Below are 115,026 nucleotides of genomic sequence, written 5' to 3'. Positions count from 1 at the left end.
GATCATCGGATAGAGCAACCGGCTCTCGAGCCCGACGGTCTCGCCGAGCGCGGAGCCCTTGGAGCACAGCCGGCCGAAATTGGCGGGATGATCCGGGTCGCCCGCGATCGCCGCGCCACCGTTGCCGTCGGGCGTCGCCAGCACGCCGCAGCCGACGCCGCAATAGGGACAGGTCGTCTTGGTGGCGCGGAGCGTGGGATCGATCGCCGTCATATCGAGCTGCCTTATCAAGCCGCCTTGGAGGGACGCGCCAGCGCGCGGCCGAACATCATGTCGGTGCGGATCGCCGCCACCTTGTCGCGATTGCGGATCAGCTCGAGATACCAGAGCGCATCGACGGTATCGCCGATCAGGACCGCACCGGTGAGCCGGCCGTCGGCGATGACGAGCTTCTTGTAGGTGCCGCGCGTGCGGTCTGACAGCACCAGGCTCTCGCTGCCGTCCCCGCCCATGAAGTCGCCGGCGGAGAAGACGCTGACGCCGGAGACCTTCAGATTGGTCGAGACCACGCTGCCCTGATAGGCGGCGGGACGTCCGGCGAGATGCCGCGCCAGCACGCGCGCCTGCTCGTAAGCAGGCTCGACCAGGCCATAGCAGGTGCCGCGATGCTCGGCGCATTCGCCGAGCGCAAAGATGTCGGGCGAGGCCGTCTGCATCTCGTCGTTGACGACGATGCCACGGTTGACCGCGATGCCCGCCTCTTTGGCAAGCGCCACGTTCGGCCTGATGCCGGCGGCGAAGATCACGGCATCCGCCTCGATGCGCGTGCCGTCGGCAAGCTCGACGGCTTCGACATGGCCGTCGCCGTGAATGCGGGCGGTGGAGGCATTGAGCAGGATGCGGATGCCCTTGCGTTCGACCAGCGTCTTCAGCAGGTCGGCCGCCGGCAGATCGAGCTGGCGCTCCATCAGCCGGTCCATCAGGTGCAGCAGCGTCACCGGCGCGCCGGCTTTCGCAAGGCCATAGGCGGCTTCGAGCCCGAGCAGGCCGCCGCCGACCACGACGACGCGCTTCTTCGCCGCAGCGAGCGTCAGCAGCAGATCGACGTCGCGCGTATCGCGAAAGGTGTGCACCCCGGTGAGATCGGCGCCCGGCACGTTGAGCCGCAGCGGCGTCGAGCCGGTGGCGAGCACGAGCTTGGAATATTCCACGCTCTCTTCACCTTCGATCTTGAGCTCGCGGCGGCCGGTGTCGATCTCGGTGACGCGGTAGCCGTAGCGCACGGTGACGCCGCGATGGCGCCACCAGTCCGCCGGCCTCAGCTCGATCTCGTGCGAGCCGGTCTCGCCGGCCAGCACGGAGGAGAGCAGCACGCGATTGTAAGCGAGCCGCGGCTCTTCGCCGATCACCGCGACCGCGTAGCGGCCGAGCGAGGTCTTGGCGAGCTCGTCGACCAGACGCGCGGCCGCCATACCGTTACCGACGATGACCAGCGGTTCACTCACAAGGCATCTCCTATTCGGCGGCCTGCGCCTGTGCGCCATAGGCCTCGGAAATCATGTAGCCGGACAGGACGCCATAGGCGTCGGTCCAAGCCGTGGCGAGTTCGGGTGTCCATGCCTCGCCGAGACCCTTCTCGAGGGTCCAGAGCAAGGTCGCGCCGACCACCGGATAGTGCTCGGCCTTGGCGCCATAGGCGACGTGACGCTTGGCGAGCGCCGAGGCCGCGGGAAGAATCGTCTCGAGCTTCGACAGGCCGCCGACGACGGCGGCGAGCATGCCCATCAGCTTCTTGCGCTGCTCGGTCATGTCCTCGGGAAACATCGCGCGCACGGACGGCGCCACCTCGAACAGGCGATCGTAGAACAGCACCGCGGCCGCCTCTGAAATCGGCGCGACCTTGGAAAAGCTCTGCTGGACGAGGGTGATCTGTTCTGAAGTCATGATGTTCTCCTGTCTGTTTCGGTCTGCCTTTGTCCGCGCCGTTGCGAACAAGGTTCATGGGTCAAACGTCATCAGAGAGTCTTCTCCCCGCGTACGGGGAGAAGCGACATTCGTGCCAAACTCAGACTCGCGCTTCCGCGAGGCTTGACGCGCCCTCACCCTGCGGGCTGCGACGCAGGTAGAACCACCAGGTCAGTCCGAGGCAGGAGGCGTAGAAAGCGAGATAGATCGCGAGCGCGAGCGACGGCCCGCCGGTCATGGCGATCGATTTGCCGAAACCGGTCGGGATCAGATAGCCGCCGACCGCGCCGATCGCGCCGATGAAGCCGACCGCCGCACCGCTCTCGATGCTCGCGGTCTTCAAGGCCGCCGCGCGCGCCGCATCGCCCTTGCCGCGCACTCTGAACAGGTTCTGCTCGCGGAAGATCGAGGGGATCATGCGGTAGGTCGAGCCGTTGCCGATACCCGTCGTCACGAACAGGATCAGGAACATCGCAAGGAAGCCGGTGAAGTCCTTGTGCCCGACGAAGTAGAGCACGCCGACGGTGGCGCCCGCCATCGCGATGAAATTCCAGAAGGTGAGGATGGAGCCGCCGATCTTGTCGGCGAGCAAGCCGCCGAGCGGTCGCGACAACGAACCGACCAGCGGCCCGAGGAACGCGATCGAGATCGAGATCGCCGGAAACTGCGTCTTGATCAGCAGCGGGAACGCCGCCGAGTAGCCGATGAAGGATCCGAACGTTCCGATATAGAGATACGCCATGATCCAGGTGTGCTTGCGCTTGACCACGGCAAGCTGGTTCTTGATCGACGACTTGGCCGTGGTTAGGTTGTTCATGAAGAACACCGCGCCGAACACCGCGATCGCGATCGGCAGCACCCACATCAGGCCGGCGTTCTGGAGGAAGATGCCGTCGACGGGGGACGCCTGGAACAGGTTGATGACCGCGAGCGTCATCAGGATCGGGGTCAGCAGCTGCACGCTGGAGACGCCGATATTGCCGCCGGCCGCGTTCAGCCCCAGCGCCCATCCCTTCATCCGGTCAGGGAAGAAGAAGGAGATGTTGGTCATGCTGGAGGCGAAATTGCCGCCACCGAGACCCGCGGTCGATGCGATCAGCAGCATCAGCCAGAACGGGGTGTCGGGCTGGCCGACGAAGTAGGCGAGCGACAGCGTCGGGATGAACAGGACGGCCGCGCTGAAAATGGTCCAGTTGCGGCCGCCGAAGGTCGTGACCGCGAACGTATAGGGGAAGCGCATCAATGCGCCGATCAGCCCTGGCACCGCGACGAGCTGGAACAGCTGGTCGGTGGTGTAGTGGAAGCCCGCCTGCGGCAGTTTGGTGGTGACGATGCTCCAGATCAGCCACACCGAGAAGCCGATATGCTCGGCCACGATCGACCAGATCAGGTTACGCCGGGCGATCACTTTGCCGCCCGCATTCCAGAACGCCTCGTCTTCGGGGCGCCAATCAGAAATCCACGTCGGATTTCGAGTCGGATTCGTCGTCATTGATAATCCCTTCTTGGCTCACCGCTGCGTCGTTGCAGGCTCAGCCTCCACGCGGAGGCGCGCGCCGAGGCCATGCCCCGGTGGCGAGTTCACGATGCTGATTGATGATGTTGAGGGACGTCGTCGTTGGCGTCGGAAAAGGTATTTCAATTTCCGTGCCAATTGCGCGCGTACGGGAAATACAGGGAATTCAGGAGCTTGTTCGCATTGCCCGAAGTTTTTGCAGGCGTATTTCGCTCGCAAATTTAGCGGTTCGCTCAATCCTTGTGCGGCGCACAAGGATTGAGCGAGGTGTCGATTATTTAGGCGCGCTTATCTTCCTCGTTAAACCTTCGTTTACGCGGCCTCGACGAAGCGATGACGCTCGTAGAGGAACTCGAGCACGCGGTGGCGGCACTTCAAATAGGTGGAGTTGGTCGCAAGATCGAGCCGCTTGCGGGGACGTGCGAGCGGCACCTCCAGCACCTCCCCGATGCGCGCGCTCGGCCCGTTCGTCATCATGACGATGCGATCGGATAGCAGCACCGCCTCGTCGACGTCGTGGGTGATCATCAAAATGGTGTTACCGAGCTTCTGATGCAGCGCCATCACCGAGTCCTGCAGATGCGCGCGGGTCAGCGCGTCGAGCGCGCCGAACGGCTCGTCGAGCAGCAGGACCTTCGGCTCCATCGCCAGCGCACGGGCGATGCCGACGCGCTGCTTCATGCCGCCAGAGATTTCCGAGGGACGCTTGTCCCTGGCGTGGGCCATCTGCACCAGGTTGAGATTATGCATGACCCAGGCGTCGCGTTCGGCGCGGGACTTGGTCCTGGCAAAGACCTTGTCGACGCCGAGCTTGACGTTCTCGTAGACGGTCAGCCACGGCAGCAGGCTGTGGTTCTGGAACACCACCGCGCGATCGGGCCCCGGCGAGTTGACCTCGCGGTTCTCGAGCAGCACGCCGCCGGTGGTGGCGCCGGTCAGGCCTGCGATGATGTTGAGCAGGGTCGACTTGCCGCAGCCGGAATGGCCGATGATCGAGACGTATTCGCCCTTCTCGATCGTCAGGTTGATGTCCTTCAGCACCTCCGTGCTGGCGGCGCCGCGGGTAAAGACCTTGTCGATATGGTCGAGCTTCAGATAGGCGGTCATGTGCCCTTCTCCCTCAGTTCTGCGCCGTGCCGCGGGTGACGATCTTGCCGATGCCCGCGATCAGGCGATCGAGCACGAACCCGACGATGCCGACATAGAACAGCGCCAGGATGATCTCGCTGATATGCGAGGAATTCCAGGCGTCCCAGATGAAGAAGCCGATGCCGACGCCGCCGATCAGCATTTCGGCTGCGATGATGGCGAGCCAGGACAGGCCGATGCCGATACGAAGGCCCGTGAAGATGTAAGGCGCCGCCGCCGGGATCATGATCTTGCCGAAGAACTCGAGCGGATTGAGCTGCACCACCGCGGCGACGTTGCGGTAGTCCTGCGGGATGTTGCGGATGCCGACCGCGGTGTTGATGATGATCGGCCAGATCGAGGTGATGAAGATGACGAAGATCGCCGAAGGCTGGCCGTCGCGGAACGCCGCGAGCGAGAGCGGCAGCCAGGCCAGCGGCGGGATGGTGCGCAGCACCTGGAACAGCGGATCGAGCCCGCGCATCGCCCAGACCGACTGCCCGACCAGCACGCCGAGCGCGATGCCGGCGATGGCGGAGAGCGAATAGCCGAGCGCGACGCGCTGGAGACTGGCGGAGAGATGCCAGAACAGGCCCTTGTCGATGCCACCATGATCGAAGAACGGATCGAAGATCAGTTCCTTGGTGTCCTTGAACACCTTTGACGGCGGCGGCAGCGCCGAGCCGGCGCGGCGGCACACCAGCTCCCACACCAGCGTCAACAGCGCGATCACGACCAGCGGCGGAATCACGCGCACGGCGGTCTCCCTCGCCATACGCGCGTAGGCCTCTCTGCGCGGCGGACGCTTGAGCGTCATCGCGACGACCGGCGCGGAAGCACCCGCAGGCGTCGCAGTCTCAACCTCAATCTTCGTGGCAGGCATGTTCATTGAAAATCCCTCTCCGGCTTCAAAGGACGACGCGGCCGCCTGACGGCGGCCGCGGGCTCCATCAGACTTCGACGCGCTTGATCGCGAGCGATTTCAGATAGGCAGCCGGATTTTCGGGATCGAACACCTTGCCGTCGAAGAAGGTCTCCTTGCCGCGCGAGGTGGAGGCTGGAATCTCCGAGGCTGCGACACCGAGGGTCTTGGCAGCATCGCGCCACATGTCTTCGCGGTTGACCTTGCCGATCAGCGCCTTGCTGTCGAAGGAAGCTTCATATTTGCCCCATCGGATGTCCTCGGTCATGAACCAGAGATCATGGCTCTGGAACGGATAGGAGGCGAAGTCGCGCCAGTACTTCATGATGTGCGGTGAGTTCTCGACCACCTTACCGGCATTGCCGTAGTCGAACTTGCCCTTGGCGCGATCGGCGATGTCCTCGACCGGGCAGTTGATCCACTGCCGTTTCGCCATGATGGTCGCGAGTTCCTCCTTGTTGTCCATCTTGTCGGCCCATTGCTGCGCCTCCATCACGGCCATCAGGATCGCCTTGGCAGCCTTCGGGTTCTTGTCGACCCAGGCCGCGCGCATGCCGAGCGACTTTTCGGGATGCTTGCTCCAGATCTCGCCGGTGTTGACGGCGGTGTAGCCGATGCCCTGATGCACGAGCTGCCCGGGCCAGGGCTCGCCGACGCAGAACGCGTCCATGGTGCCGACCTTCATGTTCGCCACCATTTGCGGCGGCGGCACGGTGATGGTCTCGACGTCCTTGTCGGGATCGATGCCGCCGGCGGCGAGCCAATAGCGGACCCAGAGGTCATGTGTGCCGCCCGGGAAGGTCATCGCGACCTTGGCCGACTTGCCATCGGCCTTCTTCTTCTCGAACGCCGCCTTCAGCGCCGACGCGTCGGCACCGACCTTGAGGTCGGCATATTCCTTGGCGACCGAGATGCACTGCGCATCGAGATTGAGCCGCGCCAGGATGTACATCGGGGTCGGCTGGTTGTTCTGCGTCACCTTGCCGGCGGAAATCAGATACGGCATCGGGGTCAGGATGTGCGCGCCGTCGATGCCGTTCCCCTCCGAGCCGAGCACGAGATTGTCGCGCGTGGTGCCCCATGAGGCCTGCTTCTGCACGTCGGTGTCGGGCACGCCGTATTTGGCGAACAGGCCCTTGTCCTTGGCGACGAAGAGCGGACCGGCATCGCTCAACGCGATGAAGCCGAGCTTGGCGCCCTTGACCTCGGGGCCTGCGTCCTGCGCGAAGGCGCCGGCGGGGAAATTCAGCTTGGCGGCGGCGAGAAGAGCGGCGGTGCTGCCGGCGGCCTTCAACAATTGACGGCGGCTCAAGCCCGAGGGCTGGCGGGTGCGCTTGGTCATAGGCAGTGTCGTCCTTTGCATCGTTGCAGAATTGATGGCGTCAGTGCTCGCGAGCAGCCCGTCCGTCCGTGACGCCAGAAAGAGGCGCATGCGAACGCATGGCGGGAGAGACCCCCGTCTGGTGGCGTCGGCAAATCGGATGAGAAGTCTCGCGGGACGGCTTCAATGGCGTCGGCTTGAATGATTCAAGCTTCATGCCAAGCCCGCCACGTCGAAAACCATCGAAAAATGAATGGGTTATTGATGCCGCGCCAGACTGTCGCAGGCATGCTGCGCACGCGGAACTTGCGGATTGCTCATTCCTTGTGCGCCGCACAAATCTTATGCAGCCGCCCAAGCAGAAGGCCCTGCGTTCGCAAAAGTCAGCTGAACGCGCGCAACATCCGATTGATATCGCTAGACTTTTCTAACACGCCCACACGGCACGCAACTTGCTTCTTCACCGACGTCAACGAAGACTGCGGCTTGCCGCATTGTTGCAGCCTCTGGCGGCTGCATCCCGGAAGCTCAACTGCTTCGCGGCCCTCCCGGCTCAGTCCTCGTGACGCGATTCCCAAGGCTTCCAAACCTTCCATAGCCCTCGTGCGCGGCAGAGCTGTCCGCACGGCCAATGATGTTCAGCTGCGCTCTCGGGCGTGTCGATCTCACTTACGAAGCAAAAGGAACCATTGATGTCGTATCTCGCGCCTTCGGAATTCGTCACCAAGATGGTGGATGCGGGCGAGTCCAAGATCTTCATGTCCACCCGGGATACTGCCATCCGCGCCTTCATGGCCGGCGCCATCCTCGCACTCGGCGCGTGGTTCGCCATCACCATCAACGTGAACACGGGCCAGCCGCTGATCGGTGCGATACTGTTTCCGGTCGGCTTCATCATGCTGTACCTGCTCGGCTTCGATCTGCTCACCGGCGTGTTCGTGCTCTCGCCGCTCGCTCTGATCGACAAGCGTCCCGGCGTCACGCTTGGCGGCGTACTGCGCAACTGGGGCCTGGTCTTCGTCGGCAACTTCGCCGGCGCCTTCACCGTCGCCTTCATGATGGCCTTCGTGACGACGTTCGGCTTCACGCAAGACCCCGACAAGGTCGGAGCGGCCATTGGAAACATCGGCGAAGGCCGAACGCTCGGCTATGCCGCGCACGGCGCGGCCGGCATGGCGACGCTGTTCATGCGCGGCATGCTGTGCAACTGGATGGTCTCGACCGGTGTCGTCGGCGCCATGATCTCGACCTCGGTCCCCGGCAAGGTCATCGCGATGTGGATGCCCATCATGCTGTTTTTCTACATGGTGTTCGAGCATTCCGTCGTGAACATGTTCCTGTTCCCGTCCGGCCTGATGCTCCATGCCAAATTCTCGATCATGGATTATCTGATCTGGAACGAGATCCCGACCGTACTCGGCAACCTCGTGGGCGGCCTCGCCTTCACTGGCATGACCCTCTACGCCACCCACGTCATGACCAAGCCGAAGCGTCAGGCCGGCAAGGCTGCGCCGACCCGCGTTGCGGCCTAATACGTCTCGACAGAGGAGCCTCGCCCGACCAGGGTGAGGCTCCCTTCGCCTGGTGATGACGATGACCCGCGGACTCCTGATCTCTGTCGGCCAGCACTCCGACAAGGGGCGCAAGCCCGTCAATCAGGATTTTCACGGCGTCCTGATTCCGCAAGAGCCGCTGCTCAGCCTGAAGGGCATCGCCGCCGTTCTCGCCGACGGCATATCCAGCAGCACGGTGAGCCAGATCGCCAGCGAGTCGGCGGTCAAGAGCTTCCTGATGGACTATTACTGCACGTCGGAATCCTGGACGGTGAAGACCTCCGCCCGCCGCGTGCTGGACGCGACCAATTCCTGGCTGCACGCGCAGACGCGCAAGAGCCAATATGCCTATGATCGCGACAAGGGCTATGTCTGCACCCTGACCGCCATGGTCATCAAGGCGACCACGGCGCACATCTTCCATGTCGGCGACTGTCGCGTCTACCGCGTCGCCGGCAAGGCGCTCGAGCAACTGACCGACGATCACCGCATCATCGTGTCGTCGGAGCAGACCTATCTCGGCCGCGCGCTCGGCATCAATCCGCAGCTCGAGATCGACTACCAGACGGTCGAGATCGAGGCCGGCGACACCTTTATCCTGGCGACCGACGGTGCCTACGAATTCGTCGATCAGCGTTTCATCACCAGCGCACTCGGCGAGCACGCAGCCGAGCTCGATGGCGCGGCAAAGGCGATCGTCGAGGAAGCCTATCGACGTGGCAGCGACGACAACATCACCGTCCAGATCCTGCGCATCGACGCGGTGCCGCAGCGCGAGCCGGCCGGCATCTTCAATCAGACGTCACAGCTGCCGCTTCCGCCGCTGCCGGAGCCGCGCGCGGTCTTCGACGGCTACAGGATCATCCGGGAAATCCACGGCAGCAGCCGCAGTCATATCTATCTCGCCGTCGATGTGGAGACCGAGGCACCGGTCGCGCTCAAGCTGCCGTCGATCGATTTGCGCGACAACGCCGCCTATCTCAAGCGCTTCCTGATGGAGGAGTGGATCGCGCGCCGGATCGACAGCCCGCACGTGCTGAAGCCGCTGTCACAGTCGCGACGGCGCAGCTACCTCTACGTCGCGACCGAATTCGTCGAAGGGCAGACGTTGAAGCAGTGGATGACCGACAATCCGCGCCCCGATCTCGAAACCGTCCGTGGGCTGGTCGAGCAGATCGCCGCGGGGCTGCGCGCCTTCCACCGCATGGAAATGCTGCATCAGGACCTCAGGCCCGACAACATTCTGATCGACAAGACGGGCACCGCGAAGATCATCGACTTCGGGTCGGTCAGGGTCGCGGGCGTCGCGGAGGCGGCGCCGCGAGACGAGGCCGACGACATCCTGGGAACGGTCCAGTACACGGCTCCGGAGTACTTTCTGGGGCAAGGCGGCTCGCCGCGCTCCGACATGTTTTCGCTGGCCGTGATCTGCTACCAGATGCTGACGGGAAAGCTTCCCTATGGCACCCAAATCGCCAGGATCCGGCGCAAGGCGGACGCGCGGAGACTTCAGTATCGTCCGGCCGACGACGACCGCAACGTGCCGGCCTGGGTCGACGGCGCGCTCAGGCGCGCACTCCATCCCGATCCCTACAAGCGGCACGAGGATCTGTCCGAATTCGTCTTCGAGCTTCGCACGCCTAATCCGGCCTATCTAGACGCACGGATCACGCCGCTCCTGGAGCGCAGCCCGCTGATGTTCTGGAAGCTGACCACGGCAGCGCTGGCCTGCGTCGTCGTCGTGCTGCTGGCGCTGCTGCACGCGCGATAGGGCGCAGAAGGGCGCAGACGTCCACTTCTAGCGGCCAAGTGGAACCATTATCGCTCGTCAGAGCATTGCCGCTGGTGACCCATATGCGACATCGGCCAAATAGCCCAAACATCGCGCGATTAGCTGGGTTTAAAGGTTGATTGCGGCTAGACGTTTTTGCGCTCGACTATGCCGTCGCGACGGCGTTGAATCCGCTACGCGGGCTCTTTTGTTTCAAGGAGGGAGGACCGAAAAGTGAAGACAACGATCATCGCACTTTGTGCCGCCGCTCTCATCGCCGCCGCACCAGCCGCGCTTGCGCAGGGTGTACCAGGCAAAGCACTTGGTCTGCAGCATAAGATCTCTAAGAGGCATCACCCGGGCGTCCCCGGCTACGCTCCGCTGCATGAGCTGCAAACAATGGGATCGAAGAAGGGCCATCCGGGAGCTTTCGGTTACGCGCCTAATGAACCCAGTCGTTTAGACAGAAATCTCGAAGCGTCCAGACAAGCTGGTGGTGGCGGCGGCGGTGGCGGAGGGAGTGGCATGTGAACCCACGCGCTGCACGAACAGGCGGTATCCGTCCTGCTTAATCGGGACGCTCCGAGGACGTTAAGGCCGGCTCGCCTCGCGTCTTCTTTATGTTCGCAGTATGTTTGTTGTTGGCCCAACTCGGACATCCAGTGAGGTCCGCTGTTGCGCAGCTACCAGAAGCACAGCGGACGTCGCACGCGCCCTGACTACCGAGCGGCCGAATGTGCGCTCCAGCTGCGAGCCATCACGCCGGCTCCTCCGCCTTCACCCCCAGCGGCTTCGGCGCCATGCCGCCGCCGGGCTTGAGGTGAAATTCGTAAGTCATCAGGTGCCACTGCCCGTTTGCCTTGGAGCCGTCGGGCATCGCGGGATCGTTGCGCGGCTCGACCTTGGCGACGAGGTCGTCCTTGACCCCGAACACCACGTCGGAATCGAGATATTTGTCGCCGTCCATGAAGACGTGCGTGATCAGCGGCTCGTAACCCTTGGCGTTGACCAGGAAGTGCACATGCGCGGGACGCATCGGATGCCGCTTGGTCTGCATGATCATCTCGCCGACCGGGCCATCGGTCGGGATCGGATAGCTGCAAGGCAAAATGGTGCGGAAGAAGAAGCGGCCGTCGGCGTCGGTGATGAAGCGCGCCCGCGCCGAAGCGCCGACCTCGTCGTAGTTCGGCTTCTGTGAATCGTAGAAGCCGTCATCGTCGGCATGCCAGACGTCGACGGGAACGCCCGCAAGCGGCTTGCCCTTGAGGTCGGTGACGCGGCTCTGCACGAACATCCGTTCGCCGGTCTGATTGTTCGGCGAGATGTCGGTGCCGTGGGCCGTGACCTTGTGCTCGCCGACATAGAACGGGCCGAGCACCGTGGTCTGGGTGGCGCCCTCGCGATCCCTATGGTTGACCGCGTCGACCAGCATGGAGACCCCGAGCACGTCGGAGAGCAGGATGAATTCCTGCCTTGTGTCGGTGCATTTGTGGCCGGTGCGGGTCAGGAAATCGATGGCGTATTCCCATTCCTCGAAGGTGAGACCGGTCTTGCTCACGTAATCGTGCAGCGACTTCACCAATTCCTGGAGCAGGAATTTTGCCCGCGCATCAGGCGTATTGTCGAAGCTCTTGACGACGGCTTCAGTGAGTTCGGTCTCGTTGAACTGGGTCATGCTGCGTTTGCCCTGAGTTTTCTCGTTGGCCCGGATGGGCTCCTTGGAGGCGTTCCAGAGCGCAGCCTACACCAGCAGGCCCGGCCGCGTTAAGCGCAACCGGCTTGGAATGGGGCCGGCATTTCGCTATCAACTTTCCRACAAAACGCCCCGGAGGAACTGATGCTCGCCCCTACCCCCGCCTCGCCCGAATCCGTCGGCATGTCCAAGGCTGCGCTCGACCGCGTCGATGCGCATCTGAAGAGCCGCTACATCGATGCCGGCCGCTTTCCGGGCACACACCTGCTGGTCTACCGCCGCGGCAAGGTCGCCCATAGCTCGGTGCAGGGCTTTGCCGACGTCGAGCGCAAGGCGCCGGTCAAGGACGACACCATCTACCGCATCTATTCCATGACCAAGCCGCTCACCAGCGTCGCCTTCATGATGCTGGTCGAGCAAGGCCTCGTCGCGATCGACGAGCCCGTCGCCAAGTACATTCCGGAATGGAAGGATCTCGGCGTGTTCGTCGCCGGCACCGCGCCGGCCTTCCTGACCCGGCCGCCGTCCCGGCCGATGCTGATCGTCGACCTGCTGCGGCACACCGCCGGTCTCACCTACGGCTTCCAGCAGCGCTCCAACGTCGATGCCGCCTATCGCACCGAGAAGATCGGCGAGGTCGAGAAAGCCGGCACGCTGCAGAGCATGATCGAGGCGCTGGCAAAAATTCCGCTGGAGTTCTCGCCGGGCGAATCCTGGAACTACTCGGTGGCGACCGACGTGCTTGGCTATCTCGTCGGCAAAATCTCCGGGATTCCCTTCGAGCAGTTCCTTAAAACTCGCATCCTCGATCCGCTCGGCATGACCGACACTGATTTTCACGTGCCGGCCGCCAAGGCGCATCGCTTCGCCGCCTGCTACTCCGCCGATCCGGGTGGCGGCATGACCTTCCATGCCGGCCAGCGCCGCGAGGGCCTGACGCTCCAGGACGACCCGACCCAGAGCTCGTTCCTGTCCCCGCCCTCGTTCATCTCGGGCGGCGGCGGACTATGCTCGACGGTCGCCGACTATCTCACCTTCTGCCGTGCGCTGCTCAATGGCGGCGAGCTGGGCGGCGTCCGCCTGCTCGGGCCGAAGACGCTCGCGCTGATGACGAGCAACCACATTCCGGGCGGCCGCGCGCTGCCGGAGGTATCGCGTTCGCTGTTCTCCGAAGCCACCTATAACGGCATCGGCTTCGGCCTCGGCTTTGCCGTGACCATGCGCCCGGCGGAGACGCTGATCGCCGGCAGCCCGGGCGAATATAATTGGGGCGGCGCGGCCACGACCTCGTTCTGGATCGACCCGGCCGAAGAGCTGATCACCATCTTCATGACGCAGGTGCTGCCGTCGAGCGCCTATCCGCTCCGGCGCGAACTGCGCAGCATGGTCTATGCCGCGATCACCGAGAGCAATCTCTGATCTGCGTCTCAACAAGAACGGGCCCTCGCGATCGATCGCGAGGGCCTATCGTTGCCTAGTGCATATGGCCGACCGGATAAATTCCGCCGCCGAGCACCAGAACGGCGGGCACGGCCCACAAAATCAGAACTAGCATTGCGTCATTCTCCTCAGTTGGACGTGCAGACCTTGACGGTCTTCATGCCGCTATCAGCCTCGGTGCGCGACTTGACGCCCGCGACCGCGCTGCAAAATCCCGCTCTGACGTGCTCGCCGGACGCGAAAATCGTGGCGCGGTGCAAGTCTCACCCGTATGGTCTCCCCAAAATCATAATCCGGCGCCGCTGCGCTGGAACCGGGACGCCCGCGCTTGTCAAAGCTCACTCTGCCGGTCCGGCTCGCTCTTCTGGTCACGGGAACGATGTTGCCGCTGATCGTCTTTGCGGTCGGGATTGCCTATTCCAACTACCGCCAGGACCGCAGCGACGCGACACGACGCGTGCTGGAGACGGTGCGAAGCATGCGCCTCGTGCTCGATTCCGAAGTGCAGCGAATGACCGGCGGCTTGCAGGTGCTGGCGCTCAGCAACGCCCTGCAAAGCGGCGACTTCGACGACTTCCGCCGGCTGGCAACCGGGTTCATCAGCCAATATGGCGAGGACAGCGTCCTGCTGGTGGCGGACGGGAGCGGGCACCAGCTGTTCTCGACCGTCACGAGTGAAACGACAAACCTGCCGCCCCGCAACAATCGCGAGATCGTCGAGCGGGTATTTGCGAGCAAGTCACCGCAATATTCCGACCTGTTCACCGGCTCGACCAAGAACCGGCCGATCGTGACCGTCGAGGTTCCCGTGCTGCGCAACGATGAGGTCGTCTACGCGCTCTCCTTCAGCCCGCCGATCGCGACATTCCAGAAACTGGTCGAGCAGCAGCGGCCGAACGATCAGTGGACGGTGTCGCTGCTGGACACCAAGGGTCGCGTGTTCGCGCGCGCGCCCAATCCGGCCGAGACGTTCGGCAAGCAGGCCTCCGGCGCGCTGAACGATGCGATGGCCCGGACGCCGGAGGCGACCCTTTCCACCGTTTCGCTCGATGGCGTCGCGCTGTCCTCCGCCTATACGAGATCGCGGCTGACCGGCTGGACGGTCGTGGCCGGTGTCGCCGAGAGATCGCTGATCGCCCCGCTCTGGCGCGACATCGCGATCACCAGCCTGATCGGCGGCATCCTGCTGCTGACCGGCCTGACCTTCGCGGTGCGGATGGCGACCACGATCGCGCGCGGCGAGATGCTGCACAATCTGCTGATCGAGGAGCTCAACCATCGCGTCAAGAACACGCTGGCCTTGATGCAGGCGATCGCGGTTCAGACCTTCCGAAGTTCAAGCCGGGACGAGCGGACCAAGTTCGAGGGACGGCTCGGTGCGCTCGCTGAGGCGCATAATCTCCTGAGCCAGGAGAAATGGGCAGGCTCGGAGCTGAGGGATGTGATCGCGCGCGTGCTCCAGCCGTTCCTGCTGAGCAATCCCGATCGCATCCGCATGGCCGGCCCCGCCGTGCCGCTATCGCCGCGGCTCGCCGTGGTGCTGTCGATGATCGTGCACGAGATCGCCACCAACGCCGCGAAATACGGCGCGCTGTCGAACGAGACCGGCCGGGTCACGCTGGACTGGGAGGTCATCGCCGACACGCCGAAGCCCCGGCTGCGGCTGATCTGGAGCGAGATCGGGGGACCGCCGGTGACGGAACCGGTGCAGCGCGGTTTCGGCTCGCGCCTGATCGAGCGCAGCGCGCGCGACCAGCTCGGCGGCGAGGCGACGGTCGACTTCCTGCCGCGCGGCGTCGTCTGCACGGTGACGTGCGTGCTGGACGAGGCGCGGTGAACGGATTGAAGGAACATCGGCGATGAAGATCACCAAGGTGCGCACGCACATCCTCGAAGCAAAGCTCTCGCAGCCCTTCGCCTATTCGCGCGCCTGGTACGACACGCGCACCGCGATGCTGGTCGAGATCGAGACGGATGACGGCCTGTCCGGCTGGGGCGAATGCTACGGGCCGGCGCGGATGACGGCGGCGGTGGTGCAGAGCATCGCACCCTTGCTGATCGGCGAGGATCCGCTGCGCACCGATGTGCTGTGGCAGATGGTCTACGCACGCTTGCGCGATCACGGCCAGAAGGGCGTCGTGATCCAGGGCCTGAGCGGCATCGATATCGCGTTGTGGGACATCAAGGGCAAGCATTTCGGCGTGCCAGCGCATCAGCTTCTCGGTGGCGCCGCGCGCAAGGAGATAGCGGCCTATGCGACCGGGCTCTACCGGCGCAAATCAGGCGATCCGCTCAAATACCTGCCGGAGGAAGCGGCCGGCTACGCCGCGGAAGGTTTCCGCGCCGTGAAGCTGAAGGTCGGCTTCGGCATCGCCGAGGATGCCGCGGTCACCCGCGCGGTGCGCGAGGCGATCGGCCCGGATGTCGCGCTGATGGTCGATGCGAACCACGCCTATGACGCAGTGGCGGCGATCCGGCTCGGCCGCATGATCGAGCGCTACGACATCGGCTGGTTCGAGGAGCCGGTGCCGCCGGAGGATGTCGCGGGATATCGCGCGGTGCGATCCGCGCTGACGATTCCCATCGCCGGCGGCGAATGCGAATTCACCCGTTTCGGTTTTCGCGACCTGTTCGCATCGCATGCGCTGGACATCGCCCAGCCCGACACCTGCGCCGCGGGTGGCCTCTCCGAATGCAAGAAGATCGCCGACATGAGCGAGGCGTTCGGCATCCGCTACAATCCGCATGTCTGGGGCACCGGGATCGCGATCGCGGCCTCGCTGCAGCTCCTCGCCGTGCTGCCGTCACACACGCCGACCTCGCTTGCGCCGATCGAACCGATGCTCGAATTCGACCGCACCGAGCATCCGATCCGGCAGGCGATTTTGAAGGAGCCGATCGAGCACGAGAAGGGTTTCGTGCGGGTGCCTGACAGACCTGGGCTAGGTATCGAGATCGACCGCGAGGCGCTCGCGCGCTTCGCGGTTCAATAGAAAAAGCGGTCGACGCCGTTAATTCGGCGGCACGTCGATCGGAACGAGAAACGCGAAGCCATATTTGGCGTCCTCGCCGCGCGCCTCATCGAGGCCGCGTCCAAGTTCCACCGCGGCAATCTCGGCGGGAAGCGCGAGCCTGACCTGTCGGACATGATCCGGGCACAGGAGAGGACGCCCACCTGAACGCATGCTCTCCAATTCCTGGACGAACCATGCTTCCTGCACGCGCGCCCGGGCGGATCGCAGTGAGCTGGCCGAGAACGCCAGAACCGGTCTCTGGTTGATCTCCAGCACGAAGCAGCGCTGTCGCGCCGCCTGTGCGGCGCGATTGCTCTTGCGTGCCGTCGACCTGCCTTCAGCTCGGCCACTCGCGCGTGTCATCTCAACACCATCAGAAGTTCGCCGTGGCTGACAATCTGAACACACGTGGAGACCCCGGCGTGATGTTGTTATTCCCGTCCGCGGTCGAATAGTACTTCCGGTCGAGGAAATTTTCGATGTTGAGCTGGGCCCGCCAGGTCTCGTTGAGCCTGAAGAACACGGCGGCGTCCACCCGCGTGAACTCCGGGATCAGCACGGTGTCGTCGGACGATGCGAAGAAGTTCGAGTAGTGGATCACACCGAGGCCCGCGGCCCACTGCTCCGTGAACTGATACCTGTTCCAGAGGGAAAAAGTATTGTACGGCACAAGTCCCACGCGGTTGCCGGCGACAATGGTCGCGGAGTTGTTACTGGTGATCCGCGCATCCGTGTAAGCGTAGCCGCCCGTGATCTGCCAGGCGTCCGTCACGTAGCCTGTCAGAGACGCTTCGAGGCCGCGGGTCTTGGTGGCTCCGCTCAGGATGAAGAATCCCGCATTGTTGGGATCGGCAAAGCGCTGATTGGTCCGGTCCAGTTCGTAGATCGCCGTAGCGAACTGCAGGCTCGGGAAGATGTCGTATTTGAGCCCGACTTCCTTGTTCACGAACTTCTCGGGCGCTGCGATGGCCAGGCCCGGTGTCAGAGCGCTGAACTGGTCGCCGGCGCTCGGCAGATACGAGATGCTGTAGCTGCCGTAGATCGACAGGTTTTCGAGCGGCTTGAACAGGACACCGACGCGTGGCGACACCAGATCATCGACCCGGTTGAGCTCGACGAATGTGCGGCGGTCTCGCGACGTCAGGTCGAAGTGATCGAACCGCAGGCCGCCGATCAGCTCCAGATAGCGCGTGATCTCGACCTGGTCCTGGACGTAGACGGCGCCGAGATTGAGCTTGTAGGTGTTGTTGGCATCGGTACCCCCGTTATTGGCGAAAGTGACCGGAACGTACGACGTCGGATTCCTCGGATCGATCGTGATGGTCGACGATACGCCATTGAAGAGCCCGCTCTGCCGGTAGTTCAGGCCGTTCTGACGGCCCACCTCGGCGCCGAAGACGACGGTGTGACGAATTGGGCCCGTCCCGAATTTGTAGGTGAGATCGGTCTGGTTGAAGTAATTCGTCCGGTCGGTCTCGTTGTTGTATGCTTGCAGATTGCTCGAGGTTCCGGCGGCATTGACGGCACCGGAATTGGCTCCTCCGCCCGGATAGATGTTCTGGTAGAACTTGTCGTAGTTGGCGATCTGCGACGAATTCTTGATCGTCCACCCGTTCTCGAAATCGTGCTCGACGACAGCGGTTCCGATATCCACGTCGGCGAGCGCATAGTTGAGGTTGGGGTTACCGAAGAACGCAGACGGCGACGTATCGTAGGGATAGCGCGGGAAGGCGTTTCCGGGGCGGATCTGCGAGGGGATGCCGCGATCGACGGTACGCCGGTCGTGCAGATGCTCGTAGCTCAGCTTGACCGTCGTGGTGTCGTTCGGCGCAAAGGTCGCGGTAGGATTGATCGCCCAGCGTTCGAGGTTGACGAAATCACGATAGCTCTGCGTATTTTCGTACATCGCGTTGAGGCGGAAGGCCCAGTTCTCGTTGATCGCCTGGCCGACGTCGGTGGTCACGCGGGCGCCGGGATAGGAATTGCCGCCGACCGTCACCTCGCGAATGGTCGTACCGTCCGCCTCCTTGAGTACGCGGTTGACGACGCCACCACCGCCGCCGCGGCCGAAGATCATCGCGTTCGGCCCCTTCAGGACCTCGAGCCGCTGAATGTTGTAGAAGTCGCGAAAATACTGGACGTCGTCGCGGATGCCGTTGGTGTAGAAGTCGGCGTTGCTGCGCTGGCCGCGGATGACGAGGTCGTCGCGATGCGATTCGCCCTGATGATAGATCACGCCGGGCACATAGCGGGTCGCCTCGCCGATCGAGGTGAAGGCCTGGTCCCTGATGAAATCCTTCGTCAGCACCGTCACCGACTGCGGCACGTTGAGGAGAGCCGTATTGGTCTTCGTCGCGCTGGTCACGCTCCGCGTGACATAGCCCTTCTGGCCGGTACGCGCGTCCTGATTGTTGACGCTCGGCGGCTTCTTCTCGACCGGTGCGACGGTGGTCGTCCGGCGATTCGATCGCGCTGCGCGCGAGGCGGCCGCGGTCTGCGCCCGGCGGGCGCGCTGCTGCGGAGCGGAAACGACGACTGACGGCAAGGCTCCCGCCGCCTGCCCCTGCTGTGCGGAGGCCGGGCCCGCCTCCATCGTCAGCCCGCCACTGAATGACAGCGCCGCCGTTGTCGACAGCAGAAAACCACGCAACGCCTTACGGCCACCCCAACAACCCAATTCCATCTGCAACGCCCCAAAAGCTTCGCGTGCCGCTCTGAAAGACGGCTTCGCGGTCCCAAACTGGGGCGCATCTGCAATGCGAAGAATTAGATGAGGATTAGATCGGATTTAGAATAGGTCGAGCCTCTCTACGCTCACGCCCAAATTTGTAAGAGTTCTAAATTGAGGCGCAGGCGGTTGACCATTTGGCCGCGGTGTCGAATGTGGCGCTTGGTGCTGCGACGCGCCACCACTCCAACACAGCGATTTTCCCTGAATCAATGCGCCTCCTGCTGATCGAAGACGATCCGATGTTCGGCAAGGCGCTCGTCCGCGGATTGAAGCGAAACGGAATGACCGTGGACTGGACCCGCGACGGACAGGACGGCTACGCCGCGCTACAACGCGCCGAGCACGCGATCACGCTGCTCGATATCGGACTGCCCGGCATGACCGGCTTCGAGATTCTCAAGGCCGCGCGCAGCAGGAAGGCTTCGCCCATCCTGGTGATCACGGCCCGCGACCGGGTCGAGGACATGGTCGCGGGACTCGATCTCGGCGCCGACGACTTCATCGTCAAGCCGTTCGAGTTGCGCGCCCTGCTCGCGCGCATTCGCGCGGTCATGCGCAGGGTCAACGACCGCTCCAATTCGCTGATGAGCAGCAAGGAGATCACGCTCGATCCATCGACCCATGTGGCGACCTTCCGCGGCATCCAGTCGACGCTTTCCGCGCGCGAGTTCTCGGTGATGTACGCCCTGATGGAGCGTCCCGGAACCATTCTGTCGCGAGGCCAGATCGAGAGCCGGATCTACGGCTGGAGTGACGAAGTGCAGAGCAACGCCGTTGACGTCGTCATCCACGGCCTGCGCAAGCGGTATGGCAAGGACGTCATCCGGAACATCCGCGGTGCCGGGTGGATGGTCACAAAGTCCGGATCATGAGCTCTCTTCGCAAGACGATCATCACGCGTGCGACGCTGTTGCTGGCCGCCATCGGCCTCCTGGCGACGGCAACATCGTTCGGCCTGGTCGCCTATGAGATGAACAAGTTCCTCGACGCTCAGTTGCAGGAGATCGCCGTCAATGTCGGTCCAGGCGACCGCAACGGTGCGGGTCCGCTGCTCGAAAGCGAAGACGAGGATCAGTTGGTCGTCCGCATCTGGGATCGCTCCGGCGCGCTGCTGCATCGGGCGGGTCCTCCGATCGACATTCCGTGGCAATCAGTGCCGGGATTGTCCGACGAGATCGCCGACGGGCAGGATTGGCGCGTCTATCGCTGGAGCCACGCGCAGCACGATATCCAGATCGCGCAAGCGTGGAGCGCCAGGCACGAGATCGCGCTGCACGCGGCGACAGGCGCCGCGCTTCCGCTGCTGCTCGCCATCCCGCTGGTCTGGGCCGTTCTGGGGTGGTCGATCAGCCGCACGATGGGCGGTCTGCAACGGCTGTCGGCTGAAATCGGCCAGCGCAGCGTCGATGCGCAGGAGCCCCTGCGTCCGGTGGGCGTACCGGCGGAAGTGGCTCCGCTGATCGTTGCCATCGACAAGCTCGTCGATCGTCACCGATCGGCACTCGAAGCGCAGCGCCGCTTCGTGGCGGACGCTGCGCACGAACTGAGGACACCTCTGGCCGCTCTCCAGATTCAAGCGGAAAACCTGATCGCCGCAGAACTGTCCGGACAGACTCGCGAGCTTGCCGACGAACTTCGGGACGGCGTGCGGCGCGCATCGCATCTGGCGAGCCAGTTGCTCGAAATGGCCAGAACGGAAGGCGCCTCGATCCAGAAGCATGACAACGTCGATCTTGCCGCGCTCGCGACGTCGTTGCTGGCGGACTTCTATCCGCTGGCTGAGGCGCGCAACGTCCAGCTCGCGATGACGGCGGAGACACCGTGCAGGTTCCTCGGCGATCGCGACGCGATCGCCAAGCTCATCGCCATCCTGCTGGACAACGCCATTCGCTATTCAGGTTCAGGCGGCTCGGTGGAACTCAGGGTCGTCAATGACGGCAAGATTTGCGCGCTGGAGATCGTCGACGACGGCCCAGGCATTCCCGAAGACGCAATGCCGTTCATCTACGACCGCTTCTTCAGGGCTGCGCCCCAGGGCGTCGAGGGGACCGGGCTTGGTCTTGCGATCGCCAAATCCACCGCCGACCGGCACGGCTTCAGGCTGATGCATCAGAACCGGAGCGGCGCGACCGGCATCGTCGCGCAGGTCCGGTTTGACCTGACTACCGTACCGACCGCGTGAGCTAACCGATCGTCTGCAGCGCCGGAAACGTCTCGAGCAGCCAGATGCTGACATTCGAGACCGTGCCGGTGAGGAAGCCGATGCCAGTGATCACCATCAGGACGCCCATGGCGCGCTCGACATTGACGAGCTGGCCCTTCATCCGCGCGAACAGCTTCGAGAACTGCTCGATCATCAGGGCGGCGATCAGGAAGGGAATGCCGAGGCCAGCCGAATAGACTGCGAGCAGTCCCGCCCCCTTCGTCACCGTCGCCTCCGCCGCGGCGATCGAGAGGATCGCGGCGAGGATCGGGCCGATGCAGGGCGTCCAGCCGAAGGCGAAGGCGAGGCCCATCACATAGGCGCCCCACAGGCCGACAGGCTTGGGCGCGGTCAAGCGCCCCTCGCGCATCAACAGGCCGATCCGCGTCAGTCCCAGGAAGTGCAGGCCCATGACGATGATGACGATGCCGGCGAGGATCGACAGCTCGGCCGACCAGGCACGAATCAGCCCGCCGATCAGCGAAGCGCTGGCGCCGAGCGCCACGAACACCGTGGAGAAGCCGAGCACGAACAGGAGCGCCGACATCATGATGGCGCGCTTGGACGCCGAGGCCGGCTCCTTGTTCTCGACATGCTCGATCGTGGCGCCCGTGAGATAGATCAGATAGGGCGGAACCAGGGGCAGAACGCAGGGAGAGAGGAAGCTGACGAGGCCGGCAATCAGGGCCGCCGGGATCGAGACATTTTGCATGATGCAGTCGGAGCCATCTCAGGCTCTTTGGCCGCGCACCGGGAATGCGCGCGGGCGGGAGCCGAACCGGCTCTGGTGTAGCCGATGCCGGGGAATGCGCACAACAGAGGCGCACGAAACCAGGCTCCTCCCGATGCCGTCTGCGATCACAGATGCGGCATCGGGACGCGCACAAACCTCGCCAAAAAGCGAGACTCGGCGGCGCGGCTACTTCACCACGCGGAGCAGCGGACGCCGGGGCTGGTCCTGCGTCTGCTTGGAGGGGGGCTGCGGTTCGCTTCCAGCGCTCCGCAGCATTTCGTCGCACAGCGCCTTGAGATCGGCACTGTCAATTCCTTTGAGCTTCATCCGCACGTCGAGGATGACGATGGACAGCAGCTCGGCCGACTCGCGGTTGTTGCTCTCGTTGAGAACCTTGCGGCACTCCTCAAGCGTTTCCAGCACCGACTGCAACTGTTCGTCTGAATGCGACACCGGCGTTCTTTCCGTTAGTTCGGCCTGCGAGACGTGTTTGTGGAAATCCCCTCGGCCCCCATGGGATACCGAGAATAACACGAGGCGCCGACGCCTCCGAACATGATTTCAGTATGATTTTGCCGGGAAACCGTGGCTCCCGCGAACATCGACCCGCTGCGCGGGACGCCATTATCGTCGTGGCCGGGAGTCGAACGCGCGGCACTGGATGATCGACCCATTCCGCGCGGCGACAGCTCGCGCGCAAGGACTTCCGTCACGGAAAACGCCGACAATCCTGCAGCCATTTCAGGGCTCGCAACGGAACTCACGCCACACCCCTCATTCCAACGTTGGTCGGCCGATTCGATTCTCAGCCTTAGTAACACTCGGATACCGCCCACGAGGCAGTAACGATGGCGTTCAAAAGTCGCCGTTCCCCAACCCGCAGTGGTTGTGGTTTGCGCCCAATTCTGCCAGTTTAGCAACCCGAAGGGACTTGTATGCACTCCTTGGCGGAAAGGGGCGTTCCACAGGAGGAACGCCCAAAGATCAACATCAGCGGCCTCTCCGATTGGGATGCGGCCCGCATATTCCTGGAAGTCGTTCGATGCGGCAGTTTTCGCTCGGCGTCTGAACGCCTGTCGCTGTCGATCAACGCTGTCCGCCGCCGGATTGATGATTTCGAGCGCCAGACCGGCACCACCCTGTTCACCCGCGACGTCCACGGCACGCATCTGACCGATGAAGGTGCACTGGTGGTCTCCGCCGTCGAGCGCATGGAGGCGGCCGCCTTCGACGTGCTGCGCACCAGCGATTCGACGGCCAACGCCCTGTCCGGCGAAGTTCGCGTGGCCGTCACCGAGGGTCTCGGGACGTTCTGGCTCGCCCCGCGGCTGGTCGAATTCCAGCAGGCCTATCCGAAGATCCTGGTCGACCTCCATTGCGCGATGCGCTCGGCCGATGTCTCTCGTCACGAGGCCGACGTCGCCATCCATCTGTCGCGTCCCTCCGCGCTCGACGTCAAGCTGGTGCGGCTCGGCCGCATGCACCTGATGTTCTGGGCTTCGGAAAAATACCTTGAGAAACACGGCACGCCGCGCTCGGCGCTCGAATTGATCAAGCACCGCCTCGTGCTGCAATTCGCCGACCAGCTGGCCGCCAAGGAAACCTTCGAGAGCTTCTTCCCAGGCGTTCCGGAACGTGACCTGCTGGTCATGAAGACCAACGTCTCAAGCGCCAATTATTGGGCGGTCGCGAATGGCGCCGGCATCGGCGTATTCCCGAGCTACGCCATTGCGCTTGGCGGGAAGTTGATTCCACTGGAGGTCGAGCTGAACAGGCCGCTGGATATCTGGTTGTCCTACCACCCTGGTAGCGGCCGGATTCCACGCGTTCGGCACATGATTGACTGGCTGATCGAGGCTTTCAATCCGGCGCGATTCCCGTGGTTTAAGGAAGAGTTCGTGCATCCGCATGAATTCAAGGACGAGTATATGGGCGAACCCCTGACCCAGCTCTTCGGGGGATTTTCAACCGAAGAACAAAGGTGAGAGTATGAAAGCAGCGGCGAAAAGAATGAAGCAGCGCAGCGCCGGCAAGCCGGACATTGAGCTTGGCAAGCGGATCCGTCTGCGGCGCGTCGAGATGAAGATCTCGCAGGCCGAGCTGGGCGAGAAGCTCGGCGTGAGCTTCCAGCAGGTCCAGAAATACGAGAAGGGCGTCAATCGCGTCGGCGCGGCTCGGCTTCAGCAGATCGCCACCGCCCTCGATGTGCCCGTGACCTTCTTCTATGACGGCGACAACAAGGCGCGCGAAGTCGAGAGCCTGCTGTTCCTCGATTCCGCCTTCAGCCTCCGCCTGCTGCGCGCCTACAGCAAGATCAAGGACCAGACGGTGCAGCGTCAGCTCGTCTCGCTGATGGAATCGATCGCAGCGAACGAGGCCTGAGCCGATCGGGCTCTGACCTTTACGGCCGATGTTCAATCCGCCGCGTCACGGGGGCGCGGCCGGATTGAACGAGACCCAGTCCGCGCGCTTGCGCGCGGCTCTCCTTTCGGGGCGGCCAAGCCGCCCTTTTTTCTTGCGGGTTTCTTGCTGCGGATTTCCCGGCAATTTGCCCACCATCGCCGCGGATTTCGCGAACCGATCCCACCCCTGCTGCGACACAATCGAGACGCCCCGCCTCGAGCGCGCGGGCTTTCGACTGCCGTGCTTAATGGGACCTCAACTCCGGGGCTCTAGCTTCCCGCCGATTTTTGCGAATCGGCGCACGCAGCGCGGCGAGCGGGAATTGCCAATGCGAGCGCCCGTCCGGGCCTCGTCCTCGTGGGGAAAATGGGACACATGTCGAAACGCCATGCGATGATCGTTGCCGTCGGCGTGCTCGCGAGCGCCTCCGCGCTGGCGCAAACCGAAACCACGGGACAGGCAAACCCCAGGCCGGCAACGGCGGCCGGTACAGTGCCGGCCGCGGCGAACCCGGCCCATGCTGCCGCGCCGAAGGCTGCCGCACCCGCTTCGACGGCGGAGAGCCGCTCCGCCGCGGCGCTCGCGCTGACGCACGAGCCAACCTATGACGAGGGCTCGGCCCAGCGCATCAAGGATGCCGCACTCAGCTACTCCGATCTCGCCGTGCGCGGCGGCTGGCCGACCATCCCTGCCGATGCCAAGTTCGCCCTCGGCGTCCAAGGCGCCAGCGACGAGCTGCTGCGCAAGCGACTAATCCTCTCCGGCGATCTCGCCGCCGACAAGGCCAGCGGCGCCTTCGATCAGGATCTCGCCGACGCCGTGAAGCGCTTCCAGGCCCGCCATGGACTGGCGCCGACCGGCACGGTGACGCCGCGCACGCTCGCGGCGATGAACGTCTCCGTGCAGAAGCGCATCCGGCAGCTGGAGGCTTCGCTCCAGCGGCTCGAGAACATGAATTTCGGCTTCGGCCAGCGCTATGTCGTGGTCAACATCCCCGCCGCGTTTGCCGAAGCGGTCGAGAACGATGTGGTGGTGCGGCGCTATCGCGTGATCGTCGGCAGGACCGAAAAGCCCTCGCCGACCCTGACGGCCCAGATCACCAGCGTCGTGCTCAATCCGACCTGGACGGTGCCGTCCTCGATCGCCAAGACCGAGATCTCGGCGCATATGCGCAAGGATCCGACCTATTTGTCGCGCATGCACATGGAGGTGCTCGACGCCCACGACAATCCGATCGACCCGCATTCGGTCGACTGGTCGGGCACGCACACGCCGAACTTCACCGTGCGCCAGCACAACGGCACCTTCAACGCGCTCGGCGCGGTGAAGATCGACATGCCGAATTCCTATTCGGTCTATATGCACGACACCAACCAGCGCAATCTGTTCAGCGACGACTACCGCTTCGATTCCAATGGCTGCTCGCGCGTCGACAATGTGCGCGATCTCGCCGCCTGGCTGCTGAAGGACCAGCCGAAATGGAGCCGCGCCGCGATCGATACGGAGATTGCGAGCGGCCAGCACCTCGATGTCGCCATGGCGAAGAAGGTGCCGGTGGCCTGGATCTACCTCACGGCATGGATGACCAGGGACCAGACCGTCCAGTTCCGCAACGACGTCTATAATCAGGACGAGCAGTTGCTGGAGGCCACCGCCGAAGAGGCGGCGTTCTTCAGCAATGCCGGCAGCCATCCCCTGACCGCGCACATGCACGCAACGCAGTAGAGCATGATCCGGAAAAGTGTGCAGCGGTTTTCCGAAAAGATCATGCTCAAGGAATAACCGCTTCTCGCGCCATGCAATCGCGGCACAGGCGGATGCAAAGCCGCGTCCCTCGTCGCGGTTGACCCGGGCCGCGCCCCGGCCGCACATTGCGCTCGGCCTACGACAAGCGAGCGCGCAATGCCTGACAATTCCAGCACGACCGAAACACCCCTTGCCGACGGCAAGATCCTCAAGCAGGTCATCGACGGCGTCGGCGTGATCACCTTCAACAATCCTGACAAGCGCAACGCGATGTCGCTGGAGATGTGGGAGGGATTTGGCGAGGCGCTGACGAGCCTGCGCGATGACGCGACGGTTCGCGTCGTGATCCTGCGCGGCGCCGGCGGCAAGGCATTCGTCTCCGGGGCCGACATCAGCCAGTTTGAGAAGACCCGCCACAATGCGGCGGCGTCCGAGGAATATGCCAGGCGCAGCGCCGCCCAGCGCGCGCTGCTCGCCGACTATCCCAAGCCGACCATCGCCTGCATCGAGGGATTCTGTCTAGGCGGCGGCATGCAGGTCGCGATGCTCGCCGACATCCGCCTCGCCGCAGATGGCAGCCAGTTCGGCATTCCCGCGGCAAAACTCGGCATCGCCTATGGCTATGACGGCTTGAAGCATCTGGTGTCGCTGGTCGGTCCGTCCTGGGCACGGCTTCTGATGTACACGGGCATGCGGATCGATTCCGCCGAGGCGCTGCGCATTGGCCTCGTCGAGCGCTTGTTCCCGATCGACGAGTTGTGGGGGGAGACGATGACGATCGCGCAGACCATCTCCGAGAACGCCCCGCTCGCGATCAAGGCCGCCAAGATCACTATCGCGCAGGTGTTGAAAGACGAGAGCCAGCGCGACCTGGAGGCAATCAAGGCGATCGGTCACGCCTGCATGGACAGCGCGGATTTTCGCGAGGGCCGTCAGGCCTTCATGGAAAAGCGCAAGCCGCAGTTTACGGGCAAGTAGCCTCGGCGGCCGGCCGCGCCAGCAAAAATCACGAAAACAACCCCGCCGTGACTAGAAAGTAGTCGTACAAGATGCCGACGGCTCGCGCGCCATGTTGATCGTGATGTAGCGCGCGAAGGTTGTTGCCAGCCCCGGCTGCTTCGGAACTATCCAACGTAGAAGGATCCCGTCGGGAATTCGTTTCTCTGACTGGGGTAGCTCCCCATACAGCTCGGAAAAGAATTTCACAGCCCTTTCGATCGCATCCGGTCCTGTCCCCATCGCATTTCGCATGTTTTGTTCGTCTCTTGCGTCGAAACATGTTCTTACTTACGCATAAGCGGCGGCCGGCAGTATTGTTGCGAGTACAAAGACGAAGAGCAAACGCATGCAATCAACTTCCTTCTAGGTTTCTTCGCTCCCATTTTACCTTGGGCCAATCTGGGGTCGAAATCCACGTCATGAACTCGTTGGCGGTGTCCGTTGTTGGGCCTCATAACAGAGGTCGCGCCTTTGCGAGCGCTGCAATCATTCGATACGCAACAAAGCCGGAAGGTCGCTCATCCGATGAAAGAACTCATCGCAGAAGGCTGCTAACTCTGGCTCAACTCGCGGATCACCGCCGGTAAACCCCAAGACTCTCATTCCCGCGGCCTTTGCCGCGCGAATCCCGGACAAGGAGTCCTCAATAACGACGCAACGTGAAGGGTGAACACCCAACGTTTGTGCGGCATGCAGAAACAGGCCGGGGTCTGGCTTCCACGAACCAACCTCATACGCACTAAAGATACGTCCTTCAAAGTGCCCCAGCAGTTTCGTCAACCCGAGTGCATGCGTGAGCTTCGACATGGGTCCGTTAGACGCTACGCAAACGGGAACGGTAATCTCGGCTAACGCTGCATGGATTCCTTCGACAGGCTTCAGTTCGGCATCAAAAGCCAGCGCGGTTGCTTGTCGAACGTCAGCAACGAAAGTGTCTCGGACGCCGCGGCCTAGCCGACGCTCAATTTCGCGCACGCAATCCGCCATCTTTACCCCTCGGAAAGAACGTATAGCGTCCTCCACGCTGATCGTTACGCCTTCCTCAGATGCTGTTCGGACCAGGACGGTCAGGGCAATAATCTCACTATCGACCAGGACGCCGTCCGAATCGAAGATAATGAGCTTGGGACTTGCACTGGTCATCCTTGCGATGCTCTCGCTTTGCGGGGCCATCTGAACATTAGCTATGGTCCGACAGGCCGTAGATCGTCGAACACCTCGATCAGGCGAAAGCGCTCGCACATGAGCGTCATGCCCTCGCTGAATCGTCCGAGCCGGCCGAAATAGGTCCGATGGGCGCTGCGCCAATAGGCGAGGCTTCGATCGCCTTCGCCCTCATCGTGCGCAAACGCGGCATCGACGTCATTGAAGCGCCGATAGGTGATCTCGACGGATTCAATGACGCAGCGCGGTTCTCCGCGCCCGTTGAGCACGACCCAGCGCTCACCGGGCGTGGACGTGTTAGGTTCGTCCTCCGTGCTGCAAGTCGCGGTCTTGACGCCCTTGACGACGAGTTCGACCAATTCATCCGCGAGCGCAGGATTGTCGCCGAAGGCGAAGGTCCTGAGGTGCCGATAGTGCTCGGGAACCGGATTGCTCATTGACGTCCGGCTCCACCGATATCGACCGCCTGCGGTAACTACAGCGCAGCGAGCACCGCTTTCGTAATGTCAGCCGTGCCATTGCTGCCGCCGAACTCCATCGGCTTGATGCCGCCGGCGTAGATCTGATCCACCGCACGCTCGATCTGCTCGCCGGCTTCTGCCGCGCTCTCGACGCCGTGCTTGTCGGCGAGCCAGTCCAGCATCATCGCCGCCGACAGGATCATGCCGGTGGGATTGGCCTTGCCCTGCCCCATGATATCGGGTGCGGTGCCGTGGCAGGGCTGGAACACGGCATATTTGTCGCCGATGTCGGCGGACGGCGCCATGCCGAGGCCACCGATCAGGCTCGCGGTGATGTCGGAGACGATGTCGCCGAACATGTTCTCCATCACCATCACGTCGAAATCCCAGGGACGCTTCACCAGCATCGCCGAGCAGGCATCGACATAGAGCCGGTCGGTCTTCACGTTCGGATGCTTCTTCTCGATCTCGTCGAAGATGCCGCGGAAGAACGCAAAGGCCTTGAACACGTTCGCCTTGTCGACGCAGGTCAGCATCCCCGGCTTGCCGCGCGCCTTGCGCCGCTCGGCGAGCCGAAACGAGAACTCGAACAGGCGCTCGGAGGTCTTGCGCGTGATCACCATGGTCTCGCGCGCGTCCTCATGGGTGACGACGCCCTTGCCCATCGAGGCGAACAGGCCTTCGGTGGATTCGCGGATCACGACGAGATCGATGCCGCGCTGGTCGGCGCCGACGATCGGGCTCGGCACGCCCGGAATGAGCCGCGCCGGGCGCACGCCGGCATAGAGATCGAAGATGAACCGAAGCTCGATCTGCGGCGCGATCTCGGTATTATCGGGGTAGCGCACCGACGGCAGGCCACAGGCGCCGAGCAGGATCGCATCGGCCTCCTCGCACAGCTTGATCGTGGAATCGGGCATCGACTTGCCGGTCGCGAGATAATTGTTGGCGCCGGCGGGCGCCTCGGTGAAGCGGAAGCTCAGGCCGGACTTCGCCTCGATCTTGCGCAAGACTTCGATGGCCGGTGCCATGACTTCGGGACCGATGCCGTCACCGGCGAGCACGGCAATGTGGAAGGCGTTGTTTGCGGACATTTGAGAGACCTTAGGAAGGAACGAGCCAAGGACGTCATTGCGAGGAGCGAAGCGACGAAGCAATCCAGACTGTGTCCGCGGAGGGATTTCTGGATTGCTTTGCTTCGCTTCGCTCGCAATGACGGAGGAGAGAGCGTTTATTACGGCGTCAGCACCGTGCGACCGACCACCGCGCCCTGCTGCAATTGCACCAGCGCGTCATTGGCCTTGTTGAGCGGTTGGCGCGTCACCGGGATCGGCGGCACGTTCTTGGCGCGCACGAGGTCGAGCAGCTCCTGCGTCTCGCGCAAATTGCCGACATAGCTGCCCTGGATCGTCACCGCCTTGATCGGGATCAGCGGCAGCGCCCAGGTCGCGCCGCCGCCGAACAGGCCGACGATGACGAGCTTGCCGCCCTTGGTCAGGCAATCGAAGCCGAGTTGCGTTGTCGCGGCGTTACCGACCAGATCGATCACGGCGCGGATCGGCCCGCCCGCCTTTTTGGCAAGCTGCTCCAGCGCATCCGGCGCCTTGGGATCGACGGTCGCGAGCGCGCCGGCCTTTTCGGCGGCCTCGCGCTTCCTGGCGTCGATGTCGACCATGATCGCGCCCTTGCCGCCCATTGCCTTCAGCAGCGACAGCGCCATCAGGCCAAGACCGCCGGCGCCGAACATCACGATCGGCGTGTCGAAATGCTGCTCGACCTTCTTCAGCGCGCTGTAGGTGGTGACGCCAGAGCAGGCGTAGGGCGCCGCCGAGGCGGGATCGAGCCCCTTCAGGTTGAGCAGATAGCGGGGATGAGGCACCAGCATGTGGTCGGAGTAGCCGCCGTCGCAATAGACGCCGAGCGAGCGCGGCGTCAGGCACATGTTCTCGTCACCGGCCAGGCACGTGGCGCACTTGCCGCAGCCGATCCAGGGATAGACGAGGCCGACATCGCCGAGCCTGAGATCGCCCTGGTCGGTCGGCTTCACGTCGGGGCCGAAGGCTGCGATTTCGCCGACCGTCTCATGGCCCATGGTCAGCGGCAGATTGATGCCGCGGTCCTTCAGCGACAGCGGCTTGCGGCCGTGGCCGAGATCGTAGCCGCCTTCCCAGATGTGGAGGTCGCTGTGGCAGACGCCGGCGGCCTTCACCTTGATCAGCACCTGCGTGCCCGACGGCTGCGGCGTGGCCTCGTCGAACTCCTGCAGCGGCGCCTTGAAATCGGCAACCTTGAAACTCTTCATCGGCGTCCTCCCGGCATACTTCTTGTCGTCGCCACCATGCCATGACCGGCGGGGCGAAACAAATCCGCTTCCGTCTTTAGTTTAGGCCAGCGGATGGTGGCAAGCCGCGAACTGGCCGGGTGCGACCTCGCGCAACTCCGGTATCTCCGCGCTGCATCGCTGGTCGGCCCGCGGGCAGCGGGTGCGGAAGCGGCAGCCGGACGGCGGCGCAATCGGCGATGGTGGCTCGCCGGTCGCCACACTCTCGACGGGACGCACGTCCGGATCGGGCACCGGGATCGCCTGCAACAGCAGGTCCGTGTAGGGATGCGCGGGCCTCGCGAACAATTGTTCCGACGGCCCGACCTCGCAGAGCCGGCCGAGATACATCACCGCGACGCGGTCGCTGACCGCTTTCACCACCGCGAGATCATGCGCGATGAACAGCAGCGTCAGGCCGAAGCGCGCCTTCATCTCCTCGAGCAGATTGAGGATCTGCGCGCGGATGGAGACGTCGAGCGCCGAGACCGGCTCGTCGCAGACGATGAATTCGGGGTTGAGCACCAGCGATCGTGCGATGCAGATGCGCTGGCACTGGCCGCCGGAGAATTCGTGCGGCAGACGGCCCGCTACGAGGTCAGGGTCGAGCCCGACCGCGGACAGCACGTCGTGAACGCGCCGCTTGCGCTCGGCGGCATCTTTCACGCCGGCGATGATCAGCGGCTCGGCAACGATGTCACCGATGCGTCGGCGCGGATTGAGCGAAGCGATCGGGTCCTGGAAGATCAGCTGCACGCGGCGGCGCATTTTTCGCAGCGCCTCGCCTTCCATCGCGGTGAGATCCTCGCCGTCGAACAGCACGCGGCCGGATTTGGCGCGGCGCAATTGCAGCACCGCGCGCCCCAGCGTCGACTTGCCGCAGCCGGATTCGCCGACCAGCCCCAGCGTCTCGCCGCGCGCGACCTGGAGGCTGACGCCGGAGACCGCGTGCACCGTCTTGTTGCCAAGACCATATTCGACGACGAGATTGTCGACGTTCAGGAGCGGCTCAGCGGGCATGGCAAACTGCATCATGCGCCAATCCCCTCCGTCATCTGGATCGGATGGAAGCAGGCATAGAGATGATCAGGCATCTCCGCGCCCTTCAATTCGGGCTTGGCCTCGTGACAGCGCCCTGCGGCATAGCGGCAGCGTGGCGCAAACGAGCAGCCCCTCAGCGGCCGGGTCGGATCGGGCGGACGGCCGGAGATGGCGGGCAGTGGCGTATGCGGCGCGGTCTCCAGCTTCGGGATCGCCGCCAGCAGCGCCTCGGTGTAGGGCATGTGCATGCGCTTGAACAACGCCTGCGTCGGCGCGCGCTCGACCACCCTGCCCGCATACATCACCGCGACCTCGTCGGCGCGGCCGGCGACGACGCCGAGATCGTGGGTGATGATGATCATCGCCATGTGGCGGCGGCGCTGCTCGCGCGCCAGCAGATCGAGGATCTGCGCCTGGATGGTCACGTCGAGCGCCGTGGTCGGCTCGTCCGCAATCAGGAGCTTCGGCTCGCAGGACAGCGCGATCGCAATCGCGATGCGCTGGCRCATGCCGCCGGAACATTGATGTGGATATTGCGCGAGCCGCTGCTCCGGCGCCGGAATGCCGACGGCGGCGAGCAGCTCGATGCTGCGCCTCCGCGCCGCCGGCGCATCGAGCTCGAGATGCTCCTGGATCGTCTCCATCAGCTGGGTGCCGATGGTCAGCACCGGGTTGAGCGAGGTCATCGGGTCCTGGAACACGACCGCGAGGTCGCGCCCACGCAGGCGCCGCAGACGCTCGGAGTCGAGCCGCACCAGGTCCTGGCCGTCGAACATCACGCGCCCTGTCAGCTTCGCCTTCTTCGGCAAGAGCTGAAGCACCGCGCGCGACAGCATGGTCTTGCCGCAGCCGGATTCGCCGACGATGCCGAGCGTGCGGCCCGCCTCCAGCGTCAGGTCGACATGATCCACGGCGCGCAAATTGCCGCGCGGGGTCGGCAGCTCGACCGCGACGTCCTCGATGGTCAACAGCGGCGCGCTCACAGCGCCCCCTGACGCGGGTCGGTCAGGGCCCGCAAGGTGTCGCCGACCAGGTTGAAGGCCAGCACGGTCAAGAACAGCGCTGTTGCCGGCAGGAAGGCCAGCCGCGGCGCGACGTCGAGGCTGTCGCGCCCTTCGCCGATCATGCTGCCCCAGCTCGCCATCGGCGGCGGCACGCCGAGCCCGAGGAAGGACAGTGCGCCCTCGACCACGATGGTGACGGCGACGCCGAGCAGGAAGAAGGCCAGCAGCGGCAGGATCACGTTCGGCAGCAGCTCGCGCAACAGGATGCGCGCATGGCTGGCGCCAAGCGCCTCGGCCGCGATCACGAACTCGCGCCGCGCCAGCGTCAGCGTGGCCGCGCGCGCCACGCGCATGAAGGCGGGAATGCCGAGCACGCCGAGAATCAGGGTGAGATTGGGAATCGACTGGCCGAGATAGGCGGTCACCGCGAGCGCGAAGATCAGCGGCGGAAAGGCCAGCAGCACGTCCATACTGCCGACCACCAGCGTCTCGAACCGGCCGCGGAAATAGCCGGCGAGGAGACCAAGCGCGCCGCCGAGCGCAAGGCCGATCATCGGCGCGATCAGCCCGACCGTCAGCGACACCCGCGCGCCAAAGATCAGGCGGGCAAATTCGTCGCGGCCGAGCCCGTCGGTGCCGAGCCAGTGTTCCCCGGAGAACGCCGCACGGCGCTCCAGCATGTCCATGTCTACAGGATTCTGCAGCGGCAGCACCGGCGCGAGGATCGCGAGCGTCAGGACAATCGCGAGCCAGGCGCTCGCGAACCAGAACAACAGGCCGAGCTTGCGCCGGCGCCGAACCGGCTCGGAGACCACCTCGTCCTGCATCGACAGCTCAAGCGTGGCCATGGCGGATCCTCGGATCGAGCACGGCGTAAAGCATGTCGACGATGAAATTGACGATGACGAAGCCGCAAGCGACCAGCAGCACCACGCCCTGGAGGATGACGAGGTCGCGGGTGTAGATCGCGCCAACCAGCAAGCGGCCGATGCCCGGCAGCGCGAAGATCGATTCCACGATCAGCGTGCCGCCCAGCAGGCGACCGATGTTGATGCCTGTGACCGTCACCAGGGTCAGCGACGATGGCTTCAGCGCATGCACGAACAGGATGCGCGCGGGCTTGAGGCCTTTCGCTTTCGCGAGAGCAATGTAGTCCTCCTGCAGGGTCGCGATCATGTCGGAGCGCAGCACCCGCATGATTCCAGGCCATTCCGCCAGCGCCAGCGTCAGCGCCGGCAGCACGAAGAAGCGCAGGTTCGACAGCGGCTCCTCGGTGAACGGCACATAGCCGGTCGCCGGCAGCCAGCGCAACTCGACCGCGAACAGATAGATCAACAAAATCGCCATCAGGAAGGACGGCATCGACAGCATGGCGAAGGCGCTGCCGGTCATGAAGCGGTCGAAGGCGCCACCGGCGCGCGCAGCGCAGGCGATCGCGAGCGGCACGCCGATCAGGAGCCCGATGAATTCGGCCATCAGCATCAGCTCGAGCGAGACCGGAATGCGCTCGGCTACCGCCTGCAACACCGTCTGCCCGGTGCGGAAGGAGCGGCCGAGATCGCCCTGCAGGACATGACCGAGCCAGCTCAGATAACGCCACCACAGCGGCTGGTCGAGCCCCATGTCACGGCGCAACGCCGCGACATTCTCCGGCGTCGCCTGATCGCCGAGGATGACATAGGCAAGATCGCCCGGCAGCAACGCGGCGATCAGGAAGGTGAGCAGCGAGACGGCGAGCAGCACCGGCAGGATGGCAAGGAGCCGCCGCACGACGAAGTTCAGCATCGCGCGGTCATTCCAGCCAGGTGGTCGAGACGTCGATCACGCCGTTGTAGATCTTTGGAAAGCCCTTCAGCTTCGCGCTCGACAGCGCATAATAGGTGTTCTGGAAGGTCCAGAACCAGATCGCCTCCTTGTTGATCAGGCGGCTGATCGCGCAATAGTCCTCGATACGCGCTGCGGGGTCGGCGGTGACGCGGGAGTGGTCGAGCAGCCGGTCGAGCTCCGGATCGGCGAAGTTGGCCAGCGCCAGCGGGCTGCCGCTGCGGAAGTTCGCATACATCTGCGGATCGGGATCGGCGAGGTCGACGATGCGCCAGGGTATGAGCTGGAACTGACGCATGAACGCGCGCGGCGGAATGGTGGCCTGGTCGACCTGCTCGATCTCCATGTTGGCGCCGGCGCGCTTCCAGAATTGCTGGAGCACCTGGCCGATCATGCGGCCGCGCGGCGTCGCGGTCACCATCGTCTTGAACTCGACCGGCTTGCCATAGTCCTTGATCAGCGCCTTGGCCTTCTCGACGTCGAACGGCAGCGCGCCGTCGTCCTTGCATTTGACCCAGGAGCCGTCGCCATAGGGATTGGTCGCGGGCCGGCTCAGGCCGTTGCTGATCGCCTGCGACATCTTTGGACGGTCGATCGCCATCACCAGCGCCTGCCGCACGCGGACGTCGTCGAACGGCGCCACCTTGGTGTTGAAGGCATAGACCTGCGCGCCCGAGCCCTTGTAGGTGTGCACGGTGAGCTTGGAGTCCTTCTGCGCCTTCATGATGTTGTCGGCGTCGTTCTCGTCGTCCCAGATGATGTCGGCCTCGCCCGATTGCAGCGAGGCGAAACGCGACTGCGCGTCGGGCAGCGGCTTCAGGATGATGCGGTCGAGATAGGGACGGCCCTTGTCCCAGTAGCCCGGGTTCTTCTCCAGAACCATGCGATCGCCGGCCGTCCATGATTTCAGGATGTAGGGACCGGTGCCGACGGGATTGCGATTGTAGTCGTCGCCCTTGGTCTTCCACGCCGTCGGCGAATGCACGACGTTGTTCTGGCTCTGGATGGTGTTCGTCGCCGGCAAATTCACGGAAGGATCGGTGAGATTGTAGACGACAGTATATTCATCGGGCGCCAGCACCTCCTTGACGTTGGTGATGTAGAAGGCGCAGCGGCACTTGTTGGCGGGGTCCTTCTGCCGATCGAAGTTCTCCTTGAAGGCTTGCGCATTGAACGGCGTGCCGTCGTGGAATTTCACGCCCTGGCGCAGCTTGAAGGTCCAGCTCTTGTAATCGTCCGAATGGGTCCAGGAGACTGCCAGCTTTGGCGCGGCCTCGCCCTTCTCGTCGAGCGTGGTGAGCGTATCGAAGATCGCGGCCGCAGCGGTGAAGGTCGAGGTGTCGTAGACCCCGACCTTGAGCGGATCGAAGCCCGTAATCTCCAGCTCCTGACCGACGGTGATGCTGCCGCCCGCCTTCTGCGCCTGTGCCGGCTCGGCCGGCGGAAGGAGAGAAAATGCCGCAACAAGGAAAATCGGCGCGTGCTTGCGCGCCGCGGCAGCAAGGTTCGTCATGGTTCCTCCCGGGATCCCTCGTCCGATGTTTCGGATCGTTGAATGACTCGGAGGCAAGCTTGGCGATAAATGCTCGCCACGGCAAGAGGAACACGCGAGAGATCAAACGCTGTAGTGGTGCTGCGATGCGCTCAGTTTGTCGCAGCCGTTTTGCCTGACGGAATTGGAGCATCGTCGGCGAGGCCGATCTCCTCGCGCAATTCGTCCGTGTGCTCGCCGAGCACGGCCATCGTTTTGGCGGGCGTGGTGTCGGCGCCCGACATCCGGAACGGCAGATTGAGCACCTGGAACGAGCCACCCTCGTCCTCGACGGACGAGAGCGCCTGCCGGTGCGCGAGTTGCGGATCGGCCAGCGCCTCAGACACGGTGCGATAGGCCGAGGCCGGCACACCGGCCGCGCCAAACGCGACAAGACACGCGTCGGTCGTGAGTGGCCGCGACCAGGCCTCGACGCCGTCCATCATATCAGCCCAGTTCTCGCGGCGCGCGGCGTAGGTGGAGAAGCGCGGATCGGAAATCCATTCGGGGCGGCCGATCACACCCATCAGGCACTGAAACGTCTTCTCGCTCGCGACCGTGATCATGACATAGCCATTGGCCGTCTCGGTCGGCCCGAACATCGGGCGCGGCGGTGGCTTCACCGCGAATTGCGAGCTCTGCAGCTCGATCACCGTCAAGGTCAGCATCGATTCCAGCATGGAGACGTCGATGTGCTGGCCCTGCCCGGTCACCGTGCGCTGATAGAGCGCCGAAGCAATCGCGCCAAAACCGTAGGTGCCGGTGACGACGTCGGCATGGTAGATGCCGCAATAGTCGGGACGGCTGCGGCCTGGCTGATAGGCGAGATGCGCCATGTCGTAGCCGGAGGCCGCATGGATTACCGGCGCGTAGGCCGGCAGCTCGGCCGAGGGACCGGTCTGGCCGTAGCCCGAGATCGAGCAATAGATCAGCTTTGGATTGACCGGGCGCAGGCGGCCGTAGTCCAGCCGCAGCCGGTGCATCACGCCGGGGCGAAAGTTCTCGACCAGGATATCGGCGGTCGCGGCGAGCCGGCGCACCGCCTCCTTGCCCTCCTCGGACTTGAGATCGAGCACGACGCTTTTCTTGCCGACGTTGAGCTGGCCGAATACGGTGCTGCACCCCTTGCGCAGCGGCGGCCGGGTGCGCATCGTCTCGCCGCCGTCGGTCTCGATCTTGATGACCTCGGCGCCCATGTCGGCAAGCATCCGCGCACAGTGGGGACCGGCGATGGTGGTCGAAAAATCCAGGACCCTGAGGCCCGCGAAGGCCTTTGTCGTCGTCCCCTCATGCTTATCTGCTAACGCCATGCCTGCTTACGCCCCCTCGGCCTCTTAGGAACTATCGAAGTTCTCTCTTGTTGATGCGCCGACCCTAGAGGGCGGCGGGTGAGTAGGAAAGTCTTTACCGAACGGACGCGTCTCACGGGCGGGCTTGGGAATTCCAGGACAACTGGACCCGTTCTTGCATAGCAATAAACGGGATCGGAAGAGGGCAGCTGTTCTTGAGGGTCTTGTTCGTCACAACCGAGATGGACGATTTCGTCCGCGTTGGCGGACTCGGCGCCGTTTCCGCTGCACTTCCCAGGGTGCTTCGCCCTCTCGCCGATATCCGGGTCATGTTGCCGGGCTATCGCGACATCATCGAACAACTCACGCATATTCAGGTCGTTGGCCGCTGCCCGGCGTTTGCGGAGATGCCGGCCTGCTCGCTCGGCCGGGCTGCGACCAAGGACGGGCTGCCGGTCTATGTGCTGTTGTGCTCACAACTCTACGACCGGCCCGGCAATCCCTATGGCGACGAGTCCGGACACGACTGGCCGGACAACGACATCCGCTTTGCGCGCTTTGCCTCGGCAGCCGCTGAGCTGGCCATGGGCAAGCTGGACAAGAATTGGGCAGCAGACCTGATCCATGCCAACGACTGGCAGGCCTCGCTCGTGCCGGCCTACCTCGCCTGGCGCGGGGCCAGGCTGCCGTCGATCCTGACCATCCACAACCTCGCCTACCAGGGACTCTTCCCGAAGGACTCGCTGCGGCGGATCGGCGTCCCCGAGAGTTCCTTCCATATCGACGGCGTCGAATTCTACGACCAGCTCTCCTTCCTCAAGGCCGGGCTGGTCTATGCCTCGCACCTCACTACCGTGAGCGGCACCTATGCACGCGAGATCACGACGGAGGAATTCGGCTGCGGTCTCGAAGGCCTGCTTCGTGTCCGCTCGGATGCTGCCGAGCTCACCGGCATCCTCAACGGCATCGACGAGAGCTGGGACCCGCGCTCCTGCTCCCAGCTGGCCCAGCAGTTCGGCGCCGGCGACTGGGTCGGCAAGAAGGCCAATGCGGATTATATCCGCAAGCAGTTTGGCCTGGCGGTCTCGCGCGGGCCGATGTTCGCGATCGTCGCACGCCTCGTGCACCAGAAGGGCATCGACCTCGTGCTGTCGGCCGCCGACGAGATCATCGATGCCGGCGGGCAGATCGTGGTCACCGGCTCCGGCGAGCCGGCGCTCGAGCAGGCGCTGATCGACGCCCATCGCCGCCGCCCCGACGCCATCGGCGTCACCATTGGCTTCAACGACGCCCAGGCGCGGCGCATCTTCGCGGGCAGCGATTTCACATTGATGCCGTCGCGCTTCGAGCCGTGCGGCCTCAGCCAGATGTACGCCCAGCGTTTCGGCTCGCTGCCGATCGGTCACCAGACCGGCGGCCTCGCAGAGACCATCACCGACGGCGAGACCGGCTTTCTGTTCTCAAAACCCTCGCACGAATCCTTCCTCGGCGGGGTCCGCCGCGCCTTCTCAGCTTTCGTGGCGCATGACCAGCTCGACTCCATGCGTCGCAGCGCGATGGGACGTTCGTTCTCCTGGAGCATCTCGGCCGGCAGTTATAGCGCAGTCTGGATTGCTTCGCTGCGCTCGCAATGACGATGTGGAGAGAGGCGCGCCACTCTATCGCCCGTCACTCCAAGAGCTGAGAACCTCATCCCTTCCCGCGCATATCCATTTGCGGCCGCCCGATCCAGGCGCGATTGAGACACCGGGTCATCCAGTCGGGCTGCGGCTCGCCCCGCAGCCGCGCCTGCGCTTCCTGGTAGGGACCGACATAGCGCAGCCGGTCTGGCAGTTTGGGATAGACGCGCCTCATCCATTTCAGCGCGTTGTCGGCTGCCCTCTTGTCGCGCTCCTCGAATTCAAACCCGAAGCCCGCTCGCAGGCGCTCCGGCAACAAACTCGCCGTGAGGGCGCGATACCATCGCGGTGGCCGCAGCCACGGACGGGCGCCGCCAAGGATCTGCGCGGCGATCTCGCGCGCCGCCGGGCTGACGGTCAGCGTGTCCGACTGCGCCATCGCCGCGGTGTAGGCCGCAAAGCCGGACCAGTCCGCGGGCAAATCGTCCGCCGTCAATCCAAACAAGGCACCGAACATCCGGCTCTCGCTCCAGTAGCGCTCGCGCTCCTCCGCCGAGAGTGGCGGGAGGACCAGGTCATGCGCCATCACCGCGGTCTCGACCAGCGTCGCATGAACCCAGCGCAGCGACGGAATGTCATTGGCGCAGTAGCGCGAGCCTGCCGCGAACGGACCGACGGCCTCGGGCATCTCGCCGACGATCATGCTGTGGCGCCGATGCAGTTGCCGGGACGACAACTGCGCCCGGTCGAGCGAGCCGAACACCATCGCAAAGACGATGTCGAAGGTGCGATGGAAGCGGCCGATCGGATCGGCAAGGGTGCGCGAATGCTCCGCGATGGCGGCAGCGACCCAGGGATGCGCCAGCTGCAACAACAGCGCGCGGCCGGCGCCGAGAAAGATGACGGCCTCCCGGTCGATCTGCCAGGTCACCGTGTCAGGGCCGAACACGCCGGCAACCGGTCCCGCGGCGTCGGCGCGAACCTGATCGAGGGCCAATTCCAGATCGTTCCCGGATACCAACTGCAAGGCCTTTCGGTTGCCGACGGCGCACGATCCGCAGGGCCTGTGGCAATTCGATGAAAGCGGACGCGGCCCTACTCCGCCGCCATCGGCATCTCGTCCATATGCTCGTGCAGCACCACGCCGGCGAGCGGATCGAATTCACCGATCCACGGCTTTCGCGCCAGCACCGATCTCGTGTGGGCGTAACCCGCATGCCAGCGCCGCGTAATGCCCGACGGACTGAAGTCGATATCCTTGGTATGGGTTTCGCGATCGAGCTGCGGCGCCAGCAGCCGCACCACATGCATGCGGGTCGGACAGCCGTAGCTCATCAATTCCCTCACCGCGGGATCGTTGCGCTCGCTCTCGGGCAACCGCGCGGCAAGCTGGTTGATGACGTGGCGCAGGCGATGGGCCTGCTGCTGCCGCACGATCTGGCTCGCGATGCGGCTGGAGTACTGCACGTCCTTATGGCGGTTCAAGACCTCCGCCATCGTGGTCGGCTCGGCGCCGACGGAATTCCACAGATGCACGGAGAAAATCAGCGAATCCCTGCGTGGATTGTCGTCGAATACGGCCTCCGTCGGCGTGTTCGACAGGATGCCGCCGTCCCAATAGAGCTCGCCATCGATGCGCACCGCCGGGAAGGCCGGCGGCAGCGCGCCCGAAGCCATGATATGCTTCACCGTCAGTTCGCCGTCGCGGCTGTCGAAATAGCGCATTTCGCTGGTGCCGACATGAGCCGCACCGACCGTCAGTCGCGGCGCGCAGCGATTGGCCAGATCGAAATCGACCAGCTCGCTCAGCGTCTTCTCCAGTGGCGCGGTCGAATAGAAGCCGGCGTGATCGGCGCCCAGCGGAAAGGAATCTCCCGCATGCGCCAGCGGGTTGGGCCGGAAGAAGCCGGGAATGCCGCGGGTCACAGTCGACAAATAGGCGAGCTTCTCGCTGAAGTCGGGAAAGGCGCCACCCAGAGCCCAGACCGGATTCTGCTCCATCCGCTTCCAGAACTCCTTCAGGCGCGCGAGCCTGTTCTCCGGCGCATTACCGGCGATCAGGCTCCCGTTGATGGCGCCGATCGAGGTGCCGATGACCCAGTCCGGCTCGATCCCGGCCTCGTGCAGGGCCTGGTAGACGCCCGCCTGATAGGAGCCGAGCGCACCGCCGCCTTGCAGCACCAGCACGACCTGTCCCGGCAGATCGTTAGGCCCGCACACTCCGACATTTTTCTGCATGCTCGTCACGCTCCTGCTCCGGAGAGCCTGCCCCGTCGCTTCTACGCAAAATCTTCCGGCATTGTTACGCCCGGCGACCGCCGGCCGTCCAGCGACCATGTCCGAAAAGGGCAGCGCGGAACCAACGGAGCGTTAACGCTTGACCGGGGCGTCCTGCGGCGGCTCGTCGTCGGCGATGGCGCGCCAGGCCGCGCCGTCGAGATCGTCATATTGGCCGCTCCGCAGCGACCAGAGGAAGGCGACGAGGCCGGCGCCTCCGAGCATCAGCGCGAGCGGCACCAGGATGACCAGGATTTCCATCACACGATCTCCCGTGAGGCGCTACGGGCGCGCAGCGAGTTCAGCATCACCAGGATCGACGACCCGCTCATGGCTGCCGCCGCGATCAGGGGCGTCACCACGCCGCTGATCGCGACCGGAACTGCGAGAACGTTATAGCCGATCGCCAGCCAGAGGTTCTGCCGCATCAGATGCAGCGCCTTGCGGGAGGCGTCGATCGCGGCAACGACCGGTGCCAGCGGCCGGCCGAGGAAGACGAGATCGGCGGTCGCCTGGCTGAGATGCGCGGCCGAGATCGGCGACATCGAGACATGGGCCGCCGCCAGCGAGGGCGCGTCGTTCATGCCGTCGCCGACCATCAATACTTTTGCGCCGCGCCGCTTCAGTTCCTCGATCCGTGCGATCTTGTCGGCCGGCGTGACGCCGGCGCGCCATTCGGCGATGCCCAGCGCATGGGCCGCCGCGATCACCGCGGGCTCGCGGTCGCCGGACAGAATCTCGATGCCGATATTGCGCGCCTTCAGCGCCGCGATCACAGCCTGCGCGTCCGGCCGCAGACCCTGGCGCACCGACAGAATGAACTTTTCGTTGCCCTTGCTGAAAGCCACGATGGAGGCCTCAGGATCGAGCGTTGCCCCGCCGACCATCGCCTCGGCGCCGCAAAAGGACGGACGGCCTAGTCGAAGCTCGACACTGTCCACCACAGCGCGCACGCCCTGCCCGGCCTCCTCGACCGCGCCAACGATCGGCGACCTTGCGCCGGCGGCCTGCGCGACGGCGGCGGCGACCGGATGATGGCTCGACAGCGCGAGCCGGCCGGCAAGTTCAAAAATGTCGGCGGGAATATCGGCCGCGTTCATCACTTCGAGATCGGGCAGCGTCAGCGTGCCGGTCTTGTCGAAGATGACGTGGTCGGCCTCGGCCAGCCGCTCGATGGCGTCGCCGGAATTGAGCAGCACGCCCGCCTTGAACATGGCGCCCGAGGCCACCGTCTGCACGGTCGGGATCGCGAGCCCGAGCGCGCAGGGACAGGTGATGATCAGCACGGCCACGCCGGTCACGATCGCATCGTGCCAGCCTGCACCCGCAATGACCCAGCCCAAAATGGTGATCAGCGCGGTCGCATGCACCACCGGCGCGTAGAGCCGCGAGGCGCGATCGGCGAGCCGCATGTAGCGCGAGCGCGCCTGCAGCGCGTTGTCGAGCAGCCGCGTGATCTCGGCGAGCAGCGTCGCCTCCGACGCCGCCGAGACCCGCACCCGCAGCGTGCCGGAGATGTTCATCGAGCCCGCATAGACCGCCGTGCCCTGCTCCGCCGTGACATACAGCGTCTCGCCGGTGATCAGGCTCTGGTCGATCTCGGAACGCCCCTCGATCACCGTGCCGTCGACGGCGCAACGCTCGCCGGGCCGGAGCAGCACGATGTCGCCGGGATGGATCGCCGCGACCGGCACCTGCGAAATCTCGTCGGGACCGACGAATTTTGCGGCCGTCTCCGCTTTCAAGGCGGCGAGATTGCCGGCGACCGCGCGGGTCCGCCGCCGCATGTTCTGGTCGAGGAAGCGGCCGACCAAAAGAAACGTGAGCAGCATGATCGCCGCGTCGAAATAGGCGTGCTCGGCGTGATGGATGGTCTCGACCACGGACATGCCGAGCGCAAGGCACACCCCGATCGAGATCGGCACATCCATGTTGGTGGTCTTGGCCGACAGCGCGCGCCAGGCCGAGCGGAAGAACGGCTGGCCGGCATACGCCGCCGCCGGCAGCGCGATCAGCGCCGACAGCCAGTGGAAAAAGTCGCGCTGCTCCGGCAGCATGTCGGAGACGTTGCCGGACCAGACCGGGATCGACAGCATCATCACGTTCATGGTGGCGAACGCGGCGACGCCGAGGCAGCGCAGCAGGAAGCGCGATTCCGCAACTTCCGTCGCTTCCGCACTCTCGGTCTCGTAAGGATAGGCCTTGTAGCCGAGTTCCTCGAGGCGATCGATGAAGCGGGCCGGGTCGAGCGTGCCCTGCTTCCATTCCAGCGCGACGCGGCGGTCGGTGAGATTCACGCGCGCCAGCGTGACGTCGGGGATGGCCGACAGTCCGCGCTCGATCTTGGCCATGCAGCCGGCGCAGTGAACGCCCTCGACCGCGAGATCGATGTGCTTGATACCCTCGCCCGCGGCCCGGACGTAATGCGAAAAATCCCGCGTGACCTGCATGACGAATTCCCTCAGTTCAGGATCACGCGGTTGCGCGACATGAACACGCGTGTTCCCCGCGCCTCGCCTTCGATCACGAGATCCCACTGCCCCGGCGCAACCGACGCCGCATTGCCGCGGTAGATGCCGATGCCGGCCTCCGAGAGCTCGACCTGGAGATCGGCGCGCTTGTCGGTCGGCCGCTCCAGGCGTCCGCCGAATTTCAACCCGCTCATCGGCTGGCCGCTCGCATCGCGCGCCTCGACCTGAAGCGAGGCAGCGCCATCAGTGCGGCGCTCGATATGGGCGTTGACCTTCCAGTTGCGCGCGGCTTGGTCCTGCGCCGCCGAGATTTCACGATCATAGGTGAGGCCCGCGGCATAGGGGCTGTCGACGTCGGTACCGGGCAGCGTCGCGATCGCGAGCTTCATCATGGTCACATTGACGCCGATCACGAGCCCGAAGAAGGCAACCAGCATCAGGAACACTTTTGTTCCGGTCAGCGGCTTGGTGGCCATGGCAGTCTCCTGATCCTAGGGCGAGACGAAGTTGTCGGTGGCGGTGGCGACCTCGCCGAGCCCGATGTCGGTGACGTGGAAGCGAACGGGAACCGACTTTTCCGGATTGCTTTCCGCCGGCGCGGTGACCAGCAGGCGCAGCTCGCTGGTGGAGTCGCGCGGGATCACGATCATCGGCCTATCCGGCGTCACGGAATCGATGCCGACGACGTGCGTGGTCAGGTTGGCCGGACCGTTCGCGTCGATCGCGATGACGCGGTCATAGCCGCTCTTGTTCAAGAGCCGCACCGTATAGGCATTGCGGATCGAGCCATCGCTGAGCCTGACCGCGACCGGATTACGGTCGTGCAGCACGTTGACGTCGAGCAGGCTGCGGGTCGCGAGCGTGTAGATCATGATGCCGCCAACCGCCGCGATGATCGCGCTGTAGGCGACGGTGCGGGCCCGGACGATGCGGTAGACCGGCGCCTTGCCTTCCTGGCGGCGCTGGATGTTGATGTCGTTGTCGTAGCCGATCAGCCGCTTCGGCCGGCCGATCTTGGTCATCACGTTGTCGCAGGCGTCGATGCAGAGGCCGCACTGGATGCATTCGAGCTGCGGCCCGTTGCGGATGTCGATGCCGGTCGGGCAGACCGCGACGCATTGATAGCAGTCGACGCAGTCGCCGACATGTTCGCCGAGCGCGCGCAGCTCGATTGCCTTCTTCACCGAAGTGCGCTTCTCGCCGCGGTCGTAGCGATAGGTGACGTTGAGCGCCCATTCGTCGGTGAGCGCGGCCTGGATGCGCGGCCACGGGCACATATAGGTGCAGACCTGCTCGCGCATGAAGCCGGCGAGCACATAGGTCGTCGCCGTCAGGATGCCGATCCAGATATAGGCGATCATCGGCGCCTGGAAGGTGACGAGCTCCTTCACCAGCGTCGGCGCGTCGTTGAAATAGAGCACCCAGGCGCCGCCGGTCCACCAGGCGATCAGCAGCCAGATCGAATGCTTGAGCACGATCTCGGAGATGCGCTCCAGCTTCATCGGGTCGGACGACTTGTCCTTCCTCATCCGCTCGCGCCGGTCGCCCTCGACCAGCCGCTCGACCGCATAGAACAGATCGGTCCACACCGTCTGCGGACAGAGGTAGCCGCACCAGATGCGGCCGCCGACCGAGTTCATCAGGAACAGCGCCACCGCGGCGACGATCAACAGGCCGGTGAAGTAATAGATCTCCTGCGGCCACAGCTCGATGAAAAAGAAGTAGAAACGGCTGTTGGGAAGATCGATCAGCACCGCCTGGCTGGGAGCGCCGAGGCCGCGATTCCAGCGCACGAACGGCAGGAAGTAGTAGACGCCGAGGCAGAACGCCATCAGCCCCCATTTGATTCGGCGGAACGTGCCGGAGACGCTCTGGGGATACACCTTCTTCTGGGCTACGTAGAGCGGCCCGTTGTCATCGTTCGATGTGAGGTCGTTCGGGTTCACGGTCTTGTTCATCGCCAAGAAGCTTCTCGAAAAGGTGCGATTAAACCTAGACCCGGCGCGAGCGCGTCAGTTGATCCAGCTCAAGCGGGGACACTTTTGTTCGCCCCCGCTTGTCGCGAGCAGGCTATTTTCCGCCACCCAGCGAGTGGACGTAGACCGCCATCGCCTTGATGGTCGCGGGATCGAGCCGCCCTTCCCAGGCCGGCATCACACCGGCGCGGCCCAGGCTGATGGTCTCGATCAGGCTCGCTTCGTCCGAGCCGTAGAGCCAGATCTTGTCGGTCAGGTTGGGTGCGCCCATCTCCGGGTTGCCCTTGCCGCCGTCGCCGTGGCAGGCGACGCAATTCTCCGCAAAAATCTTCTCGCCTTTCGCGGCATCAAAGCCCTTGCGGGTCGCGAGGCCCGACAGCGACCGCACGTAATTGGCGACCGTGACGATCTCTTCCGGCTTCAGCACGCCGTCCTTGCCAAAGGCGAGCATCTGGCCCTCATGCGCCTTGGCATGGCCGGAACGCGCGCCGAACTGGATGGTCTGCATGATCTGGTCGAGCGTGCCGCCCCACAGCCAGTCGTCGTCGTTGAGATTCGGAAAGCCCTTTGCGCCGGCGCCGCCGGAGCCGTGGCATGGCGCGCAATTGTCGCCGAACACGGTCTTGCCCTTGGCTCGCGCAAGCGCCAGCAAGGCCGGGTCCTTCTCGATGTCGGCGAGCGAAGCCGCACCCAGCGCCGCCATCCTGTCACCCCGGATCTTCTCGAGGTTGGCGAGCTCCACCGCGACGTCGGCGCGCGAAGAATAGCCGAACAGGCCCGTGGTATTGCTGGAGATCAGCGGCCAGGCCGGATAGACGATCCAGTAACCGATCGCCCAGACGATGGTGAGGTAGAATGAGATCACCCACCAGCGCGGCAGCGGCGTGTTGAGCTCCTTGATGCCGTCCCACTCATGTCCGGTCGTGGACTTGCCGGTGACGGAATCGATGTCGCCATGATGATCGGTCATGATCTCTTACTCCTCCCGCAACGGCAGGCGCGCTGCTTCGTCGAAAGCGGCCTTGTTGCGGGGCCATAGTGCGTAGGTGATGATCGCGAGAAAGATCGCGACGAACACCGGCGTCCAGATCGTGGTCACGAGACCGGACGCGAGATTGTCGAGTGTCAGGATGGCTTTCATCGTTGATGCCTTCTCAGCGAAGATTGGCTTTCTCGTTGTAGAGCTTGAAGTCGACCAGCGTGCCGAGCATCTGCAGGTATGCGATCAGCGCGTCCATCTCGGTCGGCGTGCCGGCCTTGCCGTCGAAATTGCGCACGACGGCCTTGGCGTAGCGCTTGCCGAAGGCGTCGGAGCCGGCATTGTCGGGATCGGCCTGGGCCTTCAGATCGGCGCCTGCGTTCGCGATCTGGTCGTCGGTGTAGGGCGTGCCGATGGCCTTGAGCGTCTTCATGTGGTCAGCGATCGTATCGGGATCGACTTCGGTCTGGCTCAGGAACGGATAGCCCGGCATCACCGACTGCGGCACGATCGCGCGCGGGTTGGTCAGATGGGTCACGTGCCAGTCGTCGGAATATTTTGCGCCGACGCGGGCGAGATCGGGACCGGTGCGCTTCGAGCCCCACTGGAACGGGTGGTCGTACATGCTCTCGGCGGCGAGCGAGAAGTGGCCGTAGCGCTCGACCTCGTCGCGCAGCGGGCGGATCATCTGCGAATGGCAGAGATAACAGCCTTCGCGGACATAGACGTTGCGGCCCGCAAGCTCCAGCGGCGTGTAGGGCCTGACGCCGTCGACCGCCTCGATCGTGCTCTTGAGGTAGAACAGCGGAGTGATCTCGACGAGACCGCCGATCGCGATCACCAGCAGAATGCCGACGATCAGGACGATCGAGTTCTTTTCGAAGATTTGGTGGCGTGTCCAGAACGACATGGAAGGCTCCTCATTCCGCCGGCTGAAGCGCGACGGGCATCTGGACTTCCACTTCGCCGACGCGAACGGTCATCCAGAGATTGTAGGCCATGATCAGCGCGCCGATCAGGAACAGCCCGCCGCCGGCGGCGCGGATGATGTAGAAGGGATGCATCGCCTCGACGCTCTCGATGAAGGAATATTCGAGGAAGCCGAGCGAGGTGTAGGCGCGCCACATCAGGCCTTGCAGGATGCCGGACACCCACATCGCCGAGATGTAGAGAACGATGCCGAGGGTCGCGATCCAGAAGTGCCAGTTGACGAGCTTCAGGCTGTAGAGGCCCTTGCGATTCCACACCCACGGCGCCAGGCAGTAGAGCGCGCCGAAGGAGACGAAGCCGACCCAGCCGAGCGCGCCGGAATGCACGTGGCCGATGGTCCAGTCGGTGTAGTGGCTGAGCGAGTTCACCACCTTGATCGACATCATCGGGCCTTCGAAGGTCGACATGCCGTAGAAGGCGACGGAGACGACGAGCATGCGCAGCACGGGATCGGTGCGGAGCTTGTCCCAGGCGCCCGACAGCGTCATCAGGCCGTTGATCATGCCGCCCCAGGAGGGCATCCACAGCATGATCGAGAAGGTCATGCCCAGCGTCTGCGTCCAGTCGGGCAGCGCCGTGTAATGCAGATGGTGCGGGCCGGCCCAGATATAGAGGAAGATCAGCGCCCAGAAGTGGATGATCGACAGCCGGTAGGAATAGATCGGCCGCTCCGCGCGCTTCGGGATGAAATAGTACATGATGGCGAGGAAGCCGGCGGTCAGGAAGAAGCCGACCGCGTTGTGGCCGTACCACCACTGGAACATCGCGTCCTGGATGCCGCCCCAGGCGACATAGGATTTCGAGCCGAACACCGAGACGGGGAGCGCGGGATTGTTACCGAGATGCAGGACCGCGATCGTCACGATGAAGGCGAGATAGAACCAGTTCGCAACGAAGATGTGCGGCTCCTTGCGCTTGATGATGGTGGCAAGGAAGACCAGCAGATAGACGACCCAGACGATGGTGAGCCAGAGGTCGGCATACCATTCCGGCTCGGCATATTCCTTCGACTGGGTGACACCGAGCAGGTAGCCGGTGCCGGCGATCAGGATGAAGAAATTGTAGCCGATCACGACGAACCAGGGCGCGAGGTCGCCCGCAAGGCGCACGCGGCAGGACTTCTGCACGACATAGAGCGACGTGCCGATCAGCACGTTGCCGCCGAAGGCGAAGATCACCGCGGAGGTGTGCAGCGGACGCAGCCGACCGAAGCTGGTCCAGGGCAGATCGAAGTTCAGTGCGGGCCATGCCAGTTGCGAGGCGATGATGAGGCCGACGAGGAAGCCGGCAATGCCCCAGAACATCGCCATGACGGCGGTGAACTTGATCGGACCCATATTGTAGTTGGGGCGGCCGTTGATCTCCGCCGGCGGCAGCGCTGCCGGACGATCGAAGTAGCGGTTGATGATGCCAAAGACCACAGCCAAGCTCGCCGCTGCGCTGAGCGCGGCATGGAAGGCAAAGGCCGAATCGAGCGCCTTGGCCGAGGCGATCACGCAAAGGAAGGCGGCGACTGCGAACACGATAGCCAGGCCGCTTTCACCGATGGTCATGGATTTGGAGATGGAGGGCTGGCTCATGCGGATTCTCTCTGAAAGAACACGCCGCCAGAAACCACATTCGACCTCGCGGCGAATTGATTGAAATCAAGATGTGCGTTTGAGTCCTAACTATCGGGCCGGCATTTTCCGGGAGGGGCCGTATTTCTGCGGGATCGCGGCCTCTGCCCCTCGCAGCAGCAGGCCGCGCAGGCCGTCGCCGTCGTGCTCGATCAGGTCGAAGGCGAACAGCACCGCCTCATGGCCTCGGCGGCGACTGCGCAGCGCGTGGAAGTCCGGTGTGCCGTCGTCAAAGAGGATCGTCGCCTCGCCGTCGATCAGGAATGATTGCGCCTTGATGCGGAGCGCGGCATCCACAATGGCCGGAAAGCGTGAGGCCCAGTCATGGCCGTTGCGCGTGAAGCAGCGGAGCCGCGCGCCATCCCGCCGGACCATCAGCCGGTAACCGTCATGCTTGATCTCATGGACCCACAGCGGGCCGGACGGTGGCCGCGCCGCCTTCGACGGCAGGCACGGTTCGATGAAGCCAGAGGGACGCCGCTGGACCATGATGCGGAGGATAGGGACGCGGGCGACTGGCACAATCAGCGAGAAAGTGCCTTCGCGTTAACCCTCAACCTGCGGCGGTGTGGTAGTGCTTCCCTTGGGGAGCTGATCCATGGCCAAAAAGACAGTGAAATTCGATCCCGACGACGGTCTGATCGTCGGCGAGGTCGGTTCGTGGGCGACCGAGAAGCACGAGCGATTGCGCAGATATATCCAAGCGTCGCACGGCGCACGCGCGCGGTTCTTGCCACCCAAGGGGACCGGCGGGGCGAGCTACATCGAGTTGTACTCGGGCGCTGGCCGGTCACTCATCACGGGCACAAGTGAGATCATCGACGGCAGTGCCGTGGTGGCCTTCAACGCTGGTCGTGCGAGCGGTCATCCCTTTTCCGCGCTGTACCTCTCTGATCTGGAGGCGCAGAACTCAGCCGCGCTTGCGCAGCGCATCACGGCCCTTGGCGGATCGGCGACCAGCTACGTCGGCGAGGCAAGCGTCGTTGTCGATCAGATCATGGACGCAATCAACCCCTACGGCCTGCACCTTGCCTTTCTTGATCCCTTCAACCTCGCGCAACTGCCGTTCTCGATCATCGAGAGAATGCTGCGGGTGCGGCGCATGGACATGATCATCCATTTCAGCTTGCAGGATTTGCAGCGCAATCTCGACAAACATTCGCGCGTCGGCGGAACGCTCGACATTTTCGCGCCAGGATGGCGTGATGCAGTGGACGTGAACCAATCAACGGCTGCTCTGCGGGCGTCATTTGTCGAGTACTGGCTCAAGTCCATCCGCGCGCTGGGGACACATCCCGCGACGGGCATACCGCTGATCGTTGGCGAGAAGAACCAGCGCCTCTATTGGCTCGTGTTTCTGAGTTCAAATCCGCTCGGACAAAAGCTGTGGAATGACGTACAGAACCTGAGCCGACAAGGATCGCTTTTCGAGGGACTGTGATGGCTGACACCTCAATCGAATGGACCGACGCGACGTGGAACCCCGTCGCGGGCTGCACGGTCATCTCGCCCGGCTGCACGAACTGCTATGCGATGCGGATGGCGGCGCGGCTGGACGCGATGGGCATGAAGAAATATCGCGGGCTCACCCGCAAGAGCGGCAGGCGCGCGGTGTGGACAGGCAAGATCAGGCTTGATCGCGAGGCGCTGAGCATCCCGGCAAGCTGGAAGAAGCCGCGCCGGATTTTCGTCAACTCGATGTCGGACCTGTTTCACGACGCTGTGCCTGCGCAGTTCGTTGCCGCCGTCTGGCGTGCAATGCAGGCAACTCCGCAGCACACCTATCAAATCCTGACGAAGCGACCGGATCGGATGGCGAAGATCACCGCATCGTTGCCCCGGCTGCCAAACGTGTGGCTCGGGACCAGCGTCGAAAGCGCCGACTATCTCGGACGCATTGACGATCTGCGGAAGGTCGATGCTGCCGTCAGGTTCGTTTCGTTCGAGCCCTTGCTCGGATCGGTGGCTCGGGCCGATCTGAGCGACATCCAGTGGGCCATCGTCGGCGGCGAAAGCGGGCCGCGCGCGCGTCCGATGGCTGAGCAGTGGGTCGTGGAGATCGAAGCCGCATGTCGCAAGGCAGGGACGGCGTTCTTCTTCAAGCAGTGGGGCGGCGTTCGCAAAAAGAGCACCGGCAGGCACTATCGCGGGCGCACGTTCGATGAGATGCCTCGCGTCGAGATACGCTTCTGAGGGCGGGCTGACTTCATGGAATTTTTGGGCATCTCGGTTGGTGTTCTCGCGCTGATCTGCGCACTTGTGTTGTTGTTTGGCAGGCAGGGCACGCGAAAGATACTCGGCTGGGGATTTGGCCTGCTGATCTTCGGGGGATTGGGTTTAGGCGCAATCGCGTGGGCTTGGTCGAGCTACCAGCATGACGGCGCGCACGTGAACAACACCGCGATGGCGACGCCCCTCGGAATTTTGCCTGCTCCTCCAACGGACGGAGCCAAGAGCTATCCCGACGAAATACTCGTGAAGGGGCCGGACAGCAGGACTTTTAGGTTCGCCGCCGGGACTGAGCAGTCAGCTATCGAAAACTACATGAAAGCTCAGTATGGGGGACCGGGGACACCTCGCGGAGATTGCTGGGCAAAAGAGCCCGGCCCTTGGTGCGAGTACCGCTCATTGAAGTAATTTAGCGACCGGGCAAAAGGGCGTCCGGGCGGCCCCGCAAAAGTGCGCATGCAACCTGCGGTACCGGTATTGTTGGCGTTTGGGGGAAACACAAATCATGACAACCGATCAGGTAATAACGATCATCGGCAGTTTGATCAGCGGCGGAATTGGTGGGCTCGCGGCAGTCTTTGCATACGCTCATGGCTATCTTAACATCGAGCGCATTGAACGCAGGAAGCAAAAGATTGATTTGCTGCAGGAGTTGATGGCCAGTCGATACGTGTTGGTCGAGGCATACTCGGCATCAGATGTGGATGTGCGAGATTTCAATCGAGCAATGGCGCGCATCCCCTACGTCTTTTCCGACAGTAAAACTGTTATAGCCGCCTTCGACAACTTTCTTTCCGACAAAACGACGGACAAGCTTATCACTATTCTGGAAGCCATTTTGGCGTCGACTGGCATGAAACAATACGCTGTCTCGCGCAGTCACCTAACAAAAACGATGTCAGTTCAACGAAGCAAAGCCTGATCCAAGCACAGCACTGGCAACGGTTCGCGGTTTCACCACGCGGTCGCGCAACGGAGCGGCGCGCGCCGCTCCATCGCAAAGGGCAGCGGCTGGCGACGGGCAAAGAGCCCTATCAATCGTAGCCCTCCAGCGTACCCAAAAACTTGAATTCCCGCCGAAGGTCTCGCTCGATCTGCCCAAGGTCAGCATCGAACTTCGCCTCATCGAGCTTGCGGATCGCCTCCAGCACCGACCGGCAGGCTTCCTCGACGTGGGCGATCTTTTGCGCGAAGGCGTGGCGCTCAATGCTCCACTCGCCGGGGCGCGAACTGCGTCCGGTCGTCAGCTTCCTATAAATCTCATCGACCCGCTTGCTATCTTGTCCAGCCATCGGCACCCCCAGCGCTCCGCGCGATCCCTCAATCATGCGCGCGCACGGCGATGAACCCAAGCGCAACCGCGTGTTCTACACAGGCGACGCGACAAGCCAAAAAGGAGGAGCGCCGCCCTTTCTCAGGAGCGACACCGGGAGCGCAGGCGCCATCGGCGAGCCATTTAGGACGGGCTACAGCGCGCGGCCAGCGCCCGGCCACAGGACAGGCGCGCGCAGGGCCGCAGCGCCCGCCCCATGAGTTTTCCCGATGCCTGTGCTACCAGAAGCGGCCCGGAGTTCGGGCGCATTCAGCGGCCTTCCCAGAGGGTCCGGCGGATCAGGACACAACGGGGGACGCATAGGGCCAACACCCTTATAATCATTAGCAAATTTCCGCCCATCCGGTTCCCACAAGGGAGAAGGAAGGAGTCACTCTTGCGCCGTCGCCTTGAGCGCCTTGATCACGTCCTCACGCGCGATGATTCCGACCAGCTTCTCGGCGCCGTCGAGCACGATGATGCTCCTGATGCGGTGCTCGACCATGATCTGGAGCACGCGCGTCAGCCGCGTGTCGGGGCTGACATAGATGAACTCGGGCGTCATGACGTCGCCGATCCTGCGGCTCATCAGGTCGCGATAGTGCGGCAGCATCTGGCTCGGCGAGAACGCGAAGCACTTCAGGATGTCGAACTTGGTGACGATCCCGACCACCTGCCCGTCGTCCTCGACCGGATAGGAGTTGAAATCATCACGCTCGAACATCTCGCTGAGCGCAAGCAGGTCGTGGTCGCGCCGCACCGTCGTGACGTTGCGCGTCATGTAGCTGTCGACGATCTCTTCAAGAAATTTGTACACAGCGCGTCCTCCGATTTTCGTTTTGGCCGACCGGCCGTCAGTGCGACAGCAGCACGCTGCGGGCGGATTGGGTGACCAGATATTCGGTGACGCCGCCGAGGATCAGCTCGCGAAAGCGCGAATGACCATAAGCGCCCGCCACGATCACGCCGGCCCCGAGGTCGCCGGCGACCTGCTCCAACTGCGCGGCAGCGGTTGCGTTCCGCACGGCCCCCGAGACGCGTGCGCTCGCGGTGACGCCGTGACGGGCGAGCCAGGCGGCAACGTCGGTGACGCCGGCCATCACCGCCGAACGGTCGTCGTCGCGCTCCGGGATTTCGACGATGGTGACGTCCCTCGCCTTGCGCAGCATCGGCAGCGCATCCGCTACCGCGCGCCGCGCCTCCGGCGTGTCCTTCCACGCCACCAGCACGCTGCGCAGGTCGAGCCAGTTGACCTTATCGGGAACGACGAGAAGCGGGCGGCCGGCCTGCATCACCAGGTCCTTGGGACTTGCAAGCGCGAACGCGTCGGAGAAGGCCGGGCTGTGGCCGCCGCTGACGATGATGTCGGCACATCGTGCCTGCGCCAGCACGAATCGCGCCGGAAAATCCATGGCGCCGCGCCACTCCACGCGGCCGTCGCGCGCCTTGGTGGCGGCGCGGAATTGCGCCTCCAGATCGGCGAGGCGCTTCCTGATCGAGGCTTCCTCCTGATCGATAAGGCTCTGGGCCTCGGCGCCGTCGGTGAAATAGAGCGGCGGCGCGAACTGCCCTGCGGCAACCCCGATAATGGCCGCCTCGAATCGCTCGGCGAGTTCGCCCGCGACCTGAAGGCGCGCCTCGTTGGACTGATCGAGCGCCAGGCTGACCATCACGGTCGCGTAAGTCATGAGATTCTCCGCACAGCTGTGAACTGGCGCGAAATCTAGCCTCGCCGTGACGGGGCAGGATGAGGTAGATCAAATCGCCGGGCGCGACCTTGCGGGAAATCCGCCAATGGAATCAGACATCCGAACTTGCCTCGGGCCGGTCCATGGGCGAAATTGCGGTCATGTTCGCGGCACCACGCCCGCCGCGCGAAGATGGGAGTCATCGATTGTCGCCGACCCGCGTAACGCATCCGCCAGACGACAGTCGCGGCGAGCATTTCCGGGTCCGGATCGAGGGATTCGGCGTCGGCACCTGGGATCTCGACCTCACGACGCGCGAGCTGGAGTGGTCGGAAACCGCGAGGATGCTGCTCGGTATCGAGCGGGGCCAGCCGGCGAGCTACGACCTCTTCCTGTCGCGTCTCGAGCCCGGCGACCGCGCGCGCGTCGAGAACGCGATCAAGCAGGTCTCCGAGCATGGCGGCGGCTTCGACGTCTCCTTCAGGATTTCCGGCAACTCCGGCCGAGGCAAATGGATCAGGGCCCGCGCCGGCTTGATTCGAGACGAATCCGGCGTCGCGCGCCATCTCAGCGGCATCTTCCTCGATATCGACGAGGAGAAGCAGGTCGAGGAAGCCCTGCGCACGCGTGAGACCCACCTTCGCTCGATCCTTCACACCATTCCCGACGCCATGATCGTCATCGACGGTCGCGGCATCATGCAACTGTTCAGCACCGCCGCCGAGCGCCTGTTCGGCTGGTCCGAGCAGGAGGCGATCGGCCAGAACGTCAGCATCCTGATGCCGGAGCCCGACCGCACCCGCCACGACAGCTACATCGCGCGCTATCGCAGCACGAACGATCCGCACATCATCGGCATCGGCCGCATCGTGACCGGCAAGCGCCGCGACGGCACGACCTTTCCGATGCACCTGTCGATCGGCGAGATGCAGTCCGGAGGCGAGCCCTATTTCACCGGCTTCGTCCGCGACCTCACCGAGCACCAGCAGACCCAGGCGCGGCTCCAGGAATTGCAGTCCGAGCTCGTCCACGTGTCGCGGCTGACCGCGATGGGCGAGATGGCCTCGGCGCTGGCCCACGAGATCAACCAGCCTCTGGCGGCGATCAGCAATTACATGAAGGGATCGCGGCGGCTGCTGGCCGGCAGCACCGACCCCAACACGCCGAAGATCGAAAGTGCGATGGATCGCGCCGCGGAGCAGGCCTTGCGCGCCGGCCAGATCATCCGCCGCCTGCGCGACTTCGTCTCCCGCGGCGAGTCCGAGAAGCGGGTCGAGAGCCTGTCCAAGCTGATCGAGGAGGCCGGCGCGCTCGGACTTGCCGGCGCGCGCGAGCAGAACGTGCAGCTCCGCTTCAGCCTCGATCCCGACGCCGATCTCGTGCTCGCCGACCGCGTTCAGATCCAGCAGGTGCTGGTCAATCTGTTCCGCAACGCGCTGGAAGCGATGGCGCAGTCGCCGCAGCGCGAGCTCGTCGTCGCCAACACGCGCGTCGGTGACGACATGATCGAGGTCGAGGTGTCCGACACCGGCTCCGGCTTCCAGGGCGACGTCATTCCCAACCTGTTCCAGACCTTCTTCACCACCAAGGAAACCGGCATGGGCGTGGGACTGTCCATCAGCCGCTCGATCATCGAGGCTCACGGCGGACGCATGTGGGCCGAGAGCAACCCATCAGGCGGCGCGACATTCCGCTTCACTCTCCCGGCAGCCGATGAGAATTGATCCATGACGACCAAGGGACATGTCTACGTCATCGATGACGACGAGGCGATGCGGGACTCGCTGAACTTCCTGCTGGATTCCTCCGGCTTCGGCGTCACCCTGTTTGACGATGCGCAAGCCTTCCTCGATGTCCTGCCCGGCCTCGCGTTCGGCTRCGTCGTCTCCGACGTGCGCATGCCTGGCATCGACGGGATCGAGCTGTTGAAGCGGATGAAGGCGCAGCAAAGCCCGTTCCCGATCCTGATCATGACCGGCCATGGCGACGTGCCGCTCGCGGTCGAGGCGATGAAGTTGGGGGCGGTCGACTTTCTCGAGAAGCCGTTCGAGGACGACCGCCTCACCACCATGATCGAGACGGCGATCCGCCAGGCCGAGCCGGCGGCGAAGAACGAGGCGATCTCGCAGGACATCGCCGCCCGCGTAGCCTCCCTCAGCCCGCGCGAGCGCCAGGTCATGGAAGGGCTGATCGCGGGCCTCTCCAACAAGCTGATCGCCCGTGAATACGACATCAGCCCCCGCACCATCGAGGTCTACCGGGCCAACGTCATGACCAAGATGCAGGCCAACAGCCTCTCCGAGCTGGTCCGCCTGGCGATGCGCGCCGGGATGTTGAAGGATTGAGGCAGGTCAAAATCATTCTCCMGGGCCGTGCTAGCCAGATGGGATGATCGAGATCGGCTCACACCATCAGCGGCTTCCAGTGACGTCATCCGCAAAGCCCACCGTCTACGTGGTCGACGATGATGCCGCTGTGCTGGGATCCCTGCAATTCCTGCTGGAAACCGACGGCTTTGCCGTGCGGACCTTCAGGAACGCGACGGCGCTGCTGAATGCCAGTGGTGCGCAGGGGGCGGACTGCTACGTGATCGACTACAAGATGCCCGACATCAACGGCATCGAGCTGGCCGGCCGGTTGCGCCAGTCCGACGAGGGCACGCCCGTGATCCTGATCACCGGCTATCCCGATGGGAATATCTCGGCCCGGGCGGCCGCCGCAGGCGTCAAGGACGTGATTTTGAAGCCGCTTCTCGACGAAACCCTGGTCAAGTCCATCCGCCACGCCATCCAGGACGGCCGCGGCAACTGACCTACGGGGTTCTACGTAGGTAGACCCCCTTAAGATATCTCGCGAAATTTTCGAGGCACCCGAACCCGCGTACCAAAGCGTCATCACAACGGAGATGGCGCAGATGCTGACCGAGACGCTCAACACCCAGGCGATCAACACGCAAGTTCGTGGCAAGATTGCTCCAGCCCATCCCGTCTCCGACCAGTTCGGCGCGATCGCCGGCCATGTCGGCCTCGTCGCCACGGAGTTCTCCCACCGCAAGGACGAGGAGATCTACGGCGAGGACGAGCCGGCCGAATATGTCTACCAGGTCATCACCGGCGCGGTGCGCAGCTACAAGCTGCTCTCCGACGGCCGCCGCCAGATCGGCTCCTTCCATCTTCCCGGTGACGTGTTCGGCCTTGAATCCGGTCCCAGCCACCGCCTCGCCGCTGAAGCCATCATCGATACGACCGTGCGCCTGGTGAAGCGCGCGAGCCTGGAGAAGGCCGCCGGCACCGACGTGCAGGTCGCCCGCAAGCTCTGGGCCATGACCGCCGGCGAGCTACGTCACGCCGAAGACCACATGCTGCTGCTCGGACGCAAGACCGCGATGGAGCGCGTCGCAACCTTCCTGCTCGAGATGGACCGCCGCCTTGCGGTAGCCGGCATGATGGCACTGCCGATGTGCCGCCGCGACATCGGCGACTATCTCGGACTCACGCTGGAGACCGTGTCGCGCGCGCTGTCGCAGCTTCACGCCCAGGGCATTTTGGGATTTTCCGGCGCCCGCCAGATCGTTCTGCGCAACCGCCAGCGCCTGCACAATCTCGACGCCTGATTTCTGTCTTCCTCCCCACCCGCTTTGGCCGGCTGAATTCGTTCAGCCGGCCATTTTTTTCGGCGCGATCATGCCGGTGCGCCGGGTTTCCGGCATCACAAAGAGGATCAGCAAAAGCCCGGTCGCGGCGACGCCGGACAGCCCGATGAAGGCGGTGGCATTGCCGAACTTGTCGCTGACATAGCCGCCAAGCGCCGTGCTCAAGGACGCCCCGATGCCGGTCGCGGTCCCGACGATGCCCTGCGCCAGATTGAAATGGCCGCTGCCGAAGGCGACGTCGGCCACGATCAGCGGGATCATCACCGCGAACACCGCCGCCGTGATGCCGTCGAACACCTGCACCGCGACCAGCAGATAGGGATCGCGCACGGTCGCAAACAGAAGGCCCCGGATCGTCAGCGCAGCGAATCCGATCAGCAGCAGCGGGCGCCGGCCCCAGAGCTGCGCCTTGCGCCCGACCGTCGGCGACAGCAGCGCCACGATCGCCTGCGGCACCACGATGCAGAAGGCGACGAGCACCGTCGCCCACTGGCTCGACCGCGCCGTCACCGCGCTCGCCATCAGCGGCATCATCGCGGCGTTCGCCAATTGCAGCAGCAGCACGCTCAGCGCGAAGACGATGAGCGGGCGTTGCCGGATCAGGTGCCAGAGATTGGTGTCGCCTGGAACCGGCGCCTCGCGCGGCATCTCGCCGTGACAGCGCGCGATGTCGACTTCCTCCTCGCGGATGCGCGACAGCGCGATCAGGGTCGGAATCGCGAGCAGGAAGGTGACCAGGAACACCGAGCGGCTCGACAGCAGATAGCCGGCCGTGCCCATCACGGCGGCGGCGACGCCGTTGCCGAGGGACGCAAAGCGCGCATTGCGGCCGAGCCGCTCGCCGATCGCAAGCGGACCGACCAGGCCGAGGCTGATCGCCGCGATCGCCGGCCCCAGCACGCAGCTCGCCGCCGCATGCAGCGTGGCCGCAGCAACCACCACGGGGAAGATCGGCATCGCCGCATAGGCGAGCGCACAGAAGCCGATGGTCGCGATCGCAAGGCCTGCGACCAGCCGCTCGGACTTCGCGGCATCGATGATCGCGCCACCGGGCATCTGTCCGATCAGCGCGACGATGCCACCGATCGACAGCACGAGGCCGATCTCGACCTGAGTCCATTTCTGCGTCGTGAGGTAGACCGCGATGAAGGGACCGAACCCGGTCTGAACGTCGGCGAGGAAGAAGATGAACCAGTCGAGGCCGCGCAGGCTCTGGCGCGACGGCGCCGGAAGGCCCGCAGGCGGCGGCGCGGCAACGTCGTACCGTTCAACGCGGCTATCGCGATCTGCGTGGTTCGGCGTCCTCGACAACAGCACCGGCGGCCATCCCTCCCCGCGCCTCACTGAATCGCTTGCAGCGGCTGCAGGCTGCCGGACGCGCCGAGCACCACCATCGGCGTGTCTTCCTTGTATTCCGGCGCGGCTGCGACCTGCGCCTTGGTCAATTCCAGTGTGATGCTGTCCTTCTTGTTGGCAATCTTGCCGAACCGCATCGCGTTCCAGTCCACCACGATCTTGCGGCTGCCGACGCCGAGGAAGCCGCCGAAATCGATCACGGCGGCGCGCACATGGCCGGTGCGGTCGACGATGATGTCGACAATGCGGCCCATATCCTCGTCGGCTGCGCTGCGCACGTCACGGCCGAGCACGCCATGGGCGTCGCTCGCACCGATGATGGTCACGGACGGCGGCGGCGCGGCGTCCTTCGGCGTGACCGGCACGGTGGAGGTCGGCGGGTGCACCGCGGCCGGCGCGTTCGCTTCGCTGGGGGGCGTCGTTGGGCCCGCGGGCGGTTCCTCCGCGGCACGCGATGCGGCGACCGTCAATCCCGCGACGATCGCCGCGCTCAGAACCAACCATCCGGCGGTACGCATAAAACCCTCCTCGCAGGCGCCGCTAGCGCGCCAGCACGATCGAGACCTGGATCTGGCCGCGCGTGCGCAAGACCTCCAGCGCGACGTCGTCGCCGTGACGACTGACGCGCAGATCCACGCTGGAATTGCCCAATCGCAGATCGCGCAGGATCACCTCGTTCAGGAACGCCGGCAGATGCGGATTGCGCAGGCGAATCTCGCCGCGCGCCACGTCGAACTCGATGCCGAGCGCTGCCTCCAGCAGCGTGAATGGCGTCGCGCTGGCCCAGGCCTGCGGCGCGCAGGCGACCGGATAGAGCGTCGGGCCGCGCCGCTTCTCGCGCCGGAAGCCGCAAAACAATTCGGGCAGCCGCCGCAGGTCCATGTAGGTCGCCGCGTCGAACAAACCCTTGAAGACATGCGCGACCGAATGCTTGAGCCCGTAGCGCGCGAGCCCGAGCGCGATCAGCGCATTGTCGTGCGGCCAGATCGAGCCGTCATGATAGGACATCGGGTTGTAGCGCACCTCGCCTTGCGCGACCGTGCGGATGCCCCAGCCCGAGAAGAAGTGCGGCGCCATCAGATCGGCGGCGACAAGACGTGCGCGGTCCTCGCGGATCATGCCGCTGAACAGCACCTGCCCGGCATTGGATGTCCGCACCTTGCAAGGTCGTTTCCTGCCGTCGAGCGCGAGCGCATAGGTACCGAGCTCCTCGCACCAGAATGCTTTCTCGAACCGCTCGGCCAGCGCCTTGGCCTCGGTCTCGAGCTTTCTGGCGAGGTCCGGCTTGCCGAGCCGCAACGCGCAACGTGCGGCGAGTTGTTTGGCGGCAAAGACGTAACCCTGCACCTCGGCAAGCGCGAGATTGCCTTCCGCGAGCTGGCCATCGGCATGGAAGATCGCGTCATACGAGTCCTTCCAGCCCTGGTTGGCGAGGCCCTTTTCGGTGGCGCGCTGGTATTCGACGAAGCCGTCCCTGTCGGGGTCGCCCGGGCCGTCGATCCAGGCCAGCCCCGCCTCGATCGCCGGCCACAGCTCAGTCAGGGTCTTTTCGTCGCCGGTGCGCTCAAAATAGCTTCCGGCGAGCAGCACGAACAAGGCGGTCGAATCCACGCTGCCGTAATATTGCGCGAACGGCACCTCGCGGAGCGCAGCCATCTCGCCGCCACGCATCTCGTGCAGGATTTTTCCGGGCGCCGCATCGTTCAGCGGATCGACCGTCTCTGCCTGAAAATGCGCGAGCCGCCGCAGCACGCCCTTCGCGACCCGCGGATCGATCCACAGCATCTGAAGCGCGGTGATCAGGCCGTCGCGGCCGAACGTCGTCGAGTACCAGGGAATGCCGGCATAGGGGTAACGCCCCTGCGGCGTCTCCGTCATCAGCATGTTGAGGTCGGCCATGGCCTGGCACAGCACCTCGTTGAAGATGTTGTTCGACGTCTCGATGCTGGCCATGCCCGTCGTCGACTGGCGCATCTCGCGGCGATGGGCGAGCAGACCCCTGAAAAAGCGCGCGGGCTTCTCCGCGATCGGCCGGTTGCAGGACACCGCCACGAACAGGGATTTCGACTGGTGCGGGTCCAGGTCGAGCTGCCAGGTCGCGGCATTCACCGACAGCCGCGTCGGACGCGGGTCGAAATGCAGGCCGGTGGTACGCACGACATCGTCAAGCCCGCGATAGTGGAACAGCACGTCGGTCGGCCCGAGCAACTTGCTGGTGCCGGTCCCGCGGTGCGGGCGCCGCTCGCCGCGCACCTCGAACAGATCGGCAAAGTCGCTGTCGAACAGCAGCGTCAGCTCCGGGCTGGCGCGACGGTCGCCATGGTTCTGCACGCCGATGCGCTGATAGGCCGTGCCGCGCCACAGGAAGATCGTGCGCACGATGTGCAGCAGGTCTTTCTGCAGCACGATGCGGCCCTGCCGATAGATATCGGGATTGGTGAGATCGACGGTCAGGGCMGAATTGTCATCGCGAAGATTCGAGCCGAGCAGCAGCGGCTGGAGATCGTCGAGCACGAGCTCCAGCCGCGCCAGATAGCGCGTGTCGCAGTTGAACAGGCCGTCCGGCCCGCCGGCGGAAGCGCCGATGTCGCCATGGCTGTCCAGCACGATGAAGGTGTCGTCGTGCTTGAGCGACCGACGGGGCCGCGCGGCGGGCCCCGTCATCGGAATGTAGAACGCCTGCTCCGCGACGGCCTCCTCCGTCTGCGTTACCGAGATGATCTGGGTTACGGCTTCGGCTGCCATGAGCTGCTCCCCTGCGGCCAGTTTTTCGAACGCGACCAACGCAAACGCAACTGTTGGACTTACGCGGCGAACTTCGCCAGCCGGCTCATCTCCTGCGTCACCAGCTCACGGTAGGGGCCGTGGCCCTGCATCAGGCGGTCGGGCGCGCCGTCCTCGATGATCTTGCCATTCTTCAGCACCAGGACGCGATCGAAATTGCGCAGCGTCGCCAGCCGGTGCGCGATCGCGATCACGGTGCGGCCGCGCATCAAGCGCGACAGCGCCTCGCGGATCGCCTCCTCGGATTCGCTGTCGAGCGCGGCGGTGGCCTCGTCCAGCAGCAGGATCGGCGCGTCCTTCAGGAAGGCCCGCGCGATCGCGATGCGCTGGCGCTGGCCGCCGGACATTTTCACGCCGCGGTCGCCGACCATGGTGTCGAGACCTTCCGGCAGGCTGTCGATGAAATCGCAGCGCGCCGCGATCGCCGCGCGCAGCACCTCGTCGTCGGTCGCGTTCGGACGGCCGTAGCGGATGTTCTCGCGGATGGAGCGGTGGAACAGCGAGATATCCTGCGGCACGACCGAAATGGCCTCACGCAGGCTCAGCTGGGTCACCTTGGAAATATCCTGGCCATCGACGGTCACGCTGCCTTCATCGACATCGTAGAACCGCTGCAGCAACGTGAACAGGGTCGATTTCCCTCCGCCCGACTGGCCGACCAGGCCGACGCGCTGGCCGGGCTGAAGCCGCAGGCTGAACCGTTCAAAGATTTTTTCGCCGCCGGGATAGCCGAAGGTGACATTGTTGTACGCGATCGCGGCGCCGCTCTTCATCAGCGGCTCGGCCTCGGGATGATCGCGCAGTTCATGCGGCACGAGCAAGGTCGCGATCGCCTCGGTCAGGCGCGCGACGTGCTGGGTGACATCGACCAGCGCCACCGCGAGGTCGCGCGTCGCATTGAGGATGGAGAGGCCGAGCGTACAGACCAGCACGACATCGCCGGTGGTTGCCTCGCCCTGCTGCCAGAGCGTGATCGCCCAGGCCATCAGCGCCACCGTCAGGACGACCGTCACGCCGGCATGCGTGAGCCGCAGCTTTTCCAGATAACGCAGGCTACGGCCGCGCGCGGTCAGTTCCCGGTTCACCGTCGCGTCGAACCGCTCGTGCTCATGGCCGATGCCGCAGAAGGCGCGGACCAGCGGCATGTTGCTGATGACGTCGATCATCTCGCCGTCGACGACAGCGGCCTTGTCGGCAAAGTCGTCATGCAGCGGCTTGCCGGCCGCGGCCAGATGGAACATCGCTATCACCATACCGCCCGCGACCACGATCAGGCCGAGTGCCATATAGGGACTGACGGTTCCAATCAGACCGATGGCCGCAATTGTGGCAATGCACGGCGGCAACACATTCCAGACGAACATGTTCTCGACCGTGAACACCGCGTTTGAGGTCGCGGTGATACGGCTCGTCAGCATGCCCGGCATGCGATCCGAGAAATAGCTCGGCGCGTGTCCCGTCAGATGACGAAATATGTCACGGCGTAAATCGCCCGTGACACGAACGAAGGTGAAGCTCGCGGTCCAGCTCGCGATCCGCCACAGGAAATTATCCGCCGCGATCAGCGACATGAGTAAAATGAATGCCAGCCATACGCTGCCACCGTGCGAAGTTCCCGCGGACAGGCTGTCGACCAGGGATTTGACGCCGTACTGCGTGCCCACGGAACAGGCAACGGCTGCAACGACAGCGGTCAGGATCACGAGATGCGATGCCGGCCGTCGTCGCAGATAGCGCAAGACAAAGGCAAATGGCCTGCGCGCGTAACCAGAAAGATGATCCATGTGACTGCGACCCCGTCGTATTGATTTCGATTTTTCTATTAGCCGATTGAACATCGACCGCTTCGCCTCGGTTCCCGGGCCGGGCCATCACGACATGCGGATGCGGACGATGTGAGAAGAGGAGATGGCAGCATCGCGGCCGACTGAAGTGTGTCGAAGAAGTAACGTTCGTTGAAGGAACTTCGCAATTGCGAGAACGTTCCCTCGTCTGGCATGCCGGTGCCGAGACACGGCGGGGGTTTTACTTCCATGATCACAGAGGAGATGGCGAGATGCGCATCGCGCAGGTAGCTCCGTTGACTGAGGCTGTTCCACCCAAGCTGTATGGCGGCACCGAGCGGGTGGTGCACTGGTTGACGGAGGAGTTGGTTGCCCTTGGACACGATGTCACGCTGTTCGCCAGCGGTGACTCGCAGACGTCGGCGAAGCTGGACGCACTTTGGCCGCGGGCGCTTCGCCTCGACGGTTCCGTGCGTGATCCCAACGCGCTGCATATGGTGCTCCTGGAGCGCGTGCGGCAGAAATGTGACGACGAGGAGTTCGACTTCCTCCACTTCCATCTCGATTACTATCCGTGGTCCCTGTTCCACCGGCAGCCGACCCCGTTCGTGACCACGCTGCACGGCCGGCTCGACCTGCCGGAGCATCAGCCCGTGTTCAACACCTTCTCGAAAATGCCTGTCATCTCGATCTCGAACGCGCAGCGCAGGCCGGTGCCGCAGGCGAACTGGGTGACGACGATCCACCACGGCCTGCCGGAGAACTTGCTGACGCCGAAGCCGGCGAAGCAGGAATATCTCGCCGTGCTCGGCCGCATCGCGCCCGAGAAGGGCGTCGACCGCGCCATCAAGATCGCGATGCATTGCGGCATCCCGCTGAAGATCGCGGCCAAGGTCGATCGCGCCGACCAAGACTATTACGACGAGCTGATCAAGCCGATGATCCAGAACAATCCGCTGGTCGACTTCATCGGCGAGATCGGTGACCACGAGAAATCCGACTTCCTGAGCGGCGCGCTCGGCCTCCTGCTGCCGATCGACTGGCCGGAGCCGTTTGGCCTCGTGATGATCGAAGCGATGGCCTGCGGCACGCCGGTCGTCGCCTTCAACCGCGGCTCGGTGCCCGAGATCATCGACGAGGGCCTCACCGGCTTCGTGGTCGAGGACATCATCAGCGCCGCCGGCGTCGTCAAACGCCTGCCGCAACTCGATCGCGCGGCCATCCGCAAGCAGTTCGAGAAGCGCTTCACGGCGCGGCGGATGGCGCTGGATTATCTCGCGGCCTATCGCAGCCTGACGGAAGCGCAGGCGCCGCGGATCAAGCTGGTCAGCAGCGCGGAGTAAGAGCCGCTTTCACCTCACGACACACTGTCATGCCCCGGCTTGACCGGGGCATCCAGTACTCCGCGGCTTCTCGGCTCAAGCACTGCGGTCTCTGGAATACTGGATCGCCCGGTCAAGCCGGGCGATGACAGCGAGAGTGCGGAGGGCGATGCCAGCGAGAACGTGGCGGCGGCGGTGCCCTAACTCACCACCGCCCGCTTCGGCTCGACGATCTCGAACATCCGCGGGAATTCGTCCATCAGGCCCATCAGCTCGGCAAGCCGCATCGGGTTGCCCTTGAGTTTGATCTTGCCGGCGGCGACCGCTTCCGGAAAGCTCGTCAGTTTCGCGATGACTTCATCGAGCGTTGCGCGCGCGAGCGTGAAACTGGCGTCCGCGCCTTCCGCCTGCACGCCCTCCGTATAAGTCAGCGCGCAATTCTCCAAATTGAGCGCAAAGATCTCGCCGGTATCGGAAAAGCTCCAGTTCAGCACGATGTGCTTGCCCTCGGCCTTCGGGCCGTTTAGCCGAATGCCGAGCACGTCCCAGAGCTGCTCGGTGCGTAGCGCCGCCAGCGTCTCGCGCGGCATCGGCGGACGCGGCGGGGTCTTGGGCATGCCCTGACGCAGTTCCTGCGCGCCGAACAGATAGGCGTTGCGCCAGGTCGAGCTCTCGGCGGCATAACCGAGCTGCTCGAGCGTATCCGCGAGCAACGCACGCGCCGCTTCATTCTCCGGCTCCGCGAAGACGAGATGGCCGAGCGCCTGCGCGACAAAGCGAAACTCGCCTTTGTCGAAGTCCTTGCGTGCGCGCGCGAGGATGGCCTCGGCGCCGCCCATGTACTCGACATACTTCTTGCCGGATTCCACCGGCGGCAGCGGATCGAGATTGACCGGGTTGGCATCGTACCAGCCGAGATACTTCTGGTAGATCGCCTTCACGTTATGCCGGATATGGCCGTAATAACCGCGGCCGTGCCAGGCGCCCTCCAGGCTCTTCGGCAACTGGATCGTCTCGGCGATCTCGGCTGCGGTGAGGCCGTGGTTCATCAGGCGGATGGTCTGGTCATGCGCGAACTTGTAGAGATCGCGCTGCTGCCGGATCATCGTGCCGATGCGCTCGCGCCCCCACATCGGCCAGTGATGCTGGCCGCACATCGCCTCCGCCTTGCCGTCCCAGAGCCGCAAGGCCTCGTTGAGGTACTTCGACCATGCCAGTGCATCGCGCACATCGGCACCGCGGAACGGCAGCAGATTGTGGAAATTGTGCGTGCAGTTCTCGGCGAGGTTCAGCAGCTTGTAGCGCGGGATGAAGAAGTGCATCTCCGCCGGCGCTTCGCTGTTCGGCGCCATCTGGAATTCGAATTCGACGCCGTCGATCACGCGCGTGTCGCCGGTCGCCATGATCAGGTCGGTCGGACGCAGCAGCGCCACGGCGCCCGCCGCCATCGACTTGCCGAGCCCGTTGTCGACCTGCCCCCGCACGCCTTTGGCGAGGAACGGCCCGAACTGGTATTGTGCCCGCCGCAGCATCGCCGGCCCCGCGATGATGTTCTCGGAGACGGCATGCTCCATGAACAGGTTCGGCGCGATGATCGGCACGGCGCCGGTTGCCAGCGCGTCCTCCTCCAGCACGCCGCGCGCGCCGCCCCAATGGTCGGTATGGGTGTGGGTGAAAATGACGGCGGCCACCGGCTTCTGGCCACGATGCCTGTAATAGAGATCGAGCGCGGCACGTGCGCCCTCGATCGACGTCAGCGTGTCCACGACGATGACACCGCTGTCGCCCTCGATCAGCGTCATGTTGGCGATGTCGAGCCCGCGCACCTGGTAGACCCCGGGCACCACCTCGAACAGGCCGTGATGCATGTTGAGCCGCGCCTGTCGCCACAAGCTCGGATTGACGGTCGGCGGCGCCGTCTCGCTGGAGAGGAAGCCATAGGGCTTCAGGCTCCACACCGTCCGCCCCTGCGGGTTGGCGATCTCCGCATTCTCGATCGTACCAAGGAAGCCGCGCGCGGCATCGTCGAAATCCCGCGTGTCGGAAAACGGCAGCGCATTCAGCATCGCCGCTTGCTGCGCGATCACGGACGGCGTTGCGTCCTTCGGCTCGTTGCTGGTCATTCTTGTTTCCTCCCGGCCTGTGCGAGCATCTAACCGCATCTCGCGGGTGATTGCTATCGCTGGCGTGGGCAAGGGAGACGATACGTGCGCTGCTGCTTCTTCCCTTCTCCCCTTGTGGGAGAAGGTGGCGCGAAGCGCCGGATGAGGGGTTCTCTCCGCTCGCGCGATCGTTCGTGGGGATAGAGACCCCTCACCCGGCTTCGCTTCGCGAAGCCACCCTCTCCCACAAGGGGAGAGGGTCCACCGTCTATGCGGCCACGCCTTCAATCGGCTGGCTTGACGCAATGATCTTATCCGCCATCCGCAAATCCCGCGCCAGCACATAGCCGCCGCGTTCCTGCTTGGCCCGATAGAGTGCCTTGTCGGAGCGCGACAACAGCGCCTCCGCGGTGCGCCCGTCGTCCGGCGCGACGGCAACGCCGACGCTGACGCCGAGCTCGATCATTTGTCCGTCGATATCGTAGGGCATGCTGATCGACTGCACGATGCGCTGTGCCATCGCTTCCGCATCAGCCGCCGCACGCTGCACCAGGACGAACTCGTCGCCGCCCATCCGGACCACGAGGTCAACCTGCGCGGCAAGCGCCTTGAGCCGCCCGGCGACCTGCTTCAGCAGTGCGTCACCGACGGGATGCCCGAACCGGTCGTTCGCCTCCTTGAAGCGGTCGAGATCGAGCGTATGGACGGCAATCATCCCGGCCGCCAGCATCTGCGGCAGGTCCGTGGCCAGCACCGAACGATTGGACACGCCGGTCATCGGGTCCAGGCGCGACAGCTGCTCGAACTGCCGCTTGAGCGTGATCTGGTTGATCGAGGCGTTGAAGCTCAGCCGCACCATCTCGAAGCTCGCGACCACATACATCAGGATGAGGAGCCCGAGCCCGACGTGACGCAGATCAGGTTGCATGAAGGTCACGATCGCGGCAGGCGCGGCGATCGCGACGAGATCGAGCAGCGCCGCGACGGGACGCAGCGCCAGCCGCGCCACCACGCCGGCGCCAAAGCCGAAGCCGATGCCGATCGCCATCACGGAACAGAGCGCGTCACCCAGCACGATGCTGCGCGCGGCAAAAACGCCGAGCACGGACGCCGTTGCAACGGTGCCGGCAACATAGCGCCGCTCCCAGCGCGCGGCCTCGGCCCGACCGAGCTGCGGCGGACATGCGAGGCGGCGACGGAAGGCGAAGATCTCGAACAGACGGATGACAGCCACCACGACGCCGACAACCGTCAGGCCAGCCGTCACGATGTCGCCGGTCTCATAGGTCGTGATCGCGCCGACCATCGCCTGGCAGGCGGCCGCAAGAATGGTGGGCATCGTCGTGCCGTGAAGGCCCGTGATGACTTCCATATAGACGGCGTCCGAAATCGACGCCCGTCCGGATTCCATTCTGTTGAAGAACATGCCAGCCCCATCCGCTGGCATTCTTCTACCGCAGACCCGTAAAAATGGGTTCCCAGCGCTGCGATGGCATTTGAGCGGACGGGTTTACCGCGCGTTAGCCATGTCTGGTCGAGATCGGCTAGTGCATCCCCAGCACCCTCGGCAGCCACAGCGTCAAATCGGGCCAGTAGGTCACGATGACGAGGAAGCCGAGCATGGTGATGAGCCACGGCAACACGGCGACCGCGAGCTCGGTTATTCGCATGCGCGCTATCATCGAGGCGACATAGAGATTTAACCCGACAGGCGGATGGCAGAGGCCGACCTCCATGTTGACGTCCATCACGATGCCGAAATGCACGAGGTCGATGCCGAGCTTCTTGGCCGCCGGCGCCAGGATCGGCGCCATGATCAGGATGATCGAGTTCGGCTCCATGAAATTGCCGGCGAGCAGCAGGAGGATGTTGACGACCAAGAGGAAGCCGACCCAGCCGAGGTTCTGCGCCGCGATCCAGTCGGCCAAGGTCGCCGGCAGGTTCTCGTTGGAGAGCACGAAGGAGAACAGCACCGCGTTGGTGACGATGTAGAGCAGCATCGCGCTGGTGTTGGCGGCGCGCAGCAACACCCGCGGCACGTCCACGATCTTGATCGCCTTGTAGACGAACACCGCGATGATAAAGGAGTAGACCGCAGCCATCGCAGCCGCCTCGGTGGCCGTGAACAGGCCGCTGTAGATGCCGCCGATGATGATGACGACCAGCATCAATCCCCAGATGCTCTCGCGGAAGGTGCGGACGGTCTCGCCCCAGCTCGCCTTCGGCAGGCGTGGATAGTCGCGCTTGCGTGCGAGCCACCAGGTGACGATGCAGAGCATCGTCGTCAGCATGATGCCCGGCAGCAGGCCCGCGACGAACAGCGCGCCGATCGAGGTATTGGTGGAGACCGCATAGACGATCTTCGGAATCGAGGGCAGCATCAGGATGCCGAGCGAGCCGGCAACGGTGATGATGCCGGCGCCGAAATGCATGGGATAGCCGTGCCGCACCATCTCCGGCAGCACGATGGCGCCGATCGCGGCGACGGTCGCGACGCTCGAGCCGCACACCAGCGCGAACATCGCGCAGGCGACGATGCCGGCGAGGCCGAGGCCGCCGTGCCAGTGGCCGATCAGCGAGGTCGCGAAATTGATCATGCGGCGCGCGACGCCACCATGGGTGAGGAAATTGCCGGCGAGGATGAAAAACGGGATCGCCATGATCTCGAACCCCTCGATGCCGGTGAAGAGCTTCATCGAGACCGCTTCGATCGGCACCGTGGTCAGCGTGAACAGGAACGTCATCACGGTGAGGCCAAGCGCGATCGAGACCGGGATGCCGGTCAGCATCAGCGCGATCAGCAGCGCGAACACGGTCGCGGCACGCATCCAGTGCGGCAGCACCACCACGCCAAACTTCTCGGCGAGACACATCGCGAAGATCAGGATCGGCGCCATGATCAGGATGACGCCGAGCGGCGACACTTTTCGCGCGGCCGCCCTGGTCGCCGCGCCGGCGGGCTGCGGATGCAGCGCCGGCGAGACGTCGGCCTCCACGCCCTCGACATGGCTCTCGTCGTGATGCGGCAGATGGCCGGTCCAGTAGTAGGACCACGAGACCTGGAGGAAGCGGAAGCACATCAGGCCCGAGCCGAGCGGGATCGCCAGATAGACGAACCACATCGGCGCTTCCAGGTCATTGGACTGCTGGCCGGTCTTGAACATCTCGGCGACGAAGGAGGCGCCGAAGGCCGCGATCATGCCCGTGAACAGCGCGCCGCACAGCAGCGAGAACAGGATCACGTGCTTGCGCGAATGTTCGGGCAGGCGGTTGACGAGCAGGTCGACGCCGACATGGATGCCGGTGCGCACGCCATAGGCCGCGCCGAACTTCGCCATCCAAATGAACATGTAGATGCAGAGTTCCTGCGCCCAAGACAGGTCGAGTTCGGACAGGAAGGTGAACACCGCCATCGACAGCGTCGCGAGCCAGCTCATCCCGTGCGCAGCCGCCCATCTGGAGAGGACGATCGATTCGCCTGCGCCGTAACGGTGCACCACGGCGATGAAGATCAAGCCGGTTGCAGCCGCGATGAGCGTCGCGATCAGCCATTCTTCGAGATGGTTGAGCGCCTGATTGAGCACGCGAAGCAAATCAAAGTCCCCCTATCGATGCGAAACGGCCGGAAGTGCGCACACTCCCGACCGTTCGTATTGTCCTTGCGGAAAACGCGTCAGTTCATCTTGACGTCGAGTTCCTTGGCGACGAGATCGAGCACCTCCTGCCCGACCCGACCCTTTGCCCATGTATAAGTCGGCCGCATTGCTTCCTGCCACGCCTTGCGGTCGGCGTCAGTCAGATAATGCAGCTTGGTCTTGCCCGCCTTCTTGATCTCGGCCAGCGCGTCCTCGTTCTCCTGGTGCGCGATCTGGTTGGTGTACTCGGTTGCATCCACCATCGCCTTCTCGACCTGGGTGCGGATGTCGGGCGGCAGGCTGGACCAGAATTTCGAGTTGACGATGACCGCATATTGCAGATGCGCGTGATAGGACACTGTGATGTCCTTCTGCACCTCGTAGAACTTCTGGGTCAGGTAGTTCGACGCGGTGTTCTCGCAGCCGTCGACCACGCCGGTTTGCAGCGCCTGGTAGACTTCGGAGAACGCCATGATCTGCGGGATCGAGCCCATCAGGCGGAAATACTGGTCGGCGATCTTCGATCCGGAGATGCGGAATTTCAGGCCCTTGAAATCCTCAGGCTTCATCAACGCGCGGTTCGACGACACCATGTGGAAACCGTTGTCCCAATAGGCGAGCCCCGTGATGCCCTTGGCTTCGAGCTTCTGGAACAACCACTTGCCGATCGTGCCCTTCATCGCGTTGGAATAGGTTTCGTCGTCCTTGAACAGCCAGGGCAGATCGAGCGCCTCGAATTCCTTGATGCCGAGCGGCGCGAATTTCGCGGTCGAAGGCGCCAGCATCTGCACCGAACCGAGCTGAAGCGCCTCGATCTCCTCCTTGTCCTTGTAGAGCGAGGAGTTCGGATAGACTTCGATCTTGACCTTGCCGTCGGTGTACTTCTCGGCGAGTTCCTTGAACTTCAGCGCGCCCTTGCCCTTCGGGGTGTCGTTGGCGACGACGTGGCTGAACTTGATGACGATCGGGCTCTGGGCCTGTGCCACCGCTGGGGTCACAAGAATAGCTGCGGCGGCGACCGCAAGAAGCAGCTTGCGCATGAAGTAACCTCCCAACAACCTCTAAAACCGGGTTCTTTTTGTTTTGCAGCCCGGTTTGCAGCCCAGTAGTGGCAGCAATCCACCACCCGAACAACTAGACCTAAGCCCAATTTGCCGCAGGCAAGCTAGCTTGATGGCTGTTGTCCGCGCAACCCGGGACCTGCTTCCAGTCCCGGGTTGCGAACGGTTTATGTCGCATTGCGGCAGTGCGATCAGCTCTTGCGCTGGGCGACCATGAACAGACGCCGGAACGGAAACAGCGTCTGCCCCGCCGCATTCTTCGGATAGGCCTTCGCCACCCGCTCGCCATAGGCGGCCTCGAACGCGGCCTTCTCGTCGCCCTGCAGGATGTCGAGATAGCGCGTCAGCCAGGTCCCCTTGGTCCATTCCTTCACGGGGTTGTCGCCTTCGAGCACCTGCAGATACTCGGTCTCCCAGATGTCGACGTTCTGGGAAAGCGGCGCCAGCAGATCATGATAGAAGGCCGGCCCTTCGACCGGCGGCGGGGTGACGAGATGCTCGACCTTTGACCGCCACGGACCGTTCAGCGCCGTCTCACCGATCAGCACATGCGATGGCGCGAGGAAGTTGCGCGGCATCTGCACCGCAAGCATGCCGCCGGGCGTCACCTTCGCCATGACTGACGGAAACAGCGCCGCATGATTGGGCAGCCAGTGCAGTGCGGCATTGGAATAGATCAAATCGTATTGCCTGGCGGGGCGCCAATGGCCGAGATCCTCGTGCGACCATTCCACATCCGGCGCCGCCTTGCGGCCCGCGGCCACCATCTCGGCCGAGCCCTCGACACCGGTCACGGTCGCGTCCGGCCAGCGTTCCTTGATCAGTTTTGTCACGTTGCCGGCCCCTGCCCCGAGATCGGCGATCGCGCGCGGGGCGAAATCCGGAATCCGCATCAACAGGTCGACGGCGGGCCGAAGCCGATGGCCGGAGAATTTCAGGTATTGCTGCGGATCCCAGACCATTGCTCAACGCCTTTTCTTTTTCGTGTTTCCTTCGTCGAGGCTCTTGGTTACCACTGCTCGTCCCGCTCAGGCAATTCGCGAAGCCCGCGGGACGGGCAGGAAACGAACGACAAGAAGCAAAAAGCAAACAAGAGAGCGTGTGACCATGGACCTCGGGCTCAAATCGAAAACCGCAGTCGTGACAGGGGCGAGCATCGGCATCGGCCGCGCCATCGCCAAGGGCCTGGCTGCCGAAGGCGTCCGCCTCGTCGGCGTGGCGCGGCGCACTGATCTCCTTGCCGAGCTGGTGAAGGAAGTCGGCTCCGGCCTGATCACGCCGTTCGAGCAGGACGTGATGGCCAAGGACGCCGCGGAGAACATCGCGGCCTTTGCGCAAAAGGAGCTCGGCCATGTCGACATCCTCATCAACAATGCCGGCGGCAGCCGCCCGCTGCCGGTCGATGCGACCGACAGCAAATGGGACGAGGCGATCGCGCTGAACTTCACCAGCTACCGCCGCATCGCGCATGCGCTGCTGCCGCAGATGATCGAACGCAAATGGGGCCGCATCGTCAACATCACCGGCAAGTCCGAGCCGGAAGGCCTCAACGCTGCGTTCGCCGCGAAGGCCGCCGTGCACGCCTGGGCCAAGGGCCTGTCGCGCGAGATCGGCGAGCACGGCATCACCATCAACTGCATCCCGCCCGGCCGCATCATGAGCGAGCAGATCCGCCGCAACTATCCGCCGGATTATCGCGAGCGCTTTGCCGAGGAAGAGATCCCGGTCGGCTATTGGGGCGAGCCGGAGGATCTCGCGGCGCTCGCGGTGTTTCTGGCCTCACCGGTGGCAAGGTACATCACGGGCACGGTGATCCCGGTGGATGGGGGGCTGCGGCGGTATCAGTTCTGAGGGCTTGCCCTGGCTTCGCATACAGTGCGCCCCGCCGCTCCGCTCCTGCGGGAATAGCGCGCGACGAACCCCATCGACAGCAACCAGAGAGGTCTCGATGATTGAGAGATACTCAGACCACGCGGCAAACGAGCGGACTTTTCTCGCCTGGGTCAGGACGGGCATCGCAATCATCGCGTTTGGCTTTGTCGTCGAGAAATTCAACCTCTTCGTCCGAACTATCGCTGAAGCCAACAGGACGGAGATCGGGTCCCGACTGCAATTCGATCGCTTCACGGGAGCGTTCAGTCACTATGACGGCCTCGCGCTGATCGCGATCGGGATCGCAATCATCGTGATTTCGCTCTTTCGCTTCATCAGGACTGGCCGAATGATTGACGATGCACAATCTCATTCCGCCGGCGGCATCAAGACAGAACTGGTGCTCGCCGTTGTGCTGGGCCTGATCGTTACAGCGATGACCGTCTATTTTGCGCTCTGACTTTGGACCTAGCGGTGGCGCCGGCTTCCATCGACAACGTCTGGAGATCGCTTTGCATCACCATACGGGTCTGGGCATCGAGAGCGCCGAACGGCTCGTCCATCAGGATCAAATCGGGGCCGACCTCGGTGTTGACTGACGTGATGTTGCGGCCGCGATGATAGACCGCATGTCTATACATATTCCAAGTTGCCGAAATGAGCAAGCCGAGGCCAATGGTGAGAATTTGGGCTTCGCGGGTTGAATGAAAGGCAGGGCCGGCTGCGGCATCGCCGCGGCGGCGCGTTGGGGTTGCGGCGTTCGCCGCACACTCGTCCACATCTACTGGCGTCGCCGCCGTCAATGACGCAGAGGCGGTCCCTTTAAGAAACACGCTCGGTCGGCGGCCGGGCTCTCTGGTCATGCATCAGTCGACGTGACTGCATTTCCTGCCGTCGACAACGCGCGTGGATGAGAGGCAAGCCGGATGATGTGCGGCGAGGCTGCTCCGCTATAGAGACTGTCGAGAATGGCGGAACGGTTCTTCAGGACCCCGCGCTGATTGATGTAGCCCTTGTCCGTTGTCTCGCCTGCCGCGAGCGACAGCGGCTGGATCTGGATGGCAACGGCCGATATCCGCGCGTTGGTCGCTGCCGCCAGGTTATGCTCGGTCAAGACCCGATGGACGTATGCGCGAACGCCGGAATCCAATGAAAGGGTGTCACCGGAATCCGCGCCTGTTGCGCCGTTAGCATGTCGCCTTGCACGGTCCGGATTGAGCCATACCAGCGCGACGAGAGAATCGCGGCCCTCGCCTCCGATGACCAGATCCTGCAGCACGCCGCCCATCCGGTTCAGGATGGCGGCACGCAGCTCGCCGACGAGCACCCACGTGCCTGTCATCATTTTGAAATTCTCCGAGAGACGCCCGGAAAACCTCAGGCCGCGGCAGAGATCGGCGGGATCGATGAACGAGACCGCGTCGCCTACCCGATAGAAGCCCTCTTCGTCGAATGCTGCTGCGGACAATTCGGGTAATCCGAGATAACCGGGCATGACGTTCGGGCCACGGACCCGCGCCTCGTAACCGTCCATCGCCGGAACCAGCTTGAGTTCGATGCCGGGTGCCGGCAAGCCGATCTCTCCCGGCGCTTCGCACGGTCGATAAGACACGCAGATGGTCGGCCCGGCTTCCGTGGCACCGTATCCGGCCAAAATCGGAACTCGCTCGCCGCGGACTTCGATTGCATATTCCTGAAGCGTTGCCATTACGGACGCCGGGATCGCCGCGCCCCCGAAAATCATTCTGTCGATGCGATGGAAGAACTTCCGCCTCAGGTCTGGATCCTCGCCGAGCGCGGCGCATAACAACGCGTAACCGGTTGGGACATTGAATGAGGCCGTCGGAGAAACGTCGTGCAGATTGGCGATTGTTCGATGAAACGCTTCGGGCGTCGGTCGGCCATCGTCGATATAGAGAGAGCCGCCGTTCTTCAGAATCCCATTCAGTATGACGTTGCAGCCCATGGTATGATGCCAGGGCAGCCATTCGATCTGAACCAGGGGCTGCGAGACCGGTGTGACCTGAGCGGCCATCTGCAGCACGCTCGACATCATGCGATGGGTATTGATCACTCCCTTGGGAGAGCCGGTCGATCCCGACGTGAACAGGATTCTGCCGACGGTCTCCGGTCCGAGTGCTGCGAACGCCGCCTCAAACGCGTGACCCGGTGTCGCGGCGGATAGCTCCGACAGCGGCGTGGTATCCGCCGCCTCTTCCGCCGTTATCCATTCGGCCTGCGCAAAGCCGGGAATGGCACGGGCTTGCACGAAGGGATCCGCCTTCTGGGCAAACACAAACTTCGGCGTGAGGACCTTCGCGATGTCTTCGATGCGGCTGAGGCCACCTGGCAGAAGACTGTAGCTTGGCGAGATCGGCGCAACCTGCAGACCGATCGACATCGCGGCGAACTGGATCACCGCATTCTCGATCGAATTGCCGGACAGGATGGCCAGCGTATCGCCCGCTGCGCCACCCCGATCAATCAGCGCCTGCCCGACCGAGCGCACTCGAGACCAGAATTCGCCATAGCTGATCGACTGCCATGCATTGTCGCGGGTTCGTTGCGCGAGAAAGACGCGGTCCGGCGTTTCCTGAGCCCAGTGGGGAAGGTATGCGCAAATCGTCCCGCTCACTCCAGCGAGCATAATCCGCGATCGCAATATCAGGGTGCCGTCATCCCTTCTCGTGACCTCGATGTCGGTCGGTGGTGAAGGCATAGAACAATATGGCGTGGAAGCAGAATGGTCGAGAGCAGGCTGCACAGGCTTTCTCCTTTCGATATCCGCGAAGGCCCGGCTGAGGCGGCGGCGATCGACGCAAACGATCTGTAGTCCTCACGCGCAATGAGGCTCCTGCAGAACGTCGGGAGGGCAATATCTCGATGCTACGTTGCGTGAGAATTTCATCTTCGCGAGGATCGCGTTGCATTTGCAATGTCGCTGATCCGGCGCCACGGACACCAGTGAGGGTTCCAATGGGGGATTCACGGGTGCCGAGAGTTCGCGCAAGACGTCCGCCCGTGAGTTCACGCGCGATGCCCGGAAGCAACCCCGCTGCTAAACGCGCTCGTCGGCTATGGACCAGTTGCCAGAGGCTGCGACCTATTCATGCAGCAGCGATTGCCAGTCCGGAGGCACCGCGCCGTCCGGCCCGGGCACCGGCTGGTCCAACGGATGCGCGTGCGGGCCTTGCAGCTTCGGGCCCGCGAAGGGCTGTCCCGTGCGATAGTCGTAAAACCACCGTTCGCCCGGCTCGAAGCTCGTGATGATCGGGTGACCCGTCGCCGCGTTATGCTTCGTTGCATGCTGATTGGGTGACGTATCACAGCAGCCGATGTGACCGCATTCGACACATCTGCGAAGATGAAACCACCATCCGCCAGCAGCCGAGCATTCCGCGCAACCCGTTCCGCTTGGCTTGGCCGCGAGGTTGATGCCATCCCTGTCAGACTTCATCGATCCACTCACTGAAAGTGATTGCGGTCATCGCAAATCTTCGCCGCCATCGCATTTTGCCAGTGTTTCGCCCGACGGGTCAACCTCGCGACATCAGGGAGCATCTCGCGGGAGAATTGGAGAGGCGTTCACACAAAGTTGCGGCGGCGATGCACAGGCGTGACGCGAGGCATCGTTCGGCGACGAAAAATCGGCGTATTCCAATCCCCAACAATCATTGCCCCGCTGCGGCCGCACCACAGACAGCGGAGGGACGAAACGTTCTGCCGATAGAAGCACCACAGGCCTTGGCTTTGCCAGTTCGTCACGGGAGACGTGCAACATGAACAAATGGGATCAAAAATCTCGAGGGCATCACGCCTGCCCCACCTGCTACGGCCCGCCCTCGTCGCGCCGCGGCTTCCTCGCTGGCGTCGGTGCGCTTGGCCTTGCCTCGGCCATCCCCGCCGTTGCGGTACACGGACAGGCCGGGCCGGCGCTGATCGATACTCACCTTCATTTCTATCCGCCTGAGTATCAAAAGCTCTGGCTTGGCTACGAAGACGCACGCAAGCAGCCGCACTTTCCCGGCCAGGTGGCCTGGACCCGCGAGAAGCTCGTCGAGGACATGGACCGCAATGGCATACGCACAGGCATCCTGTCGGTCGCCTCCACGCCAGGCGTGTGGTTCGACCTCGGGCCGGCGGAAGCCGGCCGGCTCGCGCGCGCCTGCAACGAGTACGCGGCGGACATGATGCGCGACCATCCGGGCCATTTCGGCCTGTTCGCGACCTTGTCGATGCAGGACGTCGATGCCACGCTCAGGGAGATCGAATATGCGTTCGACACGCTGAAGGCGGACGGGATCGGGCTGCAAAGCAGCTACGGCGACAAATGGCTCGGCAATGCCGCTTACAGGCCGGTGTTCGAGGAGCTGAACCGTCGCAAGGCGGTCGTTTATGTGCATCCGCTGGTCGCGAGTTGCTGTAGCGCGCTCAGTGTCGGCACGTTCCCGGCGGTGATCGAAGTCCCGCACGACACCACACGGACCGTGACGAGCCTTCTGCTCAGCGGCGCATTCGCCCGCCACCGCGACATCAGATGGCTATTCTCGCACGCCGGCGGCACGATACCGATGATGGCCGGGCGCATCAATTCATTCTATGGGGCGCGGCCCGACCTGAAGGAGTTTGCGCCGGACGGAATCGAAGGCGAACTACGCCGGCTTCACTACGACACCGCGAATGCGACTTTCGCGCCGTCCATGGCCGCGCTGCTCAAGCTCGTGCCCGCCTCGCAGATCACCTATGGCAGCGACTATCCGTACTTCAGCCTTGGCCAGTTCGCGCAGTTGCAGAAGCTTGGCCTCTCGACAGACGATCTCGATGCGATCGGCCATCAGAACGCGACACGTCTCGTTCCCCGGCTGCAGGGTTAGAGGATCATCCCGAAAAGCGTGGAGCGGGCTTCGGAGCCCGATCGGCCTGCGAAATCATGCTTCATTGCGCGATCGTTTTTGCCGGATCGGCCCATGACTGCGGCGCCGGAGGCATGGTGCCATAGACGCTGATACGGCCTGCTTCGCAGTGAAGGAATGTTGTGGCGACCGCGTCGGAATACAATCGCGCCGAGGTCGGGCTCAGCCGATCAGCCGACAACAGCGCACCCGTCGCGACCAAAGCGGACGACAATGCGTTGAACAGCCCCTGAGAGGCAATCGGATCGAACGCCATCGCCGCATCGCCCACTGCAATCCAACCTTCGCCCGCGGCCTCCGAGAGGAGGCAAGCCGACGCGTCCACGCTGAGCAGCGCATCTCCAGCCGGTGTGCCGGATCTGCGAATGCGCCAAGTCTGCACACGCCCTCGCGGCCCACTGATGCGGTAAGACCAGGTCGGTCCATCGCTGCTGTATTCGAGCCACGATGCGGAACCGGCCGTCGCGCCGTCAGCCGCATCCTCGACCAGTTCGGCGACCATGCGATCCCGGGCGGCCACGCGCGCGCCCCGGCGCCGCGCAATCGCGGCGGCGCGCCCCGTTGCATCGACAACGATCTCCGCAAGGACGAGCTTCGCCCGAGCGCTATCACTCGCACGACAGATAACGCCGCGGTCCGGCGTGACGCCGATTGCGCGCAGCCCGCAAAACGTAACCCCGACAGCGACAGCCTCGTCGCGAAGGCGCTCGTCGAAACGGACGCGATCGACCACATAGCCGACGCGGCTGGGATGACGCAGAAAGTCCTCGTAGTCCGACGCGCCCGAACGGTGTGTTCGCCGAATCCCGAGACAGGCTCGGGCGATCGCCGGATCGTCGAGCAGATGTTCAAGTCCTACCGCCGCGACAGTGACGAGCGAGGCCGGGGCAAGGAGCTCAAGCCGCGTCGTCGGCGTGACGCCGGAATCTGCGACAATAACCGTGCGGCCCCTAAGGGCCAGCAGGCGTGCGGCGGTCAAGCCGGCAGGCCCGGCGCCGACCACGAGACAGTCGGTGCGCAGCACGTCCAAGGTCAGATCTCGCCCGGGCGATAGGTCCGCTTCGGCGGTGGAGCCGTCTTGCGTGCGCCGCGCCGCTGCGCCAGGCCTGCTGTCGTCTGCGGCAAGAAAAGGCTCTCCATGTCTTCGACCGCGTGGTACTTCGGATCGGCCGTGACATCGATCGGCCCGTTGTTGTCGCGGCGTCCCTGCTCGACCCGCAGATCCTGCACCGGCAGAGCTGCAGGCGCGTTCTTCACCGGCAACACCATGCCGAGCTCGGACCATTCCGCAATCATGTTCGACAGGCGGTCATAGTAATCGTTGCCGCGGATGTCGCGCAACCAGTCGACCCGGTTCATCAGGTGCTTGAAGGTCTGCTGTTGCGTCGCCTGGCCGAGAGGCGCGATGGYGGCCGCACGCAGATAGTTTCCGTCTGCCAGAACCTGATCCGGGGCACGCGGTCCCCAGAACGTCGGCATCGACAGGAACGTCGACGGGAAGTAGTCGGCCGCCGAATTGCACGAGGTATGATCGGTCTGCCAGGGCACGCCGAGGAAACGGGTGAGGCAGCCGGCGGCAACACCGTCGTGTGGGCCGTTCGCGCCGGTGCAGACCGCCGGCGTGAGAGTGCCCCCGAAGTCCTGCCGCGCTGGTTGCTCGCCGGCCAGGACCTTCAGCCGATACGCCGATGCCCACATCAGCGGAATCCGCATCACCCATGTCATCTCCATCGCGGGATGGAATGGGCCGCCGAGACAATCGTGCAAGGATGCGCGCTCGAGATGCATGACCTGGACCTCGGGAGCCAGGGCAGAGAAGTCGTGCGGCTGCGCCGGCTGGTGCGACGGCCCGTCGGCGTCGAATGTTCCAGCAGCCCAGCGCTTGAGATGCGCGTACTGGGTCTTCGTCACGGCAAGCAGCGAATTCGAGGGCTTCGGCGGACCTTCGAAGAATTGGTCGACCGCATCGCCGAACACCTGCGCTATCTGATCTTCGATCAGTGCGCCGCCCGCGCCTGGATCGCGAAACAACGCCAGCACGGCCGTGCGCCACGCCGCATTCGCAGCAGACGCGTCGTTGAGCTTGGCGAGGACTTGCGCATTCTGCGCGTCGAGCGGCGAGCCAAAGCCATGAACGACGAAGAGCCCGTGGTTGACCCATTGCAGTCCGGTCAGGCGCTGAAAGATCGGTTGCACGTCGTTGACGAACGAGGTCTTGACCGGTCGTGGAATCCAGCTCTTGTCGTAGAACACCTCCCGCACCACGTCGTCCATCGTGACGAGACCGAACAGCCCCGGCGCGTAATTCGGCGGCGTAACGCAGACATAGCCGGGCTCCGCATCGATCGGTGCATGCCCCGCAAATATCACTTGCGCCCGCACCGGCCCGTCGCTGACGTCATCGTGCCAACCTGGATTGTTGGCGAAAGTCAGGGGCCGGGTCCCTTTGCGGAAAGGCCGCGAAACTCCATTGCCGCCGAGGAAGATCAGCCGCCCCTCGTCATCGGTACGAAGCTCGCCGAGATAGACCGGCGAAGCCCAGAACGCGCCATCGTCCAGCCTGATCGGGCCAGCCCCCTGCCCCGCGATGCTTCGCGGGGTTGGCGTGATGTCGAGCTTCCACCTGGCGTCTGGCAAAACCAGCTCGCGATTTCGCTGCAACGCGCTCTGGCTCAGCGGGCCGAGGTCCATTGCCTGGTTGAACTCGTACCAGCCGGCCTTGAGGTTTGCGATGCAGACGCGCCACTCGATCTTCGCGGATGCAGCGGTCACCTCCTGCACGCTGCCGTCCTTCATGTGGGCGTAGATGCGGAAGCGTGCGGCTTGCCGCTTGATCTCGCCGTTCGCGGTGCGAAAGTCCCCGACAAAGCGAGCCGGCTGCTCCGGCGTCGTGCCGGGCAAGCTCGGCGCACCGCCGATCGTCTCGGGGCCGATGACGTAGTCGTCGGCGCCTTGCGCGTTGCCAACGCGGGCGACGCCGATGGGCGGATAGACTTTCAACGCTGCAATTGCGTTTGGATCGATCATCGTCTGACCTCGATATCAAAAGGGATTGTCCAAAAACGGAGGCGTCGCACGAGACCTGCCGCGAGACCATCAGCGCGGATGCTCCGGCTCGTCGATCGGCTGTCCGTTCAGGCTGCGCCTCAGGGCGGCGGACTTCTCGCCGGCCTCGATCCGCCGCCTCTGGAATTTGTCGATGAACGAGGGGCGGATGTCCTCGATCGGCTCGAACTCCGAACGTGGTGGCGCGGTGCTCTGCGGAGCAGCTGCCGCGCCGAGCCCACGCGACTGAAAGCGATGCAGCATCGAACGTCCTCCGCGCAAATAATTCGCCGCAGAACTTGCTGTGCGGGGGCCTTTCGCGACCGGCTCCGACAACAGGCTATGTCAACCGCGCTGCGTCCAAATGACCGATCCGAAGGGTTGGCTTTGTTCAATTATAGCGAGTAGTATAGTATCAATGTAGACCTAAAGTCCACGCGACAAAGCGAAGCTCGCGTTACGGGTCATCAAAGCCGGAACAACACCATGTGCATGATGTGCGTGCATCGCGGCTCGGGCGTTCCCAGACTCAAACCTCGCAAGCGCCGCCCGCTCGGCCTTGCTCAGCCGCAGACCGGCGTGCAGGTGCGCGGCGTCGAGATCGTCCAGTGCGTTCAGGACGTGACGAATTCGGTGCCGCTGGTCGCCGATAAGGCGACGCTCGTTCGCCTCTATCTTGAACCGACTTCGGTGTCGCAGCCCGGTCAGATCACCGCGGAAATTGCGTGGAGCCGGAGCGGCGGAGGCGACACGTTCGTCCCGGCCCTCAACTCGCTTCGGGTGGACCCGGGCTCGCCCTTCAGTCTCCGCGAGCAGCGGGAAGACATCGACAAGAGCCTGAACTTCCGCCTGCCGGCCGCGGCCATCGGCGCGGGCACACTCAGCTTGCGCATCAGCCGCATCTTTCAGCCCGGAGGCGGCGACCTTCCGGCGGCGGCGTTCAACATCGCGCCCGTCACATTCACGGCGGCGCCGCCGCTGCGCATCCGGGTGATCGGTCTTCGATACAAGGCCGGCACGACGACCGTCACCCCCGCGGCGGTCCACTTTTCGTATCTCAGGTCGTTTCTCAACCGCGCCTATCCTGTCGCCGCGCTCGAATGGTCCCACATGGTGGTGGACGCGGATTTTGCCGCGCCGTTCGACGACTCGACGGTCGATCTCGCCAATGCCCAGATCGCCGCGCTGCGAAGCCGCGAGGTGAGCAGCGGCGTCGACCCGCGCACGCACTATTACGGTCTCGTCGACGATAACGCGTCCAACAACTTCATGCGAGGAAAGGCGTTCGCCATTCCGGGCACGCCCCAGCCGGACACCGTCGCTTCCGGACCCGCGGGCGTGCCGAACGGCTTTGCCGGCGATCGCGACGCGTCATACGCCGACTGGTACGGTGCTCACGAACTCGGACATACGTTCGGCCGGTTTCATCCGGGATTTCCCCCCGCCGCGCAGGACGCGAGCGATCCGACATTCCCTTATGAGAACGGCTGTATCAGCAAGCCGGATAACAAATATGTCGGTGTCGACACCGGGGATCACGAACTCGGCTTGCCGGCCGCTGCGTTGCCGGGGCTCACATATCACGACGTGATGACCTATGCAGACAACCAGTGGCTATCGGCGTACACTTACCAGGCGATAATGACCCGGCTTTTGGAAGAGGACGCCCTCGGTCCGCCGGTCGCCTAGGAGGATCCGATGAAGACCGAAATCAAGACCGGATCATTCGTTCACGTCGTCGCCACCATCAACAAGGCCGCTGGTGACGGCAAGATCATGTATGTGAACCCGTCGGTCTCCACCATCGCGTCGGACGCCGCCACCGACAAGGATGTGGAACTCGTGGCTTACGACGGCACCGGCAAGGAAGTCTACCGTGAGCCAGTCGTGATCCGCCGGTCATCTGCTGAACCCGACCGGCCGAACGAAGTCGGTCTGATTCAGGCGGACCTTCCGCGGGTGAGCGGCATGAAGTCGGTAAGCCTCCAGCTCAAGGGGAAGGAGATCAGCCGGTACGAGGCCGGGGCGGCACCTCCCGGGCCGACCGCAGGCGCCACCTTCGGACTTGAGCTCGCCGGGGCTGCGGCAGCCAGCCGGCGACCATTGAGGATCGACCAGCTCGGCGGTTTGCAGCCCGTCGCCGGCGTGACCTACTCGGTCCAGGTCAAGCCGGACAACAAGTCGACGTGGGACACGATCGCTGTGAGTCGCCCCACCCCCGAGGTGGACGTCGATCGCAATCAGTTCGCCGGCGCCAAACGTGCCGCGGTACGCGTGTTGCGGACGACCGGATTCGACGAAGAAATCATCGCGGAAGATACGGTCGACTTGAAGTAGTCGCCCGCCACGAGCCTGCGCGTGCTTACCGACGGCATCGCACATTGATCCCGTCGAGGTCCAGGCCGGATACGCCGTCGACGCTTGATCTGGATCAAACCCGCCGCGGCATTGCCATCCCGGAATGGGTACGGCCGCGCAGAAAGCGCCGCCCGTAAGCCAAGGAGATGATCGATCATGACATCCTCGAATTCCCTGCGTACCTTCGTTCTCGCCGGAGCCGGCGCCCTGCTATCAGGCACAATCGCTCAGGCCGGGCCGATCCCGACGCATCTTTCGACGATGAAATCGATGGTCGATCAGACCACCACCGAAGTGCGCTGGGTCGGCGGCTGGCGCGGCGGCGGCTACGGCTATCGCGGCGTCGGCTGGGGCTACCGCGGCGGCTGGGGTTATCGCGGCTACGGCTATCGCGGCCTCGGTTACGGTGTGGTCGCCGGCGCGGTCGTCGGCGGCGCAATCGCGCGGAGCGCCTATTACGGCGGCTATGGCGGGTACTACGGTGGCTACTCTGGCGGTTATCCCGCCTATGGCTACGGCTACCCGGCCGCATCGTATTACGGTTACGGCGGCGGCAACTACGGCTATGGCTATGGCGGCGACAATTGCCCGCCCACCGGCGCCTACTGGGCCTACTAGCGGGAAACGTATTCGCCGCTTCGGAGGATGGCTCGCCACGGGCCGCCATTCTCCGATGAGCCAATTCACCCCTGTGCCGGCGGGCGAGTGCACCTCATCCCTCGCCCGCCGGCGGGACGACATACAGCGTCAGCGCGAACACCGCGTAGATGAAGATCATCAGGGCGCCGACGAACCATGCCGAGCGTCCACTGGTGGTGATGAAGGTCGCCGTGACTGTTGCGATCATCACCATGGTGACGGCGCCAGGCCAGAACTGAAGGTTCATTGGCGTCGGTCCCACGACATAGCTGAGCAGCACGAGCGCGGGTGCAACGAACAGCGCGATCTGGGAGGCGCTGCCGAGCGCAATGCTGACGACCATGTCGAGGCGGTCCTTGCGCGCAGCGGCAAGGGCAACTGCAAATTCGGCAGCGGCGCCAACCAGCGAAACGATGATGAACCCGACGAAAGCCGGACTCATGCCGAAGGTTTCCGCCGCCTTCTGCACCGATTCCACGAAGATCTCGCTCACCAGCGCCACCAGCACGGTGACGGCCAGCAGGGTTCCAACGGCTAGCCCGATCGGCCAGTGCGCTTCCTCCTGCTCGCCGTGATCGGCGCTTGCGAACAATTCCTTGTGCGTCCCGAGCGAGAACCACAGGCCAAGCGCGTAAGCCGCGATCAGCAGGACTGAAATGCCGACGCTAAGCTTGTGAATGACGCCTCCGTCCTGCGGCAGATGCTCGAGGTCGGCGACCGCCGATGGCGCCAGCAGGGCGACCGTTGCCATCAGCAACAGGCCGGACGACAGCCGCGCGCCGGCACGATTGTACTCCTGCACATGATAGCGCAGGCCGCCGAGCAGCAGGCAGGCGCCGAGCATGAATGTCGCGTTGGTGACGATCGCGCCGGCAATCGAGGCCTTCACCAGCATGTACTCGCCTGCCCGCAGCGCCGTGATGGCGATGATCAGCTCCGTCAGATTGCCGAGCGTTGCGTTGAGCAGTCCACCCACGGCATCGCCGGTTCTGGCGGCGACCGCTTCGGTGGCGTGGCTGAGCAGCGCCGCCAGCGGCACGATCGCAAGCACGGCGAGCACGAACAGCAGCGTGTGGGAATGCGGGGCGACCGCCTCCGCCACCAGCACGATGGGCACGAAGACCAGCATCCAGAGCAGAGGTGTATCCCGGATTTCCCTGAGCAGGGTTGTCATATGGGCCGCCCTTTCCATGGATGCGTTGATGGAAAGGTCCGGCGGCGCCGCGGGGTGAGTCTTGATCTGGCTCAAGCGGGCCAGAGGAGACGGGCCACTGGACGTCAGGAAGCGGACGTCGCGCATGATGAGAATGCGCCCTTGTCCCCGACCGCTGGCACGATAGCATCATGCCAGTGTTTTGCCAGACGGGTCAACGTGACCACCGTCACGAAGGTCGTCGCGACGCGCTCCGAAAATCCCTTATCGATCAAGGAGCCTTCTACTGTGCATGGGGTTGTTTTTCGAGTTTTGTGTTGGCCCCCAAAAAAATCGCAGGCATCCGCGACGATGGCTCACTCCGCCTGCAAGATCTCCGCGATCGCAGCACCTGCCGCGATCGTGCCGAGCTTGCCGCCGACGTCGCGCGTCGCCCTGCCCTCGCCGATCGCCTTCGCCACCGCGGCTTCGATCGCACGCGCGGCTTCCTCATAGCGGACGGCGCCGGTCTTCTCGCCATGCCAGGCCAGCAGCAACGCGGTCGACAGGATCAGCGAGACCGGATTGGCGACGTCCTGCCCCGCGATGTCAGGCGCCGAGCCGTGTGCAGCCTGCGCCATCGCATAGCGGTCGCCGACATTGAGCGAGCCGCCGAGGCCGAGGCTGCCGGAGAGCTCGGCCGTGAGATCGGACAGGATGTCGCCGAACATGTTGGTGGCGACGATGACGTCGAAGCGATCGGGGTTGCGCACGACATGCGCCATCATGGCGTCGACCAGGATGTCGTCGACTTCGAGGCCGGGATAGCCCTTCGCCGCCGCGCGGCAGATGTCGAGGAACATGCCGTCGCCGATCTTGAGCACATTGGCCTTGTGCACGATGGTCAGATGTCTTCGCCGCTTCATTGCCAGGCGGCAGGCGGCGTGTGCGATGCGCTCGCAGCAAAGGCGCGTGATCCGGCGCAACGAGATCACGACGTCAGGCGTGACCAGCATCTCGCCATTGCCCTGCTCCATGTTGCGGTCGGCGTAAAACCCTTCGGTGTTCTCGCGCACGACGACGAGGTCGAACTCGCCGAGCCGGCCGGGCCGCCCCGCATAGGTGCGCGCTGGCCGGACATTGGCGTAGAGGTCGAGGCTCTTGCGAAAGTGCCTGGACGGGTTGATCTCGCCATGGGTCTCGTCCTTGAAGTCGAAGGTTGCGGTCGGGCCCAGGATCAGGCCGTCGGCGGCGCGGACGATGTCGAGCAGTTCGGGGCGCACCGTCGTGCCTGATAGCTTCAGGCTCGCATGCCCGACCGCGTGCTCCTCGAGGCGCAGATTGAGCTGGAATCGCTCGGAGGCCGCGCGCAGCACGCCCGATGTCGCGGTCGTGATCTCCGGTCCGATGCCGTCACCGGGCAGAACGACGATTTGCATGGTGATCCCCCAAGATTGCAGCAGTTCGCACGATCATACGCTAGCCGCCGGCCGCATCGCCTGACCTTCGCGCATACACAGCATGCAAGCATATGCCTGTGGAAGCGGCCTTCGGCGTAGTACATGCCAAAAGTCCCCTTTCACCACGCCGCCGGAGCAACGCGCCAGGCAATGACAATCACGTTACCTGCCGCCGCGCGCGAGCCCGACCATCCCATTGCCGACGGACTTCCGGCCACGCAGCGGCGCTGGGCGATCGCCGCCATCTTCACCGCGCTGGCGATGGCCTCCCTCGACACCGCGATCGCGAATATCGCGCTGCCAGCCATTGCCGCCGATTTGCACGTCACGCCGGAGCAATCGGTCTGGGTGGTCAACGTCTACCAGATCGCGCTGGTGGCCACTTTGCTGCCGCTCGGTGCGCTCGGCGAGATCGTCGGGCACCAGCGCATCTATCTCGGCGGCCTGATCCTGTTCACCATCGCCTCGCTGTTCTGTGCGGTGGCGTGGTCGCTGGACAGCCTGCTGGTCGCGCGCACGCTGCAGGGCCTGGGGGCCAGCGGCATCATGAGCGTCAATACGGCGCTGGTGCGCTTCGTCTATCCAGGCCGGATGCTCGGCCGCGGTTTTGGCCACAATGCGCTCGTGGTCGCAACCGCCTTCACCTTCGGTCCATCGATCGCCTCTGCCATCCTCGCAGTCGGCCCGTGGCCGTGGCTGTTCGCTGTCAACATTCCCTTCGGCCTCGTCGCGATCGGGATCGGCTTTGCAATGCTGCCGAAGACGCCGCGCGCCGATCACGGCTTTGATTTTCTCGGCGCGGTCCTTGCGTCCGCCTGCCTCGGCCTGTTCATCACGGGCATCGGCAGCGCCGCGCACAATCTGTCGCCTGTCGTCGTGGGAATCGAGCTGATCACGGCCCTCGCACTCGGCTTCATCCTGACGCGCCGGCATGCCGACCATCCCGCGCCGATGCTGCCGATCGACCTGTTCAGCCGGCCGATGTTCGCGCTGTCGGCGGCGACCGCGGTGTGCTCGTTCGCCGTGCAGGGCCTCGCCTTCGTCTCGCTGCCGTTCTATTTCGAGGACGTGCTCGGGCGTTCGCAGGTCGAGACCGGCTTCTTCATGACGCCCTGGCCGCTGGTGGTCGGCATCATGGCGCCGATCGCGGGGCGCCTGTCCGACCGGCATGCGGTCGGCCTGCTCGGCGGCATCGGGCTCGTGCTGCTCGGCCTCGGCATGGCATTGCTCGCGATGCTTCCGTCCAATCCTGCCATCCCCGACATCATCTGGCGGATGGTGATCTGCGGCATGGGGTTCGGCTTCTTCCAGGCGCCGAACATGAAGGCCGTGATGTCGAGCGCGCCGCCGCACCGCAGCGGCAGCGCCTCCGGCATCGTCGCCACCGCGCGGCTGACAGGGCAAACGACGGGAGCCGCACTCGCGGCGCTGTGCTTTGCGCTGGCCGGTCACGATGGCGCGACCGTCGCTCTGGGGCTCGGCGCCGGCTTCGCCGCGCTCGGCAGCGTGATGAGCTTCCTGCGGCTGGCGGTGAAGTAAGCCTTCAGGCCAGGTGCCGGGCTGCGGTGGTGTCGAGCGTCGCAGCGGTCGGGATGACTGTCTCGTCATCGAGCGCAGCGAGGCGCCCGTCGATGGCTTCGATGACCTTGCGCGAGAACGGCCCGAGATGCGCATAGGCGGCAATCATCTGCACCGCGATCCGTGCCGATGACGTGTCGCGCTTGGCGCAGTTCATGAAGGTCTGCCACAGCGGCCCGCGCGCTTCGGGAAGGGCGGTGACAACGCGGTGCACCGTCTCCATCGCCCCGACCCGCGAGCGGATGTCGCCCTCGGCGAGCTCGGGGCGCTGCCTGGATCGGTCGAGCAGCGTCATCAGGCGGTCGACGCGTCCTGCGTAGGCGGCGGGGCTGTAGATGTGCTCCAGCACCCGCTTGTAGTCCGTCAGGATGTCGCGCAACGGGCGGACCGGATCGAAGTTGATGCCGTCCGTGCACTGATCGGCGCCGATGGTCGGCGCCAGATCGTGGCCCGGATGCAGCCGGCCTTCACGCTCGAGTCGGCGCGTGAGCTGCGTGTTCGGCAACGCATAGAGCAGGCCGACCATGGCGACGGGAATCGCGGCCTCCTCGATGAAATCGATCATCGCTTCCGCCATCGAGACCTTCTCGGTGTCGAAGCCGACGATGAAACCCGCGGTGACGAGCATGCCGGCGGCATAGATCTTGTGGATGCTCTCGGCGATGTTGCGCCGCGTGTTCTGCTTCTTCCGCATTGCGACCAGCGTTGCAGGGTCCGGACTTTCGATGCCAACGAAGATGCCGAAGAAATTGGCCGCGCCCATCAGCTCCAATAGCTCGGGATCGTCGGCCAGGTTGACCGAGGCCTCGGTGGACAATTCGAAGGGATAGCCGTGCGCGCGCTGCCATTCGGCGAGCTGGGGCAGGAACTGCCGCAGCGACTTCTTGTTGCCGATGAAATTGTCGTCGACGAAGTCGAGATGGCCGCGGTAGCCCATCCGGTAGAGCGTCTCGAGCTCGACGAACATCTGCTCGACCGTCTTGGTGCGCGGCACACGGCCGTAGAGCTCGATGATGTCGCAGAACTCGCAGGTGAACGGACAGCCGCGCGAATACTGCACACCGAGGTAGAGATAGTCCTCGAACTTCAGGAGATCGAAGCGTGGCACCGGCGTCTTTGTCACGTCGGCCTGGAATTTCGGCGCAGTGAAGACGCCGGAGCGGGCCCCGCTTTCCCAGGCCGCGATGAACTCGTCGATGACGCTCTCGGCCTCGCCGAGCACCCGGAAGTCGGCCTTCTCGTAGATGTGCGGGCTGGAGGTGGGATCGGGTCCGCCGACGACCACCGGCTTGCCGGCGGCGCGGCAGAGTTCGATCAGGCGCAGCGTATCGGCCTGCTGCGGCAGCATGCCGCCGGTGAACACGACGTCGGCCCAGGTGAGATCCTCGTCACCAAGGGGCTGGGTGTTGCAGTCGATCAGCCGGACCGTCCAGTCCTTCGGCAGCATCGCGGCCACCGTGATCAGGCCGAGGGGGGCCGCGGGTCGCTTCACACCCATCAGCTCGCAGGATTCGCCAAAGCTCCAGAACGACTCCGCCAAGAACAGCGGATAGAGCATCAATACGTTGCAGCGCTGCGGTACGTTCATGGAATCCCTTTTTGCTTCGTCCCAGTGTACCAGAGCGCGTTCGTCTTGCACCCCGGTAAAAAGGACAAACTGTCGCCGCAATGGGAACTGCCCGGAACGCGCCGGGCGTCGTTCCGAGCCACCTCTTGGCGCCGGGAGAGGCTCATCCGGCCGCTTGGACGGCGATTTCGGCGGCAACACCGCGCTCCCGACATTCTTCCCCGCGCATGCCAGCCTCGCTGTTGGCCACCCCTCGGACTATTGATTTGAACAGTTCCAATTTGCCAGACACATTGTTCCCTGAGTCCGATCGGTGGATTGGGCCAATCAGGGGACTTGCGATGGCAAACCTAACAATCAACGGAAAAACCTTCACGCTCGACGTCGAGCCGGATACGCCGCTGCTCTGGGCGATCCGTGAGAATGCCGGCCTGACCGGCACCAAATATGGCTGCGGCATTGCGCAATGCGGCGCCTGCACCGTTCACATGGACGGCGTCGCCATCCGTTCCTGCGGGATTTCGGTCAGCGAGGCCGAAGGCAAGAAGATCACCACGATCGAGGGGCTCGCGTCCGGCGACACGCTGCACAAGGTGCAGGCAGCCTGGATCGCCAAGGACGTTCCGCAATGTGGCTATTGCCAGAGCGGCATGATCATGGCGGTGGCCGCACTCCTCGCCGAAAAGCCGAAGCCGACCGACGCCGATATCGACGAGGCCATCACCAATATCTGCCGCTGCGGCACCTTCCAGCAGGTGCGCGAAGCGATCCACACGATCGCCAGCGCCTGAGGAGCCGCCCCATGAACAAGCATGTTTCTCCCAAGATGAACCGTCGCGCCTTCGTCATCGGCACCGCCGCTGTCGGCACCGGCCTCGCCATCGGGCTCGATCTCCCCTTCGGCGGCCCCGCCGTGGTCCGCGCGGCCGACGGCTCGCCGGAAGTCAACGCCTGGGTCGTGGTCAGGCCCGATGACACCGTCGTGATCCGCATCGCCCGCTCCGAGATGGGCCAGGGCTCGCTCACCGGCCTCGCCCAGCTGGTCGCCGAGGAACTCGAATGCGACTGGTCGAAGGTCACGACCGAATATCCGACCCCCGGCCAGAGCGTCGCCCGTAAGCGCGTCTGGGGTGATTTCTCGACCGGCGGCAGCCGCGGCATCCGCAGCTCGCAAGACTATGTCCGCAAGGGCGGCGCCACCGCGCGCGTGATGCTGATCGAGGCCGCCGCGAATGAGTGGAAGGTGCCGGCCTCCGAATGCACCGTCGCCAAGGGGGTCGTCACCCACAAGGCGTCGGGCAAGACGACAACTTACGGCAAGGTCGCCGAAGCTGCCGCCAAGCTGACGCCGCCGGCCGACGTCAAGCTCAAGGATCCCAAGGACTGGACCATCGCAGGCAAGGGCCTGCTGCGGCTCGACACCGCCGACAAGACCACCGGCACGATGACCTACGGTATCGACGTCAAGCTGCCGGGCATGCTGAACGCCGCAATCAAGGACTGCCCGGTGTTTGGCGGCAAGCTGAAGAGCTATGACGAAGCCAAGATCACCGGCATGAAAGGCGTCAAGAAGGTCGTCAAGGTCGGCGATACCGCGGTTGCGGTCGTTGCCGACACCTGGTGGCACGCCAAGACCGCGCTGGAAGCGCTGCCGATCGTCTGGGACGAGGGCGAGAATGCCAAGGTCTCCAGCGAGTCGATCGCGAAGTGGCTGGCTGAGGGCCTCGACGACGCGCAGCCGGCCTATGTCGGCAACAAGAACGGCGACGTCAAAGCCGCGATTGCCGGCGCAGCGAAGAAGGTCGAAGCCGTCTACAACTACCCCTACCAGAACCACGCCACGATGGAGCCGATGAACGCCACCGCGCTCTACACGGCCGACAAATGCGAGGTCTGGTGCGGCACGCAGAACGGCGAAGCCGTCTTCGCGGCGGTGCTGGAGGCCTCCGGCCTGCCGGCGGAGAAGTGCGACATGTACAAGGTGATGCCCGGCGGCGGCTTCGGCCGGCGCGGCCAGACCGACTACGTCCGTCAGGCGGTCATGATCGCCAAGCAGATGCCGGGCGTGCCGATCAAGCTGTTGTGGTCGCGCGAAGAGGACATGGCGCACGGCAGGTATCACCCGATCACCCAGTGCAAGATGACCGGCGCGTTCGACGCCAACAACAATCTGGTCGCGCTGCACTACCGCCTGTCCGGGCAGTCAATCCTGTTCTCGCTGCGCCCCGAAGCGCTGCAGAACGGCATGGATCCGGCCGCATTCCAGGGCGTCGCCCAGTCCGGCGAAGCCGCGTTCGGCTATTCGGTGCCGAACCTCCTGATCGAGCATGCGATGCGCAACCCGCACGTTCCACCCGGCTTCTGGCGCGGCGTGAACGTCAATCACAACGCGATCTACATGGAATGCTTCATGGACGAGCTGGCCCAGGCCGCAGGTCAGGACCCGCTCGAATTCCGCCGCAAGCTGATGGGCAACCATCCCAAGCATCTGGCGGTGCTCAATGCCGTGGCCGAGAAGATCGGCTGGGACAAGCCGGCACCGCAGGGCGTCTATCGCGGCATCGCGCAGGTCATGGGCTATGGCAGCTATGTCGCCGGCGCCGCCGAAATCTCGGTGACCGACGGCAACAAGATCAAGGTGCATCGCATCGTCGCCTCCACCGATCCCGGCTACGTCGTCAATCCAGCGCAGGTGGAGCGGCAGATCGCCGGCTCCTTCGTCTATGGCCTCTCCGCGCTGTTCTACGGCGGCTGCACCGTCAAGGACGGCAAGATCGAGCAAACCAACTTCGACACCTACAACTCGATGCGCATCAACGAGATGCCGAAGGTGGAATCGGTGATGGTGCCGAGCGGCGGGTTCTGGGGCGGCGTCGGCGAGCCGACCATCGGCGTCGCGGCGCCGGCGGTGCTCAACGCCTATTTCGCGGCGACGGGCAAGCGCATCCGCTCGGTGCCGCTGCGCGACCAGAACATCACCTTCGCCTGAGAAACGCCGCGGCGGCTGCAACGGCCGCCGCGGCATTTTTGCCTGGATGATCCTGATGACCACGCGCCCGGTGACACGGCGGAATGCCGTGCTCGGCATCACCGCGGCCGCCGCAACGCTGGCGCGGCCATCGGTCCCGCGTGCGCAATCGGCAGCACGTATCGTCGTGGTCGGCGGCGGGTTTGGCGGCGCGGCCTGCGCCCGCGCGCTGAAACGCGCGCAGGAAAACCTGCAAATCATCCTGATCGAGCCGAACGCGGTCTTCACCTCCTGCCCCTTCAGCAACGAGGTGATTGCGGGCCTGCGTGAGATCGACGCGCAGCAGTTTGACTATGACAAGCTCGCCGCCGAGGGCATCACCGTGATCGGCGAGGCCGTCACCACAATCGAGCCGCAGCGGCGCAGCGTCGTGACGACCGACGGCGTCGCACTGCCCTATGACCGTCTCGTGCTCTCCCCTGGCATCGACTTCCATTTCGAGGCCCTGCCCGGCTATGACGAAGCGGCATCCGAAAAAATGCCGCACGCCTGGAAGGCCGGCGCGCAGACGCTGCTGCTGCGCAGGCAGCTGGAGGCAATGGCGGACGGCGGCACGGTCGCCATCGCGATCCCGGCCAATCCCTCGCGCTGCCCGCCGGCGCCCTACGAACGCGCCAGCCTGATCGCGCATTACCTGAAGACGAAGAAGCCGCGCTCGAAGGTGCTGGTCCTCGATGCCAAGGACAGTTTTTCGCAGCAGCGGCTGTTCGAGAAGGCGTGGAAGGAGCTCTATGGCGACATGATCGAGCGCATCGCGCTGTCGCAGGGCGGTCGCGTCACCTCGGTCGATCCTTCGACAAGGACCATCATCACCGAGTTCGGCAACTACACGCCTGATGTCGCCAACGTCATCCCGCCGCAACGCGCCGGCCGCATCGCCGAGATCGCGGGCGCGGCGGATGCGACCGGCTGGTGCCCGATCGATCCCGTGACCTTCGAGTCGAAGCTCGTCCCGAACATCCATGTCATCGGCGATGCCTGCCTCGGCGGCGGCATTCCCAAATCGGCCTCGGCCGCGAGCGCACAGGGCAAGGCCTGCGCCGCCGCCATCGTCAACCTGTTCGTGGGCCGCGCGCCGGAGACGCCGCGGCTGACCGGCGTCTGCTATACAACCGCCGCGCCCGGCTACGGCTTCTCGCTCGCCGGCAACTACCAGCCCAGGGGTGACATCTTTGCCGAGGTCGAAGGCGGCGCGACCAGCCCGGTCGATGCACCACGCGAGCTCCGCGCCCGCGAGGCGGCTGAAGCCGAGCGCTGGTTTCAAACCATCACGGCGGACACCTTTGGCTAGAGCATTCCTTCATATCGCAGCGCTGATCGCCGCCGGCGTTGCCTTGGCTTGCGGCGCAAGAGCCGACGAGCTCGTGCGCTACAAAATCATCGGTGACACCATCCCGGAGCCGCTCACGGGCTCACCAGCCGATGCCGCGCGTGGACGCGCGCTGGTGGTGGCGCGCACCACGACCTGCATCCTCTGCCATTCCGGCCCGTTCCCGGAGGCGCGGTTCCAGGGTGACCTCGCGCCCGATCTCACCGGCACCGGGAACTGGTGGTCGGCGGGCCAGTTGCGGCTGCGGCTGGTCGATGCATCGCGCTACAACCCGCAGACCATCATGCCGTCCTATTATCGCAACGACGGGCTGGTCCGGGTCGGGCGCAATTTTGCCGGCAAGCCGATATTATCCGCCGCGGAGATCGAAGACATCGTGGCCTTTCTTGTAACGCTTCGGAACTAGCTTCATGCCAACCACGCGACGACAATTCCTGAGTATTGCAGGCGGCGCGACGGTCGCCGGGACGATTCCGATCGTCACGCTGCGACCGCTGGAAGCGACACCGGCGATGCTCAACACCGCGATCCGCAACGTCGTCGGCGAAGCCCAGATTCGCACCGGCAAGATCAAGCTCGACGTTCCGCCGCTGGTCGAGAACGGCAACACGGTGCCGATGACGGTGAGCGTCGCAAGCCCGATGACCGCGACCGATTACGTCAAGAGCATCCACGTCTTCAACGAGAAGAACCCGCAGCCGAACATCGGCAATTTCTATCTCAACCCCTCCTCCGGCCGCGCCCAGGTCTCGACCCGAATCCGGCTCGCCGACACCCAGAAGGTGGTGGCAATCGCACGCCTGTCCGATGACACGTTCTGGCAGGTCGCCGCCGACATCGTCGTGACGCTAGCCGCCTGTACCGAGGAGATGAACTGATGGCCGCGCTCATCAACGTTCCGGCAAAAGCCAAACGCGGCGATGTCATCGAGATCCGCACGCTGACCTCGCACATCATGGAGACCGGCTTCCGCCACACCGCGGACGGCGCGCTGGTGCCGCGCGACATCATCACGAGTTTTACGTGCCGCTACAATGGCACCGAAGTTTTCCGCGCCGACCTGTTTCCGGCGATCGCGGCCAACCCATATCTCACCTTTTTCACGGTCGCGAAGGAGAGCGGCAAGTTCGAATTCGAATGGATCGGCGACAACGGCTATTCGTCGACCGCATCGGCCTCGATCACGGTCGAATGATCTTTTGGCGCGCGATAGCGGCGGCAACATTGTTGGCCGCGGCCCCTGCCCTGCTCGCCGGCGAAATTCCGCCGGACGCGCGCCGCTCCGGCTATTCGTTCATGGGGCCGGACACGCGCGCGATGCAGGATGACGACACGTCCAATCCGGGCATGCTTTTCGTGCTCGACGGCGAGGCGCTCTGGGCGAAGAAGGCCGGCAGCGCCGACAAGGCCTGTGCGGACTGCCACGGCGATGCAACGACCAGCATGAAGGGCGTCGCGGCGCGCTATCCGGCCTTCGACAAGGCGCTGGCGCGCCCCGTCACCCTCGACCAGCGCATCAACCTCTGCCGTGCCAATCATCAGCAGGCGCCGGCGCTGCCCTACGAGAGCCGCGACCTCCTGGCGCTGTCCGCCTTCGTCGCCCACCAGTCCCGCGGCGTCGCGATCACGGCCGGCGATGATCCGGAGCTGAAACCTTTCGTGGCGCAGGGCCGCGACCTCTTCATGCGGCGCGAGGGCCAGCTCAACCTCGCCTGCACCAATTGCCACGACGACAATTTCGACAAGCGTCTTGCGGGCGCGCCGATCACGCAAGCGCAGCCGACCGGCTATCCGCTCTACCGCCTGGAGTGGCAGACGCTGGGGTCGATCGAGCGAAGGTTGCGCAGTTGCATGACCGGCGTACGCGCCCAGGCCTATGATTACGGCGCGCCCGAGCTGGTCGCGCTTGAACTCTACCTGATGTCGCGGGGGCGCGGCCTGCCGATGGAGACGCCTGCCGTGCGTCCCTGAGTCCCCAGATTAGGACTAGGCAGGCGTGGCACGGCCGTTAGTATCCCTCCCAAAGAAAATGAATCAGAGGGAGGGATTCGACGTGGCCAACCATAACATCTCGCGCCGCACGCTGTTGACGGGGACCGCCGCGGCTGGCGCGCTCAGCCTGACCGGACTACCGGCACGCGCCGAGGTCAACTGGAAGAAATACGCCGGGACCAAGCTGGAGGTGATCCTCGCCAAGGGTCCGCGCGGCGACAACCTGCAAAAAAACATCAAGGAGTTCACCGAGCTCACCGGCATCCAGGTGGAATCCGAACAGATCCCGGAGCAGCAGCAGCGCCAGAAAGTGGTGATCGAGCTGACCTCGGGCCGGCCGAGCTTCGACGTCGTCCATCTCAGCTATCACGTGCAGAAGCGGCAGTTCGAGAAGGGCGGCTGGCTCGCCGACATGACGCCCTTCATGAAGGATCCGACGCTGACGGCGCCCGATCTCGTCGAGAGCGATTTCTCGGCCGCCGGTCTGCAATACGCCAAGAACGACAAGGGCCAGATGCTGTCGCTGCCCTGGTCGGTCGATTACTTCATCCTCTACTGCAACAAGGAGCTGTTCCAGAAGAAGGGCGTCGCCGTCCCCAAGACCCTCGACGAGATGGTCGCGGCCGCCGAAAAACTGACCGACACCAAGGAAGGGACCTACGGCTTCGTCGGACGGGGCCTGCGCAACGCCAACATGACGTTGTGGACCAATTTCTTCCTCAACTATGGCGGCGAATTCCTCGACGCCAAGGGCAACATCCTCACGGACGGCCCTGAGGCGGTCGCGGCGACAAAGCTCTATCAGACGCTGCTGACGAAGGTCGCCCCGCCAGGCGTCGCCGGCTTCAACTGGATGGAGTCGATGGCCTCGTTCACGCAAGGACGTTCGGCGATGTGGATCGACGGCGTCGGCTGGGCGCCGCCGCTGGAGGACCCCGCCGCCTCGCGCGTCGTCGGCAAGGTCGGCTACACCGTCGTGCCGGCCGGACCGAAGGGACAATATTCGGCCACCTATGGCGACGGCATCGGCATTGCCGCGGCGAGCAAAAACAAGGAAGCCGCCTATCTGCTCTGCCAGTGGGCGGTCTCGAAGCAGCAGGGCGCACGGCTGTTGCAGGCCGGCGGCGGCGTGCCGTTCCGCAACTCGATCCTCGGCGATCCCGAGGTCCAGAACGGCGTGAAGATGCCCAAGGAGTGGCTGCAGTCGGTGATCGATTCCGCCAAGATCAGCAAGCTCGGCCTTCCCGTTGTGATCCCGGTCGCCGAATTCCGCGATCTCGTCGGCGCGGCCCTCACCTCGACACTATCGGGCGCCGATCCCGCGACCGAGTTGAAGAAGGCTCACGATCAGTACCGGCCGATCCTGGAGCGCAGCGAAAAAGCGTGAGTGCGTTGACACAATCGACTCCGGCCGCGGCACAGTCTGATGCCGCGCCGGAGAAGGCGTTGCGGCCGCCATCCTACTGGCCGTTCGTGGTGCCGGCGCTGGTCGTCGTGCTCGCGATCATCATCTTCCCTTGGGTCTTCACCATCTGGATGAGCCTGAACGAGTGGAAGGTCGGCTCACCGACCACCTTCGTCGGGTTTTCCAACTATCTGCGGCTGACGAGCGATCCGCGCTTCATTGAGGCGGTGGGCCACACCATGGTCTACACTTTGCTATCGGTGCTGCTGCCGCTGATCCTCGGCACGTTCGCGGCCGTCGTGTTTCACCAGAAATTCGCTGGCCGCGGCTTTCTGCGCGGTATCTTCATCATGCCGATGATGGCGACCCCCGTCGCGATCGCGCTGGTCTGGACCATGATGTTCCACCCGCAGCTCGGCGTGCTGAACTACCTCTTGTCGCTGGTCGGGATCCCCGCACAGCTCTGGGTCTTCCATCCTGCAACCGTCATTCCCTCGCTGGTGCTGGTCGAGACCTGGCAATGGACGCCGCTGGTCATGCTGATCGTGCTCGGCGGCCTCGCCGCCATCCCGACCGAGCCCTATGAAAGCGCGCAGATCGACGGCGCCAGCTTCTGGCAGGTGTTCCGCTTCATCACGCTGCCGCTGATCATGCCGTTCCTGTTCATCGCCGGCATGATCCGCATGATCGACGCCGTGAAGAGTTTCGACATCATCTTCGCGATCACGCAGGGAGGACCGGGCTCGGCGTCGGAGACCATCAACATCTATCTCTACAGCGTCGCCTTCACCTATTACGACCTCGGCTACGGCTCGGCGATTGCGGTGGTGTTCTTCCTCCTCATCGTCGCCCTCGCGGCCGTGATGCTCTATGCCCGCCAGCGCATGCTGTGGACCGAATTCGCGAGCGGCGCATGAACCAGAGTCAAATCAACCTACGTCAGGTCATTGGCAGGATCGGTCTGTGGCTCTCGGTGTTCGTCATCGTGTCGCCGGCGATCCTGTTCTTCCTCTGGATGGCGTCGCTGTCGCTCAAGTTCGAGGTCGACAATGCCGCCTACCCGCCGGTGTTCATCCCCGATCGCATCGCCTGGAAGAACTATGCCGACGTGCTCGCTTCCAACCGCTTCCTGACCTATTTCGTCAACAGCCTGATCGTCACCGGCAGCGCGACCGCGCTGGCCCTGCTCGTCGGCGTTCCCGCCGGCTACGGCATCGCGCGCATGGCCGCGCACAAATCCGCGATCGTGATCCTGATCGCGCGCATCACGCCCGGCCTGTCCTATTTGATCCCGCTGTTCCTGCTGTTCCAGTGGCTGGGATTGCTCGGTACGCTGGTGCCGCAGATCATCATCCATCTCGTCGTGACGGTGCCGATCGTGATCTGGATCATGATCGGCTATTTCGAGACCACGCCGCTGGAGCTGGAGGAAGCCGCCCTCATTGACGGCGCCACGCGCTGGCAGGTCTTTCGCCATGTCGCCCTGCCGATCGCCAAGCCCGGAATCGCGGTCGCCTTCATCCTCGCCGTGATCTTCTCGTGGAACAATTTTGTGTTCGGCATCGTGCTGGCCGGACGCGAGACACGCACCCTGCCCGTCGCCGTCTACAACATGATCTCGTTCGACCAGTTGAGCTGGGGCCCGCTCGCCGCCGCCGCGCTGATCGTCACCCTCCCGGTGCTGCTGCTCACAGTGTTCGCCCAGCGGCAGATCGTGGCGGGGCTCACGGCGGGCGCCGTCAAGGGCGGGTAGCTGCGCCAATCTCAATCCTCTGGGGAGCGCACTCTTGCGCGCTTCCCGCGCCACGAGCACGCGCTCTACTTGGAGTTGACGCAAGGTTTTCGCGTGTATATGCTACATGCCGTAGCACTACGATGCGTGATGGAAGTCGCGCCTGCGTACGAGACGCCACATGTCAGCTCGCCCTCTGATTCCGCGCCGAAAACTGTTTGGCAATCCGACCTACGTCGGCACCAAGTTGTCACCAGATGGGCAATGGCTGTCCTGGCTCGCCCCTGTCGATGACGTTCTGAACGTCTGGGTTTCTCCGGTCGACAGCATTGCGGCGGGCCAGCCCGTAACACGCACCACGGGCCGACCAATCAACTGGCAGAGTTGGAGCCCGGACGGCCGCTACATCATGTTTCTCAACGACGAGAACGGCGATGAGAATCTGCGCCTGTTCGTCGTCGATCCCCGCAGTTCAGAGCTCCGGGATCTCACGCCCTTTGCCAATGTCCGAGCGATGCCGACGCACTGGTCGCACATGGTTCCTGACAAAATTGCAGTCAGCCTCAACGATCGCGACCCGCGCTGGCACGATGTCTACGTGCTCGACCTCGCAACCGGCGAACGCAGCCTGGTTTGGGAAAATCGCCAGGAGTTCCATTACGTCGGGCTCGACTGGCAGTTGAAGCCGCGCTACGCGCACAGCAACGCGCCTGACGGAGGCACACGGCTCTGGCGTATTGACGACGGCGAGGTCACGCATTGGCGCGATACCTCATACGAGGCCTACATCAGCACCCGGCCCTGGAATTTCGACGCGGAGGGCAACTACCTCCATATGACTTCGAGCGTCACGCACGACAAGTCGGCCCTGCTAAGCATCAACTGGTCGACGGGTGACGAACGTATCTTGTTCGCAAGCGACCGCGCCGATGTGACGGGAGCCATATTCAACACCCGGACACTCGAACCCGAAGCGGTCTGCATCGATCCCGGTCGGCAGGAATGGACGGCTTTGACGCCTGCGATTGCGGCCGAGCTTGATCTGATCAAGGCGCGACTACGCGACCACGCGTTTTATGTTGAGAGCCAAAGCGACGATGGCCGCCGATGGATCGTGGCGAGCCACGCGCCGGATCAACCCATCACATATCATCTCCTTGACCGCGACAAGCAGACCATCACCGAGCTGTTTTCGGCGCGCCCCGAGCTGAAGCCCTACCGCCTCGCTTCGATGCAGGAAGTGCAAGGCAAATCGCGCGACGGCCTGCCCCTCGTCTCGTACCTCACGCTGCCCGCCGACATCGATGGCGATCGCCCGCCTCTGCCGCTGCCGATGGTCCTCATCGTCCACGGCGGTCCGTGGGGACGGGATATCTACGGCTATCGCAGGGATCACCAATGGCTGGCCGATCGCGGCTACGCCGTGCTTTCGGTCAACTATCGGGGATCGACGGGCTTCGGCAAGGCATTTGTCGCGGCGAGCGAGAAAGAGCATGCGCGAAAGATGCACGACGATCTCATCGACATGGTCGATTGGGCGATCGCCGAAGGCATCGCGCAAAAGGACAAAGTCGCGATTTTCGGCCTGTCCTACGGCGGCCTGGCCTCGTTCGTCGGCGCAACCTTCACGCCGGACGTCTTCTGCTGTTCCGTGCCGGTCGTCGGCATCTCCAACCTGCAAACCCTGCTGGAGTCGATGCCACCCTATTGGGCCGGCTTTGCGGAATTCATGTATCGCAGCTACGGCGATCCCCGCACCGAGGAAGGCCGCAAGCTGCTCGCCGAACGTTCACCGATCAACAAGGTCGACAACATCAAGAAGCCCATGCTGATCTTTCATGGCGCCAACGACGTTCGCTGCAAGATCGCGGAAAGCGACACCATCGCGGCGGCCATGCAGGCGAAAGGCATTCCCGTGACCTACATCGTCTATCCCGATGAGGGGCACGGATTCCAGAGGCCGCCGAACCAGCTCTCCTATCTCGCAATTGCCGAGGCGTTCTTTGCACGGCATCTGGGTGGCGCCTGCGAGCCCGTTGGCGAGGATTTCCGGGGATCCAGTCACGAGGTTCGTGCCGGGGCCGATATCCTGTCCGATCTGGGCGTCGCCTGAAAAAACGCAGCCGGGCGACATGGTGTCACCCGGCGGCGACCAATACTGGCCGATGCCTACTCCGCCGGCGCGGCGTGCATCTCCGGATGGGCGGCGTAGCGCTCGGTGGCGCCGAGCCTGCTGGCCGCGAACAGTCCCGCCGCCATCACCGCGTAGGCGAACGCCACCGCGGGCGTGACGCCGAAGCCGCCGCCGATGCCAACGGCTTCGCCATGCATGAAGCCGAAGTAAGTGAGCACGGCACCAACCAGCGCGAAGGCCGAGGCCTTCTCGAAGTCGCGCTCGATGATGAAGACACCGATCGCACCGAGGATGAGGCCGCCGAGGATGGAGCCGCCGCCCATCACCTCCAGGCCGTGATAGAATACGCCCTGCTGCGGAAGTGCTGCGATCGCCGCGGCCTTGACCGCGTCGGCTTTGTCGGCAGCCATACCGCCGACCGTCGCCGCCGCATTCATGGTCGAGCCCAGCATGGTGTCGATCTGGAGCTTGGCCCAGGCGGCAAGATGCGGGGTCAGCGCCAACACGATCGCGGGCGCGTGCTTGACCGGCGTGGTCTGGAACGCCTGCGCGCCGATCAGCATGCCGATATAGAGCAGGATCGGCGAGATCGCGACGACAGGCACCAGCGCCAGCAGCACCGAGATGATGCCGAACCAGGCCAGCACCACCACCATGATGCCGGTCGCAGCCGAATAGCCGATGCGGCCGCCCATCGCCTTCCAGCCGGGATGACCGATATAGACGGCGTTGATGAAGGGGTTGCCCATCAGGCAGCCGATCAGGCTGACAACGCCGTCGGCGGTGAGCACCCGCGTGGTCGGATATTCGTCGCCGGCCGCTTCCGCGCTCTCGACATTGTCCATGGCCTCGACGAGATCGTAGATGCCGAAGGGAATGGCGGTAACCAGGATGATGCCGAGGAACTCGAAGCCCGAGAAGACGTAGCCCACCGCCGGGATCGGCACCGAGAAGCCGAAGTTCGCGAAAGCGTCGCCAACGCCCTTGACGCTCAGCCCACCGAGACCGAGCCCGAACAGGTTCGAGCCCCAGGCGATGACCATGCCGACCGCGATCGCGACAAGACCGGCAGGAATGCCGCGCCAGTATTTCACGCCGCCAAACCAGCTCACCAGGATGATGGCGAAGCAGACGAGACCAATCTGCGGCGTCATGTACATCTCTAACGCCGGACGCATCGAGATGAAGGTGACGGAGACGCCTGCGAGCGTGCCGAGCAGCGCCGCGCGCGGCGTGATCTTGCGGATGAACGGTGCGATGAAGCCGCCGATCATCAGGATAAAGCTCTGGAAGAACACCCAGACGAGGCCAGCCGACCAGCCCTTGAGCGGGTCACCGGTCTTGATCGTGATCGGCAGCATGATCACGAAGGTGACGATGAACATGTGCGGTACGCTGACGCCCGAGGGCAGTGCGCAGACATCGTTGCGGCCCGTCTTCTGCGCCAGCCGATAGGCGAGATACGCGTAGTAGAAGGTGGAGAGACACATCATCAGCCCGAGGGCGGGCAGGATGCGGCCGAACACGAGACTATCAGGCATCTTCAGGACGAAGCGCAGCAGGCCCGTGAGCACCAGCATGTTGACGAGGATGTTGGTGCCGAAGCCGAAGAACGCGTTCCAGTCGCCCGATGTCCATAGTGCCGGCTTGAACTCGGACTTGCTCAGATCAGATTTGCCGGCCGTCCCCGTCAATGTGCTCATGATGCTACCCCTGTGTGGTCGAAGTCTTCATTGCCTCCAAGACTGCGGCTGAGTCCGCGACCCAGCCGAAGATGCCGCCCTGGGCCTTGATCATCTTCAGGCCCATCTCGTGAAATTCCGGGAAGTAGGATGCGCAGCCGTCGGAGATCACGACGCAGCGATAGCCACGGTCATTGGCCTCTCGCACCGTGGTGTTGACGCACACTTCCGTTGTGACGCCGCAGACCAGCAAGTTCTCGATGCCGTATTTCTCCAGCACATCCGTGAGCTCGGTGGCGTAGAACGCACCCTTGCCGGGTTTGTCGATCACGACTTCGCTGTCGAGCGGATAAAGTTCGGGAATGATGTCGTGGCCGGCCTCGCCGCGAATGAGAATGCGCCCCATCGGGCCGGGATCGCCGATGCGCAAGGACGGCGCGCCGCGCTCGACTTTTGCGGGTGGCGCGTCGGACAGATCGGGCAAATGCCCCTCGCGGGTGTGGATCACCAGCATGCCGGTGTCACGCGCCGCCTTCAGCACCGCGCCGATCGGCTTCACCGCGCGCGCCAGTTGGCTGACATCGTTGCCAAGCGTTTCGCCGAAGCCGCCCGGCTCCATGAAATCCCGCTGCATGTCGATGATGAGAAGCGCGGTGGCAGGCCAGTCGAGCCTGATCGGCTCGGGCTCGGCGCTGATGACGCCCGGTGTCGGCTTGGTCGAGTTCAACATGACTCAAGGCCCCCGCGAGAACTCTCTTTGCCAGGAGTTCTGCAAACGCCGTGCCATTGTGTACAATAGCGGTGGGGCACAGGCCGCGAGAGAATTTGCTGCGCACTCAGAACGTTACGTCAGCGGCTGACGGCTGCTTATTCCCTGTGCGACGGCTTTACGACGTGCATCTGCTTAAAGGATGAGCGGGTGGCGACGGACTCACTCGCCGTCATTCCGGGGCGACGCGAAGCGTCGAGCCCGGAATCCATCGGGCGGCAGTACGTGAGGTGAAATGGGTTCCGGGCTCGCGCTACGCGCGCCCCGGAATGACGAGGCGTGTATGTGGCAACGCCTTGCCTCTACCGCCCCGCGCCGTACAGCTGCCGATACTCCATCTCATACGGCGCATACGAATCCTTCAGCGTCGCCATGTTGAGCAGCATGGTGGCCACCACCGCGCCCGTCTTGCCGAACACGCGCGTCTTCATCCAGGCGCTCTCGGTGCGGCGGCTGCCGGAGAGCGCGACAACCTCACGCTCGATTTCGTATTCCTCATCGACGAAGAGCGGCCCCTTGATCAGCCTGATCTCCTGGTCCGCGAACAGGCCGACCGCCGGCCCCTTCGCCGGCAGCGGATCGTCCTTGGAACGGTACTGGAAGAGTACGCTCAACATCTCCATCGGGATGATGGCCTTCCCCCACGGATTGTCGGCGCCTGAATAATATGGCGAGTTCTCGGTGATGACGGCGAGCTTCTGCCGGAGAGAGAACGGATAGAGGTCGCCCATGTTCTGGTCGAACGCCATCCGCACCGTCTGTCGTTTGCTGGTCTGCGCCACCTTCACATCGCGCAGGATCACGGGATCGGCGAGCGGCTTGAGCTCGGTGAGGCGCGCCTCGAGCGCGGTCGCCGCGTGCGGTTCGCCGACCGAGGCCGTGCCGCGCAGCACCTCGGTGCCGTCGCGCTTGACCATCTGGATCTGGCATTGGCTCGTGCCGGGCAGCGGCTTCGACAGCATCGCCTGCACCTCCTCGCCTTCGAAGCAGGCATTGCGGTAATGCGCGGATAGGCAACCGCTCTCGAACCAGGCCTGCCCCCACAGCCGCGCGCCGAGCGGGGCGAACTGGCTGAAATGCGTCGGGCCTTCGATGGTGCCGCCCTTGAAGCCGAGCTTCTGCGCGGTGGCATCGTCGTGGATCGAGGCATGGGCGTCGTAGACTTGCGCGTGCAGCATCTGGCGCGGCTGGCGCCACGGCCCGGTCAGCGCCTCGGGCGTCTCTGTCATCTCGGTGTCGAATGCGTTTGCAGCCATGGTGTCCTCCACAGGCAGCCATGACTAGCAGGAGCGCCACGGATGCGGCTAGCCGTATTGACTTCGCCGGCCCATGCTCTTGACTGTCACAATTCGCGTCGCGCCGCCGCTATCCCTCCCGCAGCGCAAACCCCACGCCGAACGAGAGACGAGGACTCCTGAAATGACGCTGATGCAGGTCGAGCTGGACGACAAATACCGGCTCGAATCGAAGCGGATCTTCCTCTCCGGCACGCAGGCACTGGTTCGGTTGCCCATGTTGCAGCGCGAACGCGACCGGCTTCAGGGCCTCAACACCGGCGGCTTCATCTCGGGCTATCGCGGTTCCCCGCTCGGCATGTACGACCACGCGCTGTGGCGCGCGAAGTCGCACCTTCAGCAGCACGACATCGCCTTCGTCCCCGGCCTGAACGAGGACCTGGCGGCGACCGCCGTCTGGGGCAGCCAGCAGGTTGGCCTTTTCCCCGGCGCCAAGGTCGATGGCGTATTCGGCATCTGGTACGGCAAGGGCCCCGGCGTCGACCGCTCGGTCGACGCGCTCAAACATGCCAACGCAGCCGGCACGTCGCTCAATGGCGGCGTGCTCGCGCTTGCCGGCGACGACCATGGCTGCCAGTCCTCGACGCTGGCGCATCAGAGCGAGCAGGTGTTCGCGGCGGCGCTGATCCCCGTGATCAATCCGGCGACGCTCCAGGATTATCTCGACCTCGGCCTCTATGGTTTTGCGCTGTCGCGCTTCTCCGGCTGCTGGGTCGGCTTCAAGGCGATCAGCGAGACCGTCGAGAGTTCGGCCTCGATCTATAGCGATCCCGCGCGCATCCAGATCAAGCTTCCCGATGATTTCGAGATGCCGCCCGGTGGCCTCAACATCCGCTGGCCCGATCCGCCGCTGGACGCCGAACGACGTCTGTTCGGCCCGAAGATGGCCGCGGTGCAGGCCTTTGCGCGCGCCAACCAGCTCGACCGCATCGTGCTCGATTCAAAGCCCGCGCGGCTCGGCATTGTCGCGACCGGCAAGGCCTATCTCGATCTGCGCCAGGCGCTGGCTGATTTGGGCATCACCGACAAGGACGCGCAGGACCTGGGCCTGCGCATCTACAAGGTCGCACTGACCTGGCCGCTGGAGGAAAGCGGCGCCAAGCGTTTCGCGGAAGGCCTTCAGGATGTGCTCGTGGTCGAGGAGAAGCGCGGCTTCATCGAAGACCAGCTGATGCGCATCCTCTACAATATCGATGCCTCCAGGCGCCCGACCGTCACCGGCAAGCGTGACGAGCGCGGCGCGCCGCTGCTGCCGAGCGAAGGCGAGCTGACGCCGACAATTGTCGCGGGCGCACTGGTGGCGCGCTTGCGCAAGCTCGGGCATCACAGCCCGGTGCTGGAGCAGCGCCTCGCCCGCCTCGAAGCCTTCGACAGTCCCGTCACATCAAGCACGCAGATCAAGCTCGCGCGCACACCGTTCTTCTGCTCGGGCTGCCCGCACAACTCCTCGACGCGCGTGCCCGAGGGAAGCCGCGCCATGGCCGGCATCGGCTGCCACGGCATGGCCCTGAGCATGCCGACCCGCCGCACCGATCTGATCTCGCATATGGGCGCCGAGGGCGTGAACTGGATCGGCCAGTCGCCCTTCACCACCGAGAAGCACATTTTCCAGAATCTCGGCGACGGCACCTACACCCATTCCGGCCTGCTTGCGTTGCGCGCAGCCTCTGCCGCGGGCATCAACATCACCTACAAGATCCTCTACAACGACGCGGTCGCGATGACCGGCGGCCAGCCGGCCGAAGGCGCCTTCAACGTCGCGCAGATTGCGCACCAGGTCTGGGCCGAAGGTGTCAAGCGACTCGCGATCGTATCGGACGATCCGACGAAGTATCCGGAAGGCAACTACTTCCCGCAGGGGGCGACCATCCATCACCGCCGCGAGCTCGACGCCGTCCAGCGCGAGCTGCGCGACATCAAGGGTCTCACGGTCGTGATCTACGACCAGACCTGCGCCGCCGAGAAGCGCCGCCGCCGCAAGCGCGGGCTCTATCCCGATCCCGCCAAGCGTGCCTTCATCAACGAGCTCGTCTGCGAAGGCTGCGGCGATTGCTCGCAGGCCTCCAACTGCGTCTCGGTGCAGCCGCTGGAGACCGAGTTCGGCCGCAAGCGCCAGATCGACCAGTCGAACTGCAACAAGGACTTTTCCTGCGTCGAAGGTTTCTGCCCGAGCTTTGTCACCGTGCATGGCGGCAGCCTGAAGCGGATGAAGACGTCGGCGGTCGATTCCGGACAGTTGTTCGCCGACCTGCCGCTACCTCCTGCCCGCGAACTCGAGGCGCCGTACAACATCCTCGTCACCGGCATCGGCGGTACCGGCGTCATCACCATCGGCGCGCTGCTCGGCATGGCCGCCCATGTCGACGGCCGTGGCTGCTCGGCGCTCGACTTCACCGGCCTGTCGCAGAAGAACGGCGCGGTGATGAGCCATGTCCGCATCGCACGGAGGCCGGAGGATATCTCTGCCGTCCGCATCACCACCGGCGGCGCCGACGTCATCCTCGGCTGCGACGTGATCGTCTCGGCAGGTCCCTCCGCACTCAGCCGTGCCGAACGCGGCGTGACCAAGGCGTATATCAACGCCGACCTGCAGCCGACCGCGAGTTTCGTGCAGAATCCCGATCTCGACTTCGAGATGGGCACGATGCAGACCGTGCTGCGTGACGCCGTCGGCGACACGAACCTCGACATCATCGACGCGACAGGCATTGCCTCGGCCCTGATGGGCGACTCGATCGCGACAAATCCCTTCATGCTCGGCTTCGCCTTCCAGAAGGGCGCGATCCCGCTGTCGCTGGAGGCCCTTCTCCGCGCCATCGAGATCAACGGCGCGGCGATCGAGATGAACAAGCTTGCCTTCACCTGGGGACGGCTGGCCGCCCACGACATGTCGCGCGTGCGCAGCGTACTGCAGTTCAAGAGCCGCGCTTCCGCACCGACGAAGTCGCTCGACGACGTGATCGCGACCCGCGCGGAGTTTCTGACCGGCTATCAGGACAAGGCCTACGCCGACCGTTACCTCGCGGCCGTCGCCAAGGTGCGCAAGGCGGAGATGGCCGCTTCGCCCGCATCCACGGAGCTGACCGAGGCGGTCGCCAAGAACCTGTTCAAGCTGATGTCCTACAAGGACGAGTACGAGGTTGCACGGCTCTACACCGACGGCAGCTTTGCGAAGAAAGTGTCGGAGAAGTTCGACGGCGACTTCACGCTGAAATACTACCTCGCCCCGCCGATCTTCGCGCAACGCGACAAGACGACCGGACACCTTCAGAAGAAGGAGTTCGGCGGCTGGATGGTCCACGCCTTCCGCGTTCTCGCCAAGCTGAAGTTCCTGCGCGGCGGCACCTTCGACCCGTTCGGCCGCACCGAGGAGCGCCGGACCGAGCGGAAGCTGGTCGCGGATTATCTCGGCATGATCGATCAGCGGATCGCCGGGCTGAAGGCGGAGCAGATCCCGCTGCTGGCAAGGCTCGCGCGCGTGCCCGAGACGATCCGCGGCTTCGGCCACGTCAAGGAAGCCAACATCAAGCTCGCGGCAGCCGAGACAGCGCGGCTGGAGGCCGAGCTGGAGAACAGCCGCTTTGCCGCGGCTGCGGAGTAGCGGGGGAGCTGTCGCCTCATTCTCGGTGTCATCGCCCGCGAAGGCGGGCGATCCAGTACTCCGAGGCGGTTGTGGTTGAATCGATAGGCCGCGGCGTACTGGATGCCCCGCCTTCGCGGGGCATGACGGTGGAGGTAGTGGCTAGACCGAAGCTGACACGCCGGCAGCCGTCTCACGCGCCGCACCACCCTCCGCCAGATGCCGCCCCGCGATGTACCCGAACGTCAACGCCGGCCCGAGCATGATCCCCGGTCCCGGATAATTCCCGTTCATGATCGAGCCCATGTCGTTGCCGCAGGCGTAGAGACCCGCGACCGGCGTGCCGTCCTCGCGCAGCACGCGCGCCTGGGCATCCACCTTCATGCCGATGGCGGTGCCGAGATCGGCCGGATGGATGCGCATCGCGAAGAACGGCGCGCGGAGGATCGGCGCGACGCAAGGATTGGGCTTGTGGCTGGCATCGCCGAGGTGGCGCTGATAGATGGTGCTGCCGCGACCGAATTCGGGATCGCGGCCCTGCTTCGCATCAACGTTGTAACCTGCGATCGTCGCCGTGAGCACGGACGGATTGACGCCGATCTTCGCCGCGAGCTGCGCGATGTCGGGAGCCTTGAGCAACTCGCCGCTCGCCAGATAGCGCCGGAGGTTGAGCGTAAACGGCTTGATGCGGCCGAGGCCATAGCTCCACAGGAACTGACGGTCGCAGACGAGATAAAACGGCCGGTCCGGCTCGCCATTGCCGTCGCGCAACATCGCCAGCACGAACTCATGGTGCGACTGCGCCTCGTTGACGAAGCGACGGCCGGCCGCGTTGATGGCGATCACGCCGGGCTTGGCGCGGTCGGTCACGGTATGCGGGAAAACACCGCGGCTGCCATCGGCGCGACGGAACAGCGAGGCCGGCACCCAATAGGCCGGACTCGTCGCCTCCGTGTTGAGCGCGGCACCGGCCGTGGCCGCAAGCCGGAGCCCGTCGCCAGTGCCAGCGGTGCTGGCCGCCGAGACGAAACCAGCCGCGGCCGGGAAGAAGCGTTTGCGCAACACGGCGTCGTGCGAAAAGCCGCCGGTCGCGACCACCACGCCGCGGCGCGCGGCGATCGGGCGGTCGCGGGAGCCGTGGCGGATGACAACGCCGCCGACGCGATCGCCCTGCATCGACAGGTCCTCGACATCGGCGCAAAAGAGAATCGCGACCTGCCGCGCCAGCAGCGAGGCATAGAGCCGCGCGGCGAGCGCATTGCCGAGATGCAGCGTCGTGCCGCGCGGGCTGCGCAGCCGCTGCAACGCGTATTCCGAAACGAGCCGCGCCGCACGCAGGGTCGAACGCAACGATTTTCCGGCCCGGCGCAGATGCGGGATGTCGAGGCGGTTGACCATCATCCCGCCGAACAGCATGAACTCCGGCAGCGGCGCGCGCAGCCGCGCGAAAGGCGCACCGAGCCGGGTGCCGTCGAACGCGACCGGCTCCAGCACGCGCCCGCCGGGCGTTGCTCCCAGCCGCTCCGGATAACAGTCCGGACAGGCTTTCACCGGCTGGAGGCGCACTTCCGTGTTGGCTTCGAGATAGGCGACCGCCTCCGTCCCGCGCGCGAGGAAAGCGGCACGCAAGCCCGCATTGGCAGGCTCCGGCACCGTGCTCGACAGATACCGGACCGCGTCCGTGATGCTGTCGGACAGCCCTACGTCCTTCATCTTGGGATTGGCCGGGATCCAGACCATGCCGTCGCACCAGGCGGTGGTGCCGCCGACGAACGCCGTCTTCTCGATCACCAGCACGCGCAAGCCTTCAGCGGCGGCCACCGCCGCAGCCGTCATGCCCCCGGCGCCGGCGCCGACGACAATGACATCGTAGGTCTCATGCGCCGGCATCATGCGGCAAGGGTCCGGGAACGAGGCATGACACCGTCATACCTCGCCCCGAGGCACCAACGCTAGCGCGCCGGCTTCCGCTCGATCGGGTCGATATCGATCGCCCGCAAGCGGCCGAGCCGCAGCACGTCCATGGCGAGCCGCCGGCCGATCCGGTCGCGGTCGAGCACGCGGATCAGATCGTCGACACCGTTGATCTCGACGCCGTCGAGCTTGATGACGACGTCGCCGGGCAACAGGCCCGCCTTCGCCGCCGGTCCGTCCGGCTCGATCTGCATCAGCAGCGCGCCCATCTTGTTGTCGACGCCGGCCAGTACCGCGTGCCGCCGCGGGACCGGTGCAGTCTGCCCGGCGACGCCGATAAAGGCGCGGCGGACATAGCCGTGGCGGATGATCTCCGACAGCACGAACTGCGCGGTGTTGCTGGCGACCGCGAAGCAGATGCCTTGCGCGCCGTTGATGATGGCCGTGTTGATGCCGATCACCTCGGCATTCGACGACACCAGCGGCCCGCCCGAATTGCCGGGGTTGAGCGCAGCATCGGTCTGGATCACGTCCTCGATGGTGCGGCCGCTCACCGAGCGGATCGAGCGCCCCAGCGCCGAGACCACGCCGGCGGTCACGGTCGACTCGAAGCCGAGCGGATTGCCGATCGCGATCACGAGCTGGCCGCGGCGCAGTGTCTTGGAGTTGCCGAGCGCGGCATAGGGCAAGTCGCGGACGCCGTTGGCGCGGAGCAGCGCCAGATCGGTGTCGGGATCGACGCCGAGTACGCGGGCCTCACCGACGTTACCCTCGACGTCCCGCAGCCGGATCTCCTTGGAGGAACCGACCACGTGGCTGTTGGTGAGCACGAGCCCGTCCGGCGAGATCACGATGCCGGAGCCGAGCCCGCCGCGCTCGCGACCGTTCGGCACCTTTGGCCCGGTCTCGACGCGAACGACGGCGGGACCGACACGGTCGGTCACGTCGATCACGGCGTTGGAATAGGCGTCCAGCGGGGCCCGGTCATCGACCGGGGCAGACGCTGTCGCTCGCGATGACGCGGCGTCATCGACGATGTCTGAGGTAAAATCCAGCATGGCAAGAGTCCTTGAGGCTCACACAAATGGTGGCCTGTTCCTGCCAGCGCAAGGGACCCGCCTGGGGCGCAAGGCTGGGCTGTCAGGACTTGACCTACCAAGGTGGCTAGGGCGCCCGCCGCAGCGCGCCCGCCCTCGCCTTAACCGGGTCGAGCAGCGACCAGTCGCCGTCCGGGAGCACGTAACCCTTGGGGAACGGCGCGCGCAGCTCGAGCCCGAGCGAGCGCAGCACCCGGTCGTCGCGGTAGTAGCATTGCAGGACGACGCGGACGAGCGTTGCGGCAGCCGCGCCGCCGGAGCTGCGGAACTCCTGCGCCACCGCATCGCGCCTGGCGGCATCGAGCCCGGCGAGCGGTTGCCCCGCTAGCCGCGCCAGATGGTCCAGCGCCGCCGCCACCAATTTGGTGTCCCGGCCCAGCGTCGTCAGGATGTCGGTCTGGATCGCGGGATCGTCGGCGCCGGGCACCTTGTACTCATCGCTGGCAGGAACGATCATCGCAGCGATGGTACGGAGGTCATCGCGTTGGGCGCGGGTGAGTTGATTGTCTGCGGACATGACGGCCTCAGTCGAACAAGTTTGCGAGGCGCTGCTTCATCTGGTCGGCGATGTAGAGCGCGAGGGCCTGGATGGTGGACGTCGGATTGACGCCGCCCGAGGTGACGAAGATGCTGCCGTCGACGATGAAGAGATTCTTCACGTCATGCGTGCGGCCCCATTCGTTGACGACGGAGCGTTCGGGGTCGGTGCCCATCCGCGCGGTGCCGAGCAGATGCCAGCCGCCCCACGGGATCGGCGAGTTGACGCAAATGTCGGTCGCCCCCGCCATTTCCAGAACCTCGCGGCCGCGGGCGAGCGCATGCTCCATCATCTTCCGGCTGTTCTCGCTGATCGTGTAGTCGATCTTCGGCGCTGGAATGCCGTGGCTGTCCTTCAGGGCAGGATCGAGCGTGACGCGATTGTGCTCCTCCGGCAGGTCCTCGCAGATCGCGGAGAATCCCAGCCGATGGCCATTGAGCTTGCGGAAGACGCGGTGATGATCCGCGCCCCACGGCAAAATGCCCCTCTGCTCGCTCACGACGGCCTCGAACACGGGCCCTGCCCCGCGCACGAACTGGACGCCGTAGCCGCGTACGAAACCGCGCGACAGGTCGGTGTCATACCATTCCTTGCTCCACAGGCAGGTCGGCGGCGCGCGGTTGCTGTCGGTCGGCTCCTTCACATAGCCGTAGATCTGCGCATAGGGATGGAACATCAGGTTCTTGCCGACGAGGCCCGACGAATTGGCAAGACCGTGCGGGAAGCGGTTGGATGCCGAGTTGAGCAGCAGCCGCGGCGTGCCGACGCCGTTGCAGGCGATGATGACGACATGCGCCGGCTGGAACTGCTCGACGCCGTCCTTGTCGTAATAGACCACGCCCGAGGCCATGCCGTTCTCGTCGGTGGTGATCTCGCGCACCCGGCAATGCGTGCGCAGCTCGACGCCGGCTCGGATCGCGTGCGGCCAATAGGTAATGTCGGTCGAGGACTTTGCGCCTTGGGCGCAGGCCGGCGTGCAATGGCCGAGATTGATGCAGCGCGCGCGGCCCTCATAGTCCGTGGTCGCGACTGTCGTGTCCGACGGCCACCAGTGCCAGCCGAGCTTGTTCATGGCCTTGCCGATGATGGCGCCGGACAATCCCATCGGCTGCTGCGGCATCGGCGGATGCGTCAGCGGCGACAGCGGATCGCCCGACAAGCCTGACGTACCCATGATGCGGTCGTTCTCTTCGAAGAACGGCGTCAGCGCGTCGTAGTCGATCGGCCAGTCGTCGGCGACGCCGTCGAGCGTCTTCACCTTGAAATCGGAGGGATGCAGCCGCGGCCAGTGCGCGGTGTACATCACCGTCGAGCCGCCGACCGCGTTGTAGTTGACGACCTTGATCGGCGAATTGTCGTCGTTGATCGGATAGTCCTCGGGCCGACCGCGGACATTCG

Annotated in this window: 101 protein-coding genes and 1 pseudogene (2 of these 102 cut by a window edge); 40 read left to right on the top strand and 62 right to left on the bottom strand. The window is 64.3% G+C overall.

The genetic code is table 11. The features are described 5' to 3' along the window. From AC1DW2_RS17315 to AC1DW2_RS17285, 7 genes are all read right to left on the bottom strand, one after another. On the bottom strand, window positions 1-213 hold the 5' end (the start) of the coding sequence (locus tag AC1DW2_RS17315) for a nitrate reductase (protein ID WP_477006704.1). 2,493 nt of this gene lie to the left of the window's left edge; 213 of the gene's 2,706 nt are visible here — the first part of the coding sequence; the start codon lies at window positions 211-213; the stop codon falls past the left edge of the window. A gap of 14 nt (window positions 214-227) precedes the next feature. Continuing rightward, window positions 228-1,445, bottom strand: a complete 1,218-nt coding sequence (locus AC1DW2_RS17310; RefSeq protein ID WP_477006703.1) for an NAD(P)/FAD-dependent oxidoreductase — start codon at window positions 1,443-1,445, stop codon at window positions 228-230. Window positions 1,446-1,455: 10 nt separating this feature from the next. Next, window positions 1,456-1,884 (bottom strand): globin family protein, encoded by a 429-nt coding sequence (locus tag AC1DW2_RS17305; protein WP_063986572.1) that lies wholly within the window; start codon window positions 1,882-1,884, stop codon window positions 1,456-1,458. 121 nt (window positions 1,885-2,005) lie between these two features. Further along, a complete protein-coding gene (locus AC1DW2_RS17300; protein ID WP_085404430.1) occupies window positions 2,006-3,397 on the bottom strand; it encodes an MFS transporter in 1,392 nt (463 codons plus the stop codon). 336 nt (window positions 3,398-3,733) lie between these two features. After that, the gene (locus tag AC1DW2_RS17295; protein ID WP_208085520.1) at window positions 3,734-4,528 is read right to left on the bottom strand and encodes an ABC transporter ATP-binding protein; all 795 of its coding nucleotides are present in this window, start codon (window positions 4,526-4,528) and stop codon (window positions 3,734-3,736) included. A 13-nt stretch (window positions 4,529-4,541) separates the two neighbouring features. Further along, a complete protein-coding gene (ntrB, locus tag AC1DW2_RS17290) occupies window positions 4,542-5,438 on the bottom strand; it encodes a nitrate ABC transporter permease (protein WP_477006702.1) in 897 nt (298 codons plus the stop codon). Window positions 5,439-5,499: 61 nt separating this feature from the next. Next, window positions 5,500-6,813 (bottom strand): CmpA/NrtA family ABC transporter substrate-binding protein, encoded by a 1,314-nt coding sequence (locus tag AC1DW2_RS17285; RefSeq protein ID WP_477006701.1) that lies wholly within the window; start codon window positions 6,811-6,813, stop codon window positions 5,500-5,502. Between the two features lie 671 nt (window positions 6,814-7,484). Between AC1DW2_RS17285 and AC1DW2_RS17280 the strand changes: the two genes are divergently transcribed. Together AC1DW2_RS17280 and AC1DW2_RS17275 are read left to right on the top strand one after the other, a co-directional pair. Beyond that, window positions 7,485-8,324 (top strand): formate/nitrite transporter family protein, encoded by an 840-nt coding sequence (locus AC1DW2_RS17280; protein ID WP_028146778.1) that lies wholly within the window; start codon window positions 7,485-7,487, stop codon window positions 8,322-8,324. 55 nt (window positions 8,325-8,379) lie between these two features. After that, on the top strand, window positions 8,380-10,116 hold the full coding sequence (locus tag AC1DW2_RS17275) for a bifunctional protein-serine/threonine kinase/phosphatase (protein ID WP_477006786.1): 1,737 nt from the start codon (window positions 8,380-8,382) through the stop codon (window positions 10,114-10,116). A gap of 757 nt (window positions 10,117-10,873) precedes the next feature. On the opposite strand, the gene AC1DW2_RS17270 is transcribed toward AC1DW2_RS17275, so the two are convergent. Beyond that, on the bottom strand, window positions 10,874-11,791 hold the full coding sequence (locus AC1DW2_RS17270; RefSeq protein WP_477006700.1) for an intradiol ring-cleavage dioxygenase: 918 nt from the start codon (window positions 11,789-11,791) through the stop codon (window positions 10,874-10,876). Between the two features lie 162 nt (window positions 11,792-11,953). Here AC1DW2_RS17270 and AC1DW2_RS17265 point away from each other — a divergent pair, with 162 nt between their 5' ends. From AC1DW2_RS17265 to AC1DW2_RS17255, 3 genes are all read left to right on the top strand, one after another. Continuing rightward, a complete protein-coding gene (locus tag AC1DW2_RS17265) occupies window positions 11,954-13,228 on the top strand; it encodes a serine hydrolase domain-containing protein (RefSeq protein WP_477006699.1) in 1,275 nt (424 codons plus the stop codon). A gap of 400 nt (window positions 13,229-13,628) precedes the next feature. Further along, window positions 13,629-15,086 (top strand): sensor histidine kinase, encoded by a 1,458-nt coding sequence (locus AC1DW2_RS17260; RefSeq protein ID WP_477006785.1) that lies wholly within the window; start codon window positions 13,629-13,631, stop codon window positions 15,084-15,086. A gap of 22 nt (window positions 15,087-15,108) precedes the next feature. Then, window positions 15,109-16,242 (top strand): mandelate racemase/muconate lactonizing enzyme family protein, encoded by a 1,134-nt coding sequence (locus AC1DW2_RS17255; RefSeq protein WP_477006698.1) that lies wholly within the window; start codon window positions 15,109-15,111, stop codon window positions 16,240-16,242. Between the two features lie 18 nt (window positions 16,243-16,260). Here the strand turns inward: AC1DW2_RS17255 and AC1DW2_RS17250 are convergent, their stop codons facing one another. Together AC1DW2_RS17250 and AC1DW2_RS17245 are read right to left on the bottom strand one after the other, a co-directional pair. Then, the gene (locus AC1DW2_RS17250; RefSeq protein WP_354174471.1) at window positions 16,261-16,539 is read right to left on the bottom strand and encodes a hypothetical protein; all 279 of its coding nucleotides are present in this window, start codon (window positions 16,537-16,539) and stop codon (window positions 16,261-16,263) included. Between the two features lie 97 nt (window positions 16,540-16,636). Continuing rightward, entirely contained in the window at window positions 16,637-18,946 is a 2,310-nt protein-coding gene (locus tag AC1DW2_RS17245) for a TonB-dependent receptor (protein ID WP_477006697.1), read from the bottom strand. A 257-nt stretch (window positions 18,947-19,203) separates the two neighbouring features. On the opposite strand from AC1DW2_RS17245, the gene AC1DW2_RS17240 reads away from it, so the two are divergent. Together AC1DW2_RS17240 and AC1DW2_RS17235 are read left to right on the top strand one after the other, a co-directional pair. Continuing rightward, window positions 19,204-19,866, top strand: coding sequence for a response regulator transcription factor (locus AC1DW2_RS17240; protein WP_063984805.1), 663 nt, complete (start codon window positions 19,204-19,206; stop codon window positions 19,864-19,866). Continuing rightward, window positions 19,863-21,176, top strand: coding sequence for an ATP-binding protein (locus AC1DW2_RS17235; RefSeq protein WP_477006696.1), 1,314 nt, complete (start codon window positions 19,863-19,865; stop codon window positions 21,174-21,176). Before AC1DW2_RS17240 ends, AC1DW2_RS17235 begins: the two co-directional genes overlap by 4 nt. A 1-nt stretch (window position 21,177) precedes the next feature. On the opposite strand, the gene AC1DW2_RS17230 is transcribed toward AC1DW2_RS17235, so the two are convergent. Further along, window positions 21,178-21,909, bottom strand: coding sequence for a cytochrome c biogenesis CcdA family protein (locus AC1DW2_RS17230; RefSeq protein WP_477006695.1), 732 nt, complete (start codon window positions 21,907-21,909; stop codon window positions 21,178-21,180). 207 nt (window positions 21,910-22,116) lie between these two features. Next, the gene (locus tag AC1DW2_RS17225; RefSeq protein ID WP_028152051.1) at window positions 22,117-22,383 is read right to left on the bottom strand and encodes a hypothetical protein; all 267 of its coding nucleotides are present in this window, start codon (window positions 22,381-22,383) and stop codon (window positions 22,117-22,119) included. 482 nt (window positions 22,384-22,865) lie between these two features. Here AC1DW2_RS17225 and AC1DW2_RS17220 point away from each other — a divergent pair, with 482 nt between their 5' ends. The 4 genes from AC1DW2_RS17220 (at window position 22,866) to AC1DW2_RS17205 (ending at window position 27,057) form a co-directional block, all read left to right on the top strand. After that, complete coding sequence (locus tag AC1DW2_RS17220; protein WP_038943246.1) at window positions 22,866-23,915, top strand: LysR family transcriptional regulator; 1,050 nt, start codon at window positions 22,866-22,868, stop codon at window positions 23,913-23,915. 25 nt (window positions 23,916-23,940) lie between these two features. Then, complete coding sequence (locus AC1DW2_RS17215; protein WP_014497036.1) at window positions 23,941-24,312, top strand: helix-turn-helix domain-containing protein; 372 nt, start codon at window positions 23,941-23,943, stop codon at window positions 24,310-24,312. A 396-nt stretch (window positions 24,313-24,708) separates the two neighbouring features. Next, window positions 24,709-26,058: a L,D-transpeptidase family protein gene (locus tag AC1DW2_RS17210; protein WP_477006694.1), complete on the top strand. Its 1,350-nt coding sequence runs from the start codon at window positions 24,709-24,711 to the stop codon at window positions 26,056-26,058. A 177-nt stretch (window positions 26,059-26,235) separates the two neighbouring features. Continuing rightward, window positions 26,236-27,057 (top strand): enoyl-CoA hydratase, encoded by an 822-nt coding sequence (locus AC1DW2_RS17205; RefSeq protein ID WP_354238188.1) that lies wholly within the window; start codon window positions 26,236-26,238, stop codon window positions 27,055-27,057. A gap of 507 nt (window positions 27,058-27,564) precedes the next feature. Here the strand turns inward: AC1DW2_RS17205 and AC1DW2_RS17200 are convergent. The 10 genes from AC1DW2_RS17200 to AC1DW2_RS17155 form a co-directional block, all read right to left on the bottom strand. Further along, on the bottom strand, window positions 27,565-28,221 hold the full coding sequence (locus AC1DW2_RS17200) for an HAD family hydrolase (RefSeq protein WP_477006693.1): 657 nt from the start codon (window positions 28,219-28,221) through the stop codon (window positions 27,565-27,567). 41 nt (window positions 28,222-28,262) lie between these two features. Then, the gene (locus AC1DW2_RS17195; RefSeq protein WP_477006692.1) at window positions 28,263-28,679 is read right to left on the bottom strand and encodes an ASCH domain-containing protein; all 417 of its coding nucleotides are present in this window, start codon (window positions 28,677-28,679) and stop codon (window positions 28,263-28,265) included. A gap of 38 nt (window positions 28,680-28,717) precedes the next feature. Further along, entirely contained in the window at window positions 28,718-29,797 is a 1,080-nt protein-coding gene (locus AC1DW2_RS17190) for an isocitrate/isopropylmalate dehydrogenase family protein (protein WP_477006691.1), read from the bottom strand. A gap of 140 nt (window positions 29,798-29,937) precedes the next feature. Beyond that, window positions 29,938-31,005 carry an alcohol dehydrogenase gene (locus tag AC1DW2_RS17185; RefSeq protein WP_166089648.1) on the bottom strand — a complete coding sequence of 356 codons (1,068 nt, stop codon included), beginning with the start codon at window positions 31,003-31,005 and terminating at the stop codon, window positions 29,938-29,940. An 81-nt stretch (window positions 31,006-31,086) separates the two neighbouring features. Further along, complete coding sequence (locus AC1DW2_RS17180; protein WP_477006690.1) at window positions 31,087-32,058, bottom strand: ABC transporter ATP-binding protein; 972 nt, start codon at window positions 32,056-32,058, stop codon at window positions 31,087-31,089. Continuing rightward, window positions 32,055-33,047 (bottom strand): ABC transporter ATP-binding protein, encoded by a 993-nt coding sequence (locus AC1DW2_RS17175; RefSeq protein WP_477006689.1) that lies wholly within the window; start codon window positions 33,045-33,047, stop codon window positions 32,055-32,057. Before AC1DW2_RS17175 ends, AC1DW2_RS17180 begins: the two co-directional genes overlap by 4 nt. After that, entirely contained in the window at window positions 33,044-33,916 is an 873-nt protein-coding gene (locus AC1DW2_RS17170; protein WP_028157019.1) for an ABC transporter permease, read from the bottom strand. The genes AC1DW2_RS17175 and AC1DW2_RS17170 overlap by 4 nt, the downstream gene beginning before the upstream one ends. After that, window positions 33,903-34,853 carry an ABC transporter permease gene (locus tag AC1DW2_RS17165; protein ID WP_028152064.1) on the bottom strand — a complete coding sequence of 317 codons (951 nt, stop codon included), beginning with the start codon at window positions 34,851-34,853 and terminating at the stop codon, window positions 33,903-33,905. Before AC1DW2_RS17165 ends, AC1DW2_RS17170 begins: the two co-directional genes overlap by 14 nt. Window positions 34,854-34,860: 7 nt before the next feature. Beyond that, complete coding sequence (locus tag AC1DW2_RS17160; protein WP_259258719.1) at window positions 34,861-36,405, bottom strand: ABC transporter substrate-binding protein; 1,545 nt, start codon at window positions 36,403-36,405, stop codon at window positions 34,861-34,863. 131 nt (window positions 36,406-36,536) lie between these two features. Next, entirely contained in the window at window positions 36,537-37,733 is a 1,197-nt protein-coding gene (locus AC1DW2_RS17155; protein ID WP_477006688.1) for a CaiB/BaiF CoA transferase family protein, read from the bottom strand. A 194-nt stretch (window positions 37,734-37,927) separates the two neighbouring features. On the opposite strand from AC1DW2_RS17155, the gene glgA reads away from it, so the two are divergent. Then, window positions 37,928-39,346: a glycogen synthase GlgA gene (glgA, locus tag AC1DW2_RS17150; protein ID WP_477006687.1), complete on the top strand. Its 1,419-nt coding sequence runs from the start codon at window positions 37,928-37,930 to the stop codon at window positions 39,344-39,346. 55 nt (window positions 39,347-39,401) lie between these two features. On the opposite strand, the gene AC1DW2_RS17145 is transcribed toward glgA, so the two are convergent. From AC1DW2_RS17145 to AC1DW2_RS17095, 11 genes are all read right to left on the bottom strand, one after another. Next, window positions 39,402-40,352 (bottom strand): oxygenase MpaB family protein, encoded by a 951-nt coding sequence (locus AC1DW2_RS17145; RefSeq protein WP_477006784.1) that lies wholly within the window; start codon window positions 40,350-40,352, stop codon window positions 39,402-39,404. 74 nt (window positions 40,353-40,426) lie between these two features. After that, complete coding sequence (locus AC1DW2_RS17140) at window positions 40,427-41,569, bottom strand: patatin-like phospholipase family protein (protein ID WP_477006686.1); 1,143 nt, start codon at window positions 41,567-41,569, stop codon at window positions 40,427-40,429. Window positions 41,570-41,701: 132 nt separating this feature from the next. Next, a complete protein-coding gene (gene ccoS, locus AC1DW2_RS17135; protein WP_014497059.1) occupies window positions 41,702-41,869 on the bottom strand; it encodes a cbb3-type cytochrome oxidase assembly protein CcoS in 168 nt (55 codons plus the stop codon). Continuing rightward, entirely contained in the window at window positions 41,869-44,058 is a 2,190-nt protein-coding gene (locus tag AC1DW2_RS17130; RefSeq protein WP_477006685.1) for a cation-translocating P-type ATPase, read from the bottom strand. Before AC1DW2_RS17130 ends, ccoS begins: the two co-directional genes overlap by 1 nt. 11 nt (window positions 44,059-44,069) lie before the next feature. Then, window positions 44,070-44,555, bottom strand: a complete 486-nt coding sequence (locus AC1DW2_RS17125) for a FixH family protein (RefSeq protein ID WP_477006684.1) — start codon at window positions 44,553-44,555, stop codon at window positions 44,070-44,072. A 15-nt stretch (window positions 44,556-44,570) separates the two neighbouring features. Further along, window positions 44,571-46,037, bottom strand: coding sequence for a cytochrome c oxidase accessory protein CcoG (ccoG, locus tag AC1DW2_RS17120; protein ID WP_477006683.1), 1,467 nt, complete (start codon window positions 46,035-46,037; stop codon window positions 44,571-44,573). Between the two features lie 112 nt (window positions 46,038-46,149). Continuing rightward, window positions 46,150-47,025, bottom strand: a complete 876-nt coding sequence (gene ccoP, locus AC1DW2_RS17115) for a cytochrome-c oxidase, cbb3-type subunit III (RefSeq protein WP_477006682.1) — start codon at window positions 47,023-47,025, stop codon at window positions 46,150-46,152. 6 nt (window positions 47,026-47,031) lie between these two features. Beyond that, window positions 47,032-47,196, bottom strand: a complete 165-nt coding sequence (locus AC1DW2_RS17110) for a cbb3-type cytochrome oxidase subunit 3 (protein ID WP_477006681.1) — start codon at window positions 47,194-47,196, stop codon at window positions 47,032-47,034. A gap of 13 nt (window positions 47,197-47,209) precedes the next feature. After that, entirely contained in the window at window positions 47,210-47,944 is a 735-nt protein-coding gene (gene ccoO, locus AC1DW2_RS17105) for a cytochrome-c oxidase, cbb3-type subunit II (RefSeq protein ID WP_014497065.1), read from the bottom strand. Window positions 47,945-47,954: 10 nt separating this feature from the next. Beyond that, window positions 47,955-49,604, bottom strand: coding sequence for a cytochrome-c oxidase, cbb3-type subunit I (ccoN, locus tag AC1DW2_RS17100; protein WP_477006680.1), 1,650 nt, complete (start codon window positions 49,602-49,604; stop codon window positions 47,955-47,957). A gap of 90 nt (window positions 49,605-49,694) precedes the next feature. Then, complete coding sequence (locus AC1DW2_RS17095) at window positions 49,695-50,132, bottom strand: ATP-dependent DNA ligase (RefSeq protein ID WP_477006679.1); 438 nt, start codon at window positions 50,130-50,132, stop codon at window positions 49,695-49,697. Between the two features lie 109 nt (window positions 50,133-50,241). Between AC1DW2_RS17095 and tcmP the strand changes: the two genes are divergently transcribed. The 4 genes from tcmP to AC1DW2_RS17075 all read left to right on the top strand — a co-directional run bounded on the left by tcmP (window position 50,242) and on the right by AC1DW2_RS17075 (window position 52,794). Continuing rightward, the gene (tcmP, locus tag AC1DW2_RS17090; RefSeq protein ID WP_477006678.1) at window positions 50,242-51,084 is read left to right on the top strand and encodes a three-Cys-motif partner protein TcmP; all 843 of its coding nucleotides are present in this window, start codon (window positions 50,242-50,244) and stop codon (window positions 51,082-51,084) included. Further along, window positions 51,084-51,836, top strand: coding sequence for a DUF5131 family protein (locus tag AC1DW2_RS17085; protein ID WP_477006677.1), 753 nt, complete (start codon window positions 51,084-51,086; stop codon window positions 51,834-51,836). Before tcmP ends, AC1DW2_RS17085 begins: the two co-directional genes overlap by 1 nt. A gap of 15 nt (window positions 51,837-51,851) precedes the next feature. Further along, a complete protein-coding gene (locus AC1DW2_RS17080; RefSeq protein WP_477006676.1) occupies window positions 51,852-52,280 on the top strand; it encodes a hypothetical protein in 429 nt (142 codons plus the stop codon). A gap of 97 nt (window positions 52,281-52,377) precedes the next feature. Continuing rightward, the gene (locus AC1DW2_RS17075) at window positions 52,378-52,794 is read left to right on the top strand and encodes a hypothetical protein (RefSeq protein WP_477006675.1); all 417 of its coding nucleotides are present in this window, start codon (window positions 52,378-52,380) and stop codon (window positions 52,792-52,794) included. A gap of 112 nt (window positions 52,795-52,906) precedes the next feature. Here AC1DW2_RS17075 and AC1DW2_RS17070 read toward each other — a convergent pair whose 3' ends face one another. The 3 genes from AC1DW2_RS17070 to AC1DW2_RS17060 form a co-directional block, all read right to left on the bottom strand. Further along, window positions 52,907-53,200, bottom strand: coding sequence for a hypothetical protein (locus AC1DW2_RS17070; protein WP_477006674.1), 294 nt, complete (start codon window positions 53,198-53,200; stop codon window positions 52,907-52,909). Between the two features lie 375 nt (window positions 53,201-53,575). Then, on the bottom strand, window positions 53,576-54,001 hold the full coding sequence (locus tag AC1DW2_RS17065) for a CBS domain-containing protein (RefSeq protein ID WP_477006673.1): 426 nt from the start codon (window positions 53,999-54,001) through the stop codon (window positions 53,576-53,578). Window positions 54,002-54,038: 37 nt separating this feature from the next. Then, window positions 54,039-54,872 (bottom strand): universal stress protein, encoded by an 834-nt coding sequence (locus AC1DW2_RS17060; RefSeq protein WP_477006672.1) that lies wholly within the window; start codon window positions 54,870-54,872, stop codon window positions 54,039-54,041. 206 nt (window positions 54,873-55,078) lie between these two features. Between AC1DW2_RS17060 and fixL the strand changes: the two genes are divergently transcribed. The 4 genes from fixL to AC1DW2_RS17040 all read left to right on the top strand — a co-directional run bounded on the left by fixL (window position 55,079) and on the right by AC1DW2_RS17040 (window position 58,485). Further along, complete coding sequence (gene fixL / locus AC1DW2_RS17055; protein ID WP_248881899.1) at window positions 55,079-56,596, top strand: sensor protein FixL; 1,518 nt, start codon at window positions 55,079-55,081, stop codon at window positions 56,594-56,596. Window positions 56,597-56,599: 3 nt separating this feature from the next. Then, complete coding sequence (fixJ, locus tag AC1DW2_RS17050) at window positions 56,600-57,217, top strand: response regulator FixJ (RefSeq protein ID WP_477006671.1); 618 nt, start codon at window positions 56,600-56,602, stop codon at window positions 57,215-57,217. A 43-nt stretch (window positions 57,218-57,260) separates the two neighbouring features. Further along, on the top strand, window positions 57,261-57,683 hold the full coding sequence (locus AC1DW2_RS17045; RefSeq protein ID WP_477006670.1) for a response regulator: 423 nt from the start codon (window positions 57,261-57,263) through the stop codon (window positions 57,681-57,683). 103 nt (window positions 57,684-57,786) lie between these two features. Continuing rightward, a complete protein-coding gene (locus tag AC1DW2_RS17040) occupies window positions 57,787-58,485 on the top strand; it encodes a helix-turn-helix domain-containing protein (RefSeq protein ID WP_477006669.1) in 699 nt (232 codons plus the stop codon). A gap of 42 nt (window positions 58,486-58,527) precedes the next feature. Here the strand turns inward: AC1DW2_RS17040 and AC1DW2_RS17035 are convergent, their stop codons facing one another. From AC1DW2_RS17035 to AC1DW2_RS17020, 4 genes are read right to left on the bottom strand one after another with little or no spacing between them, the layout of a single operon-like run. Further along, window positions 58,528-59,841 carry an MFS transporter gene (locus tag AC1DW2_RS17035; protein WP_477006668.1) on the bottom strand — a complete coding sequence of 438 codons (1,314 nt, stop codon included), beginning with the start codon at window positions 59,839-59,841 and terminating at the stop codon, window positions 58,528-58,530. Between the two features lie 23 nt (window positions 59,842-59,864). After that, entirely contained in the window at window positions 59,865-60,398 is a 534-nt protein-coding gene (locus AC1DW2_RS17030) for a PRC-barrel domain-containing protein (protein ID WP_477006667.1), read from the bottom strand. Between the two features lie 22 nt (window positions 60,399-60,420). After that, on the bottom strand, window positions 60,421-62,625 hold the full coding sequence (locus AC1DW2_RS17025) for an amylo-alpha-1,6-glucosidase (RefSeq protein ID WP_477006666.1): 2,205 nt from the start codon (window positions 62,623-62,625) through the stop codon (window positions 60,421-60,423). A gap of 59 nt (window positions 62,626-62,684) precedes the next feature. After that, complete coding sequence (locus AC1DW2_RS17020; RefSeq protein ID WP_028150105.1) at window positions 62,685-64,448, bottom strand: ABC transporter ATP-binding protein; 1,764 nt, start codon at window positions 64,446-64,448, stop codon at window positions 62,685-62,687. 272 nt (window positions 64,449-64,720) lie between these two features. On the opposite strand from AC1DW2_RS17020, the gene AC1DW2_RS17015 reads away from it, so the two are divergent. Continuing rightward, window positions 64,721-65,791 (top strand): glycosyltransferase family 4 protein, encoded by a 1,071-nt coding sequence (locus AC1DW2_RS17015; protein ID WP_085404468.1) that lies wholly within the window; start codon window positions 64,721-64,723, stop codon window positions 65,789-65,791. 179 nt (window positions 65,792-65,970) lie between these two features. Here the strand turns inward: AC1DW2_RS17015 and AC1DW2_RS17010 are convergent, their stop codons facing one another. The 6 genes and pseudogenes from AC1DW2_RS17010 to AC1DW2_RS16985 form a co-directional block, all read right to left on the bottom strand. Further along, on the bottom strand, window positions 65,971-67,893 hold the full coding sequence (locus tag AC1DW2_RS17010) for an alkyl/aryl-sulfatase (protein ID WP_477006665.1): 1,923 nt from the start codon (window positions 67,891-67,893) through the stop codon (window positions 65,971-65,973). Between the two features lie 247 nt (window positions 67,894-68,140). Continuing rightward, the gene (locus tag AC1DW2_RS17005) at window positions 68,141-69,298 is read right to left on the bottom strand and encodes a diguanylate cyclase domain-containing protein (RefSeq protein WP_477006664.1); all 1,158 of its coding nucleotides are present in this window, start codon (window positions 69,296-69,298) and stop codon (window positions 68,141-68,143) included. Window positions 69,299-69,416: 118 nt separating this feature from the next. Next, on the bottom strand, window positions 69,417-70,700 hold the full coding sequence (locus AC1DW2_RS17000; RefSeq protein WP_063986578.1) for a TRAP transporter large permease: 1,284 nt from the start codon (window positions 70,698-70,700) through the stop codon (window positions 69,417-69,419). A 237-nt stretch (window positions 70,701-70,937) separates the two neighbouring features. After that, window positions 70,938-71,285, bottom strand: a pseudogene (locus tag AC1DW2_RS16995) (TRAP transporter small permease); the annotation flags it as partial. Between the two features lie 260 nt (window positions 71,286-71,545). Next, complete coding sequence (locus AC1DW2_RS16990) at window positions 71,546-72,547, bottom strand: DctP family TRAP transporter solute-binding subunit (protein WP_477006663.1); 1,002 nt, start codon at window positions 72,545-72,547, stop codon at window positions 71,546-71,548. Window positions 72,548-72,759: 212 nt separating this feature from the next. Further along, window positions 72,760-73,530: a methyltransferase domain-containing protein gene (locus tag AC1DW2_RS16985; RefSeq protein WP_477006662.1), complete on the bottom strand. Its 771-nt coding sequence runs from the start codon at window positions 73,528-73,530 to the stop codon at window positions 72,760-72,762. Between the two features lie 145 nt (window positions 73,531-73,675). Here AC1DW2_RS16985 and AC1DW2_RS16980 point away from each other — a divergent pair, with 145 nt between their 5' ends. Then, window positions 73,676-74,419: an SDR family NAD(P)-dependent oxidoreductase gene (locus AC1DW2_RS16980; RefSeq protein ID WP_477006783.1), complete on the top strand. Its 744-nt coding sequence runs from the start codon at window positions 73,676-73,678 to the stop codon at window positions 74,417-74,419. 97 nt (window positions 74,420-74,516) lie between these two features. Further along, entirely contained in the window at window positions 74,517-74,900 is a 384-nt protein-coding gene (locus AC1DW2_RS16975) for a YidH family protein (protein ID WP_028150113.1), read from the top strand. Here the strand turns inward: AC1DW2_RS16975 and AC1DW2_RS16970 are convergent. The 3 genes from AC1DW2_RS16970 to AC1DW2_RS16960 form a co-directional block, all read right to left on the bottom strand. After that, window positions 74,869-75,303, bottom strand: a complete 435-nt coding sequence (locus AC1DW2_RS16970) for a hypothetical protein (RefSeq protein ID WP_477006661.1) — start codon at window positions 75,301-75,303, stop codon at window positions 74,869-74,871. The two genes, AC1DW2_RS16975 and AC1DW2_RS16970, sit on opposite strands and share 32 nt — an antisense overlap. Further along, window positions 75,300-77,075, bottom strand: coding sequence for an AMP-binding protein (locus tag AC1DW2_RS16965; protein WP_477006660.1), 1,776 nt, complete (start codon window positions 77,073-77,075; stop codon window positions 75,300-75,302). Before AC1DW2_RS16965 ends, AC1DW2_RS16970 begins: the two co-directional genes overlap by 4 nt. Before the next feature lie 468 nt (window positions 77,076-77,543). Next, window positions 77,544-77,897 (bottom strand): UBP-type zinc finger domain-containing protein, encoded by a 354-nt coding sequence (locus tag AC1DW2_RS16960; protein ID WP_085404475.1) that lies wholly within the window; start codon window positions 77,895-77,897, stop codon window positions 77,544-77,546. Window positions 77,898-78,219: 322 nt separating this feature from the next. Between AC1DW2_RS16960 and AC1DW2_RS16955 the strand changes: the two genes are divergently transcribed. Next, entirely contained in the window at window positions 78,220-79,314 is a 1,095-nt protein-coding gene (locus AC1DW2_RS16955) for an amidohydrolase family protein (protein ID WP_477006659.1), read from the top strand. 61 nt (window positions 79,315-79,375) lie between these two features. Here AC1DW2_RS16955 and AC1DW2_RS16950 read toward each other — a convergent pair whose 3' ends face one another. The 3 genes from AC1DW2_RS16950 to AC1DW2_RS16940 all read right to left on the bottom strand — a co-directional run bounded on the left by AC1DW2_RS16950 (window position 79,376) and on the right by AC1DW2_RS16940 (window position 82,662). Next, window positions 79,376-80,377, bottom strand: coding sequence for an NAD(P)/FAD-dependent oxidoreductase (locus AC1DW2_RS16950; RefSeq protein WP_477006782.1), 1,002 nt, complete (start codon window positions 80,375-80,377; stop codon window positions 79,376-79,378). 8 nt (window positions 80,378-80,385) lie between these two features. Further along, entirely contained in the window at window positions 80,386-82,380 is a 1,995-nt protein-coding gene (locus AC1DW2_RS16945; protein WP_477006658.1) for a LodA/GoxA family CTQ-dependent oxidase, read from the bottom strand. Between the two features lie 69 nt (window positions 82,381-82,449). Further along, complete coding sequence (locus AC1DW2_RS16940; RefSeq protein WP_477006657.1) at window positions 82,450-82,662, bottom strand: hypothetical protein; 213 nt, start codon at window positions 82,660-82,662, stop codon at window positions 82,450-82,452. A 222-nt stretch (window positions 82,663-82,884) separates the two neighbouring features. Between AC1DW2_RS16940 and AC1DW2_RS16935 the strand changes: the two genes are divergently transcribed. The 3 genes from AC1DW2_RS16935 (at window position 82,885) to AC1DW2_RS16925 (ending at window position 85,374) form a co-directional block, all read left to right on the top strand. Next, window positions 82,885-84,087, top strand: coding sequence for a hypothetical protein (locus tag AC1DW2_RS16935; RefSeq protein WP_477006656.1), 1,203 nt, complete (start codon window positions 82,885-82,887; stop codon window positions 84,085-84,087). Between the two features lie 9 nt (window positions 84,088-84,096). Next, window positions 84,097-84,735 (top strand): hypothetical protein, encoded by a 639-nt coding sequence (locus AC1DW2_RS16930; RefSeq protein ID WP_477006655.1) that lies wholly within the window; start codon window positions 84,097-84,099, stop codon window positions 84,733-84,735. Between the two features lie 177 nt (window positions 84,736-84,912). Next, window positions 84,913-85,374, top strand: a complete 462-nt coding sequence (locus AC1DW2_RS16925) for a hypothetical protein (RefSeq protein ID WP_477006654.1) — start codon at window positions 84,913-84,915, stop codon at window positions 85,372-85,374. A 94-nt stretch (window positions 85,375-85,468) separates the two neighbouring features. On the opposite strand, the gene cax is transcribed toward AC1DW2_RS16925, so the two are convergent. Further along, window positions 85,469-86,569 carry a calcium/proton exchanger gene (gene cax, locus AC1DW2_RS16920; RefSeq protein WP_071915984.1) on the bottom strand — a complete coding sequence of 367 codons (1,101 nt, stop codon included), beginning with the start codon at window positions 86,567-86,569 and terminating at the stop codon, window positions 85,469-85,471. 335 nt (window positions 86,570-86,904) lie between these two features. Continuing rightward, entirely contained in the window at window positions 86,905-87,966 is a 1,062-nt protein-coding gene (locus tag AC1DW2_RS16915) for an isocitrate/isopropylmalate dehydrogenase family protein (RefSeq protein WP_477006653.1), read from the bottom strand. A gap of 171 nt (window positions 87,967-88,137) precedes the next feature. On the opposite strand from AC1DW2_RS16915, the gene AC1DW2_RS16910 reads away from it, so the two are divergent. Next, a complete protein-coding gene (locus AC1DW2_RS16910; protein WP_477006652.1) occupies window positions 88,138-89,526 on the top strand; it encodes an MFS transporter in 1,389 nt (462 codons plus the stop codon). Window positions 89,527-89,530: 4 nt separating this feature from the next. Here AC1DW2_RS16910 and AC1DW2_RS16905 read toward each other — a convergent pair whose 3' ends face one another. Then, the gene (locus AC1DW2_RS16905) at window positions 89,531-91,153 is read right to left on the bottom strand and encodes a B12-binding domain-containing radical SAM protein (RefSeq protein WP_071915987.1); all 1,623 of its coding nucleotides are present in this window, start codon (window positions 91,151-91,153) and stop codon (window positions 89,531-89,533) included. A gap of 320 nt (window positions 91,154-91,473) precedes the next feature. Between AC1DW2_RS16905 and AC1DW2_RS16900 the strand changes: the two genes are divergently transcribed. The 11 genes from AC1DW2_RS16900 to AC1DW2_RS16850 all read left to right on the top strand — a co-directional run bounded on the left by AC1DW2_RS16900 (window position 91,474) and on the right by AC1DW2_RS16850 (window position 102,732). Beyond that, window positions 91,474-91,923 (top strand): (2Fe-2S)-binding protein, encoded by a 450-nt coding sequence (locus tag AC1DW2_RS16900; RefSeq protein ID WP_028156974.1) that lies wholly within the window; start codon window positions 91,474-91,476, stop codon window positions 91,921-91,923. 11 nt (window positions 91,924-91,934) lie between these two features. Beyond that, complete coding sequence (locus AC1DW2_RS16895; RefSeq protein ID WP_477006651.1) at window positions 91,935-94,121, top strand: xanthine dehydrogenase family protein molybdopterin-binding subunit; 2,187 nt, start codon at window positions 91,935-91,937, stop codon at window positions 94,119-94,121. Between the two features lie 46 nt (window positions 94,122-94,167). Further along, window positions 94,168-95,451, top strand: a complete 1,284-nt coding sequence (locus AC1DW2_RS16890) for an FCSD flavin-binding domain-containing protein (protein WP_477006650.1) — start codon at window positions 94,168-94,170, stop codon at window positions 95,449-95,451. Beyond that, entirely contained in the window at window positions 95,444-95,896 is a 453-nt protein-coding gene (gene soxX / locus AC1DW2_RS16885) for a sulfur oxidation c-type cytochrome SoxX (protein ID WP_477006649.1), read from the top strand. The genes AC1DW2_RS16890 and soxX overlap by 8 nt, the downstream gene beginning before the upstream one ends. A 4-nt stretch (window positions 95,897-95,900) precedes the next feature. Beyond that, entirely contained in the window at window positions 95,901-96,368 is a 468-nt protein-coding gene (locus AC1DW2_RS16880) for a SoxY-related AACIE arm protein (RefSeq protein ID WP_477006648.1), read from the top strand. Continuing rightward, window positions 96,368-96,685, top strand: coding sequence for a thiosulfate oxidation carrier complex protein SoxZ (gene soxZ, locus AC1DW2_RS16875; RefSeq protein WP_477006647.1), 318 nt, complete (start codon window positions 96,368-96,370; stop codon window positions 96,683-96,685). The genes AC1DW2_RS16880 and soxZ overlap by 1 nt, the downstream gene beginning before the upstream one ends. Next, complete coding sequence (soxA, locus tag AC1DW2_RS16870) at window positions 96,682-97,461, top strand: sulfur oxidation c-type cytochrome SoxA (protein WP_477006646.1); 780 nt, start codon at window positions 96,682-96,684, stop codon at window positions 97,459-97,461. Before soxZ ends, soxA begins: the two co-directional genes overlap by 4 nt. 58 nt (window positions 97,462-97,519) lie before the next feature. Next, complete coding sequence (locus AC1DW2_RS16865; RefSeq protein ID WP_477006645.1) at window positions 97,520-98,869, top strand: ABC transporter substrate-binding protein; 1,350 nt, start codon at window positions 97,520-97,522, stop codon at window positions 98,867-98,869. Further along, on the top strand, window positions 98,866-99,804 hold the full coding sequence (locus AC1DW2_RS16860; protein WP_477006644.1) for a carbohydrate ABC transporter permease: 939 nt from the start codon (window positions 98,866-98,868) through the stop codon (window positions 99,802-99,804). The genes AC1DW2_RS16865 and AC1DW2_RS16860 overlap by 4 nt, the downstream gene beginning before the upstream one ends. After that, on the top strand, window positions 99,801-100,640 hold the full coding sequence (locus tag AC1DW2_RS16855) for a carbohydrate ABC transporter permease (protein ID WP_477006643.1): 840 nt from the start codon (window positions 99,801-99,803) through the stop codon (window positions 100,638-100,640). The genes AC1DW2_RS16860 and AC1DW2_RS16855 overlap by 4 nt, the downstream gene beginning before the upstream one ends. 160 nt (window positions 100,641-100,800) lie before the next feature. Further along, window positions 100,801-102,732 carry a S9 family peptidase gene (locus AC1DW2_RS16850; protein WP_477006642.1) on the top strand — a complete coding sequence of 644 codons (1,932 nt, stop codon included), beginning with the start codon at window positions 100,801-100,803 and terminating at the stop codon, window positions 102,730-102,732. Window positions 102,733-102,788: 56 nt separating this feature from the next. Here the strand turns inward: AC1DW2_RS16850 and AC1DW2_RS16845 are convergent, their stop codons facing one another. The 3 genes from AC1DW2_RS16845 to AC1DW2_RS16835 form a co-directional block, all read right to left on the bottom strand. Continuing rightward, on the bottom strand, window positions 102,789-104,456 hold the full coding sequence (locus AC1DW2_RS16845) for a regulator (protein WP_166088958.1): 1,668 nt from the start codon (window positions 104,454-104,456) through the stop codon (window positions 102,789-102,791). Window positions 104,457-104,460: 4 nt separating this feature from the next. Then, window positions 104,461-105,165 carry a cysteine hydrolase family protein gene (locus AC1DW2_RS16840; protein ID WP_166088950.1) on the bottom strand — a complete coding sequence of 235 codons (705 nt, stop codon included), beginning with the start codon at window positions 105,163-105,165 and terminating at the stop codon, window positions 104,461-104,463. A 341-nt stretch (window positions 105,166-105,506) separates the two neighbouring features. After that, a complete protein-coding gene (locus AC1DW2_RS16835) occupies window positions 105,507-106,460 on the bottom strand; it encodes a hypothetical protein (protein ID WP_208073429.1) in 954 nt (317 codons plus the stop codon). A 163-nt stretch (window positions 106,461-106,623) separates the two neighbouring features. Between AC1DW2_RS16835 and AC1DW2_RS16830 the strand changes: the two genes are divergently transcribed. Next, complete coding sequence (locus tag AC1DW2_RS16830) at window positions 106,624-110,100, top strand: indolepyruvate ferredoxin oxidoreductase family protein (RefSeq protein WP_477006641.1); 3,477 nt, start codon at window positions 106,624-106,626, stop codon at window positions 110,098-110,100. 141 nt (window positions 110,101-110,241) lie between these two features. Here the strand turns inward: AC1DW2_RS16830 and AC1DW2_RS16825 are convergent, their stop codons facing one another. The 4 genes from AC1DW2_RS16825 to AC1DW2_RS16810 all read right to left on the bottom strand — a co-directional run. Further along, window positions 110,242-111,972 (bottom strand): FAD-dependent oxidoreductase, encoded by a 1,731-nt coding sequence (locus AC1DW2_RS16825; protein ID WP_477006640.1) that lies wholly within the window; start codon window positions 111,970-111,972, stop codon window positions 110,242-110,244. A 59-nt stretch (window positions 111,973-112,031) separates the two neighbouring features. Then, a complete protein-coding gene (locus AC1DW2_RS16820) occupies window positions 112,032-113,051 on the bottom strand; it encodes a S1C family serine protease (RefSeq protein WP_477006639.1) in 1,020 nt (339 codons plus the stop codon). 106 nt (window positions 113,052-113,157) lie between these two features. After that, window positions 113,158-113,607, bottom strand: coding sequence for a hypothetical protein (locus AC1DW2_RS16815; protein ID WP_477006638.1), 450 nt, complete (start codon window positions 113,605-113,607; stop codon window positions 113,158-113,160). Window positions 113,608-113,614: 7 nt separating this feature from the next. Continuing rightward, window positions 113,615-115,026, bottom strand: the 3' portion of a protein-coding gene (locus AC1DW2_RS16810) for a GMC family oxidoreductase (RefSeq protein WP_477006637.1). The gene runs 187 nt beyond the window's last position; 1,412 of the gene's 1,599 nt are visible here — the last part of the coding sequence; the start codon falls outside the window, past its right edge; it ends in the stop codon at window positions 113,615-113,617.

The organism is Bradyrhizobium sp. P3_C3 (genome assembly GCF_056402655.1).
The sequence above is the reverse complement of the archived record's forward strand: the minus strand, read 5'-3'. Positions and strand labels throughout refer to the sequence as shown.

What these genes read in the sequence shown, in the direction of transcription:
- AC1DW2_RS17305 (WP_063986572.1), bottom strand. Translation starts at nt 1,884, where the DNA reads ATGACTTCAGAACAGATCACCCTCGTCCAGCAGAGCTTTTCCAAGGTC.
- AC1DW2_RS17300 (WP_085404430.1), bottom strand. Translation starts at nt 3,397, where the DNA reads ATGACGACGAATCCGACTCGAAATCCGACGTGGATTTCTGATTGGCGC.
- AC1DW2_RS17295 (WP_208085520.1), bottom strand. Translation starts at nt 4,528, where the DNA reads ATGACCGCCTATCTGAAGCTCGACCATATCGACAAGGTCTTTACCCGC.
- ntrB (WP_477006702.1), bottom strand. Translation starts at nt 5,438, where the DNA reads ATGAACATGCCTGCCACGAAGATTGAGGTTGAGACTGCGACGCCTGCG.
- AC1DW2_RS17285 (WP_477006701.1), bottom strand. Translation starts at nt 6,813, where the DNA reads ATGACCAAGCGCACCCGCCAGCCCTCGGGCTTGAGCCGCCGTCAATTG.
- AC1DW2_RS17280 (WP_028146778.1), top strand. Translation starts at nt 7,485, where the DNA reads ATGTCGTATCTCGCGCCTTCGGAATTCGTCACCAAGATGGTGGATGCG.
- AC1DW2_RS17275 (WP_477006786.1), top strand. Translation starts at nt 8,380, where the DNA reads ATGACGATGACCCGCGGACTCCTGATCTCTGTCGGCCAGCACTCCGAC.
- AC1DW2_RS17270 (WP_477006700.1), bottom strand. Translation starts at nt 11,791, where the DNA reads ATGACCCAGTTCAACGAGACCGAACTCACTGAAGCCGTCGTCAAGAGC.
- AC1DW2_RS17265 (WP_477006699.1), top strand. Translation starts at nt 11,954, where the DNA reads ATGCTCGCCCCTACCCCCGCCTCGCCCGAATCCGTCGGCATGTCCAAG.
- AC1DW2_RS17260 (WP_477006785.1), top strand. Translation starts at nt 13,629, where the DNA reads ATGTTGCCGCTGATCGTCTTTGCGGTCGGGATTGCCTATTCCAACTAC.
- AC1DW2_RS17255 (WP_477006698.1), top strand. Translation starts at nt 15,109, where the DNA reads ATGAAGATCACCAAGGTGCGCACGCACATCCTCGAAGCAAAGCTCTCG.
- AC1DW2_RS17245 (WP_477006697.1), bottom strand. Translation starts at nt 18,946, where the DNA reads ATGGAATTGGGTTGTTGGGGTGGCCGTAAGGCGTTGCGTGGTTTTCTG.
- AC1DW2_RS17240 (WP_063984805.1), top strand. Translation starts at nt 19,204, where the DNA reads ATGCGCCTCCTGCTGATCGAAGACGATCCGATGTTCGGCAAGGCGCTC.
- AC1DW2_RS17235 (WP_477006696.1), top strand. Translation starts at nt 19,863, where the DNA reads ATGAGCTCTCTTCGCAAGACGATCATCACGCGTGCGACGCTGTTGCTG.
- AC1DW2_RS17230 (WP_477006695.1), bottom strand. Translation starts at nt 21,909, where the DNA reads ATGCAAAATGTCTCGATCCCGGCGGCCCTGATTGCCGGCCTCGTCAGC.
- AC1DW2_RS17220 (WP_038943246.1), top strand. Translation starts at nt 22,866, where the DNA reads ATGCACTCCTTGGCGGAAAGGGGCGTTCCACAGGAGGAACGCCCAAAG.
- AC1DW2_RS17215 (WP_014497036.1), top strand. Translation starts at nt 23,941, where the DNA reads ATGAAGCAGCGCAGCGCCGGCAAGCCGGACATTGAGCTTGGCAAGCGG.
- AC1DW2_RS17210 (WP_477006694.1), top strand. Translation starts at nt 24,709, where the DNA reads ATGTCGAAACGCCATGCGATGATCGTTGCCGTCGGCGTGCTCGCGAGC.
- AC1DW2_RS17205 (WP_354238188.1), top strand. Translation starts at nt 26,236, where the DNA reads ATGCCTGACAATTCCAGCACGACCGAAACACCCCTTGCCGACGGCAAG.
- AC1DW2_RS17200 (WP_477006693.1), bottom strand. Translation starts at nt 28,221, where the DNA reads ATGACCAGTGCAAGTCCCAAGCTCATTATCTTCGATTCGGACGGCGTC.
- AC1DW2_RS17195 (WP_477006692.1), bottom strand. Translation starts at nt 28,679, where the DNA reads ATGAGCAATCCGGTTCCCGAGCACTATCGGCACCTCAGGACCTTCGCC.
- AC1DW2_RS17190 (WP_477006691.1), bottom strand. Translation starts at nt 29,797, where the DNA reads ATGTCCGCAAACAACGCCTTCCACATTGCCGTGCTCGCCGGTGACGGC.
- AC1DW2_RS17185 (WP_166089648.1), bottom strand. Translation starts at nt 31,005, where the DNA reads ATGAAGAGTTTCAAGGTTGCCGATTTCAAGGCGCCGCTGCAGGAGTTC.
- AC1DW2_RS17180 (WP_477006690.1), bottom strand. Translation starts at nt 32,058, where the DNA reads ATGATGCAGTTTGCCATGCCCGCTGAGCCGCTCCTGAACGTCGACAAT.
- AC1DW2_RS17170 (WP_028157019.1), bottom strand. Translation starts at nt 33,916, where the DNA reads ATGGCCACGCTTGAGCTGTCGATGCAGGACGAGGTGGTCTCCGAGCCG.
- AC1DW2_RS17165 (WP_028152064.1), bottom strand. Translation starts at nt 34,853, where the DNA reads ATGCTGAACTTCGTCGTGCGGCGGCTCCTTGCCATCCTGCCGGTGCTG.
- AC1DW2_RS17160 (WP_259258719.1), bottom strand. Translation starts at nt 36,405, where the DNA reads ATGACGAACCTTGCTGCCGCGGCGCGCAAGCACGCGCCGATTTTCCTT.
- AC1DW2_RS17155 (WP_477006688.1), bottom strand. Translation starts at nt 37,733, where the DNA reads ATGGCGTTAGCAGATAAGCATGAGGGGACGACGACAAAGGCCTTCGCG.
- AC1DW2_RS17140 (WP_477006686.1), bottom strand. Translation starts at nt 41,569, where the DNA reads ATGCAGAAAAATGTCGGAGTGTGCGGGCCTAACGATCTGCCGGGACAG.
- ccoS (WP_014497059.1), bottom strand. Translation starts at nt 41,869, where the DNA reads ATGGAAATCCTGGTCATCCTGGTGCCGCTCGCGCTGATGCTCGGAGGC.
- AC1DW2_RS17130 (WP_477006685.1), bottom strand. Translation starts at nt 44,058, where the DNA reads ATGCAGGTCACGCGGGATTTTTCGCATTACGTCCGGGCCGCGGGCGAG.
- AC1DW2_RS17125 (WP_477006684.1), bottom strand. Translation starts at nt 44,555, where the DNA reads ATGGCCACCAAGCCGCTGACCGGAACAAAAGTGTTCCTGATGCTGGTT.
- ccoG (WP_477006683.1), bottom strand. Translation starts at nt 46,037, where the DNA reads ATGAACAAGACCGTGAACCCGAACGACCTCACATCGAACGATGACAAC.
- ccoP (WP_477006682.1), bottom strand. Translation starts at nt 47,025, where the DNA reads ATGACCGATCATCATGGCGACATCGATTCCGTCACCGGCAAGTCCACG.
- AC1DW2_RS17110 (WP_477006681.1), bottom strand. Translation starts at nt 47,196, where the DNA reads ATGAAAGCCATCCTGACACTCGACAATCTCGCGTCCGGTCTCGTGACC.
- ccoO (WP_014497065.1), bottom strand. Translation starts at nt 47,944, where the DNA reads ATGTCGTTCTGGACACGCCACCAAATCTTCGAAAAGAACTCGATCGTC.
- ccoN (WP_477006680.1), bottom strand. Translation starts at nt 49,604, where the DNA reads ATGAGCCAGCCCTCCATCTCCAAATCCATGACCATCGGTGAAAGCGGC.
- AC1DW2_RS17095 (WP_477006679.1), bottom strand. Translation starts at nt 50,132, where the DNA reads ATGGTCCAGCGGCGTCCCTCTGGCTTCATCGAACCGTGCCTGCCGTCG.
- tcmP (WP_477006678.1), top strand. Translation starts at nt 50,242, where the DNA reads ATGGCCAAAAAGACAGTGAAATTCGATCCCGACGACGGTCTGATCGTC.
- AC1DW2_RS17085 (WP_477006677.1), top strand. Translation starts at nt 51,084, where the DNA reads ATGGCTGACACCTCAATCGAATGGACCGACGCGACGTGGAACCCCGTC.
- AC1DW2_RS17080 (WP_477006676.1), top strand. Translation starts at nt 51,852, where the DNA reads ATGGAATTTTTGGGCATCTCGGTTGGTGTTCTCGCGCTGATCTGCGCA.
- AC1DW2_RS17075 (WP_477006675.1), top strand. Translation starts at nt 52,378, where the DNA reads ATGACAACCGATCAGGTAATAACGATCATCGGCAGTTTGATCAGCGGC.
- AC1DW2_RS17070 (WP_477006674.1), bottom strand. Translation starts at nt 53,200, where the DNA reads ATGATTGAGGGATCGCGCGGAGCGCTGGGGGTGCCGATGGCTGGACAA.
- AC1DW2_RS17060 (WP_477006672.1), bottom strand. Translation starts at nt 54,872, where the DNA reads ATGACTTACGCGACCGTGATGGTCAGCCTGGCGCTCGATCAGTCCAAC.
- AC1DW2_RS17045 (WP_477006670.1), top strand. Translation starts at nt 57,261, where the DNA reads ATGATCGAGATCGGCTCACACCATCAGCGGCTTCCAGTGACGTCATCC.
- AC1DW2_RS17040 (WP_477006669.1), top strand. Translation starts at nt 57,787, where the DNA reads ATGCTGACCGAGACGCTCAACACCCAGGCGATCAACACGCAAGTTCGT.
- AC1DW2_RS17030 (WP_477006667.1), bottom strand. Translation starts at nt 60,398, where the DNA reads ATGCGTACCGCCGGATGGTTGGTTCTGAGCGCGGCGATCGTCGCGGGA.
- AC1DW2_RS17020 (WP_028150105.1), bottom strand. Translation starts at nt 64,448, where the DNA reads ATGGATCATCTTTCTGGTTACGCGCGCAGGCCATTTGCCTTTGTCTTG.
- AC1DW2_RS17015 (WP_085404468.1), top strand. Translation starts at nt 64,721, where the DNA reads ATGCGCATCGCGCAGGTAGCTCCGTTGACTGAGGCTGTTCCACCCAAG.
- AC1DW2_RS17010 (WP_477006665.1), bottom strand. Translation starts at nt 67,893, where the DNA reads ATGACCAGCAACGAGCCGAAGGACGCAACGCCGTCCGTGATCGCGCAG.
- AC1DW2_RS17005 (WP_477006664.1), bottom strand. Translation starts at nt 69,298, where the DNA reads ATGTTCTTCAACAGAATGGAATCCGGACGGGCGTCGATTTCGGACGCC.
- AC1DW2_RS17000 (WP_063986578.1), bottom strand. Translation starts at nt 70,700, where the DNA reads ATGCGTGCCGCGACCGTGTTCGCGCTGCTGATCGCGCTGATGCTGACC.
- AC1DW2_RS16990 (WP_477006663.1), bottom strand. Translation starts at nt 72,547, where the DNA reads ATGCGCAAGCTGCTTCTTGCGGTCGCCGCCGCAGCTATTCTTGTGACC.
- AC1DW2_RS16985 (WP_477006662.1), bottom strand. Translation starts at nt 73,530, where the DNA reads ATGGTCTGGGATCCGCAGCAATACCTGAAATTCTCCGGCCATCGGCTT.
- AC1DW2_RS16980 (WP_477006783.1), top strand. Translation starts at nt 73,676, where the DNA reads ATGGACCTCGGGCTCAAATCGAAAACCGCAGTCGTGACAGGGGCGAGC.
- AC1DW2_RS16975 (WP_028150113.1), top strand. Translation starts at nt 74,517, where the DNA reads ATGATTGAGAGATACTCAGACCACGCGGCAAACGAGCGGACTTTTCTC.
- AC1DW2_RS16970 (WP_477006661.1), bottom strand. Translation starts at nt 75,303, where the DNA reads ATGACCAGAGAGCCCGGCCGCCGACCGAGCGTGTTTCTTAAAGGGACC.
- AC1DW2_RS16960 (WP_085404475.1), bottom strand. Translation starts at nt 77,897, where the DNA reads ATGAAGTCTGACAGGGATGGCATCAACCTCGCGGCCAAGCCAAGCGGA.
- AC1DW2_RS16955 (WP_477006659.1), top strand. Translation starts at nt 78,220, where the DNA reads ATGAACAAATGGGATCAAAAATCTCGAGGGCATCACGCCTGCCCCACC.
- AC1DW2_RS16940 (WP_477006657.1), bottom strand. Translation starts at nt 82,662, where the DNA reads ATGCTGCATCGCTTTCAGTCGCGTGGGCTCGGCGCGGCAGCTGCTCCG.
- AC1DW2_RS16935 (WP_477006656.1), top strand. Translation starts at nt 82,885, where the DNA reads ATGTGCATGATGTGCGTGCATCGCGGCTCGGGCGTTCCCAGACTCAAA.
- AC1DW2_RS16930 (WP_477006655.1), top strand. Translation starts at nt 84,097, where the DNA reads ATGAAGACCGAAATCAAGACCGGATCATTCGTTCACGTCGTCGCCACC.
- AC1DW2_RS16925 (WP_477006654.1), top strand. Translation starts at nt 84,913, where the DNA reads ATGACATCCTCGAATTCCCTGCGTACCTTCGTTCTCGCCGGAGCCGGC.
- cax (WP_071915984.1), bottom strand. Translation starts at nt 86,569, where the DNA reads ATGACAACCCTGCTCAGGGAAATCCGGGATACACCTCTGCTCTGGATG.
- AC1DW2_RS16915 (WP_477006653.1), bottom strand. Translation starts at nt 87,966, where the DNA reads ATGCAAATCGTCGTTCTGCCCGGTGACGGCATCGGACCGGAGATCACG.
- AC1DW2_RS16910 (WP_477006652.1), top strand. Translation starts at nt 88,138, where the DNA reads ATGACAATCACGTTACCTGCCGCCGCGCGCGAGCCCGACCATCCCATT.
- AC1DW2_RS16905 (WP_071915987.1), bottom strand. Translation starts at nt 91,153, where the DNA reads ATGAACGTACCGCAGCGCTGCAACGTATTGATGCTCTATCCGCTGTTC.
- AC1DW2_RS16900 (WP_028156974.1), top strand. Translation starts at nt 91,474, where the DNA reads ATGGCAAACCTAACAATCAACGGAAAAACCTTCACGCTCGACGTCGAG.
- AC1DW2_RS16895 (WP_477006651.1), top strand. Translation starts at nt 91,935, where the DNA reads ATGAACAAGCATGTTTCTCCCAAGATGAACCGTCGCGCCTTCGTCATC.
- AC1DW2_RS16890 (WP_477006650.1), top strand. Translation starts at nt 94,168, where the DNA reads ATGATCCTGATGACCACGCGCCCGGTGACACGGCGGAATGCCGTGCTC.
- AC1DW2_RS16880 (WP_477006648.1), top strand. Translation starts at nt 95,901, where the DNA reads ATGCCAACCACGCGACGACAATTCCTGAGTATTGCAGGCGGCGCGACG.
- soxZ (WP_477006647.1), top strand. Translation starts at nt 96,368, where the DNA reads ATGGCCGCGCTCATCAACGTTCCGGCAAAAGCCAAACGCGGCGATGTC.
- soxA (WP_477006646.1), top strand. Translation starts at nt 96,682, where the DNA reads ATGATCTTTTGGCGCGCGATAGCGGCGGCAACATTGTTGGCCGCGGCC.
- AC1DW2_RS16865 (WP_477006645.1), top strand. Translation starts at nt 97,520, where the DNA reads ATGAATCAGAGGGAGGGATTCGACGTGGCCAACCATAACATCTCGCGC.
- AC1DW2_RS16855 (WP_477006643.1), top strand. Translation starts at nt 99,801, where the DNA reads ATGAACCAGAGTCAAATCAACCTACGTCAGGTCATTGGCAGGATCGGT.
- AC1DW2_RS16850 (WP_477006642.1), top strand. Translation starts at nt 100,801, where the DNA reads ATGTCAGCTCGCCCTCTGATTCCGCGCCGAAAACTGTTTGGCAATCCG.
- AC1DW2_RS16845 (WP_166088958.1), bottom strand. Translation starts at nt 104,456, where the DNA reads ATGAGCACATTGACGGGGACGGCCGGCAAATCTGATCTGAGCAAGTCC.
- AC1DW2_RS16840 (WP_166088950.1), bottom strand. Translation starts at nt 105,165, where the DNA reads ATGTTGAACTCGACCAAGCCGACACCGGGCGTCATCAGCGCCGAGCCC.
- AC1DW2_RS16835 (WP_208073429.1), bottom strand. Translation starts at nt 106,460, where the DNA reads ATGGCTGCAAACGCATTCGACACCGAGATGACAGAGACGCCCGAGGCG.
- AC1DW2_RS16830 (WP_477006641.1), top strand. Translation starts at nt 106,624, where the DNA reads ATGACGCTGATGCAGGTCGAGCTGGACGACAAATACCGGCTCGAATCG.
- AC1DW2_RS16825 (WP_477006640.1), bottom strand. Translation starts at nt 111,972, where the DNA reads ATGATGCCGGCGCATGAGACCTACGATGTCATTGTCGTCGGCGCCGGC.
- AC1DW2_RS16820 (WP_477006639.1), bottom strand. Translation starts at nt 113,051, where the DNA reads ATGCTGGATTTTACCTCAGACATCGTCGATGACGCCGCGTCATCGCGA.
- AC1DW2_RS16815 (WP_477006638.1), bottom strand. Translation starts at nt 113,607, where the DNA reads ATGTCCGCAGACAATCAACTCACCCGCGCCCAACGCGATGACCTCCGT.